A 114,544-nucleotide genomic window follows, 5' to 3' on the forward strand; every position below is an offset into this window, starting at 1 on the left:
CCTGCTGCCCCCCTTCTGGTTCTGGGGCCTCTTCGTGGTCGTCGCGATGCTGATCCACGACTGGATGCCGGGCTGGCAGATCGTCTACTGGGTGGTGCCGCTCGGCGACCCGCCGGGCAACGCCTGGGGCCGGCAGGCCTGGGAGATCCTCTGGTACCTGCGGACGTACCTCTGGTTCGTCCTGCTCTCCCCACTGATGCTGCGCGTGTTCCGCCTGGCCCCGGTACCGGTCCTGCTCCTGTCCCTCGCCCCGATCCTGGTCCTCCACTTCCTCTGGGAGCCGCCGGACAACCGCGTCGGCAGCGCGCTCACCGACCTGGCCACCTTCCTCTTCTGCTGGATCCTCGGCTTCGCGCACCGCGACGGCGTCCTGCAGCGCCTGAAGCCCTCCGCGGTCGTTGTCCTCTCGCTCGCCGCGATCGGCTACGGCGGCTGGTACGCCTTCACCCACCAGGCCGAGACCGGCTCCTACGACCTGGACGACATCGCGCTCGCCCAGGCCTTCTGGTCGGCCGGCTACGTGACGCTGCTGATGTACGCCAAGGCGCACTTCAAGGTCGACTTCGCCGGGCTCACCCGCTTCCGCCGCCTCGACCGGCTCGTCACGATCTTCAACGCCCGGGCCGTGACGATCTACCTCTGGCACGAGATCGCCCTGATCCTCGCCGTCCCGCTGATCGACCAGTTCTGGAACGTGCCCGCGTTCGAGAATTACCTGCCGCTGGAGAGCCAGTGGTTCATGTTCGGCATCGGCTGGATCCTGATCGCGGTGTTCGTGCTGCTGTGCGGATGGGTGGAGGACGTGGCCGGGAAGAAGAAGCCGACGCTCCTCCCGGGAAGCCGTGCCGCGACCCAGGACGCCCGTGCCGCGGCCCTGGACGCCCGTGCCGCGACCCAGGGAGGCCATGCTGCGGCCCCGTGAGGCCGTACTGCCACAATGGGCCCGTGACCCGCGCATCCCTGGACAAGCAGCCGCACGAAGTCGCTTCGATGTTCGACAACGTGGCGGAACGGTACGACCTGACCAACGACGTGCTGTCGCTCGGCCAGGACCGCAGATGGCGCAAGGAGGTCGCGAAGGCCGTCGACGCCCGCCCCGCGCAGAAGGTCCTCGACCTGGCCGCGGGGACGGGCACCTCCTCGCTGCCCTTCGCGCAGAGCGGGGCGTACGTCGTCCCCTGCGACTTCTCCCTCGGCATGCTCCAGGTCGGCAAGCGCAAGCACACCTGGCTGCCGTTCACGGCGGGCGACGCGACGAGGCTGCCGTTCAAGGACGACACCTTCGACGCCGTGACGATCTCCTTCGGGCTGCGCAACGTCCAGGACTACGACGCCGCCCTGCGTGAGATGTACCGGGTCACGCGGCCCGGCGGCCGGGTCGTGATCTGCGAGTTCTCGCACCCGACCTGGGCGCCCTTCCGTACCGTCTACACCGAGTACCTGATGCGCGCCCTGCCCCCGGTGGCGCGTGCGGTGTCGTCGAACCCCGACGCGTACGTCTACCTCGCCGAGTCCATCCGAGCCTGGCCCGACCAGCCGGCCCTCGCCGAGCACCTGCGCAAGGCCGGCTGGACGAAGGTGGCCTGGCGGAACCTGACGGGCGGGGTCGTGACCCTGCACCGCGGATTCAAGCAGAGCTGACCACGGGGTACGGGTCTCCGGGCTCGTCGAGTTCGCGCTGCATCCCACCCGAGGGCGGCCGCGGGATGCGTGGCTCACGTACGCCTCCGCCGCCCTCACCCTCGCCGAGGTCGAACCAGATGTAGACCATCGAGTCCTGCGGCACCTCGGCACCGGGCTGGGGATATTGGCGTACGACGTAGTCGACGACGGTGAGGTGGAAGTCCGGCCGATCCGGTGCGTTGAGGACCAGGCCGTGCGACTTCGCTGCCTCGCGCGCGTCCATGGCCATCAGTCCGACGAGCCTCGGTACGCGCACCTCGGGCGTTTTGGGTGTTATGCGCACAGATGTCACCCCCAGCGGTATTGGAAGGGTAACCGCCCGGGGGTACCGTCCGGAAGCGCCAAGTACCTTTCTGTAACAGTTGATTACTCAGTGTGGCTGAACTGGGAGTGGGGAATCCGCTTGTCGGCCGGTCACAGCTCGAGCCGGTAGCAGTGCCCCTTCTGCCGTCCGTCCGGGGTGGTGAACACCTCGGCGAGCTCCATGCCCAGCCGCCGCGTCACCGCGATCGACCGCGCGTTGCCGGCGTCGACCATCGCCACCACGCTCGGCACCCCGGCCGCCCGCACCCGCTCCAGCGTCATCCGCGCGGCCGCCGTGACGTACCCCTGGCCCCAGCACTCCCGCCCGAGCCGCCAGCCGATCTCGATCTCCCCCGTGGGACCCCAGTCCCGCTCCCAGGGCTGGGCTCCGGTGAAGCCGATGACCCGCTCGTCCTCGTCGAGCATGGTCCACAGGCAGTACCCGCGTTCGGCGTCGTGCCGGCGTTGGCGGGCGGTGAGCTCCTCGTAGACGGACAGCTCCGCGGCCCTGCCGCCGTGGAACTCCATGACATCCGGGTGGGCGAATATCCGGTGCCAGGCGAAGGCGTCCTCGTCGGTGGGGACGCGGAGCCGTACGACAGGGAGAACTCGGTTCACGGAGGCAGCCCTTCAGCCGGGTGATCAATGCTGCTGAATAGACTGCCCATGTCCAGTGCCGGTCGGCACACAGATTTCGAACTTGGGGAGATCCCGCCGTGACCGACGTGACCGAGCCGCTCTCCTCACCTCTCTCCTCGCCGCTCTCCGAGAACACCGCCGATGTGATCGTCGTGGGCGCGGGGCCGGCTGGCTCCACGACGGCGTACCACCTGGCCAAGTCCGGCCTCGACGTACTCCTGCTGGAGAAGACCGAGTTCCCGAGGGAGAAGGTCTGCGGTGACGGCCTGACCCCGCGCGCGGTGAAACAGCTCGTGGCGATGGGCATCGACATCTCCGAGGAAGCGGGCTGGCTCCGCAACAAGGGCCTCAGGATCATCGGCGGCGGCGTCCGGCTCCAGCTGGACTGGCCGGATCTCGCCTCCTTCCCCGACTACGGCCTCGTCCGCAAGCGCGACGACTTCGACGAGCAACTCGCCCGCCAGGCCCAGAAGGCCGGCGCCCGGCTCTACGAGCGCTGCAACGTCGGCGCCCCGATCATCGACGACCGCACCGGCCGCATCACCGGCGTCCACGCCAAGCTCGGCGAGGAGAAGCGCGAGGTCACCTTCCACGCGCCCCTGGTCGTCGCCGCCGACGGCAACTCCACCCGCCTCTCCCTCGCGATGGGCCTGCACCGCCGCGAGGACCGCCCGATGGGCGTGGCCGTACGGACGTACTTCGAAAGCCCCCGCCACGAGGACGACTACCTCGAGTCCTGGCTGGAGCTCTGGGACCGCCGCGGCCCCGGCGAGGACCGTCTCCTGCCCGGCTACGGCTGGATCTTCGGCATGGGCGACGGCACGTCGAACGTCGGCCTGGGCGTGCTCAACACCTCGGACTCCTTCAAGGAGCTCGACTGGCGCGAGGTGCTGAAGGCCTGGTGCGCCTCCATGCCGGAGGACTGGGGCTACACCCCGGACAACATGACCGGCCCGATCCGTGGCGCCGCCCTCCCCATGGCCTTCAACCGCCAACCGCACTACACCAAGGGCCTGCTGCTGGTCGGCGACGCCGGCGGCCTGGTGAACCCCTTCAACGGCGAGGGCATCGCCTACGCCATGGAGTCCGGCCAGATCGCCGCCGACGTCATCGTCCAGGCCCACGCCCGCTCGACTCCCGCGGGGCGTGAACTCGCCCTCCAGCGCTACCCGCGCGTCCTGAAGGACACCTACGGCGGCTACTACACGCTGGGCCGTGCCTTCGTGAAGCTCATCGGCAACCCGAAGGTCATGAAGATCGCGGCCCAGCGCGGCCTGACCCACCCGCTCCTGATGAAGTTCACCCTGAAGCTCCTGGCCAACCTCACCGACCCGACGGGCGGCGACGCCATGGACCGGATCATCAACGGGCTGAGCAAGGTGGCGCCGAAGGCCTAGGCGCCGACACCGGTCAGCCGGTCGGCCGGGCCTTGCCGAGGGCCTCGACGTTGGCGGCCCGGCGCGCGAACACCCCCTCCCGCCGGTCCGCCACCTGCCGCAGCGCGTCCTTCCGCTCCCGCTTGGAGAGCCGGTCCAGATAGACCTGCCCGTTGCAGTGATCGGTCTCGTGCGCGAGGCAACGGGCGAAGTACCCGGTGCCCTCGATCACGAGCGGCTCGCCGTCCCTGTCGAACCCGCGCACCACGGCCCGGTCCGGGCGCGGTACGTCCATCACCGCGCCCGGCACCGACAGGCACCCCTCGCTGTCGTCGAGGAGCCTGCGGTGCGCGGCGTCGAGCGGCTCCAGCACCGGATTGACGATGTGCCCGACGTGCCGCACCCCGTCGTCGTCCGAGCAGTCGTACACGAACAGCCGCAGATCGACATCGACTTGATTGGCCGCGAGTCCCGCCCCGTCCGCGATGTACATCGTCAGGAACATGTCGTCGATGAGCGCGGCGAGATCGGGCCCGAACTCGGTCACGTCCCGGCACGGCTTGTGCAGGACCTCCTCGCCCGTCTCGGTGATCCTGCGCACCGACCCGCGCCGGGCCTCGGGCGCGAGCGGCGGATACGACTCGACGGGCCTGCCCTGGACGAACACACTCGGCATGGCTGTTTCTCCCTGTGGTTGTGAGGATGCTGTAGGTGACCGGGAATCGGGCTTCCGACCTTCGGAGCCCCTCCCTACCCTCCGGGAATCATGACAACAGAACACACCCAGGAGCCCCAGGAGAAGACAGGCCACGCGCCGTCCGGCCACACCCGCAGACGCTTCCTCACGGCCACCGGGGGAGCGGCCCTCGCCGCGGGTGCCTTAGGAACGGCCGGCGCAGCGTCCGCCGCGGCCCTGTCCAACAGCTCCGGCAAACGCGTCGCCGTCCTCGGCGGCGGCGTCTCCGGCCTGAGCGCCGCCCACGAACTCGCCGAACGCGGCTACGCCGTCACCGTCTACGAGTACTACGACGCCCTCGGCGGCAAGGCCCGCTCGATGCCCGTACCGGGCTCGGCCGCCGGTGGCCGAGCCGATCTCCCCGCCGAGCACGGCTTCCGCTTCTTCCCCGGCTTCTACCGGAACCTGCCGGACACCATGCGGCGCATCCCCGTCCCCGGCAACGCGAACGGCGTCCACGACAACCTCGTCAGCGGCACCGAGGCCCTGTTCGCCCGCGCCGGCGGCCGCCCCGACCTGCACTTCCCGCTCCGCCGCGCCACCACCCCGCCCCGCCCCGGCGACCTCACCCTCGGCTGGATCCGCGACCAGATCCTCTCGGTGCTGGACCTCGGCACCCGCCTCCCCGCCCACGAGGCCGCCTATTTCGCCGACCGCCTCCTCGTCCACCTCACCAGCTGCGAGGCACGACGCGAGGAGCAGTGGGAGAAGGTCGCGTGGTGGGACTTCATCCGCGCCGAGGAGATGAGCGAGGAGTACCAGACCGTCCTCGGCATCGGCCAGACCCGCAACCTCGTCGCCACGCGCGCGGAGGTCGCCTCCACTCGAACCGTCGGCCGCGTCATCATCGAGGCCCTGCTCCTGTGGGGCCTGCTCGGCCGCGGCATGGACGGTGACGCCGACATCGACCGCATCCTCAACGCCCCCACCAGCGAGGCCTGGATCGACCCCTGGGAGACACACCTGCGCTCCCTGGGAGTGGAGTTCGTCCTCGGCACCCACGTCCGCCAGGTCCTCTACGACGGCGGCCGCGTGACCGGCGTCCGTGTCTCGGCCCGCGACGGCGGCGACGACCGTACCGTCACCGCCGACCACTACGTCTCCGCGCTGCCGGTCGAGCACGCGCGCGTGACGTGGGGCCCCGCCCTGCGCGCGGCGGACCCGCAGCTCGCGCGCTGCGACGCCCTCCAGACCGACTGGATGACCGGCGTGATGTTCTATCTGCGCACGCCCACCCCGGTGGTCCACGGCCACATCAACTGCCTCGACTCACCCTGGTCGGTGACCGGCATCGGCCAGGCCCAGTTCTGGGACGGCCGGGACTTCTCCCGCGACTACGGCGACGGCCGCGCCCACGACTGCCTCTCCGCCATCATCTCGGAGTGGGACAAGCCGGGCATCCTCTACGGCAAGACGGCCAAGGAGTGCACCAAGGAGGAGGTCGTCGCCGAACTCTGGGCCCAGCTGAAGGACGGCCTGAACGACGCCGGCAAGACCACGCTCCGGGACGAGGACCGCCTCGGCTGGTTCATGGACCCGGCGGTGACGGGCCTGGGCGGCCCCGACCCGCGCAACCGCGAGCAGCTCCTCATCCACCCCACGGGCACCCTCTACAACCGCCCCACGGCCCGCACAAAGGTTCCGAACTTCTTCCTCGCGGGCGACTACGTCCGCACCGACGTGGACCTGGCGACGATGGAGGGCGCCAACGAATCGGCCCGCCTCGCGGTCAACGCGCTCCTGGACGCGGACAATTCGGGCGCCGATCGCTGTGAGATCCGGGAGCTGTACCGGCCCCCGGAGATGGAGCCCCTCAAGCGGGTCGACGAGGTGCGCTACAAGCTGGGCCTGCCCAACACCTTCGACCTCGGGTAGGGCGGAGACCCTCCTCGGACAGAACGGAAGGGGCCGCTGCCCCCGAGCGGCTGCGGCCCCTTCCGTACGCCTGTGCTGTACGGCCGTACGTCAGAGGACGCGCACCGCACCCGACGCCGGATAGCCGGAAAGGTCCTGGATGACGACACCCTTGGACGGGTTGGCCGCGTCGAGGTACTGGCCGTTGCCGATGTAGACGCCCACGTGGTACGCGGAGCCCTTGCCGCCCCAGTAGAGGATGTCGCCGACCTGGATCTGCGACAGCGGGATGTCGGTACCGGACATCGACTGGTCCTGCGAGACCCGCGGCAGGTCGACGCCGACCTGCTTGAACGCGGCCTGGACCAGGCTGGAGCAGTCCCACGCGTTGGGGCCGGTGGCACCCATGACGTACGCGTCGCCCACCTGCGCCTGGAGGAAGGAGATGACGGTCGCGACGCTGCCGCTCGCGGGAGCGGCCACGCTCGTGCTCGTGCTCGCGGAAGCGGACAGGGTGGTCCGCTCGGCGCTGCGCGAAGCGGCGGCCTCGGCGGCGGCCCTGCGGGCCTCCTCGGCCTTCTTCTTCGCCTCGGCCTTCTTCTTGGCCTCGGCGAGGTCCTTCTTGGCCTCCTTGGCGGCCGCGGCGGCGGCCGCGTCACGCTCGGCGTCGAGCTCGTAGTTCGCCGCCGCCAGCTGAGTGGCGTCCGCGGACTGGGCGAGCTGGTCCGCCAGGTCACCCGTGAGGGTGGGCAGTTCGATGGTCTGCGTCACCGGCTCGGCGGCGTTCGCCGTGGCCGACGCACCAGCCGCTGCCATGCTGAGGACGCCACCGGCAACTCCGGCACGCATCGCGATGGACGACGACGCGCTGCGGCGGGGCTTCCGGTGGCTACGTATGTGAGCGGTGTGGGACATGAGAACAACCGGTATCAGGGGCTCCTCCATACCTTCAAGAAACGTGGGCTGCGCCACAGTTGTTCAATCGCCGCCCCATTTCCCCGGCACTCCGCCCCTTATTGACGCCGTAACGGACATTGCGGACGCTGCCCATTCGGCCCGTGATCACGTCCTTTCATCATTAAGTCCGGATTGCCCATCGCCTACCACTTGTTGAGACCGGTGGCCAAGCCCGGTTCTCGGGGTCTCTTGTTGGTGTGGCAGAGGTCACGCAACGATTACGGCGGCGTGCGCGTCCTGTGCCCGGATCGCGTCCGGCGTCGCTCGTGAATGCGTGCACGCGTCCACATCCCGCTTCGGCGCTCCCTCTGATGTGTGAACGCGCCCTCTATCAAGGCATCCCGTCCAGCACCAATTTGCATGCAAGGGAAGTCTCTTGATATTGAGACGCCCCTTCCGAGCTGCACTGACGAGTGGAAATGTCACCTCTGGTGATCACTCGAACGCTTCTCGTGTGAAGATCACCGCTCATCCGGCTTCATGATCCTTCGTCAGGTGGTGGAGATCACAAAGCTTGTGTAATACCCCGTGTCGCAGATCACAGAGCGGCGGGCATAAGATGCGAGGCAGTTGGGCTTGTGACCTGCTTCACATGTTCTCGATCTTCGCCGGGACGAGCGGGGCTCGTGGGATCGGTGGGGCGGCTGTGAGCCCAGTGCAACCGCCAGCAGTCAGTGCCGACTGAGAGGAGCGAGGAGCGGTGAACGCTTATGCGCCCATCCTCGTACTGGGAGCCCTCGGGGCAGGCTTTGCGATCTTCTCCGTGGTCATGGCCACGCTGATCGGTCCGAAGCGATACAACCGGGCCAAGCTCGAAGCCTACGAGTGCGGTATCGAGCCGACCCCCACGCCGGCCGGCGGCGGGCGCTTCCCCATCAAGTACTACCTGACGGCGATGCTCTTCATCGTCTTCGACATCGAGATCGTCTTCCTCTATCCCTGGGCCGTCACTTTCGACGCCCTGGGGATTTTCGGGCTCGTGGAGATGCTGCTCTTCGTGCTCACCGTCTTCGTTGCGTACGCGTACGTATGGCGGCGCGGCGGCCTGGAATGGGACTGAGGGGCTTTTAACGACATGGGACTCGAAGAAAAGCTGCCGAGCGGATTCCTGCTGACCACCGTCGAGCAGGCCGCGGGCTGGGTGCGCAAGGCGTCTGTCTTCCCGGCCACTTTCGGCCTCGCCTGCTGCGCCATCGAGATGATGACCACCGGCGCCGGCCGCTACGACCTGGCGCGCTTCGGCATGGAGGTCTTCCGCGGATCCCCGCGCCAGGCCGACCTGATGATCGTCGCCGGCCGGGTCAGCCAGAAGATGGCGCCGGTGCTCCGGCAGGTCTACGACCAGATGCCGAACCCCAAGTGGGTGATCTCCATGGGGGTCTGCGCCTCCTCGGGCGGCATGTTCAACAACTACGCGATCGTTCAGGGCGTCGACCACATCGTCCCGGTCGACATCTATCTCCCGGGCTGCCCGCCACGGCCCGAGATGCTGCTGGACGCCATCCTCAAGCTTCACCAGAAGATCCAGACCTCCAAGCTCGGCGTGAACGCCGAGGAGGCCGCCCGCGAGGCTGAGGAAGCGGCGCTCAAGGCCCTGCCCACGATCGAGATGAAGGGGCTGCTGCGGTGAGCGACGCGAACGGCACCAACGGGGCGAACGGGTCGAACGGGGTCAACCCCGAGAAGGACCTCTCCGCCTCCAACCTCCCCGGCCAGCGCGGCCAGGGCGGCGAGGAGATCCGCGTCCAGCGCGGCATGTTCGGCGCCAGCAACGGCGGCGACACCTCCGGCTACGGCGGCCTGGTCCGCTCGGTCCGGCTCCCGGGACCGGCGAGCCGCCCCTACGGAGGTTGGTTCGACGAGGTCGCCGACGAACTCGAGGGCGCGCTGGAGGAACAGGGACTCCTGCCCGACAACGCCATCGAGAAGACGGTCGTCGACCGCGGCGAACTCACCTTCCACATCGAGCGTGAACACCTCGTCCGGGTCGCCCGCACCCTGCGCGACGACCCGGCCCTGCGCTTCGAACTGTGCACCGGCGTCAGCGGCGTCCACTACCCGACCGACAAGGGCCGCGAGCTGCACGCCGTCTACCACCTGCGCTCGATCACCCACAACCGGCTGATCCGTCTCGAAGTCAGCGCCCCCGACAGCGACCCGCACATCCCGTCGCTCGTCGCCGTGTACCCGACGAACGACTGGCACGAGCGCGAGACGTACGACTTCTTCGGCATCGTCTTCGACGGTCACCCCGCCCTGACGCGGATCATGATGCCGGACGACTGGCAGGGCCACCCGCAGCGCAAGGACTACCCCCTCGGCGGCATCCCCGTCGAGTACAAGGGCGCCCAGATCCCGGCTCCGGACCAGCGGAGGTCGTACTCGTGAGCACGCAGTCAGCAGCCGCCCGTGAGACCACCGAGGGCACCGTATACACGGTCACCGGTGGCGACTGGGACGAGGTCGTCCAGGCCGCGGCCCGCGCCGACGACGAGCGCATCGTCCTCAACATGGGTCCGCAGCACCCTTCCACCCACGGGGTGCTCCGCCTGATCCTGGAGATCGACGGCGAGACGGTCACCGAGGCCCGCTGCGGCATCGGCTATCTCCACACCGGCATCGAGAAGAACCTCGAGTACCGGACCTGGACGCAGGGCACCACGTTCGTGACGCGCATGGATTACCTGACGTCCTTCTTCAACGAGACCGCCTACTGTCTCGCCGTCGAGAAGCTCCTCGGCATCGAGGACCAGATCACCGAGCGCGCCAAGATCATCCGGGTGCTCCTGATGGAGCTGAACCGGCTCTCCTCCCACCTGGTGTGCATCGCCACCGGCGGCATGGAGCTCGGCGCCACCACGATCATGATCTACGGATTCCGCGATCGTGAAATGATTCTCGACATCTACGAGCTGGTCACGGGCCTGCGCATGAACCACGCGTACATCCGGCCCGGCGGACTCGCCCAGGACCTGCCGCCCGGCGCGGTGGACCAGATCCGCGAGTTCGTGAAGAAGATGAAGAAGAACCTCCCGGAGTACGACAAGCTCGCCACCGGGAACCCGATCTTCAAGGCCCGCATGCAGGACATCGGCTATCTCGACCTGGCCGGCTGCATGGCCCTCGGCGCCACCGGCCCGATCCTGCGCTCCACCGGCCTGCCGCACGACCTGCGCAAGGCGCAGCCGTACTGCGACTACGAGACCTACGACTTCGAGATCCCGACCGCCGACAGCTGCGACTCCTACGGGCGCTTCCTGATCCGCCTGGAGGAGATGCGCCAGTCGCTGGGGATCGTCGAGCAGTGCCTGGACCGGCTCCAGCCCGGCCCGGTCATGGTCGCCGACAAGAAGATCGCCTGGCCCGCCCAGCTCGCCCTGGGCCCTGACGGGCTCGGCAACTCCCTCGACCACATCAAGAAGATCATGGGCACCTCCATGGAGGCCCTGATCCACCACTTCAAGCTGGTCACCGAGGGCTTCCGCGTCCCGCCGGGACAGGCGTACGCGGCCGTCGAGTCGCCCAAGGGCGAGCTCGGCGTGCACGCCGTCTCCGACGGCGGCACCCGCCCCTTCCGGGTCCACTTCCGTGACCCGTCCTTCACCAACCTGCAGGCCATGGCGGCGATGTGCGAGGGCGGCCAGGTCGCCGACGTCATCGTCGCCGTCGCGTCCATCGACCCCGTGATGGGAGGCGTCGACCGGTGACCACCAGTTCTTCAGAGCGGGGCGTCAGCCTGGGCATGCCCGAACTGCCCGCGCCCGGCTACCCGGACGACGTTCGAGAGCGGCTCGAGAGGGACGCGCGCGACGTCATCGCCCGATACCCGGACTCCCGGTCCGCCCTCCTGCCGTTGCTGCACCTCGTGCAGTCGGAGGAGGGCCATGTCACGCGCACCGGGATGCGTTTCTGCGCGGACATGCTGCACCTGACCACGGCCGAGGTCACCGCGGTCGCCACCTTCTACACCATGTACCGGCGCAAGCCGAGCGGTGACTACCAGGTGGGCGTCTGCACCAACACCCTGTGCGCGGTGATGGGCGGCGACGCGATCTTCGAGGAGCTCCAGGAGCATCTGGGCGTCGGCAACGGCGAGACCACCGACGACGGCAAGGTCACCTTGGAGCACATCGAGTGCAACGCGGCCTGCGACTTCGCGCCGGTCGTGATGGTCAACTGGGAGTTCTTCGACAACCAGACCCCGACGAGCGCCAAGCGCCTCGTCGACGACCTGCGCGAGGGCAGGCCCGTCGAGCCGACGCGCGGGGCCCGGCTGTGCACCTTCAAGGAGACCGCGCGGATTCTGGCCGGATTCCCCGACGAGCGGCCCGGGGCCGTCGAGGAGAGCGGCAGTGCGGGACCGGCGTCGCTGGTGGGCCTCCGCCTGGCCAGGGGAGAGACCGCACCCGCGCGCGTGGTCCATCCGCGGGAGGGCGGCCCGCACGAGGAGCCGCAGGACAGCGCGGTGCACGAGCCGTCGCCGACCGAACACCTCAGTTCGCATGACGCGCCGCAGGACACATCGGCATCCGACCCAGCCCACCCGGCAGGGCCTGCCGCTGAGGAGGGGGAGTGATGACCTTGGCACCCGAGCTGAAAGACACCAGCCCCGAGAAGCTGCTCGCACCCGTGCTGTCGGCCTTCTGGGACGAGGACAGGTCCTGGACGCTGGACGTCTACCGAAGGCACGAAGGATACGAGGGACTTCGCAAGGCGCTCGCCATGTCGCCGGACGACCTCATCGCGTACGTCAAGGACTCCGGTCTGCGCGGGCGCGGCGGCGCGGGATTCCCGACGGGAATGAAATGGCAGTTCATTCCCCAGGGTGATGGAAAACCGCACTATCTAGTTGTCAACGCCGACGAATCGGAGCCCGGAACCTGCAAGGACATTCCGCTCCTCTTCGCGAACCCGCACAGCCTCATCGAGGGCATCGTCATCGCGTGTTATGCCATCAGGTCTTCGCATGCCTTCATCTATCTGCGTGGTGAAGTCGTCCCGGTTCTGCGGCGGTTGCACGAGGCCGTGCGCGAGGCCTACGCGGCGGGGTACCTCGGCGAGAACATCCTCGGCAGTGGCCTCGACCTCGAACTCACCGTGCACGCCGGCGCCGGCGCGTACATCTGCGGTGAGGAGACCGCACTGCTCGACTCGCTCGAAGGCCGCCGTGGTCAACCGCGGCTTCGTCCCCCCTTCCCTGCGGTGGCAGGTCTCTACGCCTGCCCGACTGTTGTGAACAACGTCGAGTCGATCGCGTCGGTTCCCGCGATTCTGCATCGGGGCAAAGACTGGTTCCGGTCGATGGGCAGCGAGAAGTCCCCGGGCTTCACGCTCTACTCGCTCAGCGGCCATGTCGCGAGCCCCGGCCAGTACGAGGCCCCGCTCGGCATCACACTCCGCCAGCTCCTCGAGATGAGCGGCGGCATGCGCCCCGGCCATCGCCTCAAGTTCTGGACGCCGGGCGGCTCCTCGACGCCGATGTTCACCGACGAGCACCTCGACGTCCCCCTCGACTACGAAGGAGTGGGCGCCGCGGGTTCCATGCTCGGCACGAAGGCTCTCCAGTGCTTCGACGAGACGACCTGCGTCGTACGCGCCGTCACCCGCTGGACCGAGTTCTACGCCCACGAGTCCTGCGGCAAGTGCACGCCCTGCCGCGAAGGCACCTACTGGCTCGTGCAGTTGCTGCGCGACATCGAGGCCGGCAAGGGCGTGATGAGCGACCTCGACAAGCTGAACGACATCGCCGACAACATCAACGGCAAGTCCTTCTGCGCCCTCGGCGACGGCGCCGCCTCGCCGATCTTCTCCTCGCTGAAGTACTTCCGCGAGGAGTACGAGCAGCACATCACGGGCCGCGGCTGTCCGTTCGACCCGGCCAAGTCGACGGCCTGGGCCGACCACCGCACGGAGGTACACGCATGACTGTGACCACCAGCGCCCCCTCCGGAGGGGGAGAGGCGGCGGTCCCGCCGGAAGATCTCGTGACGCTGACCATCGACGGCATCGAGATCAGCGTGCCCAAGGGCACCCTGGTCATCCGGGCCGCCGAGCAGCTCGGCATCGAGATCCCGCGCTTCTGCGACCACCCCCTCCTCGACCCGGCCGGCGCCTGCCGCCAGTGCATCGTCGAGGTCGAGGGCCAGCGCAAGCCGATGGCGTCCTGCACGATCACCTGCACCGACGGCATGGTCGTGAAGACCCACCTCACCTCGCCGGTCGCCGAGAAGGCCCAGCAGGGCGTGATGGAGCTCCTGCTCATCAACCACCCGCTGGACTGCCCGGTCTGCGACAAGGGCGGCGAGTGCCCGCTGCAGAACCAGGCCATGTCGCACGGGCACGCCGAGTCCCGCTTCGAGGGCCGGAAGCGGACGTACGAGAAGCCCGTCCCGATCTCCACGCAGGTGCTGCTCGACCGCGAGCGGTGCGTGCTGTGCGCCCGCTGCACCCGGTTCTCCAACCAGGTCGCGGGCGACCCGATGATCGAGCTGGTCGAGCGGGGCGCGCTGCAGCAGGTCGGCACCGGTGAGGGCGACCCGTTCGAGTCGTACTTCTCCGGCAACACCATCCAGATCTGCCCGGTCGGCGCGCTCACCTCGGCGGCGTACCGGTTCCGCTCCCGCCCCTTCGACCTCGTCTCCTCGCCGTCGGTGTGCGAGCACTGCTCCGGCGGCTGCGCGACGCGTACGGATCACCGGCGCGGCAAGGTCATGCGCCGGCTCGCGGCCAACGACCCCGAGGTCAACGAGGAGTGGATCTGCGACAAGGGGCGGTTCGCGTTCCGGTACGCCCAGCAGCGCGACCGGCTTCAGACACCGCTCGTGCGCAACGCCGAGGGCGACCTCGAACCGGCCTCGTGGCCGGAGGCGCTGCAGATCGCGGCCCAGGGGCTGCTCGCCTCGCGCGGCCGGACCGGCGTTCTGACCGGCGGCCGGCTCACCGTCGAGGACTCCTACGCGTACAGCAAGTTCGCGCGCGTGGCACTCGACACCAACGACATCGACTTCCGCGCGCGCGTGCACAGCGGTGAGGAAGCCGACTTCCTGGCGGCCCGGATCGCCGGTCGCGGCCGTGACCTCGACGGTACGGGCGTCTCGTACGCCTCCCTGGAGAAGGCACCGGCCGTCCTGCTGGCCGGATTCGAGGCCGAGGAGGAGGCGCCCGGCATCTTCCTGCGGCTGCGCAAGGCCTGGCGCAAGCACGGCCAGAAGGTCTTCTCGCTCGCCACGCACACGACGCGCGGCCTGGAGAAGGCCGGCGGCACGCTGCTGCCCGCCGCTCCCGGCACCGAGACCGAGTGGCTGGACGCGCTGGCGAGCGGGGTCGGCCTGGAGGGTGACGGGGCGAAGGCCGCCGAGGCGCTGCGCGCCGAGGGCGCGGTGATCGTCGTCGGTGAGCGGCTTGCCGCTGTGGCGGGCGGGCTCACCGCCGCCGTAAGGGCCGCGTCCGCGACCGGCGCCGAGCTGGTGTGGATCCCGCGCCGGGCGGGGGAGCGCGGTGCCGTCGAGGCCGGTGCGCTGCCGTCGCTGCTGCCTGGCGGACGTCCCGCGACCGACCCGCGCGCGCGTGAAGAGGTCGCCGCCGTATGGGGCCTGTCCGAACTCCCGCTCCGCTACGGCCGTGACACCGGCCAGATCGTCGAGGCAGCCGCGACCGGCGAACTCCAGGCCCTGCTGGTCGCGGGCGTCGAGGTCAACGACCTGCCCGATCCGGCACGCGCGCGTGAGGCGCTCGCCGAGGTCGGCTTCGTGGTGTCGCTGGAGCTGCGGCCCGGTGAGGTGACCGAGCTCGCCGATGTCGTGCTTCCGGTCGCCGCGGTGGCGGAGAAGGCCGGCACCTTCCTCAACTGGGAGGGCCGGGTGCGGTTCTTCGAGGCAGCGCTCAAGCCCGACCACATGACCCGTCGCCTGGCCCCGACCGACGCGCGCGTGCTGCAGATGCTGGCCGACGCCATGGACGTACACCTGGGTCTGCCGGATCTGCGCACCACGCGCGCGGAGATCGACCGGCTCGGCCCCTGGGACGGACCTCGGGCCACCGAACCCCTGGAGATCGGGGCCCAGTTGCCGCGACCGGCCGCCGGCGAGGCAGTCCTCGCCGGGCACCGGCTGCTGCTCGACCAGGGCCTCCTCCAGCAGGGCGACGAGGCGCTCGCCGGGACGCGACACGCGGCCCACGCGCGCGTGTCGGCCGCCACGGCCGCCGAGGCCGGCGTCAAGAACGGCGACGTACTGGCCCTGACCGGCCCCTCCGGAGTAGTCGAACTCCCACTTCTGATCACCGAGATGCCCGACCGCGTGGTCTGGCTCCCGCTGAACTCCACCGGCGGCGGCGTCGCCTCCGACACCGGGGCGCTGCCCGGCGCACTCGTCCGCATCGGCCCGGCGACCCTCGCGACCGAGGCCCCCGAGGAGGTGGAGGCATGAGCCCGTACCTCGCCGCTGAAGACCTGTCGATGTTCGGCACCGACCCCTGGTGGCTGGTCGCCATCAAGGCGGTGTTCTGCTTCGCCTTCCTGATGGTGACCGTGCTGTTCTCCATCGTCTGGGAGCGCAAGGTCGTCGCCTGGATGCAGCTGCGCATCGGCCCCAACCGGCACGGCCCCTGGGGCATGCTCCAGTCCCTCGCCGACGGCATCAAGCTGATGCTCAAGGAAGACGTCATCGTCAAACGCGCGGACAAGGTGGTCTACGTCCTCGCACCGATCGTCGCGGCCATCCCTGCCTTCATGGCGATCGCGGTGATCCCCTTCGGCCCGGCCGGCAACGAGATCTCGATCTTCGGCCAGCGCACCACGATGCAGCTCACCGACCTGCCGATCGCGATGCTCTACATCCTCGCGGTCGCCTCGGTCGGCATCTACGGCATCGTGCTGGCGGGTTGGAGTTCCGGATCCACCTACCCGCTGCTCGGTGGCCTGCGCTCCTGCGCGCAGATGATCTCGTACGAGATCGCCATGGGCGCGGCCTTCGCCTCGGTGTTCCTCTACTCCGGGTCGATGTCGACGTCGGCGATCGTCGAGGCGCAGCAGGACCGGTGGTACATCGTCCTGCTGCCGGTCTCCTTCGTGATCTACATCATCACGATGGTCGGCGAGACCAACCGCGCCCCCTTCGACATGCCGGAGTCCGAGGGAGACCTGGTCGGCGGCTTCAACACCGAGTACTCGTCGATCAAGTTCGCGATGTTCATGCTCGCCGAGTACGTGAACATGGTGACGGTCTCGGCCGTGTCGGTGACGCTCTTCCTGGGCGGCTGGCGGGCCCCGTATCCGGTCAGCGCCTTCTGGGAGGGCGCGAACCACGGCTGGTGGCCGCTGCTCTGGTTCGTGATCAAGGTTCAGCTGCTGCTCTTCTTCTTCATCTGGCTGCGCGGCACGCTGCCTCGCGTCCGCTACGACCAGCTGATGAAGCTCGGCTGGAAGGTCCTCATCCCGGTCTCCGTCGTCTGGCTGATGCTCGTCGCGACCGTGCGGACTCTTCGCAACGAGAACTACGAATTCGCCGACATCGCCCTCTACGTCGGCGGCGGCATCCTCGCGCTGCTGCTCCTCTCCTTCGTCGTGGACATGTTCCGCGAGCGGACGAAGGCGGCCGGGGAGCCCGCCGAGGAACCCGCCGGCTTCGACGCGATGGCGGGCGGATTCCCCGTACCGCCACTGCCCGGACAGGAGCTTCCACCGGTGCCGCGACGCCGTTCGCGCCGGGAGCGCGAGCTGATTGTCAGTGGTGGGCCCGATACTCAGAGTGATGGATCTCTGGATGGAAAGGAGGCGTCCGATGGCTGAGGAGCCCAAGGAGACCAAGCCCGGTTTCCAGAACCCCGTGGCCGGCTTCGGCGTGACCTTCAAGGCCATGTTCAAGAAGCGGCTGACCGAGCAGTACCCGGAGCAGCAGAAGACCACCGCTCCGCGCTTCCACGGACGGCACCAGCTCAACCGCCATCCGGACGGCCTGGAGAAGTGCGTCGGCTGCGAGCTGTGCGCCTGGGCCTGCCCCGCCGACGCCATCTACGTGGAGGGCGCCGACAACACCGACGAGGAGCGCTACTCGCCGGGCGAGCGGTACGGCCGCGTCTACCAGATCAACTACGCCCGCTGCATCCTGTGCGGGCTGTGCATCGAGGCGTGCCCCACGCGCGCGTTGACGATGACCAACGAGTTCGAGCTCGCCGACTCCAGCCGCGCCAACCTCATCTACACCAAGGAGCAGTTGCTCGCCGGTCTTGAGGACGGCATGGTCGACACGCCCCACGCCATCTACCCGGGGACCGACGAGCAGGACTACTACCGGGGTCTGGTGACGGAGGCCGCGCCGGGGACGACCCAGCAGGTCGCGATCTCCAAGGGCGAGGTCCCGCAGGAGGCCGACTCGACGTTCGGCGAGGACGAACCGGCGTCCGAGAAGGTGATCGGCCGATGACCGGGCAGCTCGCCGCCTACTCCACCTCCACCGGAGAGGCCTTCCAGTTCTGGATCCTCGGCACCGTCGCCGTGATCGGCGCCCTGTGCACCGTCTTCATGAAGAAGGCCGTGCACAGTGCGCTCTGTCTCGCCGGGACCATGATCGTGCTGGCGGTGTTCTATCTCGCCAACGGCGCCTACTTCCTGGGCGTCGTGCAGATCATCGTCTACACCGGCGCGATCATGATGCTCTTCCTGTTCGTGGTGATGCTCGTCGGCGTCACGGCCGCGGACTCCCTGAAGGAGACCATCAAGGGCCAGCGCTGGCTGGCCCTTCTCTGCGGCCTCGGCTTCGGCATCCTGCTCATCGCGGGCATCGGGAACGCCTCCCTGAAGGAGTTCAACGGCCTCGGCCAGGCGAACGCGAACGGCAATGTGGAGGGCCTCGCGACCCTCATCTTCACCAAGTACGTCTTCGCCTTCGAGATCACCGGCGCCCTGCTCATCACGGCCACGGTCGGCGCCATGCTGCTCACCCACCGCGAGCGCACCGAGCGTGCCAAGACCCAGCGTGAGCTGTCCGAACAGCGCGTCCGCGAAGGCAAGCACGTCCCGCCGCTGCCGGCGCCCGGCGTGTACGCCCGGCACAACGCGGTCGACATCGCCGGCCTGCTGCCCGACGGCACCCCGTCCGACCTCACGGTCAGCAAGACGCTGCGCGAGCGCGGCCAGATCCGGGACGTGTCCGCCGAGGCGCTCAACGACCTCAGGGCCCTGGAACAGCGCGCGGAGGAACGGCTGGAGCGGACCGCCATCGAGCCGTCGACCTTCAAGCGGCCCGAGGAGGCGTCCAAGTGAACCCGGTCAACTACCTCTACCTCGCCGCCCTGTTGTTCACGATCGGCGCCACAGGCGTGCTGATCAGGCGCAACGCGATCGTCGTCTTCATGTGCATCGAGCTCATGCTCAACGCCTGCAACCTCGCGCTCGTCGCCTTCTCCCGGATGCACGGCAATCTCGACGGCCAGATCATCGCCTTCTTCACGATGGTCGTCGCCGCCGCCGAGGTCGTCGTCGGGCTGGCGATCATCGTGTCGCTGTTCCGTTCCCGCCACTCGGCCTCGGTCGACGACGCCAGCCTGATGAAGCTCTAAGGGGTCGGAAGAATCGTGGAGAACCTGATTGCGCTGCTGATCGCGGCGCCCCTGCTCGGAGCGGCCCTACTGCTGTGCGGCGGCCGGCGTTTCGACGCCGTGGGCCAGTGGCTCGGCACGCTTCTGTCGTTCGTCTCCTTCGTGTTCGGCGTGATCCTCTTCGCCGACCTGCTGGGCAAGGACGCCGAACACCGCACGCTCACCCAGCACCTGTACAGCTGGATCCCGGTCGAGGGCTTCCAGGCGGACGTCGCCTTCCGCCTCGACCAGCTGTCGATGACGTTCGTGCTGCTGATCACCGGCGTCGGCTCGCTGATCCACCTGTACTCGGTCGGGTACATGGAGCACGACGAGCGGCGCCGCCGCTTCTTCGGCTATCTGAACCTGTTCCTCGCGGCGATGCTGCTGCTCGTCCTCGCCGACAACTATCTGCTGCTGTACGTCGGCTGGGAAGGCGTCGGCCTCGCGTCCTACCTGCTCATCGGCTTCTGGCAGCACAAGCCCAGCGCCGCCACCGCCGCGAAGAAGGCCTTCCTGGTCAACCGCGTCGGCGACATGGGCCTGTCGATCGCGATCATGCTGATGTTCCTGTGGTTCGGCACCTTCGCCTTCGGTCCGGTGCTCGGCACCGGCGAGGAGGCCGGGCTCGTCGCCGACACGAGCGAGGGCAGGCTCACCGCCATCGGCCTGATGCTGTTGCTCGCCGCGTGCGGCAAGTCGGCCCAGGTGCCGCTGCAGTCCTGGCTCGGGGACGCGATGGAGGGCCCGACCCCGGTCTCGGCCCTCATCCACGCCGCGACGATGGTGACCGCGGGTGTCTACCTGATCGTCCGCTCCGGAGCGATCTTCAACGCGGCGCCCGACGCCCAGTTGGTCGTCACGATCGTCGGTGCCGTCACGCTCCTCTTCGGTGCGATCGTCGGTTGCGCGAAGGACGACATCAAGAAGGCGCTGGCCGGCTCGACCATGTCGCAGATCGGCTACATGATCCTCGCCGCGGGCCTCGGCCCCATCGGCTACGTCTTCGCGATCATGCACCTGGTGACGCACGGCTTCTTCAAGGCCGGGCTGTTCCTCGGCGCCGGATCGGTCATGCACGGCATGAACGACGAGGTCGACATGCGCAAGTACGGCGGCCTGCGCAAGTACATGCCGGTCACCTTCGTCACCTTCGGCCTCGGCTACCTCGCGATCATCGGCTTCCCCGGTCTGTCCGGCTTCTTCTCCAAGGACAAGATCATCGAGGCGGCGTTCGCCAAGGGCGGCACCGAGGGCTGGATCCTGGGTGGTTGCGCGCTGCTGGGCGCGGCCATCACGGCGTACTACATGACGCGCGTGATGCTGATGACGTTCTTCGGCGAGAAGCGCTGGCAGCCCGACGAGAAGGGCAACGAACCGCATCCGCACGAGTCGCCCAAGGTCATGACGATCCCGATGATCGTGCTGGCCGTCGGATCGGTGGCCGGCGGTGCGTTCTTCAGCATCGGCGACCGGTTCGTGCACTGGCTGGAGCCCATCACCGGGCACGCCCACGGCCACCCGCCGATCAGCGCGGGGGTGGTCACCGGCGCGACCGTCGCGTGCATGGTCATCGGCGTCGCCATCGCCTACGGCCAGTACGGCCGCCGCCCGGTCCCGGTCGTCGCCCCGCGCGGGTCGCTGCTCACCCGGGCCGCCCGCCGTGACCTGCTCCAGGACGACTTCAACCACGTCGTCCTCGTACGCGGCGGCGAGCACCTCACACGCTCCCTGGTGTACGTCGACCACACCCTGGTCGACGGCGTCGTCAACGGCACGGCGGCCTCGATGGGCGGCCTGTCCGGACGGATGCGCAAGCTGCAGAACGGCTTCGCGCGGTCGTACGCGGTCTCGATGTTCGGCGGTGCGGCGATCCTCATCGCCGCGACCCTGCTGATGAGGGCGGTCTGATACCGATGTCCTTTCCTCTGCTGACAGCGACGGCGGCGCTCCCGGCGATCGGGGCGATCGCCACGGCCGCCGTACCGGCCGCACAGCGCACCGCCGCCAAGTGGCTCGCGCTGCTCTTCTCACTCGCCACGCTCGCCCTCGCGATCACCGTCCTGGTCCGCTTCGACCCGGACGGCGACCGCTACCAGCTCACCGAATCCCACGCCTGGATCGCGGACTTCGGGGTCCGGTACGAACTCGGCGTGGACGGCATCGCGGTGGCGCTGATCGCGCTGACGGCGCTGCTGATCCCGTTCATCGTCCTCGCCGGCTGGAACGACGCGGACCCGCTGGAGACCGGCAGCAGCCGCTGGCGGCCCACGCAGGGCTTCTTCGCCCTGATCCTGGCCGTCGAGGCGATGGTGATCATCTCCTTCGAGGCCACCGACGTCTTCCTCTTCTACATCTTCTTCGAAGCCATGCTCATCCCGATGTACTTCCTCATCGGCGGCTTCGGGGACCGTGCCCACGAGCACGGCGAGAAGGTGGCGTCGACGCAACGGTCGTACGCGGCCGTGAAGTTCCTGCTCTACAACCTGGTCGGCGGTCTGATCATGCTGGCCGCGGTGATCGGCCTCTACGTGGTCGCCGGGAACTTCTCGCTCACGGAGATCGCCGAGGCCCGTGCCAACGGCCAGTTGGACATGGCGACCAACACCGAACGCTGGCTGTTCCTCGGCTTCTTCTTCGCCTTCGCGGTGAAGGCGCCGCTGTGGCCGCTGCACACCTGGCTGCCCAACGCGATGGGGGAGGCCACCGCTCCGGTCGCGGTCCTCATCACCGCGGTCGTCGACAAGGTGGGCACCTTCGCGATGCTCCGCTTCTGCCTCCAGCTCTTCCCGGAGGCCAGCAAGTGGGCGACGCCGGCCATTCTCGTCCTGGCGCTGATCAGCATCATCTACGGCGCACTGCTCGCCGTCGGGCAGCGGGACATCAAGCGGCTGGTGGCGTACGCGTCGATCTCGCACTTCGGCTTCATCATCATGGGTATCTTCGCGATGACCAGCCAGGGCCAGTCCGGCGCGACGCTGTACATGGTCAACCACGGGATCTCGACGGCCGCGCTGATGCTGGTGGCAGGCTTCCTGATCTCGCGGCGCGGCTCGCGGCTCATCGCCGACTACGGCGGTGTGCAGAAGGTCGCGCCCGTGCTCGCCGGCACCTTCCTGATCGGTGGTCTGGCGACCCTGTCGCTGCCGGGACTGGCACCCTTCGTGAGTGAATTCCTGGTCCTGGTCGGCACGTTCACCCGCTACCCGGCGGTCGGCATCATCGCCACCTTCGGCATCGTGCTCGCCGCGCTCTACACCCTCGTCCTCTACCAGAGGACGATGACGGGCCCGGTGAAGCCGGAGGTCTCGGCGATGCCCGACCTCAGGGTGCGTGAACTCGTGGTCGTCGCCCCGCTGGTCGTACTGCTGATCTTCCTGGGCGTCTACCCGAAGCCCCTCACGGACATCGTCAACCCGGCGGTCAAGCAGACCATGTCCGACGTACAGAAGAAGGACCCCCAGCCCGAGGTGGAGGCGGCCAAGTGAGCGCATCAGCCGTCCACAGCCTGTGGACAACCGCGGCCGACCCGATCTCGAAGATCGACGCGCCGAAGATCGAGTACGGACAGTTGTCGCCCACCCTGATCGTCGTCGGCGCGGCGATCGTCGGGGTGCTGATCGAGGCGGTCCTCCCGCGCAAGTCCCGTTACTACGCGCAGGTGTTCGTCTCCGTCGTGGCGCTCGTCGCGGCCTTCGCGGCGGTCGTCGCGCTGGCGGCCGGCGGGTACGCGACGACCAAGTCGGGCATCGCCGCGATGGGCGCGATCGCCGTCGACGGACCCGCCCTCTTCCTGCAGGGCACGATCCTGCTGGCGGGCCTGGTCGGCCTGTTCACCTTCGCCGAGCGGCGGCTCGACCCGGCGGCGCACGGCAACCGGGTCGACTCCTTCGCCGCGCAGGCCGCGGCCGTGCCGGGCAGCGACAGCGAGAAGGCCGCCGTGAAGGCCGGGTTCACCACGACCGAGGTGTTCCCGCTGCTGATGTTCGCGGTCGCCGGCATGCTGATCTTCCCGGCGGCCAACGACCTGCTGACACTGTTCATCGCCCTGGAAGTCTTCTCGCTCCCGCTGTACCTGATGTGCGCGCTGGCCCGCCGCAAGCGGCTCATGTCGCAGGAGGCCGCGGTCAAGTACTTCCTGCTGGGCGCCTTCGCCTCCGCGTTCACGCTGTTCGGCATCGCGCTGCTGTACGGGTACGCGGGCTCCGTGTCGTACGCGACGATCGCGCAGGTCGTCGACGGCACGGTCCCGGACGTCACCCCGGCGCTCGCGGACACGATGGGCAACGACGCGCTGCTGCTCGTCGGCGCCGCGATGATCGTCATGGGGCTGCTGTTCAAGGTGGGCGCCGTACCGTTCCACATGTGGACGCCGGACGTGTACCAGGGTGCGCCGACGCCGTTGACCGGGTTCATGGCGGCGGCGACGAAGGTGGCCGCGTTCGGTGCGCTGCTCCGCATTCTGTACGTCGTCCTGCCCGGCCTGCGCTGGGACTGGCGGCCGGTCCTGTGGGGCGTGGCGATCGTCACCATGCTCGGCGGTGCGATCGTCGCGATCACGCAGACGGACATCAAGCGGCTGCTGGCGTACTCGTCAATCGCGCACGCGGGCTTCATCCTCGCGGGTGTCATCGCGGCCACGCCGTCCGGTGTGTCGTCGGTCCTCTTCTACCTGGGCGCGTACTCGTTCGTGACGATCGGGGCGTTCGCGGTGGTGACGCTGGTGCGCGACGCCGGCGGTGAGGCGACGCACCTGTCCAAGTGGGCCGGCCTCGGCCGTCGTTCACCGCTGGTCGCGGCCGTGTTCGCGGTGTTCCTGCTGGCCTTCGCCGGCATCCCGCTGACCTCCGGCTTCGCCGGCAAGTTCGCCGTGTTCAAGGCGGCGGCGGAGGGCGGGGCGGGCCCGCTGGTCGTGGTCGGTGTGATCTCGTCCGCGATCGCGGCGTTCTTCTACATCCGGGTCATCGTCCTGATGTTCTTCAGCGAGCCGAACCCGGAGGGGCCGACGGTCGCGGTGCCGTCGCCGCTGACCATGACGGCGATCGGGGTCGGCGTCGCGGTCACGCTGGTGCTGGGTGTGGCTCCGCAGTACTTCCTGGACCTGGCGAGCCAGGCGGGAGTGTTCGTGCGCTGACGCGGCACAGGTGAGCACGGCAGCGGCTCGGCCTCCTTCCGAGGGGGCCGGGCCGCTCTGCTGTGGCGGGCGGGGGAGGAGCCTGTGGATAACTCCGGTGATGTCCGTGGCGGCCCCTATCGTGGAGGCAGTGGTCGAGGGACGACGTACGGGGGACATGGCGATGGGTGCGACGGGTGGGATCAGGGAGATGCCAAGGGTGACCGAGGCGGCAGGCGGGACAGAGAGCGAGGCGCTGGCCACGCTGCACCGGGTCTTCGGGTACGACGCCTTCCGGGGTGAGCAGGAAGCGGTCATCGAGCATGTGGCGGGTGGCGGGGACGCCGTCGTGCTCATGCCGACGGGCGGCGGCAAGTCGCTGTGCTACCAGATCCCGTCCCTGGTCAGACCGGGTACCGGCATCGTTGTCTCGCCGCTCATCGCGCTGATGCAGGACCAGGTGGACGCGCTGCGGGCGCTCGGCGTGCGGGCCGGGTTCGTCAACTCCACTCTGGACTTCGACGAGCGGCGGGTGGTGGAGGCGGAGTTCCTGGCGGGCGAGCTGGACCTGCTCTACCTCGCCCCGGAACGACTGCGGCTCGACTCGACACTGGACCTGCTGTCGCGCGGCAAGATCGCCGTCTTCGCGATCGACGAGGCGCACTGTGTGTCCCAGTGGGGCCACGACTTCCGCCCCGACTATCTGACCCTCTCGCTGCTGGGCGAGCGCTGGCCGGACGTCCCGCGGATCGCGCTCACGGCGACGGCCACGCGGGCGACGCACGAGGAGATCACCCAGCGGCTGAACATGCCGACGGCCCGGCATTTCGTGGCGAGCTTCGACCGGCCCAACATCCAGTACCGGATCGTGCCGAAGGCGGACCCCAAGAAGCAGCTGCTGAGCTTCCTGCGGGAGGAGCACGCGGGTGACGCGGGCATCGTCTACTGCCTGTCGCGCAAGTCGGTGGAGTCGACGGCAGAATTCCTGACCCGCAACGGCATCGAGGCGGTGCCGTACCACGCCGGCCTGGACGCGGGTACGCGCGCGGCGCACCAGTCCCGGTTCCTGCGGGAGGAGGGCCTGGTCGTGGTGGCGACCATCGCCTTCGGGATGGGCATCGACAAGCCGGACGTCCGCTTCGTCGCCCACCTCGACCTGCCCAAGTCGGTCGAGGGCTACTACCAGGAGACGGGCCGCGCCGGCCGTGACGGACTGCCCTCCACGGCGTGGATGGCCTACGGCCTCAACGACGTCATACAGCAGCGCAAGCTGATCCAGTCGGGCGAGGGCGACGAGGCGTTCCGGCGCCGTGCCGCCGCGCACCTGGACGCGATGCTGGCGCTGTGCGAGACGGCTCAGTGCCGACGTGGTCAGCTGCTCGCCTACTTCGGTCAGGACCCGGATCCGGTGGGCTGCGGCAACTGCGACACCTGCCTCACTCCGCCGGAGACCTGGGACGGCACGATCGCGGCGCAGAAGGTGCTGTCGACGGTGGTGCGGCTGCAGCGGGAGCGAGGACAGAAGTTCGGCGCCCTGCAGATCGTCGACATCCTGCTGGGCAAGCGCACGGGCAAGGTGATCCAGTTCGACCATGACCAGCTCTCCGTGTTCGGCATCGGCGAGGAGCTGGCCGAGGGCGAATGGCGGGGCGTCATCCGGCAGTTGCTGGCGCAGGGGCTGCTCGCGGTGGAGGGGGAGTACGGGACGCTCGTGCTGACCGAGGCCAGTGGGACCGTGCTCCGGCGGGAGCGGGAGGTTCCGCTGCGGAAGGAGCCGAAGAAGCCGGCGACCTCGCGGTCTGCGTCGGGGTCTGGTTCCGGGGGCTCCGGGCGGGGGGAGCGCAAGGCGAAGGCCGCCGTGGCCGAGCTGCCGCAGGAGCTGGTACCGGCCTTCGAGGCGCTGCGGGCCTGGCGCGCCGAGCAGGCCCGGGAGCAGGGGGTTCCGGCGTATGTGATCTTCCATGACGCGACGCTGCGGGAGATCGTCACGGTGTGGCCGGCGTCCGTGCGGGAGCTCGGGGGCGTCAGCGGGGTGGGGGAGAAGAAGCTGGCGACGTATGGCGAGGGGGTGCTCGAGGTGTTGCGTGGGGTGCGGGGAGAGACCGGCGTGGGGGCGGCGGCCGAGGGGGATCAGGGGATGGATCCGGAGGTGGATTCACGGTCGGACCTCGGGGCGGACGACTGGCCTGAGATGGAGCCGGAGCCGGAGGACTGGGCGTAGACGGAGCGGGGTTGCGTCCGACATACGCGCCTACGCCGGTACTCCCGCCCTCGATCCCTCGATCCGGCCTCAGCCCAGTGCCGTGAGCCCCGGCGCGAACGTGATCAGGAGGGGGAGTAGCGGCACCAGGGCCGCCAGCGTCGTTGTGAGGGCGCGGTGGCGGTGGCTCAGGCGGGGTGGGGGCTGGAGGAGGCGGTTGACGCGTTCGCCCAGGAGGCGGTTGGTGGAGGAGCAGGAGAGAACGCCCCGGTGCTGGTTGAGCTCGATCAGGGCCAGCGCAGTCGTCAGGTGACCGCAGCGACGGGACGCCGTGTCGTCGGCGGCCAGCTCGACCAAGCGGTGGGTCTGGTCGCAGAAGTGGGCGAACAACGGGATGCGGGGGAATCCGGTGGCAAGCGCGGTGGAGAGGTGCAGCAGCCAGTCGTGGCGGGCTTGGGCGTGGCCACGCTCGTGGGTGAGGACGGCGTCGAGCTGGTGGTCGGTCAGGCGGTGCAGGGCGCCCGTGGTGACGATCAGCTGGGGCGGGTTGCCGGGCATCCACCAGGCGTCGGGGTACTCGTCCTCCAGCACCAGGAGCGGACCGCGCGCCGAGCCCAGGCCGGCCGGCAGCTCAGGGGCGCGTTCCCGCAGGTGGGCCCTGGCCTGGCCGCGTCGCCGCCGCGCTTCGACGAGCTCGCGGGCCAGCATCGCGGTCGTCCAGGCGGCACCGCAGGCCAGCAGCACGCTGAGCGCGGCCGCCCAGGCGGGCGCGGCCGAGAGATCGTACGCCTCGGTCACCGACGGCGGCGCCGGAGCGAAGAGCTGGGCGCGTACCGTGCCGAAGACGGCGGCGGTGCCCAGGGCCAGGGCCGTCAGGCAGCACAGGAGGACGGTGGCGACCAGGCACTGCCACACCCAGAGGGCGACCACGGGTTCCCGTTCGGGCCACGCAGCTCGGGTCAGCGCACGCGGAACGGGCACGGCTGCTGTCAGAGCGACGGTGCTCAACAGGAGCAGGCAGAAGGTCATGCCGGAGGCTCCGGATCCTGGTCAGGGGAGGTGCGTGGGCGGACGTGCGGGGCGGTGGGCGAGGAACACACCACCGCCAGCCAGTATGACGGTGACGGTCGCCGGAGTCAGCGGTGAAGAGTCGCCGAACTCGCCTTGGGGCACGGTGCGTAGGTCGGCAGGGCTTACGCCACTACCTTCCACGCTCGCGGCGCCTCCCGAATCGCAGTCACCCCCTACCCCCGTAGCGCCTCCCGGATCGCCGCCTCCACCTCCGTGTCGTTCGCTCCCAGTGCGCGAGCCTCCGCAGCGAACCGCCGTGCCAGTGCGGCCAGTTCGGCCCGATCGGGGCGGGGGGCGCCTGCGGGGAGCGGGGCGACGCGGGTGCCCGCGCCTCGCCGGGTGCGGATCAGGGATGCTGCTTCCAGTTCGCGGTACGCCCGTGCCACGGTTCCCGTGGCCAGCCCCAGGTCTGCGGCCAACTGCCGTACCGTCGGCAGGCGTTCGCCCTCCGCGAGGCGGCCCGTGGAGATCAGGTCGGCGAGCTGGGCGCGGATCTGTTCGTACGGCGGGACCGGGCTGTTCGTGTCGACGCGCAGGGCCGCCCCGCTCACCGGTGGCCGACCCCGCCGGTGCCGGCCCGACGGCCCTTCCACGCCGTCGCCCGAGGCGAGATGATCGTGAACAGACACCACGGTGCCGTGATCAGGGCGAGCAGCCCGAGCGGCCACACCGTCCAGTTCCCCACGACTCCCGCCACGCCGTCGCACGTCGTGTTCATCAGCGCTCCCGACACCGTCGAGGCCACGCCGAACAGGGAGGACGAGACCACCAACCCCCACGCCGCGACGATCGCCAACGTCCGGTCGCGGCGGGACTGTTCGTCGCCGGGGCGGGTCGCGATGCGCCGCAGGGACCAGCCGCAGGCGGCGGTGGAGAGGGCGAGGGAAGCCACGACGGGAAGGCCGTAGTAGAGGCCGGGCCAAGGCGTGTACGAGTGCGTCACGCCCCCGCACGCCACCGTGAGGGCGCGCCCCGCACGGCCCAGGTCGTCCGGCGACGCCACCGCGGCTGCCGCCGTCAGCAGGACGACCAGCGCGGCTGCGAGGCCGAGCAGCAGCAGGGTCATGCGAGGCGGGACGTAGTCCCGGACCCGGCGTGGGGTGAGGCCGGCCGTGCGTACGGCGCCCCGGCGCGGCGCGGTCAGCGCGTCGCCGAGAAGCACTCCGGCGACGGCGCACAGGCCGAACGCGAGGATGGCGTAGAGGGTGCCCTCTCCGTTGTTCAGAGGCGGCAGCCAGAGGGCGGCCGATACCCCGACGGCCAGGCCTGTCCAGCGGGCATAGCGGTCGACAGGCGCGCGGGACGCGGGCGCCGACGTGGATGGACGCGAACCGACTTCGAGCATGTGAGACACGGACCCCCGTGGAGATGGCTCGTACGTAGAGATGGCTCGTACGCAGATGTGGCACATACGCAGACTTGTACTCACCACTTGTATCAAGTGGTGAGTACAAGATGCGGCCTCTCCGGGGTTTGTGTCAACTGCTTGCTACAACTTGCCCGGTGACCTCACCCAGCCCGACGCGCACCCCGCCCGGCCCCGCGGCCCAGGCGGACAGGGTCACCACGTCGCCGTCCTCCAGGAACGTCCGCTTGCCGTCGGGGAGTTCAAGAGGGTCGCGGCCGTTCCAGGTCAGTTCCAGCAGTGACCCGCGCTCGCGTTCCGTCGGGCCGCTCACCGTGCCGGAGCCGTACAGGTCGCCGGTGCGCAGTGAGGCGCCGTTCACGGTCATGTGGGCGAGTTGCTGGGCGGCGGTCCAGTACATGGTGGAGAAGGGCGGCTCGGAGACGACGTGGCCGTTGATGGTCACCGAGATACGCAGGTCGTAGCCGTCGGGTTCCGCCGAGGGGTCGGAGTCGTCCAGGTACGGCAGCAGGGGGTGCGTCCGCTCCGGCGGTGCCACCCGGGCCTCCTCCAGCGCGTCCAGCGGGGTGATCCAGGCCGACACCGACGTGGCGAAGGACTTGCCGAGGAACGGGCCGAGGGGGACGTACTCCCAGGCCTGGATGTCTCGTGCCGACCAGTCGTTCAACAGGCAGAGTCCGAAGACGTGCTCACGGAAGTCGCCCAGGGCCACCGGCTTGCCCATCCGGGACGGGACGCCGACCACGAAGCCGACCTCGGCCTCGATGTCCAGGCGGACCGACGGGCCGAAGACCGGCGCCGGGTCGGTGGGTGCCTTGCGCTGGCCGGAGGGTCGTACGACCTCCGTGCCGGAGACCACCACCGTGCCCGAGCGGCCGTGGTAACCGATCGGCAGGTGCTTCCAGTTGGGGGTCAGGGAGTCCGCTGCGTCGGGGCGGAAGATCTGGCCGACGTTCCGGGCGTGGTTCTCGGATGCGTAGAAGTCGACGTAGTCAGCGACCTCGAAGGGGAGGTGCAAGGTCACCGAGGACAGTGGATGGAGGAGGTCCGCGATGGCCTCCTGGTGGGCAGGGACCGTCACCCACGCCGTCAGTGCGCGCCGTACGTCCGACCAGGTGGTGCGGCCGGCGGCGAGCAGCGGGTTCAGGGAGTCCTGGGCGAGCAGCGGGGCGTACGGCGAGCCGAGCGCGTAGGCCGCCTTGCCCGCGTCGAGGACGTGGTCGCCGAGCCGGACGCCGACCCTGCGCGCGGAGTCCGAGCCGGGGAGGGAGAAGACGCCGTACGGAAGGTTGTGCGTGCCGAAGGGGTCGCCCTCGGGGAGATCGAAGGGGGGCATGGGGTGCTGCCTCACTCTCATCCGCTCCGTGTGCCAGTGCCATGTAGTCGGGCCACACGTTACGTGTGAGTTGCCTGTCTTGTGCAGTGCGGAGCTCGCGTCCCTGAGGATGGCGAATCACCAGGTCGCCGCGCTCGGCCGACGTTCCGGCGCGCCCAGGCGATGGCTCAGGAGACTGCTCGGGACTGCTCGGGACTGCTCGGAACTGCTCAGGAAACTGCTCGGAAAAAATCTTCGGCAGGTCGGTCACACCTGCCTCCCCCGCTTCGTCAGTGCAGTGAAGACGGAAACACTCACCCAGGAGGCGGGAACCATGCAGGCACGGATGACCAACCCGGCGTACGTCCTCTCCGGCGCGATGAAGGGGATCGGCACCCTGTTCCAGGCGATCGGCGAGAGTGGCCTGTCCCAGGAGCTGGCCGAGATCGTCGGGCTGCGCGCCAGCCAGATCAACGGGTGCGGCGCCTGTGTGCACGGCCACACGGCCAATCTGCGCAAGGCGGGGGCGAGCGACGAGCGGATCGACGCCGTCTCCGCCTGGCGCGACGCGCCCTGGTTCACCGACGCCGAGCGCGCCGCGCTGCAGCTGACCGAGGCGATGACGAGGCTCGCGGACCGTTCGCACGAGTCGGTGCCGGACGCGCTGTGGGACGAAGTCGCCGACCACTTCGACGAGAAGGAGCTGTCGGCGCTGATCCTCACCATCGCCGTCACCAACATGTTCAACCGCGTCAACACCACCATCAAGGAGCCCGCGGGCACCACGTGGGGGTGAAATCGCCACAAGCGGAAGGCAGTTGTCATCCGGAGGCGGAACAAGGGAAAGGACCGGAGGCAGAAGCGGAACCGCAACCGCAACCGGAACAGGTGTCAACACATGTGAACACAGCAGCCGTCCGGTTCGCGTCGAGTCGATGAGGCCTCCTGTCCGTATTCTCTGATCATGGCCGCACCTATCGCATATTCACTCATCGCCACTGACCTGGACGGGACGCTGCTCCGAGGCGACGACACGCTCTCGGACCGGTCCATCGACGCGCTCGCGCTGGTGGCGGCGGCCGGTGCGCAGCACCTCGTCGTGACGGGACGGCCGGCGCCCAGAGTGCGGCCGCTCCTCGACACCCTGGGCAGCACGGGGCTCGCGGTGTGCGGACAGGGCGCGCAGTTGTACGACGCCGGCGCGGACCGCCTGCTGTGGTCGGTCACCCTGGACCGGGAGTTGGCGGAGACCGCGCTCGGCAAGATCGAGGCGGAGGTGGGGCAGGTGTACGCGGCCGTCGACCAGGACGGCGTCGACGGCCTCACGCTCATCGAGCCCGGGTATCTGATGCCCCACCCGACCCTGCCCGCCGTACGCGTCCAGCATCGCGACGACCTGTGGTGTGAGCCGATCAGCAAGGTGCTGCTGCGCCATCCCAGCCTCTCGGACGACGAGTTGGCGGCGACGGCGCGGTCGGTGGTCGGCTCCCTCGCCACGGTCACGATGTCGGGGCCCGGGACCGTCGAACTCCAGCCATGCGGCATCACCAAGGCGACCGGTCTCGCGCTCGCGGCGGAGCATCTGGGCCTGGGAGCGCACGAGACCATCGCCTTCGGGGACATGCCCAACGACATCCCCATGTTCGACTGGGCCGCCCGCGGGGTCGCGATGGCCAACGCGCACCCCGAACTCAAGGCGGTCGCCGACGAGATCACCCTGTCGAACGAGGACGACGGCATCGCCGTCGTCCTCGAGAGACTGTTCACGGGCATCTTGGCCGAATTCATCCCGTAGGAATCGTTCCTCGGCCAATGATGCCTTTTGTCTAGTAAGGGCCGTTCACGTTGTCGATCGAGCCGTACCGCGCGGCCGCGTAGTTGCACGCGGCCACGATGTTCGCGACCGGGTCGAAGGGGTCGTACACCGTCCCCGGCACGTGGTACGTGGCGAAGGTCGGGTCGATGACCTGCAGGAGGCCCTTGGACGGGGTGCCCGCGGCGGCGTTGGAGTCCCAGTTGTTGATGGCCGACGGGTTGCCGGACGACTCGCGCAGGATGTTGCGGTGAATGCCCTCGTACGATCCGGGAATTCCGTTTTGCGCCATGATGTCCAGCGCATTGCGGATCCAGCCGTCGAGGTTGTTCGGGTAGTTCTTCACGGAGGCCTGGGTGGCCTGGGCGACGGAGGACTTCTTGGCGGGCGCGGACGCCTTGTCGGCCGTGTTGCTCGCCGTGCTCGCCTTCTTCGTCGCCCGGACCTTCAGGTCGAGGCCCGGGTGGATCAGCCGAGGGTTGTCGCCGATGGCCTTGCGGTTGTCCTTGTAGAGCTGCCGCCAGCCGCCCTGGGCGTCGTACCGGTCCGCGATGCCGTAGAGCGAGTCGCCCTTCTTCGTGGTGTACGTGACCGACCCGACCTTCGCCGGGGCGGAGGCCTGGGCCGGCTCGGCGGCGCTCGCCGTCGTCGCGCTCAGGAGCGGGAGGGCGAGGGCGACGGTGCCGGTTCCGGCGACGACGACGTTGCGGGTGAGCGGGTTGGTGCGGGGGCGGCGGTGCTTGCCTCGGGCCATGGCGCTGTTCCTCTCCGACGCCTGCGAGGTGAGCTGTCGGGTTCGGGCGGGGAGGTGCCCGGTCGCGCCGTCGTGTGGCTGCGCGACTTCACCCCGAGCCGCGCCGGTGCGCCATCAAGGCGTCCGGTGCGGCGACTTACCTGGGTCCCCCGCTCCTGCCGTGCGTGTGTGAGTGCGTGGGTGGGTGACTCGGGCGGCGGCAGGATTAGGCGTCCGCCCGACGAGCGGGAACGTATGCGAGAGCACATGCCCGGAACAAGTGCCCTGGCCCCCGTCGTGCCGGTTGACCATGGTCTGGTGTGTATGGGGCGCTTGATCCTTTGCGGTTGCCAATCCTCAACTTGCGCTTGGCGCAAGGAGGGACGCGGGGCGCCGGGTCGGGCGGGTGACACCGTCCGCGTGACTCAACTCACTGACATCCACAAGAGCGGCAAATCGGGCAATGGCTCCAACTCGCGCTTAACCGGCTGTCCGTGGAGTCCGTTTCTCCCATGTCCGGTGGAAAAGTACCTCTTGGCCCTCCATGCAGATCACCTCGTCGGAGGTGACGAAGTCCTTCCCGTCGCAGCTGATCTCCGAGCGCGTGCGCACCGTCGCCTCCCAGGCGAGCTCCGGGCGGTGCAGGCGGATCGACCAGTCCGAGCGGGTGCGGGCCGAGAGGGGATCCGACTCGTTGATCGTGTACGTCTCCAGCGCGTCCTCGGTGAACTCCAGACCGTCGGGGTACACGCGCGTGCCGCCGTATCGGGGGTCGACCTCCAGGCGCCACTCACCCTTGGCAACGTCCCGTACGACGAGCCGCTCGGGGCGCGGCTCGTCCAGCGTGATGGGGGTGTTCACGCCGAGCGGCTCCGCCTGCTCCGGTTCCTCGAAGACGATCGCTGCCTCGTCCAACGCACGCGCGCGTACCGGAAGTTCCAGGGAGCTCCCCGCCGGTTCCAGGGTGAAGCCCGCCGACGAGTCGGGCTGGGGCCAGATCCACGGCCAGTACGCGGAGGAGACGGCGAGGCGGATGCGGTGGCCGGGCGGGAAGACATGGCCGATGCCGTTCAGCTCGAAGGTCACGTCCTCGGTGGCACCGGGCTCCCACGGCACCGTACGGCTTGGGCCGTGGCGCGCCGACAGGTTCAGCACGCCCCGGGTGACCAGCGTCGAGGAGCCGTCGGGCGCCACGTCGCAGAGCCGGGCGACGACCTGCCCGCGCGGCACCTCCGACGTCAGCCGCAGCCGCACCTTCGGCCGCCCCAACACCCAGCTCTCCTCACCCACTTCGAACTCGAAGCACGCCGATCGCCCGTCCTCCTCGCGCTGGTCGGGCGGCAGGTCGGCGTCGTTGCCGAAGGGGAAGAAGCGGCCGGCGTCGAGGCCGGTGTGCATGGGGGAGCGGACCAGGACGGGGGCGCCCTGGAAGGCGTACGTCATGCCGCGCACGTGGGGAGAGGGCCAGGCCGGCTCGCCGACCCAGCGGCCGGGCAGCTCGGCGTACACCGTGGCCGGACGGTGCGAGTCGCTGACGTACGCGCGCAGCAGGGGATCGGACATGACGCCGGTGTCCTCGCCCTTCAGCCAGTGGTCCCACCAGCGCAGCGTCTCCTGGAGGAAGCCGATCGCCGGGCCCGGGGGCAGGCCGCGGTCGGGGTACTGGTGGGACCAGGGGCCGATCAGGCCGCGGACGCGGTCGGCGGGCAGGTGCTCGACGAGGCGCAGGACCGTGTCGCGGTACGGGTCGTGCCAGCCGCCCACCGCCAGGACGGCGGCGTCGATCGCGCCGTAGTCCTCGCAGACGCTGCCGTGGCGCCAGTAGTCGTCGCGGGTCTGGTGGTTCAGCCAGGTGTGGATGAACGGGGCCACGGACTCCAGCCGCTCCAGCCACATGCCGCGCCACGCCTCGCCGACGTACCGCGGGTCCGGCGGCCGGGAGACGAAGGCGAGCATCGTCGCCGCCCAGGCGTGCATGTCTACCGCGAGGACGGAACCTCCCAGGTAGTGCACGTCGTTGTCATAGCGATCGTCCGTGGAGCAGACCGTGACGATCGCTTTGAGCGGCTCGGGCGCGAGGGCCGCGATCTGGAGGGAGTTGAAGCCGCCCCAGGAGATGCCGAACATGCCGACCCTGCCGTTGCACCAGGGTTGGGCCGCCAGCCAGTTGACGACCTCGACGCCGTCGGCCAGTTCCGTCGCCGAGTACTCGTCCGTGGGCGTGCCCGCGCTGTTGCCGTGCCCGCGGATGTCCACGCGCACGGAGGCGTAGCCGTGGCCGGCGTACCAGGGGTGGCGCTGGTGGTCGCGGGGTGCGGTCCAGTCGGAAAGGCGGTACGGCAGGTATTCCAGGAGTGCCGGTACGGGCTCGTCGGTCAGCGGGCGCCACACGCGCGCGTACAGCAAGGTTCCGTCCGGGAGCGGGATCCAGAGGTCCTCGTGAGTCGTCTCGTAGGGGAAGGACGTACGGATGTGCATGAGCGGGTCCCCCGTCAGGTCAGTGCACCGGGTGCATCGTGCGGCGCAGCCAGGGCCCCGCGGCCATGACGGCCAGCCCGGCGGCCACCGCGATCGCGCCGTTGACGCCGAAGTAGGCGGGCTTGGAGACGTCGTCGTAGAGCTTCACCGTCTGGGCCTGGATGCCGTTGGCGAGGGCGAGGGAGAGGAACCAGAGGGACATCGTCTGGCTGGCGAAGGCGGCCGGGGCGAGCTTGGTCGTGGCCGACATGCCGGATGTCTCCAGAAGGACGTCGCCGAGGCCGAGCAGCAGGTACGAACCCACGATCCACCAGACGGACATGAGGTAGCCGTCGGAGGAGTGTCCCGAGGTCGGCAGCGCCATCAGCAGGAAGGACAGGCCACCGAGGACGACCCCGATGGCGATCTTGTTGGATGCGTGCGGCTGGCGGTGCCCCATACGGACCCACAGCGCGGCGACGACGGGGGCGAGGGCGACCTCGAAGGCGCCGAGGGCGGAGGCGTACCAGCCGGCCGGGAAGTCGAAGCCGAGGATCGCCGTCTCGGCGTTCGTCGAGGCCAGCAGCATCATCGTCGAGTACGCCTGGAAGAGGATGAAGTTGAAGACCGTCGAGGCGAGGAAGAGGACGATGTACGGGCGGAGGCGGCCGCGTTCCTCGGGGGTCACCCGCGGGCTGGCGAACATCACCGCGAAGTAGACGACCGGGGCGATCACCGAGACGAGGGTGAGCAGGTCGACGAAGCGGTCCATGGTGAGCCAGCCGGCGGCGGCGAGGAGGACGGCGACCGCTGCGGCGACGACGAGGCCCGCGACGATCAGCCGGATCGCCCGGCGCATGGGGTCGGGGGCCAGCGCGAATTCGGCGGTGTGCTTCCGTCCGGCCAGGTGCCGACGGCCTGCGACGTACTGGACCAGGCCGAACGTCATGCCGATCGCGGCCGCCGAGAAACCCCAGTGCCAGCCCTTGTGGTCGCCGAGCCAGCCGGTGATCAGCGGGCCCGCGAAGGCGCCGATGTTGATCGCCATGTAGTAGAGCGCGAAGCCGGCGTCCCGGCGATCGTCGTCGGTGCGGTAGAGCTTGCCGACCATGGTGGCCACGTTCGGCTTGAGCAGTCCCGTGCCCGCGCTGATCAGGCCGAGGCCCACCCAGGTCATGCCGGCCGTCGGCACCGCCATGGCGTAGTGGCCGCAGGCGATCAGGATGCCGCCCCACAGGACTGCGCGGTACGAGCCGAGGATGCGGTCGGCGAGCCAGCCGCCGGCGACGGAGACCAGGTAGACGAGGGTGCCGTAGGCGGCGGAGACGGACGCGGCGGTGCCGGCCGACATGCCCATACCGCCGGACGAGACCGCGTCGGCGAAGTACAGCACGAGGATGGCCTGCATGCCGAGGAACGAGAAGCGTTCCCACACCTCGAGGCCGGAAAGGGTGAGCAGGCCTCTGGGCTGGCCGAAGAAGGCGTGGTCGTCGCGGGGCGGTGGCCCGCTGTCGGGCTCGATCTCGACGTCGGTTCGGGACACGGGCCGCTACTTCCCTATAGGTCGATAGATATCCGGCCTTATCAGGTGATCAAAAACATACCGGTCGTGATCCGATACCGCCCGTGGTGGACGGGTGGGCGGCATCGGTGATCGAAACGTGACCGGATACGCTGACTTGAGTGATGGCAGCGACCTATCGACAAACCGTGTAACCGCCAGTAGACACCAGCAGACAGGAGACCCCTCGTGACCGTCGTCGGGCCGTTCGGGCTGAGCGTGCGGGACCAGGCTCTGGAAGCCGATGTCCAGGCCGGATTGGCGGCTGTCGAGGAGGGATTGCTCGAAGCCACCAAGAGTGAGGTCCCCTTCATCACCGAGGCCGCCCAGCATCTGGTGCGAGCGGGTGGAAAGCGGTTCCGGCCGTTGCTTGTGATGCTCGCTGCCCAGTTCGGGGACCCGTATGCGCCGGGTGTCGTGCCGTCGGCCGTGGTGGTGGAGCTGACCCATCTGGCGACGCTGTACCACGACGACGTGATGGACGAGGCGGCCGTGCGGCGGGGCGTCGAGAGCGCGAACACCCGCTGGGGGAACTCGGTCGCCGTACTGACCGGTGACTTTCTGTTCGCGCGGGCCTCGCACATCCTCGCCGACCTCGGGCCCGAGGCGGTGCGCGTGCAGGCCGAGGCGTTCGAGCGGCTGGTGACCGGGCAGATCCTGGAGACGGCGGGGCCGCAGGACGGGCGGGACCCTGTTGAGCACTACCTGGATGTGCTGAGCGGGAAGACCGGGTCGCTGGTGGCGGTGTCGTGCCGCTTCGGCGCGATGATGTCGGGCGCCGACGAGACGATGGTCGATGTGCTGACCCAGTACGGGGAGCGGCTGGGGGTCGCCTTCCAGCTGGCGGATGACGTGCTGGACATCGCGAGCGACTCCCACGAGTCCGGGAAGACGCCGGGGACGGATCTCCGGGAGGGGATCCCCACGCTGCCGGTGCTGCGGTTGCGGGAGCGGGCCGAGCGGTTGGGGCTGGCGGAGGACATCGCGCTGTGCGAGCTGCTGGACTCCGATCTGAGTGACGATGCGCGGCATGCGGAGGCGTTGGCCGCGCTGCGGGTGCATCCGGCGCTGGAGCAGGCTCGGCGGGACACGGTTCGCTATGCGGAGGATGCGCGGGCTGCGCTTGCTCCGTTGCCGGATCTTGATGCCAAGGCTGCGTTGATGGAGTTGTGCGACGCAGTGGTGCATCGGGCCGGTTAGGGTTTCGCCTCCGCCGCCCCTACTCATCCCGCCCCTACTCGTCCGTCCGTACTCGTCCCGTCCCTGGGGGCTGCAGCCCCCAGACCCCGCTTCGGCCCCGAAAGGGCCTCGTCACTCAAACGCCGGACGGGCTGAATTGCGTGATGCACGTCACAAAGCTGGACTGAGTCCAAACTAAGATCGCCTCCGTATGAATGCCCAGAAGCTGACGCAGGGGGCGTCAGCCGCATTACGGGGAGAAAAAAGAATCATGGGCATGAACGCGACGTTCTCGAAGCGCCGTAAGAGCCTGATCGTCACCGCTGTCGCGGTGGCCGCCGCCGGTGGTGTCGCCGCCGCGGTGATTCCCGCCTTCGCCGCCGGAGGTGACCGTGCTGACCACACGGGCCATGCCGGCGGCGACGCGCAGGGGATCGTGAGCCAGAGCGGGACCGCCGGTGGCGGGACCGGGGGCACCGTCCTCGCCGCCAGTCTTCGCGGCGCGAACGAGGTGCCCGTCCCGGGGGGACCCGCCGTCGGTGACAAGGACGGTGCCGCCCTGCAGTTCGTGAAGGTCAAGGGCGACAAGGTGTCCGTCGCCGTCACCTGGCGCGGCACCGGCAAGCCGACCGCCCTCCACATCCACCAGGGCGCCAAGGGCGCCAACGGTGGCATCAAGGTCGACTTCGGCGGCCTCCTCGACAAGAGCAAGGGGCACAGCGTCACGGGGACCGTCACCGTGAAGGACGCCGCCCTCCTCAACGCCCTCAAGACCGACCCGAGTTCGTTCTACGCCAACCTCCACACCGCCGAGTTCCCGGGCGGCGCCGTCCGCGGCCAGCTCCACAAGGTCACCGTCGCCAAGTTCGACTTCCGCGACGCGCTCGACAACTTCCAGGCGTCCGTCATCAAGGGCAAGCAGATCTACGAGTGCAAGCCGGCCGAGGGCGGCGGGTACGCCTTCGCCCAGCGCGACGTCAGCGCCGTACTCGGCGGTCGTATCGACCACTCCTTCGTCGCGCCCAACTCCGGTACCCCGCAGTGGATCGCGCGGGACGGCAGCGCGGTGACGGGGTCCGTCATCTCCAAGACCCCGAACGGCGACACGAACATCCCCGAGCTCGACCTGAAGGCCACTCAGTCCGGCAAGCACCACGGCCTTCTCGCCGACACCGCCGAGATCCTGCGGCTGAACACCGTCGGCGGCGTCGCCCCGGCCGGCTCCTGCACGCCCGGCGCCATCGTCGGCGTGCCGTACCAGGCCGACTACGTGTTCATCAACGGCTGATCCGCACGGCAGCACTGCGACGTACAGCGGCGTCTTCCCCGCCAACCCTTACGGGTCGGGGGAGGCGCCGCCTCCATGTGTCATACCGCAGGTGTACGCGGAGTTGGCTCCGAAGGCTGACGAATCTCCTTGGCGGATTTGGTCAGATGGAAACCACGGAAATCACCACTCCTCACCGATTCGGGTGAGAATGGCGGCACAGGGGTGGACGAGTGCGGGGTCGAGAGACCGCGGGCGAGGAAACGAGACGGACGGCCGCCGCCGACCACGGAGGTAGGGCACACATGGCACCGTACGCATCCGACGACAGTACGACCGCCGGGGACGGCGACGACCTGCGCGCGGCGCGACGGCGCAAGGCCGCGCGGTACGTCGTCCCGGTCACGGTCGTAGGAGTCGCGGCGGCGACCATCGGGCTCGTCCCGGCGATCGCCGACTCCGGCGACCCGGACCTGCCGGAGATCACCGCGCAGCAACTCATCGAGAAGATCGCCCAGTCGGACGTGCAGCAGCTGTCCGGCACCTTCAAGATCACCACCGATCTGGGCCTGCCGGACCTCGGCGGCCTGGAGTCGAGCCTCACCTCCGGCGCCATGGGGTCGGGTGACGGGTCGTCCGCCGATCCCACGGCCAAGCTCACCGAGCTCGCGTCCGGCACGCACACGCTGCGCGTCGCCGCCGACGGCCCGGACCGGCAGAAGCTCTCCCTGCTGGAGAACGCCGCCGAGTACAGCCTCATCCACAACGGCAAGGACATCTGGGGCTACGACAGCAAGTCGAACGAGGTGTTCCACGGCACCGCCGAGGAGCCCCAGGGCGAGAAGGGCAAGGGCAGGACCGAAGAGGTACCGGCCACTCCCAAGGACCTCACCGAGGAAGCGCTCAAGGCGGTCGACGACACCACGTCCGTCACCGTCGACGGCACCGCACAGGTCGCGGGCCGGGACGCGTACCGGCTGCTCATCAAGCCGAAGCAGTCCGGGACCACGGTCGGCGCGATCACCGTGGCCGTGGACGCCAAGACCGGCATGCCGCTGAAGTTCACGCTGACCCCGTCGAGCGGCGGCGCGGCCGTGATCGACGCGGGCTTCACCCAGGTCGACTTCGCCAAGCCGGCCGCCTCCACCTTCGACTTCACCCCGCCGAAGGGCGCGAAGGTCACCGAGGAGGGCGAGCTGGACGGCGCGGCTTCGGAGCACGGCGCCGCGAAGTCCGAGGACGAGCTTCGCAAGGAGTTCGAGAAGGAGTTCGGCGGCCCGAAGTCCGAGGGCGAGCGGGGCAAGGCGCCCGAGGGCGGCCCCGAGGTCATCGGCGAGGGCTGGAACTCCGTGGCGGTCTTCGACACCGGCGGCGAGGGCGTTCCCTCCGGCGCCGAGGTCGGCGGCGACATGGGCGGCTTCCTCGACTCGCTGGGCGACAAGGTCACCGGCAAGTTCGGCTCGGGCACGGTCTTCAAGACCCGCCTGATCAACGCCCTGATCACGGACGACGGCAAGGTCTACGTGGGCGCGGTCGACAAGGACGCGCTCGTGAAGGCGGCCGAGTCGGCGAAGTGACCCGTCACCGACCGCCGCACCCGCACCACTAGTCGAGGAGCCTGAGGAGCCTATGGAGGAACTGCCCGCCGCGGAGGGCGACGAGGTCGATCAGGCCGACCGGGCAGACAGGGCCGAGCAGGTGGTCCAGGCCGAGCAGGTGGCCCCGGCCGGCCAGGTCGGCGACGTCGGCACGGTGATCGTCACCCGTGCGCTCACCAAGCGCTACCGCGGCGGGCAGCTCGCCGTGGACGGTCTCGATCTGACCGTCCCGGCGGGCAGCGTCTTCGGCTTCCTCGGGCCCAACGGCTCGGGCAAGACCACCACCATCCGCATGCTGATGGGCCTCATCGAGCCCACCTCCGGTACCGCGCGCGTGCTCGGGCAACCCATGCCCCGGGCCGCGCGCGCCGTACTGCCGCACGTCGGCGCGCTCATCGAGGGACCCGCCCTGTACGGCTTCCTCTCCGGCCGCGACAACCTCATCCGCTACGACGCCGCCGACCCGACCGCCGATCCGCGCACCCGGCGCACCCGCGTCGCGGCCGCGCTGGACCGGGTGGGCCTGACGGCCGCCGCGGGCAAGAAGGCCAAGGCGTACTCGCTCGGCATGAAGCAGCGGCTGGGTCTCGCGGCCGCGCTCCTCCAGCCGCGCAGGCTTCTCGTCCTCGACGAGCCGACCAATGGCCTCGATCCGCAGGGCATGCGCGAGATCCGTGCCCTGATCAGGGAGCTGGCATCCGACGGCACGACCGTCTTCCTCTCCTCCCACCTCCTCGACGAGATCGAGCAGGTGTGCACGCACGCGGCGGTGATGGCGCAGGGCCGATTGATCACCCAGGGCGCGGTGGCGGAACTGGCGGCGGGGACGCGCGGCCGGCTGTTCGTGGCCACACCCGACACCGGGGACGCCGCCCGGGTGCTGAAGGAGCAGGGCGCCGCCGACGTCGTCATCACCGAGGACCGGGTGACCGCCGAACCTCCGGATCGGGATCTCGCCGACGTCAACGCGGCGTTGGTGACCGCGGGCGTGCGCGTCCGCGGGTTCGGGGTCGAACGGGCCTCCCTGGAGGACGCGTTCGTGGCGCTCACGGGGGAGGGATTCGATGTCGCGGGCTGAGGTCGTCCAGCAGGGCGGGGAGGGGACGCGACCGGGTGGCGAGAGGATGCGGCAGGGCAGCGAGCCCCAAGGGGCCCGAAAACCCAGTCCGTTGTGGACCTTCGGTCTCCTCCGCAGCGAGCTGATCACCACCTTCCGGCGCTGGCGCACGCTCGCGCTGCTCGGGGTCCTGGCCGCCGTGCCGATCCTGGTCGGGATCGCCGTGAAGATCGAGACCGGCGACGGTTCGTCGGCGGGAGGCGGTGGCCCGCAGGGCGGTGGCGGCCCGGCGTTCATCTCCCAGATCACCAACAACGGCCTGTTCCTGGTCTTCACCGCTCTGGCCGCGACACTCCCGTTCTTCCTGCCGATGGCGATCGGCGTGATCGCGGGTGACGCGATAGCGGGCGAGGCGAACGCGGGGACCCTCCGTTATCTCCTCGTCGCTCCCGCCGGCCGCACCCGGCTGCTGCTCACCAAGTACGCGACCACGATGGCCTTCTGCCTGGTGGCCACCCTGGTGGTCGCGGTCTCGGCGCTCACGGTCGGGGCGCTGCTCTTCCCGCTCGGTGACCTGACGACCATCTCGGGCACCCGGATCAGTTTCGCGGAGGGGCTGGGCAGAGCCCTGCTGATCGCCTTGGTCGTCGCCGTGTCACTCATGGGCGTGGCGGCACTCGGGCTGTTCGTCTCGACGCTGACCAACAGCGGCATCGCGGCGATGGCGACGACGGTCGGCCTGCTGATCACGGTCCAGATCCTCGACCAGATACCCCAGCTCCACGCGATACACCCGTACTTCTTCTCCCACTACTGGCTGTCCTTCGCCGACCTCATGCGCGAGCCCGTGTACTGGGACGACCTGCTCAAGAACCTCGGTATCCAGGCCCTGTACGCGGCGGTGTTCGGTTCGGCGGCATGGGCGCGGTTCATGGCGAAGGACGTCACGGCTTAGGAGCGACTGTGCCCGTCACCGCGTAGGAGTGACGGTGCCCGTCACCGCGTACGAGCGACTGCGTCCGCCACCGCGCGGGAGCCGCCGCGTCCGTCACCGCGCAGGAGTCATTCCTTCTCGTACGGGAAGCGGGCGAGCGGGGCCTCGCGCGCGAAGAAGGTCTTCGCCTGGGCAAGGGCCTCCGTGTCGCGGAGTACGTCGCCCGGCTTGCTGCCGTTGCCGAGCAGGACTCCGCCGAAGCGCATCCCCATGTACGCGGCGGAGTTGCTGAGCGTGCCGACCAGCGGGTCGGCGACCTCCTGCTCATCGTGCGCGAGCGCGGTGACGCCCCACAGGGTGCGCCCCGCCATGGTCGCCTTGAAGTCGAGGCCGGGGGTGCGCAGCCAGCCCGACCAGTAGTCGAGGTAGCGCTTGACGTGGGCGGACACCGAGTACCAGTACAGCGGGGAGGCGATCACGACGTCCGTCGCGGCGAGGGTCGCGTCGAGCAGCAGCGCCACGTTCCCCTCCGTCGGGCGCACGTGGTCGCTGTCGTGCCGCAGGTCCTCGAAGTCCGGCAACCGATGCGCGGCCAGGTCGATCCACTGCTGCTCGACACCCTCGGGCAACTGCTCGGCGGCCCTGCGGGCCAGCAGTTCGGTGTTGCCGTCAGAGCGGCTGCTGCCGAGGACGAACAGGAAACGGCGGGTCATGGGTCCCCCAAACGGTCGGCCACGACGATGGGCCGGATGGTCGGCGTACGACAATTAATCGCCCCTGCATTATATGCGTACGCATTTAGATGTCCAGCCCGATATGCCTCTCGGCCGCCCCCGCCACTCTGAGCAGCAGTGATTCCGCTCCACGCGCCGCCACCAGCTGGAGCCCGACCGGGCAGCCGTCGGGGTCGAATCCCGCGGGAATGCTGATCGCCGGATGCCCGCTCAGATTGAACGCCCAGGTCAGCGCCGTGGAGTAACGCTCGCCCGGGCCCTCGTGGCCGTGCGGTGAGGTGGGCGCGGTCGGGGTCAGCAGCAGCTCCGCGCCGGCGAAGAGGGCGTCCAGGCGACCGTCGTTCGCGGCCCGGATGCGGCGCGCGGGGGCGGGGTCGGCGCCCGGGGTGCGGAGCGCGAGCCAGGCGGGGGCCGGGTCGTCGAGGCGGAGGGGCGTGTCTGGGTGCGTGAGCCGTAGCGCGCCCGACTCGGCAAGCCGTACGGCTGCGGAGTGGGCGACGGTGACGATGGCAGGGTCGGGGGAGTCGAAGCCGAGGTCGGGGGACCAGACAGCGGTTGGGGGGTCGTATGTGCCGGGTGGCCTGGCGTCGTTGTCCGGCCGACCGTAGCCGTACGGCCCGATGTTGCCGTCCGAGTCGATGCCGCCGCTCGGCCCGATGCCGCCGACCGACCCGATAGTGCCGTCCGGCCCGCCCGCCCGCGCAGTTCCCCGGTACACCGCGGACATGGCACCCCAGTACGCCGCCACGTCCCCCACGCACCGCGCCAGTACCCCCGGTGTCATGAGGCCCGTGCGGTCCGTGGACGGCAACCGCCCGTTGGTCACCTTCAGCCCGACGACCCCGCACCACGCCGCCGGGATCCGTACCGACCCGGCCCCGTCGCTCCCGGTCGCGAGCGGTACCAGCCCTGCCGCCACCGCCGCCGCCGAACCGGCGGAGGAACCGCCCGGCGTACGGTCGTGCCGCCATGGGTTGACCGTACGGCCGTACCGGCCAAGTCCCCAGGTCTGCCAAGGAGTTCCCGGCCCCGGAACGGACGTCGCCCCCACCGCCACGCACCCCGCCGCGAGCAGCGGGCCCGCGGTGCGCAGCCCGTGTCGCCCCTTGACCCCGATCGGCACACCGGCCAACGGCAGCAGCGCACCCTCACCCCCGCCGACCCGCGCGTCGACCTCGCCGGCCCGCTCGAGTGCCTCCTCGCCCCACACCTCGATGAAGGCGCACAGGACGGGATCGGCACGCCGGATCCGTTCGAGGGCCGCCGCGACGACGTCGACGGCACGGAGGGTGCGCGAGCGTACGCCGGAGGCGATCTGCTCGGCCGACAGGGCGGGCGGGGCGGGCGGGCGGTCCGGATCAAGGCCAGAGTCAGGGCCGGGGCCGGGGCCAGGGCTGGAGCCGGGGACCAGGCCAGGGTCGGGGTTGGGTTTGGGGTTGCTGTCCACCTCGGGGCTGTCGTCGGGCGTGGTCGTCATGGGGTGATTCTCCGTTCAGTGACGGCACCCCGCACCCGCCGTCGGGCCCCGACCGACCCGTCTGGCCAACCTCAGCGAGACCGCCCCGTCAGCCGCGCCAGTGCCGCCGCCTCCCGAGGCGGCTTCCCGCTCGGATCGCCGAGCCGCCATGCCGGCACCCAGGGCACCCGGTACACGTCGACGACCGCCTCGATCACCTTGACGCGCTCGGCGAGTGGCCGCGGAAGCCGTCCCGGCGCATCCGCGACCAGGACCACGGCATCGAGATCGAGCCCGCGCGGAGCCTCTCCGCGCCGGAAGACCTCAAGGGTGTTCAGGGCGGCGGCCAGACCGGTCGCATGGGTGCGGGCGACGAGCAGTACCGACGGAGGATCGGCGGGTCCGGGCCAGTCGCGCCCGCAGTCGTGGCCGCCGTAGACCGTGGCGAGCGTGGAGACACCCGCCCCACCGTGTGTGCCGACCCAGGAGAAACGCCGTGGTGTGCCGGCGGCGGGGGAAGGCGGTGGTTCGTCCGGGAGGGCCACCGGCCCGCGGATCCAGATCTCCGGGCCGCGTTCCGGTTGCCCCTGTTGCACGTGCATGTCAGTCCGCATGCCCGCACTCCTCCCTCGTCACGCCACTGATCTTCGCGCCAGGCATGAGAACGCTGTGACGTGGCACAAGCTCCTGGAACGAGTCTGTGACGCCACGGTGACGCCGGCGCCGCGCGTGTCCGGAGAGACTCGACAGTACGTGTATGACGTGTACGACGTGTCCGGAGTACGGGTTCGGCCGATACGGCCGGATCGTGCCGCCGGGGCGGTGAAGCGGACTGGAGTGAGGGCGCACCATGGAAACGCGAGGGAACACCATGGAATCCCTGGCACGCCGTCCGCGAACTCCCCGGCGCATGCGAGTGAGGAAAGCGATGTCTCGACTCAGCCGCGCGAAGAAGCGGGAACAGAAGCGCGCCGCGGCCTCGGCGGCCCCCGTGGTCGCGCCGATCGACGTCCACGTCCCCGCCGCCGGTCCGGGCGCGGGCGGCGCGTCGATCGGCGGTGTACCCGTCACCGCGGCCCCCGGCGAGGAGATCCAGCACGCGGTCCTGACCCACCTCCAGCGCATCGCCCTCGCCGCCGGTCACCCCGTGCACGCCACGGTCCACGACGAGCGCATCGGCTACGTCGTCCCACTGCGGGTGGACGCGGACGGCTCCAGCCAGTTCACGGCGGAGCCGGTACGGACGGCTCCGCCGACGGAGCCGCCCGCGTCACCCGTCCAGCCCGCGTCGCCGGTTCAGCCCACTCCGGGCGCGGCGCCGTATAGGGACAAGCCCACGCATGTTCTACGACCCCTGCAGGGCCCGCCCGAGGACGCCTCACCCACGTTCCGGCTGCGCCCCCTGCCCGGGCCCGTGCAGGACGCGGTGCCCGGCACGGTCGCACCGCCGCTGGGGGAGTTCGGCCCACCGCCGCTGATGGACGCGAGGCCGCTGCCGACGGACGTACCGCAGACCGACGTACCGCAAGGGGCCCCGGCCCCGGCCGACGCACCGCAAGCCGGCATGCCGATTCCCGGCCTGCCCAGGGCCGATCAGGCGCCGGACGGCGCGGGCGAACCCGTAACCCACCTCACCCCCGCCCCGGCGTCCCCGCCCGCCCCCACTGCAACCCCCACCCCCACCCCCGACCCGATCCGGGTCTCGGACCCCGACCCCGAATTCACCCCACCCCGAGGCTTCGACGCCGTGGCCGAAGCCGTTCTCGGGGACGGGCAGCCCGCCACCACCGCCGACGCCTCCCCCTTCGCCGAGCAGGTGGCCCGGATCAACGAGGCCGTGCGGGACGGGCGGACCACGGAGGCGGCGGAGTTCGCGGAGCGGGCCGTGGCGGAGGCGTCCGCGGTGCTGGGGCTGGAGCATGCCGAGGTGCTGCGGATGCGTGAACTCGCCGCCTACATCGCCTACTTGACGGGCGACCCGGTGCAAGCCTTCCGTCTCTCCCTCGACGTGTCCCGGACCCACCACCGCACCCGGGACGCGGAGGCGGCGTACGGCAGCCTCCACGGCGCGGCCACGGCCTGGCGGGCCGTACGGGACCCCGCATTGGGGCTCGACCTGGGCCGGGAACTGCTCGGTCTGTGGACCGAGCTCACAGCCGAGGGCGGTCCGGCCGCTGAGGACATCGAGGAGTTGGAGTCGGCCCGCGCTCGCATGGACCGCCTCGCTGCTCGTGCCGCCAAGTCGGCCGAACCGCCCAGGAGTTGACTCGCCGATCAGCAGGACGTGCGGATCAGCAGGACGTGCGGACCTGCAGGTCACGCGGGCCGGCAGGTCACGCTGATCAGTACGTCACTACGTCACTCCGACAGCTCCCACACCGCGTACGCGACCGCGTCGCTGTTCCGGTCGAGGGCGGTGTCGTTGATGTTGGACGTCGTGTCGCAGGACGAGTGGTAGCAGCGGTCGAAGGACTGCCCCGACGTACCGCCCCACTTGGCCACCTGCGCCGCCGTCTTCGTACGGCTCGCCCCGGTGAACAGTCCGCCCACCGGCACGCCCGCGCTCTTGAACGGCGCGTGGTCGGAGCGGCCGTCGCCCTCGGTCTCGATCTCGGTCGCGACGCCGAGGCCGGCGTAGTAGTCCTTGAAGGTCTTCTCGATCGCGGGGTCGTCGTCGTAGACGAAGTAGCCGGGGTTGGGCGAGCCGATCATGTCGAAGTTCAGATAGCCGCTGATCTTCGCGCGGTTGGCGGAGGAGAGGTTGTTGACGTAGTAGCGGGAGCCGACGAGGCCCAGCTCCTCCGCGCCCCACCAGGCGAACCGCAGATGCTTGGTGGGCTGGTAGCCGGCCCGTGACACGGCGAGCGCGGTCTCCAGGACGGCCGCCGAGCCGGAGCCGTTGTCGTTGATGCCGGGGCCGGAGGAGACGCTGTCGAGGTGCGAGCCGGCCATGACGACCTGGTTGGTGTCGCCGCCGGGCCAGTCGGCGATCAGGTTGTAGCCGGTACGGCCGGAGGACGTGAACTGCTGGATGGTGGTGGTGTACCCGGCGGCGTCCAGCTTGGCCTTCACGTAGTCGAGCGAGGCCTTGTAGCCGGGGCGGCCGTGTGCGCGGTTGCCGCCGTTGGCGGTGGCTATGGACTGCAGCTGGGTGAGATGGGCCTTCACGTTCGCCACGGGGATGTTCGGTGCGGCGGCGGCTTCGACATCGGTCTTGGACGCCGCGCCGGCTATGGATCCGCTGGTCAGCAGCGTGGCGGTCGCGACTGCGGCGGCCGCCGACGCGCGCCAGGAGACAGGGAGCTTCATGGTGGGGGGCTCCGAATTCCTTGGGAATCACAGGGATTCCTCAGTGAATGGGGTGCCTGGATGGTCAGGGGGAGCCTGACTCTCCGTCAAGAGCGCTATTCGGACTCGGAGTTCGAAATAGGGAAAACCCTGCGTCCCCGTGCCCCTGAGCCCCCGTGTCCTTGAGTCCCCGTATCCCTGAGCCCCTGTCCCTAAGTCCTTGCGTGTCCCCTCACTGCACGCAGAACTCGTTCCCCTCCGGATCCGCCAGCACCACCCACTCCCCGCCCGGCTCCTTCACCCGCCGCAGCACACTCGCCCCCAGCCCCTCCAGCCGCCCGACCTCGCCCTCGCGCTCCCCGGCCGCGGCGTGCAGATCGAGATGGAGCCGGTTCTTCACGCTCTTCGCCTCGGGCACCCGCTGGAACAGCAGCCGCCGCCCCAGCCCGGTGCCGCTGTCCGGGTCGTACGGGTCGTCCGGATGCCGTACGGCCACCAGGTCCCGGAAGGCGAGCCGGGCGTGGAACTCTACGACGGCCTCCCGCGGCACCGCGCCGAGTTCCAGCAGCCGCTCGATGAGGGCGTTGTTGTCCTCGACCTCGTAGTGCAGCGCGGCGGCCCAGAAGTCGGCCTGGGACTGGGGGTTGGCGCAGTCGATGACGAGCTTCCAGTGGAGGGGGGCCGGAGTGGTTCGGGGTGCCTCTGTTGGCTGTGTCATGCGACCACTCATAGGGGGTGGGGGAGTGGGCGGGCAATGGGAATCGCCGGGCGGGCTCGCCGCAATTCTCGGCGCCGGTCCAGCATTTCAGCCCGTCCGGCGTTTGAGGACGAGGCCCTTTCGGGGCCGAAGCGGGGGTCTGGGGGCGGCACCCCAGGTCAGGCGTCCACCGCAGCCGACCTCGGCTGATCAACCCTCGGCACGCTGAGCTCGGCCACCCTGCTCCTCCGCGCGGAGCGCCACGCGTCCGCCGTCAGCAACGTCAACGCCAGCCACACCAGCGCGAACCCGGCCCACCTCTCGGCCGGCATCGCCTCATGGAAGTACAGGACACCGAGCAGGAACTGGAAGACCGGCGCCAGGTACTGCAACAGCCCCAGCGTCGACAGCGGCACCCGTATCGCGGCCGCGCCGAAGCAGACGAGCGGCAGGGCGGTGACGACACCCGTTGCCGCGAGCAGGGCCACATGCCCGGGCCCCTGCGACGTGAACGTCGACTCCCCTTGCGCCGTCAGCCACACCAGATACGCCACGGCGGGCAGGAACTGGATCGCGGTCTCGGCGGCCAGCGACTCGACGCCGCCGAGGTTGACCTTCTTCTTCACCAGTCCGTACGTGGCGAAGGAGAAGGCGAGGACGAGGGAGATCCACGGCGGCCGCCCGTATCCGATGGTCAGCACGATCACGGCCGCGAAGCCGACACCGACGGCCGCCCACTGCACCGGCCGCAGCCGCTCGTTCAGCAGCAGCACGCCCATCGCGATGGTGACGAGCGGATTGATGAAGTACCCGAGCGACGCCTCGACGACATGGCCCGTGTTCACGGACCAGATGTAGAGGCCCCAGTTGACGGTGATCACAGCCGCGGCCAGGGCGATGAGGGCCAGCCGCCGAGGCTGCCGTATCAGCTCACCCGCCCAGGCCCAGCGCCGTACGAAGACCAGGGCCACCGCCACGAAGACGAGGGACCAGGCCATCCGGTGGGCGAGGATCTCGATCGCGCCGGCGGGCTTCAGCAGGGGCCAGAAGAGGGGAACGAGCCCCCACATCCCGTACGCCGCGAAGCCGTTCAGCAGTCCTACGCGCCGCTCTCCCTGCGACTTCCCCGTCACGGCCCCTCCTCGCGCACTCACCCGACCGCGCGAATGCGACGGCCTGCACGAAGGTAACGCCGAACGCCCCCGCATGTCATGCCCGTATCGCCATACGGTCATGACATGCGGGGGTGCGGCGCTCAAGGCGCGCTCGGCGCGCGTGTCAGGGCGCTGATCAGCCCTTGACCGCGGCCGCGATCGCGTCGATGAAGGGCGTGGTCGGACGGCCGGCCAGGCGGGACAGGTCCCCGCTGTCGACGACCAGCTCGCCCTTCTCGATGGAGGCGTCCACGCCGGCCAGGATCGCCGCGAGCGGCTCGGGCAGCCCGGCACCGGTCAGGATGGAGCCGAGGGCCTCGACCGAAACGGCGTTGTTGGCGATCTCCTTGCCGGTCTGCCGGCTCAGCTCGGCGGCGTACTCGGCGAAGCTCCAGGAGGTGTCGCCGCCCAGCTCGTAGGTCTTGTTCTCGTGGCCCTCGCCGGTCAGTACGGCGACCGCGGCGGCCGCGTAGTCGGCGCGGGAGGCGGAGGAGACGCGGCCCTCGCCGGCGGCGTGGGTGACGGCGTCGTACTGCAGGACCGGGGCGAGGTTCTCGGTGTAGTTCTCGTGGTACCAGCCGTTGCGCAGCAGCGCGTACGGCAGTCCGGACTCCACGAGCGCCTTCTCGGTGCCCCGGTGGTCGTCGGCGAGCGCGGCCGTCAGGCTGCCGGGGGCGCTGGTGTAGGCGAGCAGGGCGACGCCGGCGGCCTTGGCGGAGTTGATGACGATCTGGTGCTGGCCGACGCGGCCCTTGTCGAACTCGTTGCCGGATATGAGCAGCACCTTGTCGCCGGCCGCGAAGAGTCCGTCGAAGGTCTCGGGGGTGTTGTAGTCGGCGACGGCGATCTTCACGCCGCGCTCGGCGAAGTCGGCGGCCTTCTCGGGGGAGCGGACGACGGCGGTGACCTGGTCGGCCGGAACCTTCTCCAGCAGCTGCTCCACGACGTGGCGGCCCAGGTGTCCGGTGGCTCCGGTGACGACGATGCTCATGATCAGAACTCCTTGTGGGATGCGTTGGCACTAACCCTAGGAGGTGCGCTAACTGAACGAAAGTACCCACTTTGAAGTAAGGTACTGGCATGGCCGTAAGTACCGTGGCAGGCGCAACGACGAACAAGTACGACCACGGCGAGGCGATGTGCCCCTACCGCCTGGTCCTGGAACACCTCACCAGCCGCTGGGGCGTCCTCGTGCTGATCGAGCTCCGTGAACGCTCCTACCGCTTCAGCGAACTGCGCCGGGCGATCGGACGGGTCAGCGAGAAGATGCTGACCCAGACCCTCCAGACCCTGGAGCGCGACGGCCTGGTCCACCGCGACGCCAAGCCGGTGATCCCGCCGAGGGTCGACTACTCCCTGACCGACCTGGGCCGCGAGGCGGCGGAACAGGTGCGCGGGCTGGCGCTGTGGACCCAGGAGCGGATGGCGGAGGTGCAGAAGGCGCGGGAGGTGTACGACGCGCGAAGGGGCGGCTCTGAGCAGGGATGACGCCGGGTTCCGGGTCCTGTCCGCAGGTATGTCGACGGCGCCTGGGGGCACACATATGTCAGGGCGTTGGTCGACATGCGAGACACGTCCTTCCATGCGCCCCCTCTCCGCCTCCCACGGCGCCATGAGCCGCCGGGCACGCTGGGTGCGGAGTGCAACGCCCACCGCGCACCCGCCCACGATCCGCCCTTCGGTGCGCGGCCACCGGATCCAGGGGGATTACTTGACATGGCCACACAGATTCCGGCCGCGCGGGCCAGCAGGATCGGCTCTGCGATAGCGGCGGGATTCGGCCTGATGCGTGCCTTCTTCGCCCGTGGCACCCGCCGCCGGCGACAGGAGGAGATCCTGCTGGACCTGCTCCGGCAGCTCACGCTGATGACCGAGGAGATTCATCGGGCGAACCTGATTCAGCAGTACCGGATCACCGTGGACCAGATGGATCGAACGATCGACGACCCTTCACTGGCCGATGCTTCGAGCACGCTGACCGGACTCTCCGAAGTGAAGCGACGCCAGCTGCTCTTCGCGAACCGTGAGTACGGCTCGCTCCTGCTCGCCCATCGCGTAGGTGGGCTCGACTGGGATGAACTCATCGGGCACCTGCGCATTCTGTGCCGCAACGCCATCTTCGCCGAGTACTGGGACCGTACGGCCGAACACCGCCGGAGCATCCCGGACGCGTCGGTCGAAGCACGGGTCGGTGCGGCCGTCGACGTCATGATGGAGGAACTGGCCGACGATCCGGACGAGTGGTGGATCGTGGGACCGCCCACCGCTGGATGACTGCCGTCCCGAGGGGCTGACGCGGCATCGGTCAGGCGTCGGGGATGTCCCGCTTGGCACGGATGAGGGTCTCGCGACTGACCACGACGATACGTTCGTAGTCGGCACACGCCGCGTCGGCAGGCAGGAGGGGCTCCAGCGCGGCCGTGGCCTCGGTGCCGATGACGGCAAAGCTGCCGTCGCTCAGCTCGAAGACGTCCGGACAGCTCTCCGAGGTATGGCTGCCCCTCAGCTTGGGTGGATCCCCGATACGACGGACCACGGTGACAGCAGGGAATTCGAGGGGCACTCGGAGCCTCTTCTACAACCGGAGACAGTGGAGACAGTAGGGAACGATCTTGACCTTGCCGGCCCGCCAACACCAGACTCCCGCGCCGACGAATTGCCTCTATTTGAAGGGCGCCGAAGATCTTCCATTGACCACGCATCCGTGCGCCCCCTTTCCGCCTCCCACGCTGACTTGCGCAGTCGGGCACGCTGGGAGACGGGGTGGCTCGGCATGGACGCAGGAGTGGTGGGTCGTCGGACCCGAGTCGGCGACGGCGCCCGAGTGACGAGGGCCCGGGCGCCGCACCGCGCACCCGGGCCCTCACACGTCGGTCAGCCTCCCGTCAGCCGACGACCGTCCAGGTGTCCCCACCCGCCAGCAGCGCGGCCAGATCCCCCTTGCCGTTCTGCTCGATCGCCAAGTCCAACTGGTCGGACATCTGGGTGTCGTAGACGGGCCGTTCCACGGACCGGAAGACGCCGATCGGCGTGTGGTGCAGGGTGTCCGGGTCGGCCAGGCGGGACAGGGCGAAGGCCGTGGTGGGGGAGTCCGAGTGGGCGTCGTGGATCAGGATCTGCGACTCGTTCTCCGGGGTCACCGTGACGACCTTCAGGTCACCCGTCTGTGCGTCCCGCAATACGCCGCGCGAGCCGTCCGTGCCGAAGCGGATCGGCTGCCCGTGTTCGAGGCGGATCACCGCCTCCTCCGCCTGCTGCTTGTCCTTGAGGACCTCGAAGGCGCCGTCGTTGAAGATGTTGCAGTTCTGGTAGATCTCGATCAGCGCCGTGCCCTTGTGGGCGGATGCCTCGCGCAGGACCTGGGTGAGGTGCTTGCGGTCGGAGTCCACCGTGCGCGCCACGAAGGACGCCTCCGCGCCGATCGCGAGGGACACCGGGTTGAAGGGCGCGTCCAGCGAGCCCATCGGCGTCGACTTGGTGATCTTGCCGACCTCTGAGGTCGGGGAGTACTGGCCCTTCGTCAGGCCGTAGATCCGGTTGTTGAACAGCAGGATCTTGAGGTTGACGTTGCGGCGCAGTGCGTGGATCAGGTGGTTGCCGCCGATCGACAGCGCGTCGCCGTCGCCCGTGACCACCCATACCGACAGGTCCCGGCGCGACGTGGCCAGGCCCGTCGCGATCGCGGGGGCGCGGCCGTGGATGGAGTGCATGCCGTACGTGTTCATGTAGTACGGGAAGCGGGACGAACAGCCGATGCCGGAGACGAAGACGATGTTCTCCTTGGCCAGGCCCAGCTCCGGCATGAAGCCCTGGACCGCGGCCAGGATCGCGTAGTCACCGCAGCCGGGGCACCAGCGCACTTCCTGATCGGACTTGAAGTCCTTCATGGACTGGCGGGCCTCGGCCTTGGGGACGAGCGAGAGCGCCTCGATCGTGCCCGTGCCTTCCGCGGACGTCTCAGGCATCGATGGCCTCCTTGAGAGCCTTGGCGAGCTGTTCCGCCTTGAACGGCATGCCGTTGACCTGGTTGTACGAGTGGGCGTCCACCAGGTACTTCGCCCGGACCAGGGTGGCGAGCTGGCCGAGGTTCATCTCGGGGATCACCACCTTCTCGTAGCGCCCGAGTACCACGCCCAGGTTGCGCGGGAACGGGTTCAGGTGGCGCAGATGCGCCTGCGCGATCGACTCGCCGGCGTTGCGCAGGCGGCGGACGGCCGCGGTGATCGGGCCGTACGTCGACCCCCAGCCCAGCACCAGCGTCTTCGCCTCGTGCGGGTCGTCGACCTCGAGGTCGGGCACCTCGATGCCGTCGATCTTGGCCTGCCGGGTGCGGACCATGAAGTCGTGGTTGGCCGGGGCGTACGAGATGTTGCCCGTGCCGTCCTCCTTCTCGATGCCGCCGATCCGGTGCTCCAGGCCCGGGGTGCCCGGGATCGCCCACGGCCGGGCGAGGGTCTGCGGGTCGCGCTTGTACGGCCAGAAGACCTCGGTGCCGTCCTCAAGGGTGTGGTTCGGCCCCTGCGCGAACTGCACGGTCAGATCCGGCAGCTGGTCCAGCTCCGGGATGCGCCAGGGCTCCGAGCCGTTGGCCAGGTAGCCGTCGGAGAGGAGCATCACCGGTGTCCGGTAGGTCAGCGCGATCCGCGCCGCCTCCAGGGCCGCGTCGAAGCAGTCGGCAGGGGTGCACGGGGCGATGATCGGCACCGGCGCCTCGCCGTTGCGGCCGAACATCGCCTGCAGCAGGTCCGCCTGCTCGGTCTTGGTCGGCAGACCGGTCGAGGGCCCGCCGCGCTGGATGTCGATCACCAGCAGGGGCAGCTCCAGCGACACCGCGAGACCGATGGTCTCGGACTTCAGGGCCACGCCCGGACCGGAAGTCGTGGTCACTGCGAGCGAGCCGCCGAAGGCCGCGCCGAGCGCCGCGCCGATGCCGGCGATCTCGTCCTCGGCCTGGAAGGTCCGTACGCCGAAGTTCTTGTGCTTGCTCAGCTCGTGCAGGATGTCCGAGGCCGGCGTGATCGGGTACGAGCCCAGGAACAGCGGCAGGTCCGCCTGCTGGGACGCGGCGACCAGCCCGTAGGACAGGGCGAGGTTCCCGGAGATGTTCCGGTAGGTGCCGACCGGGAAGGCCGTGGTGGCCGGGGCGATCTCGTAGGAGACGGCGAAGTCCTCGGTCGTCTCGCCGAAGTTCCAGCCCGCGCGGAAGGCGGCGATGTTGGCGGCCGCGATGTCGGGCTTCTTGGCGAACTTCGACTTCAGGAATCTCTCGGTGCCCTCGGTGGGGCGGTGGTACATCCAGCTCAGCAGGCCCAGCGCGAACATGTTCTTGCTGCGCTCGGCCTCCTTGCGCGTGAGATCGAACTCCTTCAGCGCCTCGACGGTCAACGTCGTCAGCGGCACCGGATGGAGGCTGTAACCGTCGAGCGAACCGTCGTCCAGAGGGCTGCTGTCGTAGCCCACCTTCTGCATCGCCCGCTTGGTGAACTCGTCCGTGTTGACGATGATCTCCGCCCCGCGCGGCAGATCGCCGATGTTCGCCTTCAGAGCCGCCGGGTTCATCGCGACCAGCACGTTCGGCGCGTCGCCCGGGGTCAGGATGTCGTGGTCGGCGAAGTGCAGCTGGAAGGAGGACACGCCCGGCAGCGTGCCGGCGGGGGCGCGAATCTCGGCCGGGAAGTTCGGCAGCGTCGACAGGTCGTTGCCGAACGACGCCGTTTCCGAGGTGAAGCGGTCGCCGGTGAGCTGCATACCGTCGCCCGAGTCCCCCGCGAAACGAATGATCACCCGGTCCAGCCGGCGGACGTCCTTCGTCCCTGCCGGTTTGCGCTGCTCTCCCACGACGGCTTCGTCGGCCTGCTCCGCTGGGCTACTGACCTGGCTGGTCACTGAACTGGACCTCCTTCGAGGCGGCTGTCTGGGCATGGCCTTCCCGCAAGCCTTCCCAGGATCAACCCTACGTCCGCAAAGGTCGCCCTCCCTGGGGCATTCGCATGACGGACATGGATTTGAGACGGTTCGCCACCCTGACTTGTCATGGTTTACACGCCCCCCGGCGCTTCTTCTGAAGACGCTCCTTGTTTTCGGTTCGGTTGCCGTGTTCCTGTCCGCTCGGCGGGTTTCGAGCCTGCTCGACGGGTGCCGTGCGACCGGTCACCCATTTGACTGACACGGCGTCGGACCGTCAGGAGTTCAGGTAGGTGAGCACCGCGAGAACACGGCGGTGATCCCCGTCGCTCTGGGACAGCCCGAGCTTGAGAAAGATGTTGCTGACGTGCTTCTCGACGGCCCCGTCGCTCACCACCAGCTGCCGGGCGATCGCGGAGTTGGTCCGCCCCTCGGCCATCAGCCCCAGGACCTCCCGCTCCCGCGGGGTGAGCCCCGCGAGCACGTCCTGCTTGCGGCTGCGCCCCAGCAGCTGGGCGACGACCTCCGGGTCCAGGGCCGTACCCCCCTGGGCCACCCGCACGACGGCGTCCACGAACTCACGAACCTCGGCGACCCGGTCCTTGAGCAGATAGCCCACGCCACGGCTGGAACCCGCCAGCAGTTCCGTGGCGTACCGCTCCTCCACGTACTGCGACAGCACGAGCACCCCGAGTCCCGGGTGCGCCTTGCGCAGCTGTACGGCCGCCCGCACCCCTTCGTCGGTATGCGTCGGCGGCATCCGCACATCCGCGACCACCACGTCCGGCAGCTCTCCCTGCCCGTCCAGCTCCGTGATGGTCTTGATCAGCGCGTCGCCGTCTCCCACCCCCGCCACGACGTCGTGCCCACGGTCGGTCAACAGCCGGGTCAGCCCCTCCCTGAGCAGCACCGAGTCCTCGGCGATGACCACCCGCACCCTGTCCTCCACGATCCTCGGCCCCCCGAGCCTTGGCATTCGGCCGAGCGTCCCCCGGCCCTGTCGTCCCTCGCGACCTCAGTATCCCGCGATCGGCTCTTCCGCACCGGGCCTGTGGATAACCCGTCCGCCCCAGTTCGGATCGGGTGTGCGCGGAGGGGGCGTCTTCGGGGGCGCGTGACCGGGGAGTGAGATGGCAGTGGGTTGTGGAGGGCGTGACGATGGCCTGGATGTGGACGAGATCCGCATCCAGGCCCTGGCATTCGTCGAACTACACGTTCCTTGCGTCGAGCCAGCCGGTCCTCGCGCCGAACCAGCCGGTCCTTGCCTCGGGCCAACCGGCCCCTACACAGTCCGCCACGGAAGCTCCGCAGTGATCCGGGTAGGCCCCCCGACCGGCGAATCCACCACCAATATCCCGTCCACCGCGTCCAACCGCTCCGCCAGTCCGGCGAGCCCCGAGCCCCCGGAGACATCGGCGCCACCGACCCCGTTGTCCACGACCTGCAGCATCAGCCTGTTCTCCACCCGCCACACATCCACGGCCGCCCAGGTTGCCCGGGAGTGCTTGCTGATGTTCTGGAGCAGTTCCGACACCGTGAAGTACGCGATCCCCTCGATCGCCGGAACCGGCCGCTCCGCCAGGTCGACCTCCACCTCCACCGGCACCGTGCACCGCGAGGCCACCGCCGACAACGCGGCGTCCAGCCCCCGGTCCGTCAGCACCGCCGGATGGATCCCGCGGGCCAGGTCACGCAGTTCCTGCAGCGCCGTCTTGACCTCGCCGTGCGCCTCGTCGACCATCCGGGCCGCGGCCTGCGGGTCCTTCGTGAGCTTCTCCTTCGCGAGGCCCAGCTCCATGGCCAGGGCCACCAGACGGGCCTGCGCGCCGTCGTGCAGGTCGCGTTCGATGCGCCGCAGGTCGGCGGCGGCCGTATCGACCACGACACCACGGTCGGACTCCAGCTCCACCACGCGCGTGGCCAGCCGCGTCGGCCCGAGCAGACCGTGCACCAGCACCCGGTCGACCGTCGTCAGCGACCGGACGATCCACGGGGTCGCCAGGGTGAACAACAGGCCCACCAGCGCGGTCACCGCGATCTCGAAGGGGTTGTCGAGGTAGATGCTGTGCGTCTCGTCGCCGTACAGCTGAAGGCCGTCCTGGCCCGCCCACACCGGGAACACCCAGAACCACAGCGGATACGTCAGCAGCGCCCAGCCGTAAGCCCAGACGTTCAGGGCGACGACGAAGGAGAACACCGCCCACGGGAAGTGCAGCACCGCGTACAGCAGGGTCCGCCACGACGTCCCGCTCTTCAGTACGGCGCCCATCCACGCCATGAAGCCGTGCCGCCGCATCCGCAGCGGCTCCGGGTCGGCCACCTCCAGGTCCAGCAGCGCACGCGCGCGTGCCCGCTCCAGCGCACCGAAGGCACGGCAGCCGGCCAGGCCCCCCGCCAGCACCGGGATCCCCAGGAACGTCACCAGCAGGCCCGCGCCCAGCGACACCATCGTGATGGCGTACACGAACAGCACGATGCTGATCGGCAGGCTCAGCAGCACGTACCCGAACTCGCGCCAGCTGCGCGCCTCGAACGGCGCCCGCAGCCCGGCCGGCAGCCGGTGCCGTCGCTCGTCACCGTGCTCGGGGAGGCCGCGCTCGGGGAGACCGAGCCCGTGCCCGTAACCCTGTCCGTACTCCGTGGCCATCGGCGTCGTCCGTTCTCCTCGTCCCGTCAGCCCCGCCGGGGCTGTGCCGTCGTATCTCCACCCTGCTGGACCGAAGGTCCGCGGAACATGGAGGCCGTCGGCGTCTTGAACGGGGGGTTTTCCCTACCCCTGGCGGCCGCCGACCCGGCCGACCCCGCCCGGGATCCCCTGGCCGCTGCCCCTGCCTGGGATCCCCACGCCGCTACCCCTCCCCGGGCACGCGGTCCCGCCAGGGCAGCTCCGCCGTCACCGTCGTAGGACCGCCCTGCGGTGACTCGATGACGAAGAGGCCGTCCACGGCGTCCAGCCGGTCGGCGAGCCCGCGCATCCCCGTACCGCCGTCGAGGCGCGCGCCTCCGCGCCCGTCGTCCCACACCTGGATGAGCAGCCGGTCGGCCGACCGCCACACATCGACCGAGGCCGACTTCGCCGCGCTGTGCTTGCTGACGTTCTGCAGCAGCTCGGAGACGGTGAAGTAGGCGATGCCCTCGATGGCCGCGGCCGGCCTGGACAGCAGGTCGGCGGTCACCTTCACCGGCACCGTGCAGCGCGAGGCGACCGCCGACAGAGCGGCGTCCAGGCCGCGGTCTGTCAGGACTGCCGGATGGATGCCGCGCGCCAGATCGCGCAGTTCCTGCAGTGCGAGCTTCACCTCGCCGTGCGCCTCCTCGACCATCGCGGCCGCGAAGTCGGGGTCCTCCAGAAGCTTCTCCTTGGCCAGGCCCAGCCCCATGGCGAGGTTGACGAGGCGGGCCTGGGCGCCGTCGTGCAGGTCGCGCTCGATACGGCGCAGATCCGCGGCCGCCGTGTCCACCACGACCCCCCGGTCAGACTCCAGTTCGGCGATACGGCGCTCCAGCTCGTCGGAGGGCGACAGCAGGCCGCGCACCATCGCCCGGTCCGCGTTCGCCAGGCCCCGCGCGATGAACGGCAGCACCGGCCACAGCACGAACAGCGAGGTCAGCGTGATGGTGAAGGTGAGGATGCCCCAGGGCAGCCGGATGAAGTCGTACAGGATCGTCCGCCAGCCCACCGGGTCCTTCAGCGCCAGCCACAGTTGCGGGAAGAAGCCGTTCCGGCCGCCGCGCAACGGCAGCGGACTCGGCTCGTCCACCCGCACCCCGAGCAGCGCACGCGCGCGTGCCCGCTCCAGCTTGCCCAACTGCCGCGCGCCCATCAGGCCGGCCGCGAGCAGCGGGAACCCGATCACCGTCAGAGTCATCAAGGCACCGGTGAACAACACCGTCGCGACGTAGACGAAGCCGAACACCGACACCGGAAGGTTCGCCAGGAGGTGCGCGATCTCCTTCCAGGTGGTGCGGTCGTAGGCGAAACGGGCGGGTGGCAGCGGTGGCTGGTCGCTGTCGGGCCGCGCGACGGCGTCCCGCGACGGGCTGAGGCGTTCGGTCATATGGGCTAGCGTGCCGCGCGGTGAGCCGCCGCGCCATGAGGCGGACCGCCGCGATCTCCGGGGGAAATCCCCACCCTCGCGACCCGACCGGACAGCCGGCCTGCGCCCGCCGCCGCATCTCGACGAGATCTCAACGCGTGACGGGCCGCTTACGGTGTCTTTAGCAGGGCCTAGACTCCCGTGCGTACAGATCGTCGAACAGCGATGTTCATCGGAAACAGCGGTGTCTTCGGGAACAGCGGTGTTCACGCGATCACATATCGCAGGACACTGGTCCCAGGGCCTGTTTCCTGGGGCATCGGTCACGAGGTCAGGGAGCGAGGGGCGGACGTGTCGGAACAGACCGTCGTCGTCGCGGCGGATGTGCACTACGTCGTCGTCTCGGCGGACTACTTCCAGTCCTACTCGGTCGTCGGACTGCTAGCCGTCGTCGGCGTGCTGTTCGTCGCCGTCGCCTTCGGGGCGGGCCGACTGCTGCGCCCCGTGGTCCCCACGCCCGAGAAGCTCCTGACGTACGAGTGCGGCGTCGACCCCGTCGGGGAGGGCTGGGCCCACACCCAGGTCCGCTACTACGTGTACGCCTTCCTGTACGTGATCTTCGCCATCGACTCGATCTTCCTCTTCCCCTGGGCCACGGTCTTCGCCGACCCCGGCTACGGCGCGACCACGCTCGTCGAGATGTTCGTCTTCCTCGGCTTCCTGGCCGTGGGCCTGCTCTACGCATACAAGAAGGGCGTCCTGGCATGGACGTGACGCCAGAAGTGAATTCGCCGGAGCGCGCGGAACTGAACTCGCCGGAGCCCGTTCTGCTCCCGGAGCCGCAGCGGCTGGGCGCGCTGGCCCGCCTCGCGCCCGAGCCGATGAAGGTGATCCTCAACTGGGGCCGCCGCTATTCGCTCTGGGTCTTCAACTTCGGCCTCGCCTGCTGCGCGATCGAGTTCATCGCCGCGTCGATGGCCCGCCACGACTTCATCCGCCTCGGCGTGATCCCCTTCGCCCCGGGCCCCCGCCAGGCCGACCTGATGGTCGTCTCCGGCACGGTGACGGACAAGATGGCCCCGGCCGTGAAGCGTCTGTACGAACAGATGCCCGAGCCGAAGTACGTCATCTCCTTCGGGGCCTGCTCGAACTGCGGCGGCCCGTACTGGGACTCCTACTCCGTCACCAAGGGCGTCGACCAGATCATCCCGGTGGACGTGTACGTCCCCGGCTGCCCGCCGCGCCCCGAGGCGCTGCTCCAGGGAATCCTGAAGCTCCAGGAGAAGATCGCGCGGGAGTCGCTGGGGGAGCGGTACGCGCGCGGGGCGGGGCGCCCGTCGACGGCGGCTCTGCAGAGCGGGCTGGTGCGGGGGCCTGGGGCGCCCGGTGACGCTGCCGGGGCCGGTGGTGGTGCTGCCGAGGCCGCTGGTAATGGCGGGGCCGATGGTGGTCTCGGTGCTGGTGACGCGACTGGTACCAGTGGCCATGGTGGCGGCACGGGGGAGGCGGCCCGATGACGACGATCGGCTGGCTGCCCACCCCCGTCGAGGACCTCTTCGGCCCGGAGGCCACGGCCGAGGAGTCGTACGAGGTCCTGACGGTCGACGTACCCCCGACATCCTGGATCGCGGCGTTGCGGACGGCCCGTGACGAGCTGGGCTGCACCTACTTCGACTGGCTGAGCGCGGTCGACGAACCGGGCACGGGCTTCCGCGTCGCGGCCCACATCGCCGCCCTCTCTCCGGTACGGCGCCTGCTGCTCCGTACGACGGTCCCGCACGAGTCGCCGACGCTGCCCTCGGCCATCGGCGTCTACGCGGGCGCGGCCTGGCACGAACGCGAGACGCACGAGATGTTCGGCGTACTGTTCGCCGACCACCCTGCCCTGGACCACCTGCTCCTCCCGGAGAACTTCGAGGGCCACCCCCTCCGCAAGGACTTCGTGCTGGCGGCCCGCGTGGCCAAGGCCTGGCCCGGCGCCAAGGAACCCGGAGAGTCCGAGCACGGCGGCCCGAAGCGCCGCCAGATGCTGCCCCCCGGCGTCCCCGACCCGAACGAATGGGGCCCCCTGAAGGGCCAACTCCCCCCTGCCCCGGCCCGCCCGGCCAGGGGCGCGGCCCGAGCCGCCGGCGAGCGCCCGGCACGGGCCGCGGGGGAGCGGCCGGTACGGCGTACCCGTACCGCGGCGGAGGGTTCGGCGAGCCAGGCGGGGGAGTCCGCGGCCGGGGCGTCGGCCGGGGCATCGGCCGGGGGTGCGGTGCGGCGTGCGCGTACGGCAGCCGAGGGATCGGCGAGCCAGACCGCCGCTGCGGGTACCGAGCCCGCGACGGAGACGGGCGCGTCTCGGGCGGGTGCCGGTGCGGAGCAGGCCACGTCCGGTGCGGAGCAGACCACGTCCGGCGCGGAGTCGAACACGTCCGCTACGGCGTCGCCCACGTCCGGTACGGAGGCCTCGCCGCGCCGGGCGCGCACTGCCGGCGAGGGCTCGGCGAGCCAGCGCGCTGAGGCGCCGGCGTCTCCGGCATCCCCGATGACCGGGGCAGCGGAGGCGGACGGAGCGGGGGATGGCCAGGGGACGGCCGTGCCCAGCACCACCTCACCGACCACGCCCAGCGCCTCGCCGACCCGCCGGTCGCGCAGCGTGAGCGAAGGCTCGGCCTCACAGCGCCCTGGAGCGGGCAGCACCCCGACCGGTCCCCGCCGATCGCGCAGCGCCTCGGAAGGATCGGCGAGCCAGCAGGCCGCGTCCGACACGGCCGCATCCGAACCAGCGGCGTCCGCTACGGCGGGATCCGAAGCGGCGTCGGCAGATGCAGCCGACGAAGCCACCTCACCCGCGACCCCCACGGTCACTCCGAAGCCCCCCACGGCTCCCCGCAGCCCGGACGCCCCGTGGCACCACGCCCGCCCGGCCTTCGACAAGCCGGAGCCCAAGCGAGGGGCCGAGCGCGAGCCTGAGCCGGACACCGAGGCTGAGCCGGAGCCGGACACCGAGGGCAAGCCTGAGCCTGACGCCGAGGGCGAGTCGGTGCATGAGACCGGCGCGAAGCCCTCCGCCGACCCCACCGCCCCCACAAACCCCACCGACCCCGCAGGAGGCCCGCAGTGAACGACGCGCTCGACGTCACCCTGCGACTCCTGATCGTCTTCGTCGTCTTCCTCACGTTCCCCTTGATCATCGGCCAGACCGAGCACAAGGTGATGGCCCATATGCAGGGCCGCCTCGGCCCGATGTACGCCGGCGGCTTCCACGGCTGGGCCCAGCTCGTCGCCGACGGCGTGAAGTTCGCGCAGAAGGAGGACGTCGTCCCGGCGGGCGCGGACCGCCGTATCTTCCAGCTCGCCCCGGCCGTGGCCCTCCTCCCGTACCTGCTCGTCCTCCTCGCCATCCCGATCGGCCCGGGCGAGGGCGCCGTCGGCGAGGTCATCGACGCGGGCATCTTCTTCGTCCTGGCGGTCATGGGCGTAGGCGTCCTCGGCTCACTCATGGCCGGCTGGGCCTCGGCCAACAAGTTCTCCCTCCTCGGCGGCCTGCGCACCGCAGCCCAGCTCCTCGCCTACGAACTTCCGATGCTGCTGACCGCCGCGTCCGTGGCGATGGCGGCCGGCACCGTCTCCCTCCCCGGCATCGTCGACGCCTTCGAGTGGTGGTGGCTGCCCTGGCAGATCGTCGGCGCGATCGTCTTCTTCGTCGCCGGACTGGCCGAACTCCAACGCCCGCCCTTCGACATGCCCGTCGCCGACTCGGAGATCATCTTCGGTGCCTACACCGAGTACACCGGCCTCCGCTTCGCGCTCTTCCTCCTCGCCGAGTACGCCGGAATCGTCGTCCTGTGCGGTCTGACCACCGTCCTCTTCCTGGGCGGCTGGCACGGACCCTGGGGTGCCGAAGGCCTCGGCTGGGTCTGGACCCTGCTGAAGACGGCCGTCCTCGCCTTCATCGTGATCTGGCTCCGCGTCACTTACCCCCGCCTGCGCGAGGACCAGCTCCAGAAGCTCTCCTGGACCCTCCTCGTCCCTCTCTCCCTCGCCCAGATCGCTCTCACCGGCGTCGTCAAGGTGGTGATCCAGTAACCATGGCTGAGCCTCTCCCGCCCACCCGGTCCCGCATTCCTGGCAGTGGCCTGGCCAAGGGCCTGGCCGTCACCCTCCGCACGATGACGAGGAAGTCCGTCACCGCGCAGTACCCGGACACCCAGCCCGGCCTCCCGCCCCGCACCCGCGGTGTGATCGGCCTGTTCGAGGAGAACTGCACGGTCTGCATGCTGTGCGCTCGCGAGTGCCCGGACTGGTGCATCTACATCGACTCCCACAAGGAGACGGTCCCGGCGGCGACTCCGGGCGGCCGCGAACGCAGCCGCAACGTCCTCGACCGCTTCGCCATCGACTTCTCCCTGTGCATGTACTGCGGTATCTGCATCGAGGTCTGTCCTTTCGACGCGCTGTTCTGGTCCCCGGAGTTCGAGTACGCCGAGACCGACATCCGCGACCTCACCCACGAACGCGACAAGCTCCGCGAGTGGATGTGGACCGTCCCGGCCCCGCCCGCCCTCGACCCCGGCGCGGAGGAGCCCAAGGAGATCGCCGCCGCCCACAAGACCGCCGAGAAGCTGGCGGCCGCGCAAGCCGCACAGGCCGCACAGGCCGAGCCGGTGGAACCGGTGGAGCCGACGAAGCCGACCGACCCCGCGGATCCGCAGGGAGGGCAGTCGTGACCCTCGCCGCAGCCGCCGCGACAGCGCACGCCACGACCACCGGCGCAGCCGAAGCACACGGCTTCCTCTCGCCGACCGGCGTCGAGATCGCCTTCCTGCTCGTCGGCCTGGTCACCTTCGGAGCCGCCCTGGTCACCGTCACCACCCGGCAACTGGTGCACGCCGCCCTGTGGCTGGTGGTCACCCTCGGCGGGCTCGCCGTCGAGTACCTCCTGCTCACCGCCGAGTTCATCGCCTGGGTGCAGGTCCTCATCTACGTCGGTTCCGTAGTCGTCCTCCTTCTCTTCGGTCTGATGCTCACCAAGGCCCCCATCGGCCGCTCCCCGGACGCCGACTCCGGCAACCGCTGGGCCGCCCTCACCGTGGCCGTCGCCGCCGCGGCCACTCTGATCTGGGTGGTCGTCGACGCCTTCCGCACGACCTGGATCGACCTCGACGGCCCCGCCGCCGGCTCCACCAGGGCCACCGGCGAGAGCCTCTTCCAGAACTGGGTCCTCCCCTTCGAAGGCCTCTCCGTCCTCCTCCTCGCCGCCCTGGTCGGCGCGATCGTCCTGTCCCGCCAGGCAAAGGCGACCGCCACCGAGCCCGGCGCCCCGAGCGAGAAGGAGCCGCGCTGATGCACCTCGCCTATCCCGCCGTACTCTCCGCCCTCCTCTTCTGCACCGGCCTGTACGGCGTCCTCGCCCGCCGCAACGCGATCCTGGTCCTGATGTCGGTCGAGCTGATGCTCAACGCCGTCAATCTCAACCTGGTCGCCTTCGACGTCTGGCTCAGCAAGGCCGCAGCCGAAACCCTGCACTCCGGCCAGGCCCTGACCCTGTTCACCATCACCATCGCCGCCGCCGAGATCGGCATCGGCCTGGCGATCGTCCTCGCCGTCTACCGCAACCGCGGCACCTCGGACATCGACAAGCTCCGCGACACCGCCGAGAGCCACGACACCGACGGCCCCGACCGCGACGCCTCCACGGCCCCGCCGGCCGAGAAGGCTGAGGCCACCGCGTGACCACGACCACACTCGCCGTACTCGTCCCCCTCCTTCCCTTCCTGGGCGCCGCGGCCGGCCTGCTCCTGGGCCGTACGGCCCCCGGCTTCGTCCGCCCACTCGCGATCCTGCCGACGCTCGCGTCCCTCCTGCTCGCCGCGGTGGTCGCCCTGCGCCAAGGCGGCGACCAGCCGATCAACGCCGCCACCGAGCTCACGCCCACCGGCTCGGTCCCGATCGAGCTCGCGCTGTACATCGACGGCTTCGCTGCCCTCGTCGCCGTCCTGGTCGGCGTCGTCGCGACCTGCGTGCAGATCTACTCGACGGGCTACCTCCGCGAGGACCCGCGCTACCCCTCGTACGCCGCGCTCGTCTCCCTCTTCACCTCCGCGATGCTGCTCGTCGTCTACTCCGGCGACCTGATGGTGCTGCTGGTCGGCTGGGAGATCATGGGCATCTGCTCGTACTTCCTGGTCGGCCACTACTGGGAGACCCCGGAGGCCCGCGCCGCCTCCATCAAGGCCTTCCTGGTGACCAAGCTCGGTGACGTCCCCTTCCTCATCGGCCTGTTCGCGCTGGCCACGGACGCCGGGTCCTTCCGCATCACGAAGGTCCTCGGCACCGTCGCGAGCGGCGGACTCGACCACCCGACCCTGATCGCCCTGCTGCTTCTCGCGGGCGTGGCGGGCAAGTCGGCGCAGTTCCCGCTGCACACCTGGCTCCCCGACGCGATGGCGGGCCCGACGCCCGTCTCAGCGCTGATCCACGCCGCGACGATGGTCGCCGCCGGTGTCTACTTCGTCGCCCGTCTCCTCCCGGTCTTCGAGGCCTCGCAGGCCGCGATGATCGTCCTGGCCGTCATGGCCGCGGTGACGATGATCGGCTCGGGTCTCGCCGCGCTCGCCCAGGACGACATCAAGCGCGTGCTCGCCTACTCGACGATCGGGCAGCTCGGCTACATGACCGGCGCCCTCGCCGTCGCCGACCGCGGTGCCGCCGTCTTCCACCTCCTCTCCCACGGCGCCTTCAAGGCGCTGCTGTTCCTCGCGGCCGGCGTGATCATCCACGCCGCCGGCACCAACTCGCTGGCCGCGATGTCCCGCATGAAGGACCTGCGCGCCCGCGTCCCCGACGCCTACTGGACGATGACCGTGGCGCTCCTGGCGCTCGCCGCGATCCCGCCGTTCAGCGGCTTCTTCTCCAAGGAGTCCGTCCTCGGCGCCGCCGAGCACGTCGCCACAGGTCACGCCGAGCGCGTCCCGGGCGCCGCGGGCTGGGTCGTCCTCGTCGCCGGTCTGCTCACGGCCCTGCTCACCGCCGCCTACGCGATGCGCCTGTGGCTGCTCGCCTTCCGCGGCCGGGGCGCCGAGGCCCCCGACCACGGCAGGCAGCCGCTGACGATGACCGTGGTGCTGTGGGTACTCGCCGCCCCGTCCCTCGCCGTCGGCGCGCTCGCCTACCGCGTGCTCCCCGACTGGTTCGACGGGCGCGACCTCGCCCCGACCCTCACCACCTCCGTCCTCGGCACGGGCGTGGCCCTGGTCGGCGGCATCGTCACCTACGCGGCCTGGCGCCACACCACGGCCGTGGCGGCGCGCGTCCCGCTGGGTGCGGTCGCGGCCCACCCCGAGGGCGACGCCGCCCAGGTGGAGGCCGAGGCCATCGCCAGCCACGCGCCCGTGTACGGGGGAGTGGCTTACGCACCCGACCCGGCGGACCCGGGCCGGCTGCTGCTCGGCCCGCTGCACCGCCATGCCGCTGTCGGCTTCCACCTCGACGCCGTGTACCGGGCGTTGTTCGTCCGCCCGGTCCAGGGCGGCGCGAGTCTCGTCCGGTTCCTCGACCGCGAGGTCGTCGACACCTACGTACGCGGCGCGGGCGCCCTACCCCGCTGGCTCGGCATCGCCGTCCGGCGGGCCCAGACCGGCAATGTGCAGACCTATGTGAGCGCGCTGCTCGCCGGCACCGTCGTCCTCGCGGTCGCCGCCGTCCTCGTCGCCACGGGAGCGTGAGCAGGCGTGATCGATATCAACGAGTCCGTGATGCAGTTCCTTCTGGCGTTCGTCGTCGTCGGCCCGCTCCTCGGCGCGGCCGCCGCTCTCCTGCCCGCCCCGCCCGGGCTGAAGGGGAAGTCCCCCGAGCAGGCCGTGCTCCGGCACGGCGTCACCGTCACCGGCGTGGTCCTCATCGCCGCGATCGTCCTCGCGCTCGGCTTCGACCACGACCAGCCGTCGAAGATGCAGGCCAGCACGGACATCAGCTGGATCCCGGCACTCGACGTGCGCATCCACCTCGGCATCGACGGCATCTCCCTCCCCCTTCTGGTCCTGACCGCGCTCCTGACCTTCCTCTGCGCGCTCTACTCGTACTTCAAGATGCCCGCGGGCCCGACCCCGAAGGCCTTCGTCGCACTGCTGCTCGTCCTGGAGTCCGGCACCCTCGCCACCTTCGCCGTCCTCGACCTGCTGCTCTTCTTCCTCGCCTTCGAGATGGTCCTGATCCCGATGTACTTCCTCATCGCCCGCTGGGGCGGCGAGGGCCGGGCCGCGGCAGCCTGGAAGTTCATCCTCTTCACACTGCTCGGCTCCGTGGTCATGCTGCTCGGCCTGCTCCTGATCGGAATCAAGGCGGGCACATTCGACATGGTGGCACTCGCCACTGACAACGGCCGGTCGCTGACCGCATCCGTGCAGGTCATCGCCGTTTTGTCGATCGGGATCGGGCTCGCGGTCAAGACGCCGATGTGGCCGCTGCACAGCTGGCTGCCCGACGCCCACACCGCCGCGCCGACCGTCGGCTCGGTCCTGCTGGCCGGCGTGCTGCTGAAGATGGGAACGTACGGGTTCGTCCGGATCCTCCTGCCGATCACCCCCGACGGCTTCGCCGACTTCGCGCCGTACCTCGCAGCGTTCGCCGTCGTCGGGATCATCTACGGATCCCTGGCCTGCCTCGCCCTTGCCAAGCGCGGCGCAAAGGGTGACCTCAAGCGCCTCATCGCCTACTCCTCCGTCGGCCACATGGGCTTCGTCCTGCTCGGCATCGCCACGATGACCCCGACCGGCGTCAACGGCGCCCTGTTCGCCAACATCGCCCACGGCCTCATCACCGGCCTGCTCTTCTTCCTGGTCGGCGCGCTGAAGGACCGTACGGGCACGACCGACCTCGACGCGCTCGCGGAGCAGACCGGCGCCGCGCTGTACGGCAAGGCGCCGCGCTTCGGCGGCCTGCTCGCCTTCGCGGCGGTCGCCTCCCTCGGGCTGCCGGGCCTCGCCGGGTTCTGGGGCGAGATGCTCGCGCTGTTCGGCGCGTTCGAGCCCGCCGCCGAGCTCAGCCGCCCCGCCTTCCTCACCTTCATGGCGATCGGCGCCTTCGGCACCCTGCTCACGGCCGCGTACCTGCTCGTCGTGGTCCGTCGCGTCTGCATGGGCGCCGTGCCGCAGGACGCCCCGAAGCTCGCCGACGTCCAGACGTACGAGTACGCGGCCTGGACGCCGCTCGTCGCCCTCACCGTCGTCGCCGGACTCTGGCCGAAGACCCTCCTCGGCCTGACCGACCCGGCCGTGCAGCAGCTCCTCGCAGGAGGCACCCGATGAGCTCCCTGGCCCAGCCCCTGGCCGAGTCGCTGGTCCAGTCCGTCGACTGGCTCGCCATCGCACCGCCCACCATCGCGGCGGTCGTCGCACTCGTGGTCCTCGTCGCCGACCTGTTCGTCGCGGAGAACAAAAAGACCTTGCTCGGCTGGACGTCCGTGGCCGGCCTGGCCGCCTCGGCGCTCCTGCTGCTGCCCCTCCTGGACGGCGACCGCTCCACCTTCTGCCTCACCGGCGACCCCGGCGTATGCAGCTACACGGCCGACCGCTTCACGCTCGTCATCCAGTTCCTGGTCCTCGGCGGCGCCCTCCTCGCGGCCCTCCTGTCGGTCACCGCCCTCAAGGACGCGAACAAGGGACTCCCCGAAGGGGAGTTCTGGTTCCTGCTGCTCTCCTCCGCCGCCGGAGCCGCCCTCCTGCCCGCCTCCCGGGACCTGGCGACCCTCATCGTCGCCCTGGAAGTCGCCTCTCTCCCCGCCTTCGCGCTGGTCGGCCTCCGCCACGGCGACCGCAAGTCCTCCGAGGCGGCCCTGAAGTTCTTCCTGTCCTCGGTCACCGCGACCGCGGTCAGCCTCATGGGCATCAGCTTCGTGTACGCCTCCACGGGCACCCTCTACCTCACCCAGATCGCCGAGCGGATCCAGAACGTCGACGGGCAGCTCCAGGTCCTCACCCAGACCGGCGTCGTCCTCACCCTGGTCGGCTTCGCCTTCAAGACGGCCGCCGTGCCCTTCCACTTCTGGGTGCCGGACACCTACGTAGGGGCGCCCCTGCCGGTCGCCGCCTACCTGTCGGTCGTCGGCAAGGCGGTCGGCTTCACCGGCCTGATCCTCGTCACGGTCGTCGCCCTCCCGTCCTACGCCGACGTCTGGGGCCCCGCCCTCGCGGCACTCGCCGCCCTCACCATGACCGTCGGCAATGTCGGCGCCCTGCGCCAGCAGGCCACGCGCGCGTACAGCGCGGTACGCCTGCTCGCCTGGTCCTCCGTCGGCCAGGCCGGCTACCTCCTGGTGCCGATCGCCGCGGCCGCGTACTCCGACGATGCCGAGCGGTCCATCGGCTCCACAGTCGCCTACGCCCTGATGTACGCCGCCGTGAACCTGGGCGCCTTCGCGGTGGCCGCACTCGTCGGCCGTACGAAGCCCCTCAACCGCGTCAGCGACTACCGCGGCCTGTACGCGCGCAACCCGTTGTCCGCCCTGATCCTGGCCTTCTTCCTGCTCTGCCTCGCAGGCCTCCCGCCGGGCATCGTCGGCCTGTTCGCCAAGGTCACCGTCTTCTCCGCCGCCGTCGACGCGGGCCTCGGCTGGCTCGCCGTGGTCATGGCCGTCAACGTCGTGATCGCGCTGTACTACTACCTCCAGTGGACGGCCCTGCTGTTCCGCGCCCCCGAGGGCGAGCCGGTCAAGCACCTCGTCCCCGCTCCCGTGACGGCCACGATGGCCCTCACCGGCGTCGTCGCCGTCGCCCTGTCCGGAGCGCCTCAGCTGATCCTGCGCTTCGCCGACACCGGGCTCTTCTGAGCCCCGGCGCATCCCGCACGCGCGCGTGGCACACCCACGCCCCCGCGCGCGTGCCGGCGCCCTCACCCGGACGGCCCACGCCCGCCGCCGTCCGCACCAGGGAACCCGTGGCCCTCGCCTGGCGTTGACCAGTACGGAAGGGTCCACTGGACGTGACACCACGGCACCAGTGGCATCGCAGAACGACCAGCAAAGGGTTCCCCTGCCGCACCACTTGGAGGGCGTACCGTGCACCGCCGGCACAACGGGCTCAGGACCGCAGTACTCCTCGGGGGACTGTCCGCAATCATCATCCTCATCGGCAGCTTCTTCGGCCGTATGGGGCTCGTCATCGCGGTCCTGATCGCGCTGGGCACGAACGCGTACGCGTACTGGAACAGCGACAAGCTGGCGCTACGCGCGATGCGTGCCCGCCCGGTCAGCGAGTTCGAGGCTCCGGGGCTCTACCGCATGGTCCGTGAGCTCTCCACCCAGGCCCGCCAGCCCATGCCCCGCCTCTACATCTCCCCGACGGAGGCGCCCAACGCGTTCGCGACGGGCCGCAACCCGCGCAACGCCGCCGTGTGCTGCACCGAAGGCATCCTGCGCATACTCGACGAGCGCGAACTGCGCGGCGTCATCGGCCACGAACTCAGCCATGTCTACAACCGCGACATCCTGATCTCATCGGTCGCCGGTGCCCTCGCCTCGGTGATCATGTTCCTGGTCAACTTCGCCTGGCTGATCCCGATCGGCCGCTCCGACGACGACGACGGCCCCGGCCTTCTCGGCATGTTGCTGATCATGATCCTGGGTCCGCTCGCCGCCACGCTCATCCAGCTGGCCATCAGCCGCTCCAGGGAGTACGAGGCCGACGCGTCCGGTGTCCAGCTCACCGGCGACCCACTCGCCCTCGCCAGCGCCCTGCGCAAGCTCGAACTCGGCACCAAGCAGCTCCCGCTGCCCCCCGAGCCCCGCATCGAGACCGCCAGCCACATGATGATCGCGAACCCCTTCCGTCCGGGTCAGGGGTTCTCCAAGATGTTCTCAACCCACCCGCCGATGGCGGACCGTATCGCCCGGCTCGAAAAGATGGCAGGCCCCCCACAGTGAAGACCATCCTCAACGTCATCTGGCTCGTCCTGAGCGGCTTCTGGCTGTTCCTCGGCTACATGCTCGCGGGCCTCCTGCTCTGCATCACCATCATCGGCATCCCGTTCGGCATCGCGGCCTTCCGTATCGGCATCTACGCCCTGTGGCCCTTCGGGTACACCACGGTCGAGCGCCGCGACGCCGGAGCGCCGTCCTGCATAGGGAACGTCCTGTGGCTGGTCCTCGCGGGCTGGTGGCTGGCCATCGGCCACATCGTCACGGGCCTCGCGCTGTGCATCACGATCATCGGCATCCCGTTCGGCATCGCCAACTTCAAGCTGATCCCGGTGTCGCTCTTCCCGCTGGGCCGCGAAATCGTGTCGACGGACCAGCCGTTCTCGTCGCGCTGGTAGATCTGCAGGACCGGAGCGTTGACCACCGGGTTTTCCACAACCCGGTGGTTGTCCACAGGCCCGGCCGATTGTCAGTGGCGGCTTGCATCATGAACGCATGACCGAGAACGAGCAGTTGCTGACGAGGGTGGCGGACAAGGCCCACAACACCCGCCCGTGGGGCTGGCCTTCACTTCCCGAGCCCGTGGACGCGGCCACCCTGGCCCGTGCCGAGGCCGCCCTCGGCTTCCGCCTCCCCCCACTGCTCGCCGACCTCTACCTGCGCATAGGAGACGGTGGATTCGGCCCGGAGTACGGCCTCTTGCCCCTGCTCGACAGCCCTCCGGCCGGCGAGCCAGCCGCCGTCACGCAGTACCTCGCCAACCGCGAGAGTGCCCGCAAGGATCCCGACTGGCCCTGGCCCGAAGGCATCCTGCCGATATCCCACTGGGGCTGCGCGATGTACGCGTGCGTGGACTGCCGAAGCCCTGAGGCCACCGTCCTGCTGTTCGAACCGAACGCCGCCGACGCCCACGAGGCCTGGTACGTGGACGCCCCGAGCCTCACGGACTGGCTGCGCGCCTGGGTCGACGGCACCGGCTGGTACGAGGAGATGAACGAGGAACTGGAGATGGTCCCTTGGGCCGACTTCCACATACGGACGGCGGCGCCTGGGACGTCCTGAGGATTCATGAACCGTCGGTTGCCGACCGGACCTGCCTGCGCTGAGCGGACGCCTCCTTGCCGAGGGCTGATCGCACCAGCGTTCTGCGGGCGGTGTCCGGCGCGCCTGCCGCCCTGCCGCTCTGCAGCCACCCCGCCGTACCGCCTTGCCACGTCTCGGCCCTGACACACGGCCATACGCGGAGCCCCCACAACCAGCGGCCATCAGCTGTTACCGGCGACCCACGCCGACGACCCATGCTCGCTACCCGCATTGGCGGCCCCTACGCCGGCCTACTGCCCCAGCCCACCCGACCGCTCCACCACCCACCGCCGCACCCCGTACGCGACCACGCCCACCGCCAGTACCCCCGCACCGGCAACGACCGACAGCCCCGGAAGGGAGAACGCCAGCACCACGCACCCGAGCAGCCCCAGCGCCGGCACGACCCGCGCGGTCGGCTTCGAGTCGAGAGTCCAGGCCGACGCGTTGGCCACCGCGTAGTAGGCCAGCACACCGAAGGAGGAGAACCCGATCGCGCCCCGTACGTCCACCGTGGCGGCCAGGACCGCGACCACCGCACCGACGGCCAGCTCCGCCCGGTGCGGCACCTGGAAGCGCGGATGCACGGCCGCCAGGGCGCCGGGCAGATGCCGGTCGCGGGCCATGGCCAGCGTCGTCCGCGAAACGCCCAGGATCAGGGCGAGCAGCGAGCCCAACGCGGCGACGGCCGCGCCCACCCGCACCACGGGCGCCAGCCCCGGCACCCCGGCCGCCCGGACCGCGTCGGCCAGCGGCGCGCTCGCGTCCCCGAGAGCCCCCGACCCCAGCACGGAAAGGACAGCCACTGCCACACACGCGTACACCACCAGCGCGATGCCCAGGGCCAGTGGAATCGCCCGGGGGATGGTGCGTGCAGGGTCCCGCACCTCTTCACCGAGGGTCGCGATCCGCGCGTACCCGGCGAACGCGAAGAACAGCAGTCCCGCCGCCTGCAGCACCCCGCCCACGCCGCCCGACGCCCCGACGTCCAGGCGCCCGGCATCGGACTCCGCGGACCCCAGACACACGACCACCACACAAGCCAGGACGGCCAGGACCACCGCGACGATCGCCCGCGTCAGCCAGGCGGATTTCTGGACACCGCCGTAGTTCACCGCGGTCAGCGCCACCACGGCCGCGACCGCGACCGCGTGCGCCTGCCCGGGCCAGACGTACGCGCCCACGGTGAGCGCCATCGCCGCACAGGAGGCCGTTTTGCCGACGACGAAGGACCAGCCTGCGAGATATCCCCAGAACTCCCCGAGCCGCTCGCGGCCGTACACATAGGTGCCGCCCGAGGCCGGATACAGGGCGGCCAGCCGAGCCGAGGACGTGGCGTTGCAGTAGGCGACCACGGCCGCGACCGCGAGCCCGAGCAGCAGCCCGGATCCGGCCGCGCGCGCGGCGGGCGCCAGAGCGGCGAAGATTCCGGCCCCGACCATCGAGCCGAGCCCGATGACCACGGCGTCCCCGACCCCCAGGGTGCGCCGCAGCTCGGAAGCTGAACTGGAGCCTGTCATGGCCAGCACCCTACTGATCAGTGCAACCGAGGAATGCCGCAGTGACGTCCTCTTCCTCAACAGAGCACGAACGGGCGCGCCACGAGCCGGACTCAGCGCCGAGCGGCACACGGCGCGCAGCGCACACGCAGATCGCGCCACGCACAACCTGTCCGCACGGAAATCACACAGGTCGGACAGTGAAAGCACAGCGCGGAAGGGCAGGTTCAGGTCATGACCATCATCAGCTGGATCATCCTGGGGCTGTTGGCCGGGGCCATCGCGAAGTTCCTGCTGCCGGGCCGAGACCCGGGCGGCTTCATCGGCACGACGATCATCGGCATCGCGGGCGCCTTCATCGGTGGCTGGATCTCTGCCCGCTGGCTGGACCACCCGATCACCAAGGACTTCTACGACGGCACCACCTGGGCTGCCGCGATCGGCGGCTCACTCGTGCTCCTGATCGCCTACCGCCTCCTGTTCGGCCACTCGCGCAACTGAGCGAGCAGCACACCCCCGGACCGCGGCCAGCAGGCGAGAAGGGTGGGCACCGACAGGTGCTCACCCTTCCTCGTACTTCCGCGACCGTGAGTCAGTGGCTCACCGGTAGTTCACGAACTGCAGCGCGAAGTCGAAGTCCTTGCCCTTCAGCAGGGCGATCACGGCCTGCAGGTCGTCACGGCTCTTCGAGCTGACTCGCAGCTCGTCGCCCTGGACCTGGGCCTTGATGCCCTTCGGACCCTCGTCGCGAATGATCTTCGCCACCTTCTTTGCGTTCTCCTGGGAGATGCCCTCCTCGATCGACGCGAAGATCTTGTACTCCTTGCCCGAGAGCTGGGGCTCGCCCGCGTCCAAGGCCTTCAGCGAGATCCCGCGCTTGATCAGCTTGGACTGGAAGACGTCGAGGACAGCGTTCACCCGGTCCTCGGAGTTCGCCTCCATGAGGATCTTGTCACCGGACCACGAGATCGAGGCACCCACGCCCTTGAAGTCGTAGCGCTGCGAGATCTCCTTGGCGGCCTGGTTGAGGGCGTTGTCGACCTCCTGCCGCTCGACCTTCGAGACGATGTCGAAACTGGAGTCGGCCATGTCCTGTGGCTCCTTGTATCGGGGTGCGTGTGGGGTGCGTATCGGCGGGTGTGGGGGTGGCCGCCGAGCCCGGGGGAGGCCCGGGCCGCATCCGGACCAGCCTAGCCACCCCACGTCCTCCGGGAGGCGATCAATCGGGTGGCGAAGCACCCCTCCGTATCGGGTATTGTTTACGTCGTTGCCAGGGAGCACCGCCGAAAAGCGGTTCGACAGGCAGCAAACCCGGCGGTGTGCCCGAGCGGCCAAAGGGAGCAGACTGTAAATCTGCCGGCTCAGCCTTCCCAGGTTCGAATCCTGGCGCCGCCACGCTGAGAGAAACCCCCTCCGATCTGCGGAAACGTAGATCGGAGGGGGTTTCCGCGTTCGAGGGTGGCGTTCCAGGGCCGGCCACAGCCGGGGCACACTGGCCCCATGAGCACGCGTCGCAGAAGCTGCCCCGAGTGCCGGCGGGAGATCGCCGTCGTCGCCGGTCGGTTCGCACGGCACGATCCGCCCGGCGCGCGGGAGAACGGGGAGCTCGTGTCGTGCCCCGGATCACGGCGGCAGGCACAACTCGGGGCCGCCCAGCCCGCCCTGGACGGGTACGTCATGCCCGAGTTCCCCGGGCAGCTTCCGCTGTTCTGAGTCGTCGAAAGCCCACCGAGCCCACACCTCGGCCCGGCGCCCTCGGCCCGACGCTCTCAGCCCGGCACCCACAGTCCCCGCGCCTCAGCTCCGCGCCTCAGTCCCCTCCGAGAGCCCGCAGCCCTCCACCACAGCCCCTCCGAGAGCCCGCAGCCCTCCCCGAGAGCCCGCAGCCCTCTCCGAGAGGCCAGCAGTCCCTCCCCGGGCCCCCGCACCCTAGGTGCCCGCCCGCACATCCATCCGCGTCACCAGCCCGCTCCCGTCGAACCGGTACACATGCTCGACCGTCCCCTCCGCCCACCGCTCGCCCGAAGCGTCGCGCATGCCGGGCCGTACGGTCGCCACGACCGCCTCGCCGTCCGTATCCCGGCGCAGACCCTCCAGCCGTACGAGAGGGTGTCCGGCGGCGAACTGCCGCGCCCAGTACGCGCGTACCGCCTCGCGGCCGTGCAGTCGGACTCCGTCCAGGACGTTCGGCCAGTCCACGTCGGGCGCGAGGCACCGTTGCATGAAGGCCTCCCGCTCGTCCGTCGAGAAGACCTCGTACATGCGCCGCAACAGCGCCTCCTGCGCGGCGGGCACCCCCTCGGCGCTCAACTTCAGTTTCCCGCCACCGACTTCACCGCCACCGACACCGGAGCCGAGCCGCTGATCAGTTCGAGCGTCAGGCCGGCCGTCGCCGGGGTGTCGAGCAACTCCGCGAGTACGGCGGCCACGTCGTCGCGCGGGACGGGGCCGCGACCGGTGTGAACCTCCAGGCGTACCTGGCCGGTTCCGGCGTCGTTCGTCAGCATGCCGGGGCGCAGGATCGTCCAGTCCAGGGCGTCCAGGCCGCGGACGTACTCGTCGGCGGCGCCCTTCGCACGCTGGTAGACGTCGAAGATCTCGGTGCCCTCGTGTTCAGGGTCCGCGCCCATCGACGACACGACCACGAAGCGCCGTACGCCCGCCCGGACCGCCGCGTCCGCGAAGAGGACCGCGGCCCCCTTGTCCACCGTGTCCTTGCGGGCCGAGCCGCTGCCGGGGCCCGCGCCGGCCGCGAAGACCGCCGCGTCGGCGCCGCGCAATCGCTCCGCGACCTCCTCGACCGAGGCCGACTCCAGGTCCAGCAGGACGGGTTCGGCGCCGGCCGCCCGCAGATCGTCGCTCTGTTCGGCCTTGCGGATGATCCCCGCGACCTCGTCCCCGCGCGCGGCGAGCAGCTTCTCCAGCCGCAGCGCGATCTGACCATGACCACCAGCGATGACAATGCGCATGCTTCCGACCGTACGCCCGGACGGCCGCATCCGCCGCACGACTTCAGCCACGCCTCATGCGTCCAGGTGCATGGTCCCCGTCGAAGGGGCGCACAGCTGCGTCCGTGGGGCGCACGCCTGTATGCGGGCGCTGGGCGCACAGACCCCGACGCCACCCCGCCCGAGACACCCTCACACCCCTCAGGACAGCTCTCCCCGCCCCTGCCGAGGCAACCCCAACTCCGCGGCCACAGCCGAGTTGCAGTACTCCCGCACCGCGCTCGTCCGCGCCACCACACGCCCCCGATGCACCACGATGCGGCTGTACGCGAGCGACAGTGCCCCCGCCAGCCGGTCCCCGCGCACCGCCAGCAATTCGGCCGGGAATCCTGCCTCCACCCGCACCTCCGGCAGCCCCAACACCGCACGCGCCGACGCGCTCACGGCGTCGTAGGAGTCCTCGGGGCGCAGTCCGTGACGGGAGGAGAGCAGGTAGGCGGCCTCCAGCGGGTCACCGCGCCCCACCGGGTTCGATACGTCCCTCAGGGCGCCGCTTCCGGCCGCGACGCGTACGCCGGCGGAGCGCAGCAGTCGTACGGGCGCCGTGGCCCGGCGTTCCACGCCCCCGCAGCCGCCCTGCGGCAGGCACACCACCGTCACTCCGGCCGCCGCGAGCTGGTCGGCGGCGCGGGAAGACACCTGGGCGGGCAGGCGCCCCAGTGCGCCGCACGGCCCGAGTGTCACGCCGGGGCGCAGCCCGCCGGCCATCGCGGCGAGGCGGGCCAGGCGGGCCGGGTCGGTGGCATCGGTGTGCAGGTCGACGGGGCAGCCCTGCTCCGAGGCGACCTCCAGGACCGCCTCCACGTAACCCGTGGGATCCGGGTCCAGGTCGGGACAGCCGCCGACCACCGAGGCACCCATCTTCACCGCGTCCCGCAGTATCGCGAGCCCGTCGGCGCCGGCCACGCCGGTCAGCAGCCGCGGCATCGCCACCGTCGTCAACTCGGTGAGCCCGCGCAGCGATCGTCGCGCCTGCAGAACGGCGGCCAGCGCGCCCAGACCCTGGACGTCGCCCACGCGCACGTGTGCCCGCAGCGCGGTCGCCCCGTGCCCGAGCTGGAGCAGGGCGGCCTCGGTGGCGCGGCGCTGCACGTCATGGGGGTCGTACGAGACCGGCCCGCCCGCGTCGGCGGAGAGGGCGGTGTCGCCGTGGGCGTGCGGTTCGGCCGGGGCCGGCAGGAGCAGATAGCCGCTGAGGTCCACACGCGCGCCGCACGCGCGCGTGCCGTCCCCCGCCAGGCTCCCGGCCGTACCGACCGCCTCGATGCGTCCGCCGACCAGCCGTACGTCCACGGTCCGGCCGTCGGTGAGCCGCGCCCCGCACAGCAGGAGTGCGGCCGGGTCGGCCGGTCCGGACGAGCCCGACGAGGACGACGAGTGGGGTGGCTGGGGCTGGCTGTCGGGCATCGCGTTCCAGAGGCTCGGGGCTGCGTGCCGGGCTGCGGGGGACGGTGCCGGGGAACTGCGCCGGACCACGCAAGATCACGCAGAGTGAGACGAGCCTAGGGTGGCGATCCGGCCCTGGCGCGCAGGAGCGCAATAGTCGTACCGGTGTGGCCCGCCGCGGAGGAGCCCTCCTCGCGGTGACGCAGTGGCCTGCGAGGCGTCTGTGCGGTCAGCCGATCGGCCGCAGACGGGGGCCGCGAAACGGATTTGGGTGAACGGCAGCCGAGCGTGTAATGTCTTCATCGCTCGCCCCAATAGCTCAGTCGGCAGAGCGTCTCCATGGTAAGGAGAAGGTCTACGGTTCGATTCCGTATTGGGGCTCTGGTGTGTGAGGTTCCCGCCGCGAGGCGGGGCCCGATCGCATCACAGCGGTGTAGCTCAGTCGGTAGAGCAAGCGGCTCATAATCGCTGTGTCACCGGTTCAAGTCCGGTCACCGCTACTGACAGTAGCCGATTGCGGGGTCGGTCCTTCGATCGGCTACTCTTTCTTGCGTTAAACCAATCCCATCCGTTCGTCAAGGAGCACTCACGTGGCTGCCACCGACGTCCGCCCGAAGATCACGCTGGCCTGCGTGGAGTGCAAGGAGCGGAACTACATCACCAAGAAGAACCGGCGTAACAACCCGGACCGTCTTGAGATGAAGAAGCACTGCCCGCGTTGCAACGCGCACACCGCGCACCGCGAGACGCGATAAATCAGGCTCGTACACGAGGCCGCCCCCCGATGACGGGGGCGGCCTCGCGTCGTTTCAGGCCCGGTTACCGGTCGGTTCCGGCCGACCGCAGGCCACTCAGAGCAGACACCAGGCAGACAGCAGGAGGTGCCGAGCCATGGCGCTCGACCAGTCCTTCGTGGGGCGGAGCTACCCGCCCACCGACCCCTATGAGGTGGGCCGGGAGAAGATCCGGGAGTTCGCGCAGGCGGTGGGGGACACCAACCCGGCGTACACGGACCCGGAGGCCGCAAAGGCGCTCGGCCACTCCGATGTGATCGCCCCGCCGACCTTCGTGTTCGCGATCACCTTCAAGGCCGCGGGACAGGTCACCACCGACCCTCAGCTGGGCCTGGACTACAGCCGAGTGGTGCACGGCGACCAGAAGTTCGCCTACACCCGCCCGGTGCGCGCCGGCGACCGGCTGACGGTCACGTCGACCATCGAGGCCATCAAGTCCATGGCGGGCAACGAGATCCTGGACATCCGCGGCGAGGTCCACGACGAGGCGGGGGAGCACGTCGTGACCGCCTGGACGAAGCTCGTCGCCCGTGGGGCGGACGCCGCCGAAGGGGAGGCCTGAGACCGATGACGGCGAAGATCGCGTACGGCGACATCGAGGTCGGCACCGAACTGCCCGCCCAGACCTTCCCCGTGACCCGCGCCACGCTCGTCCAGTACGCGGGCGCCTCCGGTGACTTCAATCCGATCCACTGGAACGAGAAGTTCGCCAAGGAGGTCGGGCTGCCGGACGTCATCGCGCACGGCATGTTCACCATGGCCGAGGCGATCCGTGTGGTCACGGACTGGACCGGCGACCCGGGTGCGGTCCTCGAGTACGGCGTCCGCTTCACCAAGCCCGTCGTCGTGCCGAACGACGACGAGGGCGCCATGATCGAGGTCAGCGGCAAGGTCGCGGCCAAGCTCGACGACAACCGGGTCCGCGTGGACCTGACCGTGAAGAGCGCCGGGCAGAAGGTGCTCGGGATGTCGCGGGCGGTCGTACAGCTGGCGTGAGCGGCACGCGCGCGTGCCGCGAGGTAAGGGGCGTCCTCCATGGTGGGGCGCCCCTTACGCGTTCCCGCTGCGCACATTCCCCTTGCCGCCGCTTGCCTAGTTAGTGATTGAGTACTAACTTGGTTCTCATGGTCAGGATGAGCGCAGAAGAGAGGCGCGAGAGCGTCATCCGCGCGGCGACGACCGAGTTCGCCCGCGGTGGCTACCACGGCACGTCGACCGAGGCGATCGCCAGGCGGGTCGGTGTCTCGCAGCCGTATCTGTTCCGGCTCTTCCCGGGCAAGAAGGCGATCTTTCTCGCGGCCGCCGAGCGCTGTGTGGAGGACACCATCCGGATGTTCGCGGACGCCGCCGAGGGGCTGGAGGGTGAAGAGGCCCTGCATGCCATGGGGGACGTGTACCGGAAGGTCGTCTCGGAGCAGCCCGAGCGGCTGATGATGCAGATGCAGATGTACGTCGCCGTGGCGGCCGCCGAGCAGGAGGGCGACCACGAATTCGGTGAGGCGGTGCGTGCCGGCTGGATGCGGCTGTGGGACACCGTCCACCTGCCGCTGGGGGCGGACGTCAACGAGACGACGACCTTCATGGCGTACGGCATGCTCATCAACTGCCTGGTGGCCATGGGTTTCCCGCCCGAGCACCGGGTCTGGGCGGGCATGGGTCCGTCGGGGCGGAGTGAAGAGCGGTCGTAGGGGTGGGGGTGACGGGTTCGCCCTGCCCTTTCATGACCACAGAAGTTAGTGATCAATAACTATCCGAAGTATCCGGAACGCATCACCCCTGGGGGAGCGATGTCACACCAGACCGAACAGAACGCGCGGACCGTCCGCCGCGGCGGGGCCGGCTGGGCCCTCGTCATCACCAGCGTCGCCGGGTTCATGGCGGCACTCGACAACCTCGTCGTCACCACCGCACTCCCCTCCATCCGCGAGGACCTGGGCGGAGGGCTGCACGACCTGGAGTGGACGGTGAGTGCGTACACACTCACCTTCGCCGTCCTGCTGATGTTCGGCGCGGCGCTCGGTGACCGCTTCGGCCGCCGCCGGCTCTTCCTCGTCGGCATCACGATCTTCACCGCCGCGTCCGCCGCCGCGGCCCTCGCACCCGGCATCGACTCCCTCATCGCCGCCCGCGCGGTCCAGGGCGCCGGCGCCGCGATCATGATGCCGCTGACGCTGACCCTGCTGACGGCGGCAGTGCCGACGGCCAAGCGCGGGATGGCGTACGGCATCTGGGGCGCCGTCAACGGGCTCGCGATCGCGTCCGGGCCGCTCATCGGCGGCAGCCTCACCGAGCACATCTCCTGGCAGTGGATCTTCTGGCTGAACGTTCCGCTCGGCCTCGCCCTGCTGCCGCTCGCCCGTCTGCGCCTCGCCGAGTCGTACGGCACCGGCGCCCCGCTCGACTTCCCCGGCACCCTGCTCGCCAGCGGCGGCCTGTTCGGGATCGTGTACGGCCTGGTGCGCGGGCCCGCCGACGGCTGGACCGGCCGTCTGGTCCTGACCGGCCTGTTCGCCGGAGGCGCGCTGCTCGTCGGGTTCGTCCTCTACAGCACTCGCGCCAAGAACCCGATGCTGCCGATGCGGCTGTTCCGCTCCCGGGCGTTCTCGGGGATCAACGCCGCGAGCACGCTGATGTTCCTCGGCATGTTCGGGTCGATCTTCCTGCTCAGCCAGTACATGCAGGGCGTGCTCGGCTACTCGCCCACCGAGGCAGGGCTGCGGATGCTGCCGTGGACCGGCATGCCGATGCTCGTCGCGCCGATCGCCGGGATCCTCGCCGACCGCATCGGCGGCCGGCCCGTCGTGGCCACCGGACTGTTCCTCCAGGCCGCCGGCCTCGCCTACATGGCGTCCGTGGTCACCGTCGACGTCTCCTACGCCGCCCAGCTGCCGGGTCTGATCATCAGCGGCGTCGGCATGGCCCTGTTCTTCGCCCCGGCCGCCCACCTGGTCATGTCCAGCGTCCGCGCCTCGGAGCAGGGCATCGCCTCCGGCGCCAACAACGCCCTGCGTGAGGTCGGCGGCGCGCTCGGTATCGCCGTCATGGCGTCGATCTTCTCCGCGCAGGGCGGCTACGAGACCGGCCAGACCTTCGTCGACGGTCTGCGGCCCGCCCTGGTCACCGGCGCCGCGGTGGTGGCTCTCGCCGGGGTCGCCGCCCTGCTGATCCCGGGCCGGCGGCACGACGGCAAGGCCGTGCGGGCGACCGAGCAGCTGCCTGAGCCCGTGCTGGAAACGGCCTCCCACTGACCATCCCGACCCATGAGGAGCAGTCATGCCCACTCTTCCCTGGACCGTGCCGAATCCCGCGCCGCAGGGCGCCGAGGTGCACGTCTTCGCCTCCCGCTTCGAGACCCGCACCATCTGGGGCGCGCTCCGCTTCCTCATCCGCACGCCGGGTGTGTGGCGGCAGGTGAGCCGGGCGCCCGGAGCGTACGGGGCCTCTCTGAAGGCCGAGCCGTTCAAACGGACCTTCTGGACGCTGTCCGCCTGGGAGTCGCCCGCGGCCCTCAAGGACTTCGCCCGCTCGGGCACCCACGCCCCGACCTCGCAGGGTCTGTCCGCGCAGATGCGGGACGCGAAGTTCGCCACCTGGCAGGTGTCGAGCGACGACCTCCCGCTGGACTGGACGGAGGCGTTCCGTCGTCTGACCTGAGCGGCACGCGCGCGTGGTGCGCGCCTCAGCCCCGGCACTCCGCATGGGTGCCGGGGCTGTCGGTGCCGTCTCGTAGTCTTGAGCGCGTGCAGGAACTCCACGACGCGCCCCTCGCCCCGTTCACCACCTTCCGGCTGGGCGGCCCCGCCACCCGCCTGGTCACCGCCACCACCGACGCCGAGGTGATCGACGTCGTGCGCGAGGCGGACGCCAGTGGGACCCCCCTGCTGCTCATCGGCGGCGGATCGAACCTGGTCATCGGCGACAAGGGCTTCGAGGGCACCGCCCTGGTCATCGCCACGAAGGGCTTCGAGCTGGACGGCACCACGCTCGAACTGGCCGCCGGCGAGGTGTGGACCGACGCCGTCGCCCGCACCGTCGAGGCCGGGCTCGCCGGGATCGAGTGCCTCGCCGGAATCCCCGGCTCCGCAGGCGCAACGCCCATCCAGAACGTCGGCGCCTACGGCCAGGAGGTCTCCTCCACGATCACCGAGGTGATCGCGTACGACCGCGAGTCGGGCCAGACCGTCGTCATCCCGAACGCCGACTGCGCCTTCTCCTACCGCCACAGCCGCTTCAAGGCCGACCCCGAGCGCTACGTCGTCCTGCGCGTCCGCTTTCGGCTGGAGGACGCCGACGGGCTGTCCGCCCCCATCAAGTACGCCGAGACGGCCCGCGCCCTCGGTGTCGAAGCCGGCGACCGCGTGCCCCTGGCCGCCGCTCGCGAGACCGTGCTGAAGCTGCGTACCGGGAAAGGCATGGTCCTCGACCCCGAGGACCACGACACCTGGTCGGCCGGATCCTTCTTCACCAACCCGATCCTCACCGACGACCAGTTCACCGCGTTCCACGCGCGCGTACGCGAACATCTCGGCGACGGGGTGGAGCCGCCCGCCTACCCCGCGGGGAGGGGCCACACCAAGACCTCCGCGGCCTGGCTCATCGACAAGGCGGGCTTCACCAAGGGGTACGGCACCGGCCCCGCCCGCATCTCCACCAAGCACACCCTCGCCCTCACCAACCGCGGCGAAGCGTCCACCGAGGACCTCCTCGCGCTCGCCCGCGAGGTCGTCGCAGGCGTCCGCGAGACCTTCGGCATCACGCTGGTGAACGAGCCGGTGACGGTCGGCGTCAGCCTGTAACGCGCGACCTGCGCAGGCGCTCGGCAAGGCGCTCAGTAGGCCACGCCCACGCCCTGCTTCACCGTGGCCCGGTCGCCGAGCGTGGCCAGCATGGCGTGCGCCACGTCGGCGCGCCCCAGGAAGCGTCCCGCGCGCGGAAAGCCGCCCAGCACCTTCCGGTACGTTCCGGTGAGCGGCCTGTCCTGAAGGCGCGGCGGCCGTACGACCGTCCAGTCCGTTGCGCTGCGCGCCAGCTCGGCCTCCATCTCCCGCAAGTCGGTGTAGATGTCCTTCAGCACGGCCGAAACGATGCCGCGCACGGTGCGGTCGAGGAACCCGTCGCCCTCCGGCGCGGGACCGACCGGCGCCGCGCTCACCACGACCAGCCGCCGCACGTCCTCGGACTCCACGGCGCCGAGCACCGCACGCGTCAGCCGCGCCGCGATCCCGGCGTCCTTGCGGCTGCGCGCACCGAGCCCCGACAGCACCGCGTCCCGCCCGGCTACGGCAGGACGCAGGGCCTGGGCGTCCGTCAGGTCCGCGCGGAACACCTCCAGCCGCTCGCCGGTCACGGTGAACCGCGCCGGATCCCGCACCACTGCCGTGACCTGGTGCCCCGCGTCCAGCGCCTGGCGGACGATCTCCTGGCCGGTGCCTCCGCTGGCACCGAAGACGGTGAGTTTCATGGGGTCTCCCGTGAGAGGTGTAGGAAGGTGGGTGAGTGTTCACTCACCCCTTGTCTCCTCTAGAGTGAGTAAGTACTCACCCACCCGTCAAGAGCGATTGGACGTTTCCATGGAAAACCGGCCCACCCGCGTTCGACTCCTCGACGCCGCACACGAGCTGATGCGCACGGTCGGGCTGGCGCGGACCACCACCAAGGAGATCGCACGGGCGGCCGGGTGCTCCGAGGCGGCGCTGTACAAGCACTTCGACAGCAAGGAAGAGCTCTTCATCGAGGTACTCACCGAGCGACTGCCCCCGCTCCGCCCGCTGCTCGGCAGCCTCGCCGCCGAGCCTGGCCGGCACTCCCTGGAGGAGAACCTCACCGAGATCGCCCGCCAGGCGGCGCTGTTCTACGAGCAGAGCTTCCCGATCGCCGCGTCGCTGTACGCGCAGACCGAGCTCAAGCGGCGGCACGACGACGCCGTACGGCAGATGGGCGCGGGCCCGCACGTGCCGATCCAGGAGCTCGACACGTATCTCCGGGCCGAGCAGGAACTGGGCCGGGTCGGCACGGACGTGGACACGTTCGCGGCAGCGTCGCTGCTGATGGGTGCCTGCGCGCAGCGGGCGTTCGCCTACGACGCGACGAAGGAGGCCGTACGGCCGCCGGTGGACGAGTTCGCCGCCCGGCTGGCCCGCACGCTGCTGGCCGGTGTCGCCGACTGATGCCGGCCGCCGACTAGGCGAGCCAGTCGTCCACCCCCGCCAGCAGCTTCGCCTTCATCTCCTCCGGCGCCGCCGACCCCCGCACCGACTGCCGGGCCAGCTCCGCCAGCTCCTCGTCCGTGAAGGCGTGGTGCCGGCGCGCGATGTCGTACTGGGCGGCGAGGCGCGAGCCGAAGAGCAGGGGGTCGTCGGCGCCGAGGGCCATCGGGACGCCCGCCTCGAAGAGCGTCCGCAGCGGGACGTCCTCGGGCTTCTCGTAGACGCCGAGGGCGACGTTCGACGCGGGACACACCTCGCAGGTCACGCCCCTGTCCGCGAGGCGCTTCAGCAGCCGCGGGTCCTCCGCCGCCCGCACCCCGTGGCCGATCCGGTTCGCGGCCAGGTCGTCAAGGCAGTCCCGGACCGAGGACGGGCCGGTCAGCTCGCCGCCGTGCGGTGCCGACAGCAGGCCGCCCTCGCCGGCGATGTGGAAGGCGCGGTCGAAGTCCCGCGCCATGCCCCGGCGTTCGTCGTTCGACAGCCCGAAACCGACCACGCCCCGGTCGGCGTACCGCACCGCGAGCCGCGCCAGCGTGCGGGCGTCCAGAGGGTGCTTCATCCGGTTCGCGGCGACCAGGACGCGCATCCCCAGCCCCGTGTCCCGCGACGCCGTCTCCACCGCGTCCAGGATGATCTCCAGCGCCGGAATCAGACCGCCCAGCCGGGGCGCGTACGACGTCGGGTCGACCTGGATCTCCAGCCAGCCCGAGCCGTCCTTGATGTCCTCCTCCGCGGCCTCCCTGACCAGCCGCTGGATGTCCTCCGGCTGCCGCAGGCACGAGCGCGCCGAGTCGTACAGGCGTTGGAAGCGGAACCAGCCCCGCTCGTCCGTCGCCCGCAGCTTCGGCGGCTCCCCGCTGGTCAGTGCGTCGGTCAGCGCCTCGGGCAGGCGCACGCCGTACTTGTCGGCCAGTTCCAGCAGGGTCGCCGGCCGCATCGAGCCGGTGAAGTGCAGGTGCAGATGGGCTTTCGGCAGCTCAGAGACATCACGTACACGCTCCATTCCAGGATCCTGCCGTACGTCTGAGCCGTCCCGGTAGCGGTTTCCCCTTTAGTGGTCTTGCTCGCACAAACAAATGGGGCCGCCTCCGAGAATCCGGAGGCGGCCCCATGGCAGAAGACGGACGTCAGTCCCTGGCCTCCGCCAGCAGCTTCTGGATCCGGCTCACGCCCTCGACGAGGTCCTCGTCACCGAGCGCGTAGGAGAGCCGCAGGTAGCCCGGCGTACCGAACGCCTCGCCCGGCACGACCGCGACCTCGGCCTCCTCCAGGATCAGCGCGGCCAGCTCGACGCTGTCCTGCGGGCGCTTGCCGCGGATCTCCTTGCCGATCAGCGCCTTCACCGACGGGTACGCGTAGAAGGCGCCCTCGGGCTCCGGGCAGACCACGCCGTCGATCTCGTTGAGCATCCGCACGATCGTCTTGCGACGGCGGTCGAAGGCCTCACGCATCGTCGCGACGGCGTCCAGGTCGCCGGAGACGGCGGCGAGGGCGGCCACCTGGGCCACGTTGGACACGTTCGAGGTGGCGTGCGACTGGAGGTTGGTCGCGGCCTTGACGACGTCCTTCGGGCCGATGATCCAGCCGACCCGCCAGCCCGTCATGGCGTACGTCTTGGCGACACCGTTGACCACGATGCACTTGTCGCGCAGCTCGGGAAGGATCGCGGGCAGCGAGGTGAACGTCGCGTCGCCGTAGACGAGGTGCTCGTAGATCTCGTCCGTCATGACCCACAGGCCGTGCTCGACGGCCCAGCGGCCGATCGCCTCGGCGTCCTCGGCGCTGTAGACCGCGCCGGTCGGGTTCGACGGGGAGACGAACAGGACGACCTTCGTCTTCTCGGTGCGGGCGGCTTCCAGCTGCTCGACCGAGACGCGGTAGCCGGTCGTCTCGTCGGCGACGACCTCGACCGGGACACCGCCGGCGAGACGGATCGACTCGGGGTACGTCGTCCAGTACGGGGCCGGGACGATGACCTCGTCGCCCGGGTCCAGGATCGCGGCGAAGGCCTCGTAGATGGCCTGCTTGCCGCCGTTGGTTACCAGGATCTGCGAGACCTCGGGCTCGTAGCCGGAGTCGCGCAGCGTCTTCGCGGCGATCGCGGCCTTCAGCTCGGGCAGGCCGCCGGCCGGGGTGTAGCGGTGGTACTTCGGGTTCTTGCACGCCTCGATGGCGGCCTCGACGATGTAGTCCGGGGTCGGGAAGTCGGGCTCACCGGCGCCGAAGCCGATCACCGGACGCCCGGCGGCCTTGAGGGCCTTGGCCTTCGCGTCCACGGCGAGGGTGGCGGACTCGGAGATCGCGCCGACTCGGGCGGAGACCCGGCGCTCGGTGGGTGGGGTTGCAGCGCTCATGGGGCCCATCGTTTCAGACCGGAAACGCGGGCGGCACGCGGGTTTCACAGACTGAACATCGGCTGAACATCTGTCCGGATCGGGCCCTCGGCCAGGGCGATCTTGCGGCGGCGTACGGCCGAACTCCGGGCGATCTTCCGTCGTTCAAGTCCTCATCGGCCACTTTCTGTTCGACGAGGCGCCCGGGACCACGTACACTCTCACCTCGTTGGCCTTCAGCAGCCGCGGTCGCACGGTGCACAACGAGCACCCGGTCGGATGCGGTACGTTGGGGGACACCACAAAGGGTCGTAGCTCAATTGGTAGAGCACCGGTCTCCAAAACCGGCGGTTGGGGGTTCAAGTCCCTCCGGCCCTGCTACACACACCTTCGCCAGGATGTGTGCGCATGTACGTACAGCAATGCACCGCCGTGCGGCTCAGACCGGGCGCGGCACGGCCACGACCCGGAATCAGGTGAGGACGAGTGACGGACGCCGTGGGCTCCATCGACATGCCTGATGCCCAGGACGAGGCGCCGGAGTCCAAGAAGACCCGCAAGGGCGGCAAGCGCGGCAAGAAGGGCCCGCTGAAGCGACTGGCGCTCTTCTACCGCCAGATCGTCGCGGAACTCCGCAAGGTCGTCTGGCCTACGCGTAACCAGTTGACGACGTACACCACTGTGGTGATCATCTTCGTCGTCATCATGATCGGCCTGGTGACCGTGATTGACTATGGGCTCGACAACGCCGCCAAGTACGTCTTTGGCTGAGCCAAGAGCGAAGGGCGCCGTGGTTACCGGCGCCCCTTTCGCATGTTCCACCCCTATGTATCCAGGAAGAAGCAGCCACCGTGTCTGACCAGAACCTGAACGACGCCGTCGAGCCGCTCGGGCAGGATGCCGAGTCCGTGGAAGACGAGCTCGACATCGTCGAGGGCGCGGACGAGGACCTGGACGAGGTCGAGGCTGCCGACGCCGAGGCGGGCGAGCCGGCCGAGGAGGCCGCGCTGCACGTGGAGGACGAGGAAGAGGCCCCGGCCGAGGAAGAGGCCGAGCCCGTCGACCCCATCGCCGCCCTGCGTGAGGAGCTCCGCACGCTGCCCGGCGAGTGGTACGTCATCCACACCTACGCCGGTTACGAGAACCGCGTGAAGACCAACCTGGAGCAGCGCGCTGTCTCGCTGAACGTCGAGGACTACATCTTCCAGGCCGAGGTGCCGCAGGAAGAGGTCGTCCAGATCAAGAACGGCGACCGCAAGACGATCAAGCAGAACAAGCTCCCGGGTTACGTCCTGGTCCGCATGGACCTGACGAACGAGTCCTGGGGTGTCGTCCGCAACACCCCCGGCGTCACCGGCTTCGTGGGCAACGCCTACGACCCGTACCCGCTGACCCTGGACGAGATCGTCAAGATGCTCGCCCCGGAGGCCGAGGAGAAGGCCGCTCGCGAGGCCGCCGAGGCCGAGGGCAAGCCCGCTCCGCAGCGCAAGGTCGAGGTCCAGGTGCTGGACTTCGAGGTCGGCGACTCGGTCACCGTCACCGACGGCCCGTTCGCCACGCTGCAGGCCACCATCAACGAGATCAACGCCGACTCGAAGAAGGTCAAGGGTCTCGTGGAGATCTTCGGCCGCGAGACGCCGGTCGAGCTGTCCTTCGACCAGATCCAGAAGAACTGAGCAGCTTGGCCGACATACGCAACGAGGGCGCCCCGCCGGTGGATTCCGGTCCGGGGCGTCTTCGCCGTTTCCGCCTTCCCATGGTGTTTCTGCTGCTGGCAGCGGTGTTCGCGACCGGCCCGGCCTACCTCGGCACGACCCAGTGGCAGCGGGTGGCGCAGGTTCAGGACGGTGTCCGTGCGGTCGGCACCTTCCATGCCGAGGGTTCCAACTGCTGGGGTCAGCGCTGCTGGGTCGAATTCGAGGTCGACGGCAAGCAGGTCGAGGCCGATCTGCCCGCCCTCACCCGTGTCAGCAAGCGCAAGCTCTCGCGGGACGGCAAGCCGATCAGCGTCAGATACCTGGCCTCGGATCCCACGGTGGCGGCGGAGGAGGACGGCTTCGGCTACGTGGGCGCCGTCACCGCTGCGTCCGCCCTGCCCGCCGTGATCCTGCTGATCTTCGGTATCGGCACCCTCGGAGCCGTACTGCGTGGGCGGCCACCCTTCTCTCCGTGGTCCTCCTGAGCTGCCGATTTCATGTCCCGCTGCCACAGCAGCTATCGTGGTGCGGTATGCCATCTGCCCGGTGAATCATCCGAATGACGCAGGTGGTACTCAACCTCTCAGTAAGGACCCGGAGAGAGCATGCCTCCCAAGAAGAAGAAGGTCACGGGGCTCATCAAGCTCCAGATCCAGGCCGGTGCGGCCAACCCGGCTCCGCCGGTCGGCCCGGCGCTGGGTCAGCACGGCGTCAACATCATGGAGTTCTGCAAGGCCTACAACGCCGCGACCGAGTCGCAGCGCGGTTGGGTCATCCCGGTGGAGATCACGGTCTACGAGGACCGTTCCTTCACCTTCATCACCAAGACGCCGCCGGCCGCCAAGATGATCCTCAAGGCCGCGGGCGTGGAGAAGGGCTCCGGCGAGCCGCACAAGACCAAGGTCGCCAAGATCACTGAGGCGCAGGTCCGCGAGATCGCCACCACCAAGATGCCCGACCTCAACGCCAACGACCTGGACGCCGCCGCGAAGATCATCGCCGGCACCGCCCGTTCCATGGGCATCACGGTCGAGGGCTGACCTCAACCCCGCAAGCAGAAGTCAGTGGCAGGGCCTGCTCGGCCCGGACCACAACTCCTAAGAAACCCAGGAGCAGTAGTGAGCAAGCGCAGCAAGACTCTCCGCGCTGCGGACGCAAAGATCGACCGGGAGAAGCTCTACGCCCCGCTCGAGGCCGTCCGTCTCGCCAAGGAGACGTCCACGACCAAGTTCGACGGCACCGTCGAGGTCGCCTTCCGTCTGGGTGTCGACCCGCGTAAGGCCGACCAGATGGTCCGTGGCACCGTGAACCTTCCGCACGGCACCGGTAAGACCGCCCGGGTCCTGGTCTTCGCGACCGGTGACCGTGCTGCGGCCGCGGAGGCCGCGGGCGCCGACATCGTCGGCTCCGACGAACTGATCGACGAGGTCTCGAAGGGCCGTCTGGACTTCGACGCCGTCGTCGCCACCCCGGACCTCATGGGCAAGGTCGGCCGCCTCGGCCGCGTGCTCGGTCCGCGTGGTCTGATGCCGAACCCGAAGACCGGCACCGTCACCCCCGACGTGGCCAAGGCCGTCACCGACATCAAGGGCGGCAAGATCGAGTTCCGCGTCGACAAGCACTCGAACCTGCACTTCATCATCGGCAAGGTGTCCTTCGACGACACCAAGCTGGTGGAGAACTACGGCGCCGCGCTGGAGGAGATCCTCCGTCTGAAGCCGTCCGCCGCCAAGGGTCGCTACATCAAGAAGGCCGCGATCAGCACCACGATCGGCCCCGGCGTTCCGGTCGACCCGAACCGCACCCGCAACCTCCTCGTCGAGGAGGACCCGGCCGCGGTCTGAGCCAACGGCTCACCAGGCTCGAAGCGGGCCCCGCACCCTTCCCGGGTGCGGGGCCCGTCCCCTTCTCCGGCCCCGTTCTGTCAGTGCCCTGGGTTAACTTGCATTCACGGGGTTCGCACAGGGGGGACGAATGACGAGCACGAGGGCGCGCCGGTCGGCGTTCTGGGTCGCGCTGCTGACCGCGCTGACGGCCCTGGCCGCCGCCTGCACCTCCTCCGACCGCCCCGACGAGGAGAACCGCGCCACACCCTCCCAGGCCGTCATGGCCGCCCTGCGCACGGTAGAACGGTCCACCGGCGAGGCCGAGTCCGCCCGCGTGAGGTCCACGACCACCATGGGCTCCGAGCTGTCCATGAAGTCCGACGGCACCCTCGCCTGGCGCGACGGCCTCACCGGCACCCTGACGATCACGTACACCGGCGGCACGACGGCCGCGACGATGCGCCGGCTGGGCACCACGTCGATGGAGGCCCGCTATCTCCCCGACGCCTACTACGCCCGCATGGGCGAGAGGTTCGCCGAGAAGGCCGACGGCAAGCACTGGATCAAGTACGCCTACGACGACCTGGAGAGCCTCGCAGGCAGCTCCGGAGCGGCCCTCGCGGACCAGATGCGCGGCACCGCGCCGCACACGTCGGTGAAGCTGCTGCTGTCCTCCACGGACGTACGGAAGGTCGGCGAGGAGACGGTGAGAGGCGAGCGCACCGCGCACTACTCCGGCACCGTGTCCGGAGCGGGCGTCGGCACGCAGAGCGTCGACATATGGGTCGACGGCCACAACCTCCTGGTCAAGAAGGCCGAGAAGGGCCACACGGCCACGGGAGGGCAGCTCACCCAGACCGCGTACTACAGCGACTACGGCGTGAAGACCACGGCCGAGAAGCCTCCGGCGGGGGACACGGTGGACCTCAAGGACCTGCTGAAGAAGAAGGGTGGCTGAGCACCGTAAGGGCCGATTTGCTTGACGGCGATTGCGTCCCGTACTCTCCTACAGAAGCCCAAGACCGCTGGTCGTTGCCGTGCACTCGCGAGAGAGCGCGGTGGCCGAAGGATCCGCTGAAATGCGGGCGACCCGCGCAGGTGACAGTGGAAGAACTCCCGGAGTACGCGCATCCCGCGTGTGCGGCCGGTCGAGTCCGCCCCGTGCGCCTGCGCCGGGGCGTTTCGTTTTCCCCAGTCCTCCTTCGGGTCCGCGCGGTCCGAATCACCCGGAAGGAGGCCGAGGCTCATGGCGAGGCCCGACAAGGCTGCCGCGGTTGCCGAGTTGACGGAGCAGTTCCGCAACTCCAACGCCGCTGTGCTGACCGAGTACCGCGGTCTCACCGTGGCGCAGCTCAAGACGCTGCGCCGGTCGCTCGGTGAGAACGCCCAGTACGCCGTGGTGAAGAACACGCTGACCAAGATTGCGGCCAACGAGGCCGGGATCTCGACGCTCGACGACCTGTTCAACGGTCCGACGGCTGTCGCCTTCGTCACCGGTGACCCGGTGGAGTCGGCGAAGGGTCTCCGTGACTTCGCCAAGGACAACCCGAATCTCGTCATCAAGGGCGGTGTCCTTGACGGCAAGGCGCTCAGCGCCGACGAGATCAAGAAGCTTGCGGACCTCGAGTCCCGCGAGGTTCTGCTCGCCAAGCTGGCGGGCGCTCTGAAGGGCAAGCAGACGCAGGCTGCTCAGGTCTTCCAGGCGCTCCCGTCGAAGCTCGTCCGCACCGTGGACGCGCTTCGTGCCAAGCAGGACGAGCAGGGCGGTGCCGAGTAATTCGGCTCGCACGATGACCGCCGCCGCCTGAGGCGGGGGTCGCAGCGGGCCAACGTACGCCCGCCAAACATGTACATCCGGCACCAGCCGAATTAGTGGAAGGAAAGCCATCGTGGCTCTCACCCAGGACGAACTGCTCGCCGAGTTCGAGGGCATGACCCTCATCCAGCTCTCCGAGTTCGTGAAGGCGTTCGAGGAGAAGTTCGACGTCACCGCCGCCGCCGCGGTCGCCGTTGCCGGCCCGGCCGGCCCGGCCGCCCCGGCCGAGGCCGCCGAGGAGAAGGACGAGTTCGACGTCATCCTCACCGGCGCCGGCGACAAGAAGATCCAGGTCATCAAGGTCGTGCGTGAGCTCACCTCCCTGGGCCTGAAGGAGGCCAAGGACCTGGTCGACGGTGCGCCGAAGCCGGTTCTGGAGAAGGTCAACAAGGAGGCCGCGGACAAGGCCAAGGAGTCCCTCGAGGGCGCCGGCGCCTCCGTCGAGGTCAAGTAAGACCTTCCCGGTCTTGCGGGTCGAGTTCGACCTCCGCGCATGCTGAAAGCAGTCCGTCAGGGGCTGTAACGCAGTCGCACCGAAGAGCGATCATCCATTCGGGTGGTCGCTCTTCGGCGTTCCTGGGGGCGCGGCCACGGTTGCCTTGCGCCCGCTTCGGCGGGGGGTATGGTGATCTTCGTCGTGTCCCTGGGCGCCCCCGCGTTCGGGCATGGGGGCCTTGACGAACCGCACGCAGCGCGCAATTCTCAGGACGCGTCGCCACAAGGATCCGAATCCGAGGCATGGATCGGCGACGAAGAGGGCAGTATCAACGTGCATTGAGGGCAAGCATGCCGAGGGCGTTGAGAACAACGAGGGTCGCGAAAAACCCGCACTGGACATCAGTGTGCCAAGTGGCTACACTGACCCTTTGCGCTGCCTGTTAGCTGTCCCCTGCCCGTCACCAGGGGCATGCCCTCGCTTGAGCACCGATGACCGGACCGTCCTTGACCTGGCCATTCTTTGGTCGGAGATGGAAACGCCTGTCTCTGTGCCCCTGTGAGGGGCCGGTACGCGCGTAGTGAGTCCGAGCCCTCGGAAGGACCCCCTCTTGGCCGCCTCGCGCACTGCCTCGACCGCGAATACGAACAACGGCGCCAGCACCGCCCCGCTGCGCATCTCCTTTGCAAAGATCAAGGAGCCCCTCGAGGTTCCCAACCTGCTCGCGCTGCAGACCGAGAGCTTTGACTGGCTGCTCGGGAACACCGCCTGGCAGAGTCGGGTCGAGGCGGCTCTGGAGTCCGGTCAGGACGTCCCCACCAAGTCCGGTCTGGAGGAGATCTTCGAGGAGATCTCCCCGATCGAGGACTTCTCCGGGTCGATGTCGCTGACGTTCCGCGACCACCGCTTCGAGCCGCCGAAGAACAGCATCGACGAGTGCAAGGAGCGCGACTTCACGTACGCCGCTCCGCTCTTCGTGACGGCTGAGTTCACCAACAACGAGACCGGTGAGATCAAGTCCCAGACGGTCTTCATGGGCGACTTCCCGCTCATGACGAACAAGGGCACGTTCGTCATCAACGGCACCGAGCGTGTCGTGGTGTCGCAGCTGGTCCGTTCGCCCGGTGTCTACTTCGACAGCTCCATCGACAAGACGTCCGACAAGGACATCTTCTCGGCCAAGATCATCCCGTCCCGGGGTGCCTGGCTGGAGATGGAGATCGACAAGCGCGACATGGTCGGTGTGCGCATCGACCGCAAGCGCAAGCAGTCCGTGACCGTTCTGCTCAAGGCTCTCGGTTGGACGACCGAGCAGATCCTGGAGGAGTTCGGCGAGTACGAGTCCATGCGCGCCACCCTGGAGAAGGACCACACCCAGGGCCAGGACGACGCGCTGCTCGACATCTACCGCAAGCTGCGTCCGGGCGAGCCCCCCACGCGTGAGGCCGCGCAGACGCTTCTGGAGAACCTGTACTTCAACCCGAAGCGCTACGACCTCGCCAAGGTCGGCCGCTACAAGGTCAACAAGAAGCTGGGTGCGGACGCTCCGCTCGACGCGGGCATCCTGACCGTCGAGGACGTCATCTCGACGATCAAGTACCTGGTGAAGCTGCACGCCGGCGAGACCGAGACGGCCGCGGACAACGGCCAGACGATCGTCGTCGAGACCGACGACATCGACCACTTCGGCAACCGTCGTCTGCGCAGCGTCGGCGAGCTCATCCAGAACCAGGTCCGTACGGGTCTGGCTCGTATGGAGCGCGTCGTCCGTGAGCGCATGACGACTCAGGACGTCGAGGCGATCACGCCGCAGACCCTGATCAACATCCGGCCGGTCGTCGCCTCCATCAAGGAGTTCTTCGGCACCAGCCAGCTGTCGCAGTTCATGGACCAGAACAACCCGCTGTCGGGTCTCACCCACAAGCGCCGTCTGTCGGCTCTTGGCCCGGGTGGTCTGTCCCGTGAGCGGGCCGGCTTCGAGGTCCGTGACGTGCACCCGTCGCACTACGGCCGTATGTGTCCGATCGAGACGCCCGAAGGCCCGAACATCGGTCTGATCGGCTCGCTGGCCTCCTACGGCCGGGTCAACGCGTTCGGCTTCGTCGAGACGCCGTACCGCAAGGTCGTCGACGGCCAGGTCACCGACGAGGTGGACTACCTGACCGCCGACGAGGAGGACCGCTTCGTCATCGCGCAGGCCAACGCCACGCTCAACGACGACATGCGGTTCGCCGAGGCCCGCGTCCTGGTCCGCCGCCGTGGCGGCGAGGTCGACTACGTCGGCGGCGAGGACGTCGACTACATGGACGTCTCGCCGCGCCAGATGGTGTCGGTCGCGACCGCCATGATCCCGTTCCTCGAGCACGACGACGCCAACCGTGCCCTCATGGGCGCGAACATGATGCGCCAGGCCGTTCCGCTCATCAAGGCGGAGGCCCCGCTCGTCGGCACCGGCATGGAGTACCGCTCCGCCGTCGACGCCGGCGACGTCGTCAAGGCCGAGAAGGCCGGTGTGGTCCAGGAGGTCTCCGCGGACTACATCACCACCGCCAACGACGACGGCACCTACATCACGTACCGCCTGGCCAAGTTCGCCCGCTCCAACCAGGGCACCTCGGTCAACCAGAAGGTCATCGTCCTCGAGGGCGACCGCATCATCGAGGGCCAGGTCCTCGCCGACGGTCCGGCCACCGAGAACGGTGAGATGGCGCTGGGCAAGAACCTGCTCGTGGCGTTCATGCCGTGGGAGGGTCACAACTACGAGGACGCGATCATCCTGTCGCAGCGCCTCGTGCAGGACGACGTCCTCTCCTCGATCCACATCGAGGAGCACGAGGTCGACGCCCGTGACACCAAGCTCGGCCCCGAGGAGATCACCCGGGACATCCCGAACGTCTCCGAGGAGGTCCTCGCCGACCTCGACGAGCGCGGCATCATCCGCATCGGTGCCGAGGTCATCGCCGGCGACATCCTCGTCGGCAAGGTGACCCCCAAGGGTGAGACCGAGCTGACCCCCGAGGAGCGCCTGCTGCGCGCGATCTTCGGTGAGAAGGCCCGTGAGGTCCGTGACACCTCGCTGAAGGTGCCGCACGGCGAGACCGGCAAGGTCATCGGCGTCCGCGTCTTCGACCGCGAGGAGGGCGACGAGCTTCCCCCCGGTGTGAACCAGCTGGTGCGCGTGTACGTCGCGCAGAAGCGCAAGATCACCGACGGTGACAAGCTCGCCGGCCGCCACGGCAACAAGGGTGTCATCTCGAAGATCCTGCCCATCGAGGACATGCCGTTCCTCGAGGACGGAACTCCGGTCGACATCATCCTGAACCCGCTGGGTGTGCCGTCCCGAATGAACCCGGGACAGGTGCTGGAGATCCACCTCGGCTGGCTCGCCAGCCGCGGCTGGGACGTCTCCGGCCTCGCGGAGGAGTGGGCGCAGCGCCTCCAGGCGATCGGCGCCGACCAGGTCGACCCGGGCACGAACGTCGCGACCCCCGTCTTCGACGGTGCGCGCGAGGACGAGCTCGCGGGTCTGCTGCAGCACACCATCCCGAACCGCGACGGCGAGCGCATGGTGCTCCCGACCGGTAAGGCGCGGCTGTTCGACGGCCGTAGCGGTGAGCCGTTCCCGGACCCGATCTCGGTCGGCTACATGTACATCCTGAAGCTGCACCACCTGGTCGACGACAAGCTGCACGCTCGCTCGACCGGTCCGTACAGCATGATCACCCAGCAGCCGCTGGGTGGTAAGGCCCAGTTCGGTGGCCAGCGCTTCGGTGAGATGGAGGTGTGGGCGCTGGAGGCATACGGCGCCGCGTACGCCCTCCAGGAGCTGCTGACCATCAAGTCCGACGACGTCACCGGCCGCGTGAAGGTCTACGAGGCCATCGTCAAGGGCGAGAACATCCCCGAGCCCGGCATCCCCGAGTCCTTCAAGGTGCTCATCAAGGAGATGCAGTCGCTCTGCCTGAACGTGGAGGTGCTGTCCAGCGACGGTATGTCCATCGAGATGCGTGACACCGACGAGGACGTCTTCCGCGCTGCGGAGGAGCTCGGCATCGACCTGTCCCGGCGCGAGCCGAGCAGCGTCGAAGAGGTCTGACGGGAGTCCGGCGGGGCCCTCACCCACAGGGCCCCGCCGACCCCCAGGCCCCCGTTTCAGACCCCAAGACTTACAACCCTGAGAGGGATTGACGCATAGTGCTCGACGTCAACTTCTTCGATGAGCTCCGGATCGGTCTGGCCACCGCTGACGACATCCGTCAGTGGAGCCACGGCGAGGTCAAGAAGCCCGAGACCATCAACTACCGCACCCTCAAGCCCGAAAAGGACGGACTCTTCTGCGAGAAGATCTTCGGTCCGACCCGGGACTGGGAGTGCTACTGCGGCAAGTACAAGCGTGTCCGCTTCAAGGGCATCATCTGTGAGCGCTGCGGCGTCGAGGTGACTCGCGCCAAGGTGCGCCGTGAGCGGATGGGCCACATCGAGCTGGCCGCGCCTGTCACGCACATCTGGTACTTCAAGGGTGTCCCCTCGCGCCTCGGCTACCTGCTGGACCTGGCGCCGAAGGACCTCGAGAAGGTCATCTACTTCGCGGCGTACATGATCACGTTCGTCGACGAGGAGCGCCGTACCCGCGACCTGCCCTCCCTGGAGGCGCACGTCTCGGTCGAGCGGCAGCAGATCGAGAACCGCCGGGACGCCGACCTGGAGGCCCGCGCCAAGAAGCTCGAGACCGACCTGGCCGAGCTGGAGGCCGAGGGCGCCAAGGCCGACGTGCGCCGCAAGGTGCGCGAGGGTGCCGAGCGCGAGATGAAGCAGCTGCGTGACCGTGCGCAGCGCGAGATCGACCGTCTCGACGAGGTGTGGACCCGGTTCAAGAACCTCAAGGTCCAGGACCTCGAGGGCGACGAGCTCCTCTACCGCGAGCTGCGGGACCGCTTCGGCACGTACTTCGACGGTTCGATGGGTGCCGCGGCGCTGCAGAAGCGCCTGGAGTCCTTCGACCTCGACGAGGAGGCCGAGAAGCTCCGCGAGATCATCCGTACCGGCAAGGGCCAGAAGAAGACCCGTGCGCTGAAGCGGCTGAAGGTCGTGTCTGCCTTCCTGCAGACCTCCAACAGCCCCAAGGGCATGGTCCTCGACTGCGTCCCGGTCATCCCGCCGGACCTTCGCCCGATGGTGCAGCTGGACGGTGGCCGCTTCGCGACCTCCGACCTGAACGACCTGTACCGCCGTGTGATCAACCGCAACAACCGTCTGAAGAGGCTCCTCGACCTCGGCGCCCCCGAGATCATCGTCAACAACGAGAAGCGCATGCTTCAGGAGGCTGTTGACGCCCTCTTCGACAACGGTCGTCGTGGTCGCCCGGTCACCGGTCCGGGTAACCGCCCGCTGAAGTCCCTCAGCGACATGCTGAAGGGTAAGCAGGGTCGATTCCGTCAGAACCTGCTCGGTAAGCGTGTGGACTACTCCGCGCGTTCCGTGATCGTCGTCGGTCCGCAGCTGAAGCTGCACCAGTGCGGTCTGCCCAAGGCGATGGCGCTGGAGCTCTTCAAGCCGTTCGTGATGAAGCGGCTCGTGGACCTCAACCACGCGCAGAACATCAAGAGCGCCAAGCGCATGGTGGAGCGCGGCCGTACGGTCGTGTACGACGTCCTCGAAGAGGTCATCGCCGAGCACCCGGTTCTGCTGAACCGTGCTCCCACCCTGCACCGCCTCGGCATCCAGGCCTTCGAGCCGCAGCTGGTCGAGGGCAAGGCCATCCAGATCCACCCGCTCGTCTGCACCGCGTTCAACGCGGACTTCGACGGTGACCAGATGGCCGTGCACCTGCCGCTGTCCGCGGAGGCGCAGGCCGAGGCCCGCATCCTGATGCTGTCCTCGAACAACATCCTCAAGCCCGCCGACGGCCGTCCGGTGACGATGCCGACCCAGGACATGGTCCTCGGTCTGTTCTTCCTCACCACGGACAGCGAGATGCGGGACGTGAAGGGCGTGGACCGCTCCTTCTCCTCCGTGGCCGAGGCGATCATGGCCTTCGACGCGGGCGAGCTCTCGCTCCAGTCGAAGATCGACATCCGCTTCCCGGTCGGCACCATCCCGCCGCGTGGCTGGACCCCGCCGGCGCAGGAGGAGGGCGAGCCGGAGTGGCAGCAGGGTGACAGCTTCCGTCTGAAGACCACGCTGGGTCGTGCGCTCTTCAACGAGCTGCTGCCCGAGGACTACCCGTTCGTCGACTACGAGGTCGGCAAGAAGCAGCTCTCCGAGATCGTCAACGACCTCGCCGAGCGCTACCCGAAGGTCATCGTGGCGGCGACGCTCGACAACCTGAAGGCGTCCGGCTTCTACTGGGCCACCCGTTCCGGCGTCACCGTCGCCATCTCCGACGTCGTCGTTCCCGAGGCGAAGAAGGAGATCGTCCGCGGTTACGAGGCGCAGGACGAGAAGGTCCAGAAGCAGTACGAGCGCGGTCTGATCACCAAGGACGAGCGTACGCAGGAGCTCATCGCGATCTGGACCAAGGCGACCAACGAGGTCGCCGAGGCCATGAACGAGAACTTCCCGAAGACCAACCCGATCTTCATGATGGTGAACTCGGGTGCACGAGGCAACATGATGCAGATGCGTCAGATTGCCGGTATGCGTGGTCTGGTGTCGAACGCGAAGAACGAGACCATCCCGCGTCCGATCAAGGCCTCGTTCCGTGAGGGCCTCTCCGTGCTGGAGTACTTCATCTCCACGCACGGTGCCCGTAAGGGTCTGGCGGACACCGCCCTGCGTACCGCCGACTCGGGTTACCTGACCCGTCGTCTGGTGGACGTGTCGCAGGACGTGATCATCCGCGAGGAGGACTGCGGCACCGAGCGCGGTCTGAAGCTGAAGATCGCCTACCGCGGTGCCGACGGCGTGCTGCGCAAGGCCGAAGACGTCGAGACCAGCGTCTACGCCCGCATGCTCGCCGAGGACGTCGTCATCGACGGCAAGGTGATCGCGCCGGCCAACGTGGACCTGGGCGACGTGCTCATCGACCAGCTGGTGCACCACGGTGTCGAGGAGGTCAAGACCCGCTCGATCCTGACCTGCGAGTCCCACGTCGGCACCTGCGCCATGTGCTACGGCCGCTCGCTGGCCACCGGCAAGCTGGTCGACATCGGTGAGGCGGTCGGCATCATCGCCGCCCAGTCCATCGGTGAGCCCGGTACCCAGCTGACGATGCGTACCTTCCACACCGGTGGTGTGGCCGGTGACGACATCACCCAGGGTCTGCCGCGTGTCGTCGAGCTCTTCGAGGCCCGTACCCCGAAGGGTGTCGCCCCGATCTCCGAGGCCACCGGCCGCGTGCGGATCGAGGAGACCGAGAAGACCAAGAAGATCGTCGTCACCCCGGACGACGGCAGCGACGAGACGGCGTACCCGATCTCGAAGCGTGCCCGACTCCTGGTCAGCGAGGGCGAGCACGTCGAGGTGGGCCAGAAGCTCACCGTGGGTGCCACCAACCCGCACGACGTGCTGCGCATCCTGGGCCAGCGTGCCGTCCAGGTCCACCTGGTCGGCGAGGTCCAGAAGGTCTACAACTCGCAGGGTGTGTCGATCCACGACAAGCACATCGAGATCATCATCCGGCAGATGCTCCGCCGCGTGACGATCATCGAGTCCGGCGACGCCGAGCTGCTGCCCGGCGAGCTGGTCGAGCGCTCGAAGTTCGAGACCGAGAACCGTCGTGTGGTCCAGGAGGGCGGCCACCCGGCCTCCGGTCGTCCGCAGCTCATGGGTATCACCAAGGCCTCGCTGGCCACGGAGTCCTGGCTGTCGGCGGCGTCCTTCCAGGAGACGACCAGGGTCCTCACGGACGCGGCGATCAACGCCAAGTCCGACTCCCTGATCGGCCTCAAGGAGAACGTCATCATCGGTAAGCTCATCCCGGCCGGTACGGGTCTGTCCCGCTACCGCAACATCCGGGTCGAGCCGACCGAGGAGGCCAAGGCCGCGATGTACTCGGCCGTCGGTTACGACGACATCGACTACTCGCCGTTCGGTACGGGGTCGGGTCAGGCTGTGCCGCTGGAGGACTACGACTACGGGCCGTACAACCAGTAGTCAGGTAACTCCGCTACGGAGCACATCTGTTGACGGGCGGCCACCCTTCGGGGGTGGTCGCCCGTCGGCGTGTTCGCTCACTTTGCTCAGCCCCTGGAGCGGGCGAACGGACAAGCGGGACAGAAGAGTTGGGGGAGTCGCAGGGGGAGACGGCTCGGCTGCGAGTACGCCGGTTCTGGGCTTCTCCATCGCCCTGCCCTTGCCTGCGGGAACTCCGGCAGGCACGAAGCGCCTTGGGACAGCCGCCTTCGGGGCGGCGGTGCCGCTGTCGGTGTGGGCGGCCGGTGCGTCCACAGCTGCCATGGGGGCTGACCTGCTGTCGAATGACCGTACGGCTGTGTTCATGTCGGCCTTGCTCAGGTCAGCGTTCGGTGGGGGAGTGCTGGCACGGGCTGCCACGGTGGGCATCAGGACGGCCAGCCGCTCGGCGACATTCGGCCGCCGTGGCCGATGTGCTCCGATGCGCTCGCATCGGGCACCCGATCTTCCGGGTGGGGGCTCTTGAGCGTCCCGAGGGGCGACTCCGGCCCCCGCTCGGGCCGTACTCGGGGCTCATACGGGGTCCATTCGGGGCCGACTCGGGGTTATTTCCGGGTGAGACCCCGATGCCACAAATGCCGGTTCGGCGGATGATGGAGGACATGGAGGGACTCCGACCAGTACGGGGGAGGTGCTCCATGACGCATTCGTCGTGGCAGCCCGGGCAGCCGTGGCAGGGAAAGGGCACCCCGCAACCGTGGCAGGGGAGCGCCGCCCCGCAGCCATGGCCGGGCGGTGGTGGTCCGGCCCCGGTGCCCTGGGGCGGTCAGGGCAGTTCGCACATGCTTGCCTCGCATGCCGATCGTGAGCGGGCCGTGGATGTGCTGCGGGCGGGGTTCGGGGAGGGGCGGCTGGAGCAGCCCGAGTTCGAGAGGCGGGTCGCTCGGGCGTACGCGGCCCGTACGGTGGGCGAGCTGGCCCTGCTCGTCGCCGACCTGCCGCTCGGTCCCGTGCCGCAGCCGGCGCCTCTCACGCCCGTGCCGCGGACCTTCCTGCCGGTGTCGCGGCCGCAGACCAACGCGAAAGCGGTCGGCTCCGCCGTCTGCGGCGTGCTGTGTCTCGTGAGCTTCGGGCTGACCGGCATCCCGGCCGTGGTCCTGGGGCACGCGGCGCGTTCCGAGATACGCAGCACCGGGGAGGGCGGTGACGCGCTCGCGCTCACCGGGCTCGTGCTCGGCTGGCTGTCCACCGCGGGCTGGGCGGTGTTGCTGACGCTGATGATCGTGGCCACCGCGGTGTCCGCGTAGCCTCGTGGGGCGGGCGGTTCGAGGGGTGACTGGAAGGGTGCGCGGATCGGGGTCTGACGTGGCCGGATCGGTGATTCGAAGATCAAACACGTTGTGTGGTCTTGACATCGGCCGTATGCCGATGCGGGCGGGGTCCATTTGTTTTGACCGCAGCGAATGAGGTAGGTACGCTCAGACCTTGTGCCTGGGGTGTGCCCTGGCTCTCGTGCGTGCCTTCGACCGCACAGCGAGCTGTGAGCGGCCACCGTAATCTGTGCTCTTTTCGCCTCGCGGCGGGAGTCCGCCGGATTCGACACACCCGACCGCGTGGGTCGGCGACGTTCCAGGTTAGCTTCACCATTCGGCACACAGAAACCGGAGAAGTAGTGCCTACGATCCAGCAGCTGGTCCGTAAGGGCCGGCAGGACAAGGTCGAGAAGAACAAGACGCCCGCACTCGAGGGTTCCCCTCAGCGTCGTGGCGTCTGCACGCGTGTGTTCACGACCACCCCGAAGAAGCCGAACTCGGCCCTGCGTAAGGTCGCGCGTGTGCGTCTGACCAGCGGGATCGAGGTCACCGCTTACATTCCGGGTGAGGGACACAACCTGCAGGAGCACTCCATCGTGCTCGTGCGCGGCGGCCGTGTGAAGGACCTGCCGGGTGTTCGCTACAAGATCATCCGTGGTTCGCTTGACACCCAGGGTGTCAAGAACCGCAAGCAGGCCCGCAGCCGCTACGGCGCCAAGAAGGAGAAGTAAGAATGCCTCGTAAGGGCCCCGCCCCGAAGCGCCCGGTCATCATCGACCCGGTCTACGGTTCTCCTCTTGTCACGTCGCTCATCAACAAGGTGCTGCTGAACGGCAAGCGCTCCACCGCCGAGCGCATCGTCTACGGCGCCATGGAGGGCCTGCGCGAGAAGACCGGCAACGACCCGGTCATCACGCTGAAGCGCGCTCTCGAGAACATCAAGCCGACCCTCGAGGTCAAGTCCCGCCGTGTCGGTGGCGCCACCTACCAGGTCCCGGTCGAGGTCAAGCCCGGCCGTGCCAACACCCTGGCGCTGCGCTGGCTCGTGGGTTACTCCCGCGCTCGTCGCGAGAAGACCATGACCGAGCGTCTGCTCAACGAGCTCCTCGACGCCAGCAACGGCCTCGGTGCCGCTGTGAAGAAGCGCGAGGACACGCACAAGATGGCCGAGTCCAACAAGGCCTTCGCGCACTACCGCTGGTAGTCGCAGACCCCATCGAGACCGAGAGAAGACTGAAGCCTTATGGCTACCACTTCGCTTGACCTGGCCAGGGTCCGCAACATCGGGATCATGGCCCACATCGACGCGGGCAAGACGACCACCACCGAGCGGATCCTGTTCTACACCGGCGTTTCGTACAAGATCGGTGAAGTCCACGACGGCGCTGCCACCATGGACTGGATGGAGCAGGAGCAGGAGCGTGGCATCACGATCACCTCTGCTGCCACCACCTGTCACTGGCCGCTCGAGGACAACGACTACACCATCAACATCATCGACACCCCCGGGCACGTCGACTTCACCGTCGAGGTGGAGCGCTCCCTGCGCGTGCTCGACGGTGCCGTGACGGTGTTCGACGGTGTCGCCGGTGTCGAGCCGCAGTCCGAGACGGTGTGGCGTCAGGCCGACCGTTACGGCGTGCCGCGCATCTGCTTCGTCAACAAGCTGGACCGTACCGGCGCCGAGTTCCACCGCTGCGTGGACATGATCTCGGACCGTCTGGGCGCCCAGCCGCTCGTCATGCAGCTTCCGATCGGCGCCGAGGCCGACTTCAAGGGCGTCGTGGACCTGGTCCGCATGAAGGCGCTCGTGTGGTCCGCCGAGGCCGCCAAGGGCGAGATGTACGACGTCGTCGACATCCCGGCCACGCACACCGAGGCTGCCGAGGAGTGGCGCGGCAAGCTGCTCGAGGCCGTCGCGGAGAACGACGAAGAGATCATGGAGCTGTACCTGGAGGGCGAGGAGCCCTCCGAGGAGCAGCTGTACGCCGCGATCCGTCGCATCACCATCGCGTCCGGCAAGTCCAGCGACACCACGGTCACCCCGGTGTTCTGTGGCACCGCGTTCAAGAACAAGGGCGTCCAGCCCCTGCTCGACGCGGTCGTGCGCTACCTCCCCACCCCGCTTGACGTCGAGGCCATCGAGGGCCACGCCGTCAACGACCCGGAGGAGGTCGTCAAGCGCAAGCCGTCCGACGACGAGCCGCTGTCCGCGCTGGCGTTCAAGATCATGAGCGACCCGCACCTCGGCAAGCTCACCTTCGTCCGGGTCTACTCGGGCCGCCTGGAGTCCGGCACCGCCGTGCTGAACTCCGTCAAGGGCAAGAAGGAGCGCATCGGCAAGATCTACCGCATGCACGCGAACAAGCGTGAGGAGATCGACTCGGTGGGCGCCGGCGACATCGTCGCCGTCATGGGCCTGAAGCAGACCACCACGGGTGAGACGCTCGCCGACGACAAGCAGCCGGTGATCCTGGAGTCCATGGACTTCCCGGCGCCGGTCATCCAGGTCGCCATCGAGCCCAAGTCCAAGGGTGACCAGGAGAAGCTGGGTGTCGCCATCCAGCGTCTCGCGGAGGAGGACCCCTCCTTCCAGGTCCACTCGGACGAGGAGACCGGCCAGACCATCATCGGTGGTATGGGCGAGCTGCACCTCGAGGTGCTGGTCGACCGTATGCGCCGTGAGTTCAAGGTCGAGGCCAACGTCGGCAAGCCGCAGGTCGCCTACCGCGAGACGATCCGCAAGGCCGTCGAGCGCGTCGACTACACGCACAAGAAGCAGACTGGTGGTACCGGCCAGTTCGCCAAGGTGCAGATCGCGATCGAGCCGATCGAGGGCGGCGACGCCTCGTACGAGTTCGTGAACAAGGTGACCGGTGGGCGTATCCCGAAGGAGTACATCCCTTCGGTCGACGCCGGTGCGCAGGAGGCCATGCAGTTCGGCATCCTCGCCGGGTACGAGATGACGGGCGTCCGCGTCACGCTTCTCGACGGTGCCTACCACGAGGTCGACTCCTCCGAGCTCGCGTTCAAGATCGCCGGCTCGCAGGCCTTCAAGGAGGCCGCGCGCAAGGCCAGCCCCGTGCTGCTCGAGCCGATGATGGCCGTCGAGGTCACCACGCCCGAGGACTACATGGGTGAGGTCATCGGCGACATCAACTCCCGCCGTGGCCAGATCCAGGCCATGGAGGAGCGGGCCGGTGCCCGCGTCGTGAAGGGCCTCGTGCCCCTCTCGGAGATGTTCGGTTACGTCGGCGACCTGCGCAGCAAGACGTCCGGCCGGGCCAGCTACTCCATGCAGTTCGACTCCTACGCCGAGGTTCCGCGGAACGTCGCCGAGGAGATCATCGCGAAGGCCAAGGGCGAGTAACACACCGCGTTCAACGCGCTGCGTTCACACGCTTTAGGCTTGACTCCGGAGCCTGCAGGGGCATTCACCCGCATTCGTGGGGGAATGCCCTCGGGCCCGGGCTTTCCAGCAAAGATCACCTGGCGCCGATGAAGCAAGGCGTTCAGAACCACTCCACAGGAGGACCCCGTGGCGAAGGCGAAGTTCGAGCGGACTAAGCCCCACGTCAACATCGGCACCATCGGTCACATCGACCACGGTAAGACGACCCTCACGGCCGCCATTACCAAGGTGCTGCACGACGCGTACCCGGACCTGAACGAGGCCTCGGCCTTCGACCAGATCGACAAGGCTCCTGAGGAGCGCCAGCGCGGTATCACCATCTCCATCGCGCACGTCGAGTACCAGACCGAGACGCGTCACTACGCCCACGTCGACTGCCCCGGTCACGCGGACTACATCAAGAACATGATCACGGGTGCGGCGCAGATGGACGGCGCCATCCTCGTTGTCGCCGCCACCGACGGCCCGATGCCGCAGACCAAGGAGCACGTGCTCCTGGCCCGCCAGGTCGGCGTTCCGTACATCGTCGTCGCCCTGAACAAGGCCGACATGGTGGACGACGAGGAGATCCTGGAGCTCGTCGAGCTCGAGGTCCGTGAGCTGCTCTCCGAGTACGAGTTCCCGGGCGACGACCTGCCGGTCGTCAAGGTCTCGGCGCTCAAGGCCCTTGAGGGCGACAAGGAGTGGGGCAACACCGTCCTCGAGCTCATGAAGGCCGTGGACGAGAACATCCCGCAGCCCGAGCGTGACGTCGACAAGCCGTTCCTGATGCCGATCGAGGACGTCTTCACGATCACCGGTCGCGGTACGGTCGTCACCGGCCGTATCGAGCGTGGTGTCCTCAAGGTCAACGAGACCGTCGACATCGTGGGCATCAAGCAGGAGAAGACCACCACCACGGTCACCGGCATCGAGATGTTCCGCAAGCTACTCGACGAGGGCCAGGCCGGTGAGAACGTCGGTCTGCTCCTCCGTGGCATCAAGCGCGAGGACGTCGAGCGCGGCCAGGTCATCATCAAGCCGGGCTCGGTCACCCCGCACACCGAGTTCGAGGCGCAGGCCTACATCCTGTCCAAGGACGAGGGTGGCCGCCACACGCCGTTCTTCAACAACTACCGTCCGCAGTTCTACTTCCGTACGACGGACGTGACCGGCGTCGTGACCCTCCCCGAGGGCACCGAGATGGTCATGCCGGGTGACAACACCGAGATGAAGGTGGAGCTCATCCAGCCCGTCGCCATGGAAGAGGGCCTGAAGTTCGCCATCCGTGAGGGTGGCCGGACGGTCGGCGCCGGCCAGGTCACCAAGATCAACAAGTAAGCTTGTTGATTTGACCTGGTAGCTCCAGCGCGAGCTCCTGAAGGGGCCCGTACGACTTCGGTCGTACGGGCCCTTTCGCACGTGGGGCCCGGGAAACCCCGGGCCCCACGTGCTGCTGGTCAGGTCGGTCCTGCACTACCGGCCTGAGTCGGTGTCAGCTGTTGGCGGTGGCGCCGTTGTCGCCGTTGTAGGGGGAGTCGATGACGCAGAAGTCGACGTGGCTGAGGCCGTAGTAGTCGCCGCTCATCGGGTTGATCGGAGCGTGGAGGGCCTCGTCCGAGCCGATGCCATCGGGCCGGTAGTCGTAGAAGTTGGCGTTCGGCCCGCCCTTGACGATGACGCCGATGGTGGCGAACTCGCCGTTGATTCTGAAGTTGAAGGTCGGCCCGTCTGCTGTGTTCACGAGCTCGATGGTGACCGACCCATTGATCGGGGACGGGAAGTTGTGTGTCCCCGCAGTCACCGGCTCGACCTTGAACGGCTCGAAGGCGCAGTTGAAGTCGCCGAAGCCCAGTTCCTCCAGATCCGCGAAGGTCGGGTTGCCGCCGGGCACCTGCTCGGCGGTGATTTCGATCGGCTGCACACCCGACGCGCTGGGAGCGCCTGCCTGGGCCGACGCGGGGCTGCCGGCGACGCCGACGGCCAGTGCTGCGGCCAGTCCGGCACCGCCGAACCGCATGCCCCATCTCGACGTTCTCGACTGCGTAGCTACTCGCATAACGAGCAGTCCTCCTTGCTTTCTGGGTACCAGGCCTCCGGTACCGGATCTCGCCCGCGCGGACTCTCGCGCCTTTTCGTTCGGCGATTCGAGTCCTGGCTTCCATCCGCCGTCGGGCAGTCTGATCTTTTGCATAATCAGACTGCAGTCAGTCGCCAGGGAGCCTTCTGCCTAGGCCATCCGAGTCCCAGAGCACCGGAAAGGCGGAGTGTTGACGCGGCGTCACGGAATCCGGCTGGATCGTCGCGCCTCGTGCCCGGTCTCCGGTCCGTGAGTACTCCGCTCAGCTGGTCAGCCGCATCTGGGTACAAAGCGTGTAAGTAGGACATACCTAAAAAGAGTTGATATAGGCTCACCTGTGGCGCGTGAGCTGCTCCCATCTCTCCGATGCGGCCGCGCCTACGTTGTTGTCGGGTGCCGGGGCCACAGGGAGAACCATGCGGCAGTTCACCAGCGCGGTGTCGGGACGGGCGGTCCCTCTCGCACCGCACCGGACGACTTCGCGCAGAGGGCAGAGGGACGGGTGGTACGTACCGGTCGCGGTCTTCGCCGACTCGGCCGCAGTGGCAGTGCCGACGCTGGCGGTGTTGTCCGCGATCGGGGAGGCCCATGCCGCGCACCGGGCCGCGGTGATCACTGTTGTCTGGGTCCTCGTGCGCCTCGCCGCCAGGCGCTACGCCCCCTGGACCTGGGACGAAGGCGCCCCCGTCGGGTCGGTCCTGCGGGACTGGCTGGTGCTGCTCGGCGCCCTGACCGCGCTGCGTACCGTGTCGGGGTTCGGGAGCCCGCCCGCGGCGGAGTTTGTCGCGCTGTGCCCGTCGTTGCTCGTGACCGTGGTCTGCCGCAAGGCTGTCCACCGGCATCTGATGGCCGTACGACGACGTGCCCGGGCGCTCCGGCGGGTCCTGGTCGTCGGTGAGGCCGCGACGGTGGATGCCGTGGTCGGACAACTCGCCGAGCGCACCGAGCACGGGTACGTGGTGGTCGGGGTCTGTGTCGTGGGCGAGGGCGACGTCCCGTCCGGTGTGCCGGTGTTCACGCGGCTTCGGGCCGATGAGCCGACCGCTTTCGACGAGGATGCCGTGCCCGTGGCAGAAGCCGCCGAGGCGCTCGGGGCCGACCTGGTCTTCGCCGCCGCGGGCAGGTACATGTCCGGTCACCGGCTCCGGCGGCTGTCCTGGGCCCTGCACGACCGTGGCTGCCCGCTCATGGTTCTGCCGGGCATCGTCGAGGTGGTCCGGCGCAGGGTCCGGCTCACCTCGGCGGCCGGGCTCACTCTGCTGGACATCTCGCCGCCGACGCGGCGCGGCCTGCCGATGATCCTTAAGGGTGTGACGGACCAGGTGGGCGCGCTGGTCCTGCTCGTCGCGCTGGCCCCGGTGTTCGGACTCCTGGCGCTCGCGGTCCGCATGGGTTCGGCCGGGCCCGTGATCTTCCGTCAGACACGTGTCGGCCGGAATGGCGAGCAGTTTCCCATGTGGAAGTTCCGGACCATGGTCGTGGGTGCCGACCGGATGAAAGGGGATCTCGCGACCGCGAACGAACACGACGGCCATATGTTCAAGCTGCGTCGGGATCCACGCATTACGCCGATCGGCCGCTTTCTGCGTCGCTATTCCCTGGACGAGCTTCCCCAGTTGGTCAATGTTCTGCTCGGCCATATGTCGCTGGTGGGCCCCCGCCCGCCACTGCCCGAGGAAGTCGCCCGCTACGACCGGGTGGAGATGCGCCGGCTGAGCGTCAAACCCGGCCTCACGGGACTGTGGCAGGTGAGCGGACGGTCCGATCTCTCCTGGCACGAGACGGTCTCGCTGGATCTGCAGTACGTGGACAACTGGTCGTGGGGCTGGGACATGTCGGTCATGGCCCGCACGGTCCGTGCCGTACTGGACGGACGCGGAGCCTATTGACCCGTCGGCGACTCCATGCGGCCTAGTTTGCCGACAACACGCTTATATAAGCCTGTAAATATAAGCATTTCATGGAAACTCTCCTATGGATCAATATTGTTCTCGCTGGGAGAGGTCGCCCCATGGCAGACACCGCAGCACCGCCCGCAGTGGAACGCTCCCTGCGGGGTTTCGTGGGAGCCGGCTACGACAAGGGACGCCCCCTGCTCGTTCAGGCGGCCTGGTTCGCCGTCCTCAATCTGGTCTTCGTCCAATGGTGGTTCCCGGCCAGATGGCGGCCGGCCCTGCTGCGCGCGTTCGGAGCGCGGATCGGCCACCGCGTACTGATCCGGCATCGTGTGCGCGTTCATTGGCCGTGGCGGCTCGAGATCGGCGACGACGTCTGGATCGGCGAGGGCGCCTGGCTGCTGAACCTGGAGCAGATCACGATCGGCAGCAACGTCTGCGTGTCCCAGGGCGCACTGCTGTGCACCGGGAGCCACCAACACCGCCACCGCACCTTCGAGTTCGACAACGGGCCCATCCGCCTGGAGCCCGGCGCCTGGGTCGCGGCGCGGGCCGTCGTACTGCGCGGTGTCACCGTCGGCCGTGGCGCGGTCGTGGGTGCCTCGGCGGTCGCCCACCGCGACGTCGGTCCCGGTGCGGTCGTCACGACCGGAGTCGCGGCATGAGAGTCGTCCACGTGGTGACCCTCGTCAGCGACGACGGAGCCTACGGCGGCCCGACGAGCGTGGCGACAGGGCAGTTGGAGGAGTGCGCGGCGCGCGGCCACGAGGTCACGCTGCTGTCCCTGTGGCGGGGCAGATCCCCGGCACCGGAACGCGTCGGCTCGGTTCCGCTGCGTACGCGCCCGGCGCGCTCCCTGCTCCCGGGGCGGTTCACCGGTCTCATGCACCCCCTGCTCGTCAGGGACTTGTGGCGCTCCATGGGCAGCGCCGACGTGGTGCACATCCACGCGGGGCGCGACCTCGTCTCCATCACCGCGCTCGCGGTGGCCGCGCTGCGGCGGAAGAACTTCCTGGCACAGACGCACGGCATGGTGGAGCCGCGGCGCAGGGCCGTTGTCAGGCTCTTCGACCGCCTGTACGTCCCTCTCCTGCGCCGGGCACGCGGCTGCCTGGTGCTCACCGAGCGGGAACGGCGGGCCGTGGCGGAGGTCATCGGCCCGGACGGTCCGCCCCTGCTGAAGCTGCCCAACGGGGTCCGCCCGGAGCGCGCCGACGGCAAGACGTCCTCCCGGCGCGCCCCCGAGGTGCTCTTCCTCGCCCGGCTGCACCCGCGCAAGCGCCCCGACGCCTTCGTCGAGATGGCCGCGCTCGTCCACCGGAAGATGCCCGACGCCCAGTTCAGTCTGTACGGGGCGGACGAGGGCGCGCTGCCGAGGGTCCGGCACCTCATCGCCGCACACGGACTCCAGGGGGTCGTCACCTACGGCGGCGCGCTGCAGCACGCCGATGCCGTACGGGCCTACGCGCGGGCGGCCGTGTACGTGCTGCCGAGCACCGACGAGCCGTTCGGGATGACCCTGATCGAAGCCATGTCCGCGGGCACCCCCGTGCTGTGCACCCGGAGCTGCGGCATCGCGGAGGAACTGGCGAGCCGTGGGGCGGCGGTCGTCACCGACGGCAGTCCGCGCGCCATGGCCGACGCGGTGTGCGACCTGCTGGCGGACGAGCACAAACGCGCCGCACTCGTGCAAGCGGGTCACCGTGCCGTCGAAGAGGTCTTCTCGATCCATACGGTGGCGGACAGGCTCGAGGGGATCTACCGAAATGCCTGCTCTCCAAACAGCTCTCCAATCAACTCTCCGATCGGCTCTTCAATCACCTGAACGGCTTCCCGTGTACTCGAAGGGGTTCACCACCACCTCGGATACGTTGACGGCCATGGGAAGCGGGCAGACTGCATTGAGTCTTCGGCAGCAGATGAAGCAGATCATCAAGCACCAGGCGGTCGTTGCGAACAGAATTCTCTCTCGTGCGGGGATTCTTGTGACTCCGCGCCACTACTATTCTTCCGCTCCGGATCTGCGCGGTCTCGCAGCCAGCCGTGAATTGTGGCGGGCTCCTTCCCGGCTCCCCGGTCTGCGTATCGATCTCGACGAACAGATCGCGTGGCTCGAGGAAACCTGCAAGCCGTTTCTCGACGAGTACCGGGGAGGCGCGGTCTTCGAGGGGGCGGGCCGGCTCGGACCCGGCTACGGCTATATCGAGGCGCAGGCCCTGCACGGCATTCTGCGCTCACTGGGCCCGAGCCGGTATCTCGAAGTCGGCAGCGGTGTCTCCACGCACATCGCGGTGGAGGCGCTCGCCCGCAACGGCCGGGACGGCCGGCCGGGAACGGTGACCTGCGTCGAACCGTATCCGCGCGACTGGCTGACCTCCGACCCGCGCGTACACCTTCGGCGCACGCCGGTCCAGGCAGTGGATCTGGAGCTGTTCACCTCCCTCACGGCGGGCGATGTCCTGTTCGTCGACTCGTCCCACGTGGTCAAGGCCGGTTCGGATGTGAACTTCCTTGTTCTCGAGGTGTTCCCGCGCCTCGCGCCGGGCGTCGTCGTCCATGTGCACGACATCTACCTGCCGTACGACTACCAGTGCGACCTGCTGGACAGCGTGTTGCACTGGGCGGAGACCTCGCTCGTACGGGCATTCCTGACGCACAACGACCACGCGAGGATCCTCGCGTGCATGTCCCATCTCCACTACGAGCGGCCGGACGGGCTGCGTGTGGTGTACCCGGACTATCGGCCGGCGCCCCATCGCGACGGTCTCCTCGCCGGGGACGGGCACTTCCCGTCCTCGCTGTGGTTCGAAGTCTGCTGACGAGCCGCCTCCGCTTCCGCTGACAAGCCTCCAGACGGGCGTATCGGGCGACTTGGCATCCAGGTATGCGTGGCATATCGGACGGATGTGAGCAAATCTGCCTAATCTACCGGTTGTGTCCCGCCGGCGCCGAGTTCGGCGGGGACGTGAGCGGTCGATCACGCACCGGATCCCGGTTTCTGGAGGAGCTGCCATGAACATGCAGGTGGACGTCGTTGTTGCCGGAGGCGGCGGATTCATCGGCGGTCACCTCGCGGCAGACCTGCTGTCCAAGGGGCTGAAGGTGCGGTGCGTCGACATCAAGCCGCACGACGAGTGGCAGCAACTGCACCACGCCGCAGAGAACATCGTCGCCGACCTGTCGCTCCTGGCGAACGCCCGCGCGGCCGTACGCAACGCCGGCCAGGTGTACATGCTGGCCGCCGACATGGGCGGCATGGGCTTCATCGAGAACAACAAGGCCGCCTGCATGATGTCGGTGCTGACCAGCACCCACATGCTCCAGGCCGCGCACGAGGCCGGCGTGGAGCGCTACTTCTACTCCTCCTCCGCCTGTGTCTACGCCGCGGGCAAGCAGACGGACCCGAGTGTCACCGCGCTGAAGGAGTCGGACGCCTACCCGGCGCAGCCCGAGGACGGCTACGGCTGGGAGAAGCTCTTCTCCGAGCGCATGTGCCGCCACTTCGAGGAGGACTTCGGGTCCACCTGCCGCGTCGCCCGCTACCACAACGTGTACGGCCCCGAGGGCACCTGGACCGGAGGGCGCGAGAAGGCCCCCGCGGCCGTGTGCCGCAAGGTCGCCGAGGCCGTCATCTCCGGTGACCACAGGATCGAGATCTGGGGCGACGGTCAGCAGACGCGTTCCTTCATGTACATCGACGACTGTCTGCACGGCACCCAGATGATCATGAATGGACCCAGCAGCGTCCCGGTC

At 69.3% G+C, this 114,544-nt stretch carries 105 protein-coding genes, 4 tRNA genes and 1 riboswitch (2 of these 110 only partly in view); of the genes, 76 read left to right on the forward strand and 33 right to left on the reverse strand.

Annotated elements, in window-relative coordinates:
* Both ABD932_RS23525 and ABD932_RS23530 read left to right on the forward strand, forming a co-directional pair.
* On the forward strand, positions 1-922 hold the 3' portion of the coding sequence (locus ABD932_RS23525; protein WP_425587505.1) for an acyltransferase family protein. 260 nt of this gene lie to the left of the window's left edge; the window shows 922 of its 1,182 coding nt (coding positions 261-1,182); its start codon lies beyond the left edge, outside the window; the stop codon is at positions 920-922.
* A 23-nt stretch (positions 923-945) separates the two neighbouring features.
* Positions 946-1,641: a demethylmenaquinone methyltransferase gene (locus ABD932_RS23530; RefSeq protein WP_093905366.1), complete on the forward strand. Its 696-nt coding sequence runs from the start codon at positions 946-948 to the stop codon at positions 1,639-1,641.
* On the opposite strand, the gene ABD932_RS23535 is transcribed toward ABD932_RS23530, so the two are convergent.
* Both ABD932_RS23535 and ABD932_RS23540 read right to left on the reverse strand, forming a co-directional pair.
* Entirely contained in the window at positions 1,628-1,939 is a 312-nt protein-coding gene (locus ABD932_RS23535) for a PASTA domain-containing protein (RefSeq protein ID WP_345015524.1), read from the reverse strand. The two genes, ABD932_RS23530 and ABD932_RS23535, sit on opposite strands and share 14 nt — an antisense overlap.
* Before the next feature lie 158 nt (positions 1,940-2,097).
* Positions 2,098-2,604: a GNAT family N-acetyltransferase gene (locus ABD932_RS23540; RefSeq protein ID WP_345015525.1), complete on the reverse strand. Its 507-nt coding sequence runs from the start codon at positions 2,602-2,604 to the stop codon at positions 2,098-2,100.
* A 98-nt stretch (positions 2,605-2,702) separates the two neighbouring features.
* On the opposite strand from ABD932_RS23540, the gene ABD932_RS23545 reads away from it, so the two are divergent.
* Positions 2,703-4,022: a geranylgeranyl reductase family protein gene (locus ABD932_RS23545; RefSeq protein WP_126394173.1), complete on the forward strand. Its 1,320-nt coding sequence runs from the start codon at positions 2,703-2,705 to the stop codon at positions 4,020-4,022.
* A 13-nt stretch (positions 4,023-4,035) separates the two neighbouring features.
* Here the strand turns inward: ABD932_RS23545 and def are convergent, their stop codons facing one another.
* The gene (def, locus tag ABD932_RS23550; RefSeq protein WP_345015526.1) at positions 4,036-4,677 is read right to left on the reverse strand and encodes a peptide deformylase; all 642 of its coding nucleotides are present in this window, start codon (positions 4,675-4,677) and stop codon (positions 4,036-4,038) included.
* 90 nt (positions 4,678-4,767) lie between these two features.
* Between def and ABD932_RS23555 the strand changes: the two genes are divergently transcribed.
* Complete coding sequence (locus tag ABD932_RS23555) at positions 4,768-6,612, forward strand: hydroxysqualene dehydroxylase (RefSeq protein WP_345015527.1); 1,845 nt, start codon at positions 4,768-4,770, stop codon at positions 6,610-6,612.
* A gap of 90 nt (positions 6,613-6,702) precedes the next feature.
* On the opposite strand, the gene ABD932_RS23560 is transcribed toward ABD932_RS23555, so the two are convergent.
* The gene (locus ABD932_RS23560) at positions 6,703-7,536 is read right to left on the reverse strand and encodes a C40 family peptidase (protein WP_345015528.1); all 834 of its coding nucleotides are present in this window, start codon (positions 7,534-7,536) and stop codon (positions 6,703-6,705) included.
* A gap of 712 nt (positions 7,537-8,248) precedes the next feature.
* Between ABD932_RS23560 and ABD932_RS23565 the strand changes: the two genes are divergently transcribed.
* From ABD932_RS23565 to recQ, 15 genes are all read left to right on the forward strand, one after another.
* Positions 8,249-8,608, forward strand: a complete 360-nt coding sequence (locus ABD932_RS23565) for an NADH-quinone oxidoreductase subunit A (protein ID WP_003992243.1) — start codon at positions 8,249-8,251, stop codon at positions 8,606-8,608.
* A gap of 15 nt (positions 8,609-8,623) precedes the next feature.
* Positions 8,624-9,178, forward strand: coding sequence for a NuoB/complex I 20 kDa subunit family protein (locus tag ABD932_RS23570; protein ID WP_056552623.1), 555 nt, complete (start codon positions 8,624-8,626; stop codon positions 9,176-9,178).
* Complete coding sequence (locus ABD932_RS23575) at positions 9,175-9,936, forward strand: NADH-quinone oxidoreductase subunit C (protein ID WP_345015529.1); 762 nt, start codon at positions 9,175-9,177, stop codon at positions 9,934-9,936. The genes ABD932_RS23570 and ABD932_RS23575 overlap by 4 nt, the downstream gene beginning before the upstream one ends.
* On the forward strand, positions 9,933-11,255 hold the full coding sequence (locus tag ABD932_RS23580; RefSeq protein ID WP_345015530.1) for an NADH-quinone oxidoreductase subunit D: 1,323 nt from the start codon (positions 9,933-9,935) through the stop codon (positions 11,253-11,255). The genes ABD932_RS23575 and ABD932_RS23580 overlap by 4 nt, the downstream gene beginning before the upstream one ends.
* A complete protein-coding gene (gene nuoE, locus ABD932_RS23585; protein ID WP_345015531.1) occupies positions 11,252-12,124 on the forward strand; it encodes an NADH-quinone oxidoreductase subunit NuoE in 873 nt (290 codons plus the stop codon). The genes ABD932_RS23580 and nuoE overlap by 4 nt, the downstream gene beginning before the upstream one ends.
* Entirely contained in the window at positions 12,124-13,473 is a 1,350-nt protein-coding gene (nuoF, locus tag ABD932_RS23590; RefSeq protein ID WP_425587506.1) for an NADH-quinone oxidoreductase subunit NuoF, read from the forward strand. Before nuoE ends, nuoF begins: the two co-directional genes overlap by 1 nt.
* Positions 13,470-15,974, forward strand: a complete 2,505-nt coding sequence (locus ABD932_RS23595) for an NADH-quinone oxidoreductase subunit G (RefSeq protein WP_345015533.1) — start codon at positions 13,470-13,472, stop codon at positions 15,972-15,974. The genes nuoF and ABD932_RS23595 overlap by 4 nt, the downstream gene beginning before the upstream one ends.
* Positions 15,971-17,335, forward strand: a complete 1,365-nt coding sequence (nuoH, locus tag ABD932_RS23600; RefSeq protein ID WP_345015534.1) for an NADH-quinone oxidoreductase subunit NuoH — start codon at positions 15,971-15,973, stop codon at positions 17,333-17,335. Before ABD932_RS23595 ends, nuoH begins: the two co-directional genes overlap by 4 nt.
* Entirely contained in the window at positions 17,328-17,969 is a 642-nt protein-coding gene (nuoI, locus tag ABD932_RS23605) for an NADH-quinone oxidoreductase subunit NuoI (RefSeq protein ID WP_345015535.1), read from the forward strand. The genes nuoH and nuoI overlap by 8 nt, the downstream gene beginning before the upstream one ends.
* Positions 17,966-18,808: an NADH-quinone oxidoreductase subunit J gene (locus ABD932_RS23610; RefSeq protein WP_345015536.1), complete on the forward strand. Its 843-nt coding sequence runs from the start codon at positions 17,966-17,968 to the stop codon at positions 18,806-18,808. The genes nuoI and ABD932_RS23610 overlap by 4 nt, the downstream gene beginning before the upstream one ends.
* Positions 18,805-19,104: an NADH-quinone oxidoreductase subunit NuoK gene (nuoK, locus tag ABD932_RS23615; RefSeq protein WP_019756142.1), complete on the forward strand. Its 300-nt coding sequence runs from the start codon at positions 18,805-18,807 to the stop codon at positions 19,102-19,104. Before ABD932_RS23610 ends, nuoK (ABD932_RS23615) begins: the two co-directional genes overlap by 4 nt.
* A 15-nt stretch (positions 19,105-19,119) precedes the next feature.
* On the forward strand, positions 19,120-21,033 hold the full coding sequence (gene nuoL, locus ABD932_RS23620) for an NADH-quinone oxidoreductase subunit L (RefSeq protein ID WP_345015537.1): 1,914 nt from the start codon (positions 19,120-19,122) through the stop codon (positions 21,031-21,033).
* Between the two features lie 5 nt (positions 21,034-21,038).
* Positions 21,039-22,610, forward strand: coding sequence for an NADH-quinone oxidoreductase subunit M (locus ABD932_RS23625; RefSeq protein WP_345015538.1), 1,572 nt, complete (start codon positions 21,039-21,041; stop codon positions 22,608-22,610).
* Positions 22,607-24,256 (forward strand): NADH-quinone oxidoreductase subunit NuoN, encoded by a 1,650-nt coding sequence (nuoN, locus tag ABD932_RS23630; RefSeq protein ID WP_345015539.1) that lies wholly within the window; start codon positions 22,607-22,609, stop codon positions 24,254-24,256. Before ABD932_RS23625 ends, nuoN begins: the two co-directional genes overlap by 4 nt.
* 163 nt (positions 24,257-24,419) lie before the next feature.
* Positions 24,420-26,456: a DNA helicase RecQ gene (gene recQ / locus ABD932_RS23635; protein WP_345016363.1), complete on the forward strand. Its 2,037-nt coding sequence runs from the start codon at positions 24,420-24,422 to the stop codon at positions 26,454-26,456.
* Positions 26,457-26,525: 69 nt separating this feature from the next.
* Here the strand turns inward: recQ and ABD932_RS23640 are convergent, their stop codons facing one another.
* The 4 genes from ABD932_RS23640 to fahA all read right to left on the reverse strand — a co-directional run bounded on the left by ABD932_RS23640 (position 26,526) and on the right by fahA (position 30,208).
* Positions 26,526-27,464, reverse strand: a complete 939-nt coding sequence (locus tag ABD932_RS23640) for a M56 family metallopeptidase (RefSeq protein ID WP_345015540.1) — start codon at positions 27,462-27,464, stop codon at positions 26,526-26,528.
* Positions 27,465-27,679: 215 nt separating this feature from the next.
* Positions 27,680-28,057 (reverse strand): GntR family transcriptional regulator, encoded by a 378-nt coding sequence (locus ABD932_RS23645; RefSeq protein WP_345015541.1) that lies wholly within the window; start codon positions 28,055-28,057, stop codon positions 27,680-27,682.
* Positions 28,054-28,851 carry a hypothetical protein gene (locus ABD932_RS23650; RefSeq protein ID WP_345015542.1) on the reverse strand — a complete coding sequence of 266 codons (798 nt, stop codon included), beginning with the start codon at positions 28,849-28,851 and terminating at the stop codon, positions 28,054-28,056. The genes ABD932_RS23645 and ABD932_RS23650 overlap by 4 nt, the downstream gene beginning before the upstream one ends.
* 133 nt (positions 28,852-28,984) lie before the next feature.
* On the reverse strand, positions 28,985-30,208 hold the full coding sequence (gene fahA / locus ABD932_RS23655; RefSeq protein ID WP_345015543.1) for a fumarylacetoacetase: 1,224 nt from the start codon (positions 30,206-30,208) through the stop codon (positions 28,985-28,987).
* A 313-nt stretch (positions 30,209-30,521) separates the two neighbouring features.
* Here fahA and ABD932_RS23660 point away from each other — a divergent pair, with 313 nt between their 5' ends.
* On the forward strand, positions 30,522-30,983 hold the full coding sequence (locus ABD932_RS23660; RefSeq protein ID WP_345015544.1) for a carboxymuconolactone decarboxylase family protein: 462 nt from the start codon (positions 30,522-30,524) through the stop codon (positions 30,981-30,983).
* Positions 30,984-31,151: 168 nt separating this feature from the next.
* Positions 31,152-31,982: an HAD family hydrolase gene (locus ABD932_RS23665; RefSeq protein ID WP_345015545.1), complete on the forward strand. Its 831-nt coding sequence runs from the start codon at positions 31,152-31,154 to the stop codon at positions 31,980-31,982.
* 31 nt (positions 31,983-32,013) lie between these two features.
* Here ABD932_RS23665 and ABD932_RS23670 read toward each other — a convergent pair whose 3' ends face one another.
* From ABD932_RS23670 to ABD932_RS23680, 3 genes are all read right to left on the reverse strand, one after another.
* Entirely contained in the window at positions 32,014-32,754 is a 741-nt protein-coding gene (locus ABD932_RS23670) for a transglycosylase SLT domain-containing protein (protein ID WP_345015546.1), read from the reverse strand.
* A gap of 5 nt (positions 32,755-32,759) precedes the next feature.
* Positions 32,760-32,898, reverse strand: a riboswitch (cyclic di-AMP (ydaO/yuaA leader).
* 315 nt (positions 32,899-33,213) lie between these two features.
* Positions 33,214-35,211 carry a CocE/NonD family hydrolase gene (locus tag ABD932_RS23675; protein WP_345015547.1) on the reverse strand — a complete coding sequence of 666 codons (1,998 nt, stop codon included), beginning with the start codon at positions 35,209-35,211 and terminating at the stop codon, positions 33,214-33,216.
* A gap of 19 nt (positions 35,212-35,230) precedes the next feature.
* Positions 35,231-36,733 carry a peptide MFS transporter gene (locus ABD932_RS23680; protein ID WP_345015548.1) on the reverse strand — a complete coding sequence of 501 codons (1,503 nt, stop codon included), beginning with the start codon at positions 36,731-36,733 and terminating at the stop codon, positions 35,231-35,233.
* 207 nt (positions 36,734-36,940) lie between these two features.
* Between ABD932_RS23680 and ABD932_RS23685 the strand changes: the two genes are divergently transcribed.
* From ABD932_RS23685 to ABD932_RS23705, 5 genes are all read left to right on the forward strand, one after another.
* A complete protein-coding gene (locus tag ABD932_RS23685; protein ID WP_345015549.1) occupies positions 36,941-37,951 on the forward strand; it encodes a polyprenyl synthetase family protein in 1,011 nt (336 codons plus the stop codon).
* 256 nt (positions 37,952-38,207) lie between these two features.
* Positions 38,208-39,218 carry a CHRD domain-containing protein gene (locus ABD932_RS23690; RefSeq protein ID WP_345015550.1) on the forward strand — a complete coding sequence of 337 codons (1,011 nt, stop codon included), beginning with the start codon at positions 38,208-38,210 and terminating at the stop codon, positions 39,216-39,218.
* Positions 39,219-39,502: 284 nt separating this feature from the next.
* Positions 39,503-40,774 (forward strand): LolA family protein, encoded by a 1,272-nt coding sequence (locus ABD932_RS23695; RefSeq protein ID WP_345015551.1) that lies wholly within the window; start codon positions 39,503-39,505, stop codon positions 40,772-40,774.
* 52 nt (positions 40,775-40,826) lie between these two features.
* Positions 40,827-41,873 carry an ABC transporter ATP-binding protein gene (locus ABD932_RS23700; protein WP_345015552.1) on the forward strand — a complete coding sequence of 349 codons (1,047 nt, stop codon included), beginning with the start codon at positions 40,827-40,829 and terminating at the stop codon, positions 41,871-41,873.
* 46 nt (positions 41,874-41,919) lie between these two features.
* Entirely contained in the window at positions 41,920-42,807 is an 888-nt protein-coding gene (locus ABD932_RS23705; protein ID WP_345016365.1) for an ABC transporter permease, read from the forward strand.
* 107 nt (positions 42,808-42,914) lie between these two features.
* On the opposite strand, the gene ABD932_RS23710 is transcribed toward ABD932_RS23705, so the two are convergent.
* The 3 genes from ABD932_RS23710 to ABD932_RS23720 all read right to left on the reverse strand — a co-directional run bounded on the left by ABD932_RS23710 (position 42,915) and on the right by ABD932_RS23720 (position 45,590).
* On the reverse strand, positions 42,915-43,499 hold the full coding sequence (locus ABD932_RS23710) for a flavodoxin family protein (RefSeq protein WP_345015553.1): 585 nt from the start codon (positions 43,497-43,499) through the stop codon (positions 42,915-42,917).
* Positions 43,500-43,584: 85 nt separating this feature from the next.
* Positions 43,585-44,997: an amidase gene (locus tag ABD932_RS23715; protein WP_345015554.1), complete on the reverse strand. Its 1,413-nt coding sequence runs from the start codon at positions 44,995-44,997 to the stop codon at positions 43,585-43,587.
* Between the two features lie 71 nt (positions 44,998-45,068).
* Entirely contained in the window at positions 45,069-45,590 is a 522-nt protein-coding gene (locus tag ABD932_RS23720) for a DUF6668 family protein (protein WP_345015555.1), read from the reverse strand.
* A 314-nt stretch (positions 45,591-45,904) separates the two neighbouring features.
* Between ABD932_RS23720 and ABD932_RS23725 the strand changes: the two genes are divergently transcribed.
* Positions 45,905-47,242: a tetratricopeptide repeat protein gene (locus ABD932_RS23725; RefSeq protein WP_345015556.1), complete on the forward strand. Its 1,338-nt coding sequence runs from the start codon at positions 45,905-45,907 to the stop codon at positions 47,240-47,242.
* Positions 47,243-47,334: 92 nt separating this feature from the next.
* On the opposite strand, the gene ABD932_RS23730 is transcribed toward ABD932_RS23725, so the two are convergent.
* The 4 genes from ABD932_RS23730 to ABD932_RS23745 form a co-directional block, all read right to left on the reverse strand.
* Complete coding sequence (locus ABD932_RS23730) at positions 47,335-48,285, reverse strand: M28 family metallopeptidase (RefSeq protein ID WP_345015557.1); 951 nt, start codon at positions 48,283-48,285, stop codon at positions 47,335-47,337.
* 211 nt (positions 48,286-48,496) lie between these two features.
* Entirely contained in the window at positions 48,497-48,982 is a 486-nt protein-coding gene (locus ABD932_RS23735) for a VOC family protein (RefSeq protein ID WP_345015558.1), read from the reverse strand.
* Between the two features lie 158 nt (positions 48,983-49,140).
* Positions 49,141-50,094: an EamA family transporter RarD gene (gene rarD / locus ABD932_RS23740; protein WP_345015559.1), complete on the reverse strand. Its 954-nt coding sequence runs from the start codon at positions 50,092-50,094 to the stop codon at positions 49,141-49,143.
* Between the two features lie 157 nt (positions 50,095-50,251).
* The gene (locus ABD932_RS23745) at positions 50,252-51,106 is read right to left on the reverse strand and encodes an SDR family oxidoreductase (protein ID WP_345015560.1); all 855 of its coding nucleotides are present in this window, start codon (positions 51,104-51,106) and stop codon (positions 50,252-50,254) included.
* A gap of 89 nt (positions 51,107-51,195) precedes the next feature.
* Here ABD932_RS23745 and ABD932_RS23750 point away from each other — a divergent pair, with 89 nt between their 5' ends.
* Positions 51,196-51,603 (forward strand): winged helix-turn-helix transcriptional regulator, encoded by a 408-nt coding sequence (locus ABD932_RS23750; protein WP_345015561.1) that lies wholly within the window; start codon positions 51,196-51,198, stop codon positions 51,601-51,603.
* Positions 51,604-51,831: 228 nt separating this feature from the next.
* Entirely contained in the window at positions 51,832-52,389 is a 558-nt protein-coding gene (locus ABD932_RS23755; protein ID WP_345015562.1) for a DUF6082 family protein, read from the forward strand.
* Positions 52,390-52,420: 31 nt separating this feature from the next.
* Here ABD932_RS23755 and ABD932_RS23760 read toward each other — a convergent pair whose 3' ends face one another.
* The 6 genes from ABD932_RS23760 to ABD932_RS23785 form a co-directional block, all read right to left on the reverse strand.
* Complete coding sequence (locus ABD932_RS23760) at positions 52,421-52,678, reverse strand: hypothetical protein (protein ID WP_345015563.1); 258 nt, start codon at positions 52,676-52,678, stop codon at positions 52,421-52,423.
* A 322-nt stretch (positions 52,679-53,000) separates the two neighbouring features.
* Entirely contained in the window at positions 53,001-54,080 is a 1,080-nt protein-coding gene (locus ABD932_RS23765) for a 2-oxoacid:ferredoxin oxidoreductase subunit beta (protein ID WP_345015564.1), read from the reverse strand.
* A complete protein-coding gene (locus tag ABD932_RS23770; protein WP_345015565.1) occupies positions 54,073-56,001 on the reverse strand; it encodes a 2-oxoacid:acceptor oxidoreductase subunit alpha in 1,929 nt (642 codons plus the stop codon). The genes ABD932_RS23765 and ABD932_RS23770 overlap by 8 nt, the downstream gene beginning before the upstream one ends.
* 295 nt (positions 56,002-56,296) lie before the next feature.
* The gene (locus tag ABD932_RS23775; RefSeq protein WP_345015566.1) at positions 56,297-56,995 is read right to left on the reverse strand and encodes a LuxR C-terminal-related transcriptional regulator; all 699 of its coding nucleotides are present in this window, start codon (positions 56,993-56,995) and stop codon (positions 56,297-56,299) included.
* A gap of 306 nt (positions 56,996-57,301) precedes the next feature.
* Complete coding sequence (locus tag ABD932_RS23780; RefSeq protein ID WP_345015567.1) at positions 57,302-58,666, reverse strand: sensor histidine kinase; 1,365 nt, start codon at positions 58,664-58,666, stop codon at positions 57,302-57,304.
* Positions 58,667-58,868: 202 nt separating this feature from the next.
* On the reverse strand, positions 58,869-60,077 hold the full coding sequence (locus ABD932_RS23785) for a sensor histidine kinase (protein WP_345015568.1): 1,209 nt from the start codon (positions 60,075-60,077) through the stop codon (positions 58,869-58,871).
* Positions 60,078-60,407: 330 nt separating this feature from the next.
* Here ABD932_RS23785 and ABD932_RS23790 point away from each other — a divergent pair, with 330 nt between their 5' ends.
* From ABD932_RS23790 to ABD932_RS23850, 13 genes are all read left to right on the forward strand, one after another.
* Complete coding sequence (locus ABD932_RS23790; RefSeq protein ID WP_345015569.1) at positions 60,408-60,830, forward strand: NADH-quinone oxidoreductase subunit A; 423 nt, start codon at positions 60,408-60,410, stop codon at positions 60,828-60,830.
* Complete coding sequence (locus ABD932_RS23795; RefSeq protein ID WP_345015570.1) at positions 60,821-61,573, forward strand: NADH-quinone oxidoreductase subunit B; 753 nt, start codon at positions 60,821-60,823, stop codon at positions 61,571-61,573. The genes ABD932_RS23790 and ABD932_RS23795 overlap by 10 nt, the downstream gene beginning before the upstream one ends.
* Positions 61,570-63,165: an NADH-quinone oxidoreductase subunit C gene (locus tag ABD932_RS23800; RefSeq protein WP_345015571.1), complete on the forward strand. Its 1,596-nt coding sequence runs from the start codon at positions 61,570-61,572 to the stop codon at positions 63,163-63,165. The genes ABD932_RS23795 and ABD932_RS23800 overlap by 4 nt, the downstream gene beginning before the upstream one ends.
* Positions 63,162-64,130: a complex I subunit 1/NuoH family protein gene (locus tag ABD932_RS23805; protein ID WP_126394221.1), complete on the forward strand. Its 969-nt coding sequence runs from the start codon at positions 63,162-63,164 to the stop codon at positions 64,128-64,130. The genes ABD932_RS23800 and ABD932_RS23805 overlap by 4 nt, the downstream gene beginning before the upstream one ends.
* 2 nt (positions 64,131-64,132) lie before the next feature.
* On the forward strand, positions 64,133-64,771 hold the full coding sequence (locus ABD932_RS23810) for a NuoI/complex I 23 kDa subunit family protein (protein WP_345015572.1): 639 nt from the start codon (positions 64,133-64,135) through the stop codon (positions 64,769-64,771).
* Positions 64,768-65,388 carry an NADH-quinone oxidoreductase subunit J family protein gene (locus ABD932_RS23815; RefSeq protein ID WP_345015573.1) on the forward strand — a complete coding sequence of 207 codons (621 nt, stop codon included), beginning with the start codon at positions 64,768-64,770 and terminating at the stop codon, positions 65,386-65,388. The genes ABD932_RS23810 and ABD932_RS23815 overlap by 4 nt, the downstream gene beginning before the upstream one ends.
* The gene (nuoK, locus tag ABD932_RS23820; protein ID WP_345015574.1) at positions 65,388-65,777 is read left to right on the forward strand and encodes an NADH-quinone oxidoreductase subunit NuoK; all 390 of its coding nucleotides are present in this window, start codon (positions 65,388-65,390) and stop codon (positions 65,775-65,777) included. Before ABD932_RS23815 ends, nuoK (ABD932_RS23820) begins: the two co-directional genes overlap by 1 nt.
* Positions 65,774-67,768 carry an NADH-quinone oxidoreductase subunit 5 family protein gene (locus ABD932_RS23825; RefSeq protein ID WP_345015575.1) on the forward strand — a complete coding sequence of 665 codons (1,995 nt, stop codon included), beginning with the start codon at positions 65,774-65,776 and terminating at the stop codon, positions 67,766-67,768. The genes nuoK (ABD932_RS23820) and ABD932_RS23825 overlap by 4 nt, the downstream gene beginning before the upstream one ends.
* 6 nt (positions 67,769-67,774) lie before the next feature.
* Positions 67,775-69,349: a complex I subunit 4 family protein gene (locus ABD932_RS23830; protein ID WP_345015576.1), complete on the forward strand. Its 1,575-nt coding sequence runs from the start codon at positions 67,775-67,777 to the stop codon at positions 69,347-69,349.
* Positions 69,346-70,869, forward strand: a complete 1,524-nt coding sequence (locus ABD932_RS23835) for an NADH-quinone oxidoreductase subunit N (protein ID WP_345015577.1) — start codon at positions 69,346-69,348, stop codon at positions 70,867-70,869. Before ABD932_RS23830 ends, ABD932_RS23835 begins: the two co-directional genes overlap by 4 nt.
* A gap of 228 nt (positions 70,870-71,097) precedes the next feature.
* A complete protein-coding gene (gene htpX / locus ABD932_RS23840; RefSeq protein ID WP_345015578.1) occupies positions 71,098-71,961 on the forward strand; it encodes a zinc metalloprotease HtpX in 864 nt (287 codons plus the stop codon).
* Positions 71,958-72,353 carry a YccF domain-containing protein gene (locus ABD932_RS23845; protein ID WP_345015579.1) on the forward strand — a complete coding sequence of 132 codons (396 nt, stop codon included), beginning with the start codon at positions 71,958-71,960 and terminating at the stop codon, positions 72,351-72,353. The genes htpX and ABD932_RS23845 overlap by 4 nt, the downstream gene beginning before the upstream one ends.
* Positions 72,354-72,450: 97 nt before the next feature.
* Positions 72,451-73,017: an SMI1/KNR4 family protein gene (locus ABD932_RS23850; RefSeq protein ID WP_345015580.1), complete on the forward strand. Its 567-nt coding sequence runs from the start codon at positions 72,451-72,453 to the stop codon at positions 73,015-73,017.
* Positions 73,018-73,289: 272 nt separating this feature from the next.
* On the opposite strand, the gene ABD932_RS23855 is transcribed toward ABD932_RS23850, so the two are convergent.
* Positions 73,290-74,558 (reverse strand): APC family permease, encoded by a 1,269-nt coding sequence (locus ABD932_RS23855; RefSeq protein WP_345015581.1) that lies wholly within the window; start codon positions 74,556-74,558, stop codon positions 73,290-73,292.
* 213 nt (positions 74,559-74,771) lie between these two features.
* On the opposite strand from ABD932_RS23855, the gene ABD932_RS23860 reads away from it, so the two are divergent.
* Positions 74,772-75,038, forward strand: coding sequence for a GlsB/YeaQ/YmgE family stress response membrane protein (locus tag ABD932_RS23860; protein WP_345015582.1), 267 nt, complete (start codon positions 74,772-74,774; stop codon positions 75,036-75,038).
* 99 nt (positions 75,039-75,137) lie between these two features.
* Here ABD932_RS23860 and ABD932_RS23865 read toward each other — a convergent pair whose 3' ends face one another.
* Positions 75,138-75,626, reverse strand: coding sequence for a YajQ family cyclic di-GMP-binding protein (locus tag ABD932_RS23865; RefSeq protein ID WP_115906502.1), 489 nt, complete (start codon positions 75,624-75,626; stop codon positions 75,138-75,140).
* A gap of 224 nt (positions 75,627-75,850) precedes the next feature.
* Here ABD932_RS23865 and ABD932_RS23870 point away from each other — a divergent pair.
* Positions 75,851-75,932, forward strand: a tRNA-Tyr gene (locus ABD932_RS23870).
* A 105-nt stretch (positions 75,933-76,037) separates the two neighbouring features.
* Positions 76,038-76,250, forward strand: coding sequence for a hypothetical protein (locus ABD932_RS23875; protein ID WP_345015583.1), 213 nt, complete (start codon positions 76,038-76,040; stop codon positions 76,248-76,250).
* 216 nt (positions 76,251-76,466) lie between these two features.
* On the opposite strand, the gene ABD932_RS23880 is transcribed toward ABD932_RS23875, so the two are convergent.
* The 3 genes from ABD932_RS23880 to ABD932_RS23890 all read right to left on the reverse strand — a co-directional run bounded on the left by ABD932_RS23880 (position 76,467) and on the right by ABD932_RS23890 (position 78,952).
* The gene (locus tag ABD932_RS23880) at positions 76,467-76,847 is read right to left on the reverse strand and encodes a nuclear transport factor 2 family protein (RefSeq protein WP_345015584.1); all 381 of its coding nucleotides are present in this window, start codon (positions 76,845-76,847) and stop codon (positions 76,467-76,469) included.
* Between the two features lie 2 nt (positions 76,848-76,849).
* On the reverse strand, positions 76,850-77,506 hold the full coding sequence (locus tag ABD932_RS23885) for an SDR family oxidoreductase (protein ID WP_250091267.1): 657 nt from the start codon (positions 77,504-77,506) through the stop codon (positions 76,850-76,852).
* A 180-nt stretch (positions 77,507-77,686) separates the two neighbouring features.
* A complete protein-coding gene (locus tag ABD932_RS23890; protein ID WP_345015585.1) occupies positions 77,687-78,952 on the reverse strand; it encodes an amidohydrolase family protein in 1,266 nt (421 codons plus the stop codon).
* 287 nt (positions 78,953-79,239) lie between these two features.
* Between ABD932_RS23890 and ABD932_RS23895 the strand changes: the two genes are divergently transcribed.
* The 9 genes from ABD932_RS23895 (at position 79,240) to ABD932_RS23935 (ending at position 84,521) form a co-directional block, all read left to right on the forward strand.
* Positions 79,240-79,312: transfer RNA gene (locus ABD932_RS23895), tRNA-Thr, on the forward strand.
* Between the two features lie 46 nt (positions 79,313-79,358).
* Positions 79,359-79,431, forward strand: a tRNA-Met gene (locus ABD932_RS23900).
* Between the two features lie 90 nt (positions 79,432-79,521).
* Positions 79,522-79,686: a 50S ribosomal protein L33 gene (rpmG, locus tag ABD932_RS23905; protein WP_003948671.1), complete on the forward strand. Its 165-nt coding sequence runs from the start codon at positions 79,522-79,524 to the stop codon at positions 79,684-79,686.
* Between the two features lie 136 nt (positions 79,687-79,822).
* Positions 79,823-80,287 (forward strand): MaoC family dehydratase N-terminal domain-containing protein, encoded by a 465-nt coding sequence (locus ABD932_RS23910; protein ID WP_126394236.1) that lies wholly within the window; start codon positions 79,823-79,825, stop codon positions 80,285-80,287.
* 5 nt (positions 80,288-80,292) lie between these two features.
* Positions 80,293-80,721: a MaoC family dehydratase gene (locus ABD932_RS23915; RefSeq protein ID WP_345015586.1), complete on the forward strand. Its 429-nt coding sequence runs from the start codon at positions 80,293-80,295 to the stop codon at positions 80,719-80,721.
* Positions 80,722-80,849: 128 nt separating this feature from the next.
* A complete protein-coding gene (locus ABD932_RS23920; RefSeq protein ID WP_345015587.1) occupies positions 80,850-81,413 on the forward strand; it encodes a TetR/AcrR family transcriptional regulator in 564 nt (187 codons plus the stop codon).
* A gap of 99 nt (positions 81,414-81,512) precedes the next feature.
* Complete coding sequence (locus ABD932_RS23925; protein ID WP_345015588.1) at positions 81,513-82,973, forward strand: MFS transporter; 1,461 nt, start codon at positions 81,513-81,515, stop codon at positions 82,971-82,973.
* Positions 82,974-82,998: 25 nt separating this feature from the next.
* Positions 82,999-83,379 carry a DUF3291 domain-containing protein gene (locus ABD932_RS23930; protein WP_345015589.1) on the forward strand — a complete coding sequence of 127 codons (381 nt, stop codon included), beginning with the start codon at positions 82,999-83,001 and terminating at the stop codon, positions 83,377-83,379.
* 86 nt (positions 83,380-83,465) lie between these two features.
* A complete protein-coding gene (locus ABD932_RS23935) occupies positions 83,466-84,521 on the forward strand; it encodes a UDP-N-acetylmuramate dehydrogenase (RefSeq protein WP_345015590.1) in 1,056 nt (351 codons plus the stop codon).
* A gap of 32 nt (positions 84,522-84,553) precedes the next feature.
* Here the strand turns inward: ABD932_RS23935 and ABD932_RS23940 are convergent, their stop codons facing one another.
* Positions 84,554-85,186, reverse strand: a complete 633-nt coding sequence (locus ABD932_RS23940) for an NAD(P)-dependent oxidoreductase (RefSeq protein ID WP_345015591.1) — start codon at positions 85,184-85,186, stop codon at positions 84,554-84,556.
* Positions 85,187-85,295: 109 nt separating this feature from the next.
* Between ABD932_RS23940 and ABD932_RS23945 the strand changes: the two genes are divergently transcribed.
* Positions 85,296-85,892, forward strand: coding sequence for a TetR/AcrR family transcriptional regulator (locus ABD932_RS23945; RefSeq protein WP_345015592.1), 597 nt, complete (start codon positions 85,296-85,298; stop codon positions 85,890-85,892).
* Positions 85,893-85,905: 13 nt separating this feature from the next.
* Here the strand turns inward: ABD932_RS23945 and ABD932_RS23950 are convergent, their stop codons facing one another.
* Together ABD932_RS23950 and ABD932_RS23955 are read right to left on the reverse strand one after the other, a co-directional pair.
* Entirely contained in the window at positions 85,906-86,934 is a 1,029-nt protein-coding gene (locus ABD932_RS23950; RefSeq protein ID WP_345015593.1) for an adenosine deaminase, read from the reverse strand.
* 124 nt (positions 86,935-87,058) lie between these two features.
* On the reverse strand, positions 87,059-88,285 hold the full coding sequence (locus tag ABD932_RS23955) for a pyridoxal phosphate-dependent aminotransferase (RefSeq protein WP_250091288.1): 1,227 nt from the start codon (positions 88,283-88,285) through the stop codon (positions 87,059-87,061).
* 284 nt (positions 88,286-88,569) lie between these two features.
* Between ABD932_RS23955 and ABD932_RS23960 the strand changes: the two genes are divergently transcribed.
* The 16 genes from ABD932_RS23960 to tuf all read left to right on the forward strand — a co-directional run bounded on the left by ABD932_RS23960 (position 88,570) and on the right by tuf (position 108,157).
* Positions 88,570-88,642, forward strand: a tRNA-Trp gene (locus ABD932_RS23960).
* A 108-nt stretch (positions 88,643-88,750) separates the two neighbouring features.
* Complete coding sequence (gene secE / locus ABD932_RS23965) at positions 88,751-89,035, forward strand: preprotein translocase subunit SecE (RefSeq protein WP_126394245.1); 285 nt, start codon at positions 88,751-88,753, stop codon at positions 89,033-89,035.
* An 80-nt stretch (positions 89,036-89,115) separates the two neighbouring features.
* Positions 89,116-89,940: a transcription termination/antitermination protein NusG gene (nusG, locus tag ABD932_RS23970; RefSeq protein WP_345015594.1), complete on the forward strand. Its 825-nt coding sequence runs from the start codon at positions 89,116-89,118 to the stop codon at positions 89,938-89,940.
* Positions 89,941-89,945: 5 nt separating this feature from the next.
* Positions 89,946-90,446, forward strand: coding sequence for a hypothetical protein (locus ABD932_RS23975; protein ID WP_345015595.1), 501 nt, complete (start codon positions 89,946-89,948; stop codon positions 90,444-90,446).
* Between the two features lie 120 nt (positions 90,447-90,566).
* On the forward strand, positions 90,567-91,001 hold the full coding sequence (rplK, locus tag ABD932_RS23980) for a 50S ribosomal protein L11 (protein ID WP_028805116.1): 435 nt from the start codon (positions 90,567-90,569) through the stop codon (positions 90,999-91,001).
* Positions 91,002-91,079: 78 nt separating this feature from the next.
* Entirely contained in the window at positions 91,080-91,805 is a 726-nt protein-coding gene (gene rplA / locus ABD932_RS23985) for a 50S ribosomal protein L1 (RefSeq protein WP_126394248.1), read from the forward strand.
* A 130-nt stretch (positions 91,806-91,935) separates the two neighbouring features.
* On the forward strand, positions 91,936-92,745 hold the full coding sequence (locus ABD932_RS23990; RefSeq protein WP_345015596.1) for an SCO4651 family lipoprotein: 810 nt from the start codon (positions 91,936-91,938) through the stop codon (positions 92,743-92,745).
* A gap of 288 nt (positions 92,746-93,033) precedes the next feature.
* Entirely contained in the window at positions 93,034-93,564 is a 531-nt protein-coding gene (gene rplJ, locus ABD932_RS23995; RefSeq protein WP_345015597.1) for a 50S ribosomal protein L10, read from the forward strand.
* Between the two features lie 109 nt (positions 93,565-93,673).
* The gene (gene rplL / locus ABD932_RS24000; protein WP_126394250.1) at positions 93,674-94,057 is read left to right on the forward strand and encodes a 50S ribosomal protein L7/L12; all 384 of its coding nucleotides are present in this window, start codon (positions 93,674-93,676) and stop codon (positions 94,055-94,057) included.
* 592 nt (positions 94,058-94,649) lie between these two features.
* Positions 94,650-98,135: a DNA-directed RNA polymerase subunit beta gene (gene rpoB, locus ABD932_RS24005; RefSeq protein ID WP_250091298.1), complete on the forward strand. Its 3,486-nt coding sequence runs from the start codon at positions 94,650-94,652 to the stop codon at positions 98,133-98,135.
* Between the two features lie 98 nt (positions 98,136-98,233).
* Positions 98,234-102,133 (forward strand): DNA-directed RNA polymerase subunit beta', encoded by a 3,900-nt coding sequence (locus tag ABD932_RS24010; RefSeq protein WP_345015598.1) that lies wholly within the window; start codon positions 98,234-98,236, stop codon positions 102,131-102,133.
* Positions 102,134-102,810: 677 nt separating this feature from the next.
* Positions 102,811-103,419, forward strand: coding sequence for a DUF1707 and DUF4190 domain-containing protein (locus ABD932_RS24015; protein ID WP_345015599.1), 609 nt, complete (start codon positions 102,811-102,813; stop codon positions 103,417-103,419).
* Between the two features lie 365 nt (positions 103,420-103,784).
* Complete coding sequence (gene rpsL / locus ABD932_RS24020) at positions 103,785-104,156, forward strand: 30S ribosomal protein S12 (RefSeq protein ID WP_003948652.1); 372 nt, start codon at positions 103,785-103,787, stop codon at positions 104,154-104,156.
* A 2-nt stretch (positions 104,157-104,158) separates the two neighbouring features.
* Positions 104,159-104,629, forward strand: coding sequence for a 30S ribosomal protein S7 (gene rpsG, locus ABD932_RS24025; protein ID WP_003998848.1), 471 nt, complete (start codon positions 104,159-104,161; stop codon positions 104,627-104,629).
* 39 nt (positions 104,630-104,668) lie between these two features.
* The gene (gene fusA, locus ABD932_RS24030; protein WP_126394255.1) at positions 104,669-106,795 is read left to right on the forward strand and encodes an elongation factor G; all 2,127 of its coding nucleotides are present in this window, start codon (positions 104,669-104,671) and stop codon (positions 106,793-106,795) included.
* Between the two features lie 168 nt (positions 106,796-106,963).
* On the forward strand, positions 106,964-108,157 hold the full coding sequence (tuf, locus tag ABD932_RS24035; RefSeq protein ID WP_030046358.1) for an elongation factor Tu: 1,194 nt from the start codon (positions 106,964-106,966) through the stop codon (positions 108,155-108,157).
* 154 nt (positions 108,158-108,311) lie between these two features.
* On the opposite strand, the gene ABD932_RS24040 is transcribed toward tuf, so the two are convergent.
* The gene (locus ABD932_RS24040) at positions 108,312-108,875 is read right to left on the reverse strand and encodes a hypothetical protein (RefSeq protein WP_345015600.1); all 564 of its coding nucleotides are present in this window, start codon (positions 108,873-108,875) and stop codon (positions 108,312-108,314) included.
* Positions 108,876-109,312: 437 nt separating this feature from the next.
* Here ABD932_RS24040 and ABD932_RS24045 point away from each other — a divergent pair, with 437 nt between their 5' ends.
* The 5 genes from ABD932_RS24045 to ABD932_RS24065 all read left to right on the forward strand — a co-directional run.
* A complete protein-coding gene (locus ABD932_RS24045; RefSeq protein ID WP_345015601.1) occupies positions 109,313-110,785 on the forward strand; it encodes a sugar transferase in 1,473 nt (490 codons plus the stop codon).
* 122 nt (positions 110,786-110,907) lie between these two features.
* The gene (locus ABD932_RS24050) at positions 110,908-111,456 is read left to right on the forward strand and encodes an LbetaH domain-containing protein (RefSeq protein ID WP_345015602.1); all 549 of its coding nucleotides are present in this window, start codon (positions 110,908-110,910) and stop codon (positions 111,454-111,456) included.
* The gene (locus ABD932_RS24055; protein ID WP_345015603.1) at positions 111,453-112,616 is read left to right on the forward strand and encodes a glycosyltransferase; all 1,164 of its coding nucleotides are present in this window, start codon (positions 111,453-111,455) and stop codon (positions 112,614-112,616) included. Before ABD932_RS24050 ends, ABD932_RS24055 begins: the two co-directional genes overlap by 4 nt.
* A 55-nt stretch (positions 112,617-112,671) precedes the next feature.
* Positions 112,672-113,610 (forward strand): class I SAM-dependent methyltransferase, encoded by a 939-nt coding sequence (locus tag ABD932_RS24060; RefSeq protein WP_345015604.1) that lies wholly within the window; start codon positions 112,672-112,674, stop codon positions 113,608-113,610.
* Positions 113,611-113,803: 193 nt separating this feature from the next.
* Positions 113,804-114,544: the 5' portion of an NAD-dependent epimerase/dehydratase family protein gene (locus ABD932_RS24065; protein ID WP_345015605.1), read on the forward strand. The gene runs 240 nt beyond the window's last position; 741 of the gene's 981 nt are visible here — the first part of the coding sequence; its start codon is at positions 113,804-113,806; its stop codon lies off the right edge, out of view.

Origin of the sequence: Streptomyces shaanxiensis, assembly GCF_039537145.1 — a bacterium.
In the GTDB taxonomy this organism is placed as follows: Bacteria; Actinomycetota; Actinomycetes; order Streptomycetales; family Streptomycetaceae; genus Streptomyces; species Streptomyces shaanxiensis.

Excerpts from the sequence above, each read along its gene's own strand:
- def (WP_345015526.1), bottom strand. The coding sequence starts at position 4,677 with ATGCCGAGTGTGTTCGTCCAGGGCAGGCCCGTCGAGTCGTATCCGCCG.
- ABD932_RS23555 (WP_345015527.1), top strand. The coding sequence starts at position 4,768 with ATGACAACAGAACACACCCAGGAGCCCCAGGAGAAGACAGGCCACGCG.
- ABD932_RS23560 (WP_345015528.1), bottom strand. The coding sequence starts at position 7,536 with ATGGAGGAGCCCCTGATACCGGTTGTTCTCATGTCCCACACCGCTCAC.
- ABD932_RS23570 (WP_056552623.1), top strand. The coding sequence starts at position 8,624 with ATGGGACTCGAAGAAAAGCTGCCGAGCGGATTCCTGCTGACCACCGTC.
- nuoF (WP_425587506.1), top strand. The coding sequence starts at position 12,124 with ATGACCTTGGCACCCGAGCTGAAAGACACCAGCCCCGAGAAGCTGCTC.
- ABD932_RS23595 (WP_345015533.1), top strand. The coding sequence starts at position 13,470 with ATGACTGTGACCACCAGCGCCCCCTCCGGAGGGGGAGAGGCGGCGGTC.
- nuoH (WP_345015534.1), top strand. The coding sequence starts at position 15,971 with ATGAGCCCGTACCTCGCCGCTGAAGACCTGTCGATGTTCGGCACCGAC.
- nuoI (WP_345015535.1), top strand. The coding sequence starts at position 17,328 with ATGGCTGAGGAGCCCAAGGAGACCAAGCCCGGTTTCCAGAACCCCGTG.
- ABD932_RS23610 (WP_345015536.1), top strand. The coding sequence starts at position 17,966 with ATGACCGGGCAGCTCGCCGCCTACTCCACCTCCACCGGAGAGGCCTTC.
- ABD932_RS23625 (WP_345015538.1), top strand. The coding sequence starts at position 21,039 with ATGTCCTTTCCTCTGCTGACAGCGACGGCGGCGCTCCCGGCGATCGGG.
- recQ (WP_345016363.1), top strand. The coding sequence starts at position 24,420 with ATGGGTGCGACGGGTGGGATCAGGGAGATGCCAAGGGTGACCGAGGCG.
- ABD932_RS23640 (WP_345015540.1), bottom strand. The coding sequence starts at position 27,464 with ATGACCTTCTGCCTGCTCCTGTTGAGCACCGTCGCTCTGACAGCAGCC.
- ABD932_RS23650 (WP_345015542.1), bottom strand. The coding sequence starts at position 28,851 with ATGCTCGAAGTCGGTTCGCGTCCATCCACGTCGGCGCCCGCGTCCCGC.
- fahA (WP_345015543.1), bottom strand. The coding sequence starts at position 30,208 with ATGCCCCCCTTCGATCTCCCCGAGGGCGACCCCTTCGGCACGCACAAC.
- ABD932_RS23660 (WP_345015544.1), top strand. The coding sequence starts at position 30,522 with ATGCAGGCACGGATGACCAACCCGGCGTACGTCCTCTCCGGCGCGATG.
- ABD932_RS23665 (WP_345015545.1), top strand. The coding sequence starts at position 31,152 with ATGGCCGCACCTATCGCATATTCACTCATCGCCACTGACCTGGACGGG.
- ABD932_RS23670 (WP_345015546.1), bottom strand. The coding sequence starts at position 32,754 with ATGGCCCGAGGCAAGCACCGCCGCCCCCGCACCAACCCGCTCACCCGC.
- ABD932_RS23675 (WP_345015547.1), bottom strand. The coding sequence starts at position 35,211 with ATGCACATCCGTACGTCCTTCCCCTACGAGACGACTCACGAGGACCTC.
- ABD932_RS23690 (WP_345015550.1), top strand. The coding sequence starts at position 38,208 with ATGAACGCGACGTTCTCGAAGCGCCGTAAGAGCCTGATCGTCACCGCT.
- ABD932_RS23695 (WP_345015551.1), top strand. The coding sequence starts at position 39,503 with ATGGCACCGTACGCATCCGACGACAGTACGACCGCCGGGGACGGCGAC.
- ABD932_RS23700 (WP_345015552.1), top strand. The coding sequence starts at position 40,827 with ATGGAGGAACTGCCCGCCGCGGAGGGCGACGAGGTCGATCAGGCCGAC.
- ABD932_RS23705 (WP_345016365.1), top strand. The coding sequence starts at position 41,920 with ATGCGGCAGGGCAGCGAGCCCCAAGGGGCCCGAAAACCCAGTCCGTTG.
- ABD932_RS23710 (WP_345015553.1), bottom strand. The coding sequence starts at position 43,499 with ATGACCCGCCGTTTCCTGTTCGTCCTCGGCAGCAGCCGCTCTGACGGC.
- ABD932_RS23715 (WP_345015554.1), bottom strand. The coding sequence starts at position 44,997 with ATGACGACCACGCCCGACGACAGCCCCGAGGTGGACAGCAACCCCAAA.
- ABD932_RS23720 (WP_345015555.1), bottom strand. The coding sequence starts at position 45,590 with ATGCGGACTGACATGCACGTGCAACAGGGGCAACCGGAACGCGGCCCG.
- ABD932_RS23725 (WP_345015556.1), top strand. The coding sequence starts at position 45,905 with ATGTCTCGACTCAGCCGCGCGAAGAAGCGGGAACAGAAGCGCGCCGCG.
- ABD932_RS23730 (WP_345015557.1), bottom strand. The coding sequence starts at position 48,285 with ATGAAGCTCCCTGTCTCCTGGCGCGCGTCGGCGGCCGCCGCAGTCGCG.
- ABD932_RS23735 (WP_345015558.1), bottom strand. The coding sequence starts at position 48,982 with ATGACACAGCCAACAGAGGCACCCCGAACCACTCCGGCCCCCCTCCAC.
- ABD932_RS23745 (WP_345015560.1), bottom strand. The coding sequence starts at position 51,106 with ATGAGCATCGTCGTCACCGGAGCCACCGGACACCTGGGCCGCCACGTC.
- ABD932_RS23750 (WP_345015561.1), top strand. The coding sequence starts at position 51,196 with ATGGCCGTAAGTACCGTGGCAGGCGCAACGACGAACAAGTACGACCAC.
- ABD932_RS23755 (WP_345015562.1), top strand. The coding sequence starts at position 51,832 with ATGGCCACACAGATTCCGGCCGCGCGGGCCAGCAGGATCGGCTCTGCG.
- ABD932_RS23765 (WP_345015564.1), bottom strand. The coding sequence starts at position 54,080 with ATGCCTGAGACGTCCGCGGAAGGCACGGGCACGATCGAGGCGCTCTCG.
- ABD932_RS23775 (WP_345015566.1), bottom strand. The coding sequence starts at position 56,995 with ATGCCAAGGCTCGGGGGGCCGAGGATCGTGGAGGACAGGGTGCGGGTG.
- ABD932_RS23780 (WP_345015567.1), bottom strand. The coding sequence starts at position 58,666 with ATGGCCACGGAGTACGGACAGGGTTACGGGCACGGGCTCGGTCTCCCC.
- ABD932_RS23785 (WP_345015568.1), bottom strand. The coding sequence starts at position 60,077 with ATGACCGAACGCCTCAGCCCGTCGCGGGACGCCGTCGCGCGGCCCGAC.
- ABD932_RS23795 (WP_345015570.1), top strand. The coding sequence starts at position 60,821 with ATGGACGTGACGCCAGAAGTGAATTCGCCGGAGCGCGCGGAACTGAAC.
- ABD932_RS23800 (WP_345015571.1), top strand. The coding sequence starts at position 61,570 with ATGACGACGATCGGCTGGCTGCCCACCCCCGTCGAGGACCTCTTCGGC.
- ABD932_RS23810 (WP_345015572.1), top strand. The coding sequence starts at position 64,133 with ATGGCTGAGCCTCTCCCGCCCACCCGGTCCCGCATTCCTGGCAGTGGC.
- nuoK (WP_345015574.1), top strand. The coding sequence starts at position 65,388 with ATGCACCTCGCCTATCCCGCCGTACTCTCCGCCCTCCTCTTCTGCACC.
- ABD932_RS23835 (WP_345015577.1), top strand. The coding sequence starts at position 69,346 with ATGAGCTCCCTGGCCCAGCCCCTGGCCGAGTCGCTGGTCCAGTCCGTC.
- ABD932_RS23850 (WP_345015580.1), top strand. The coding sequence starts at position 72,451 with ATGACCGAGAACGAGCAGTTGCTGACGAGGGTGGCGGACAAGGCCCAC.
- ABD932_RS23855 (WP_345015581.1), bottom strand. The coding sequence starts at position 74,558 with ATGACAGGCTCCAGTTCAGCTTCCGAGCTGCGGCGCACCCTGGGGGTC.
- ABD932_RS23860 (WP_345015582.1), top strand. The coding sequence starts at position 74,772 with ATGACCATCATCAGCTGGATCATCCTGGGGCTGTTGGCCGGGGCCATC.
- ABD932_RS23865 (WP_115906502.1), bottom strand. The coding sequence starts at position 75,626 with ATGGCCGACTCCAGTTTCGACATCGTCTCGAAGGTCGAGCGGCAGGAG.
- ABD932_RS23875 (WP_345015583.1), top strand. The coding sequence starts at position 76,038 with ATGAGCACGCGTCGCAGAAGCTGCCCCGAGTGCCGGCGGGAGATCGCC.
- ABD932_RS23885 (WP_250091267.1), bottom strand. The coding sequence starts at position 77,506 with ATGCGCATTGTCATCGCTGGTGGTCATGGTCAGATCGCGCTGCGGCTG.
- ABD932_RS23890 (WP_345015585.1), bottom strand. The coding sequence starts at position 78,952 with ATGCCCGACAGCCAGCCCCAGCCACCCCACTCGTCGTCCTCGTCGGGC.
- ABD932_RS23910 (WP_126394236.1), top strand. The coding sequence starts at position 79,823 with ATGGCGCTCGACCAGTCCTTCGTGGGGCGGAGCTACCCGCCCACCGAC.
- ABD932_RS23915 (WP_345015586.1), top strand. The coding sequence starts at position 80,293 with ATGACGGCGAAGATCGCGTACGGCGACATCGAGGTCGGCACCGAACTG.
- ABD932_RS23920 (WP_345015587.1), top strand. The coding sequence starts at position 80,850 with ATGGTCAGGATGAGCGCAGAAGAGAGGCGCGAGAGCGTCATCCGCGCG.
- ABD932_RS23925 (WP_345015588.1), top strand. The coding sequence starts at position 81,513 with ATGTCACACCAGACCGAACAGAACGCGCGGACCGTCCGCCGCGGCGGG.
- ABD932_RS23930 (WP_345015589.1), top strand. The coding sequence starts at position 82,999 with ATGCCCACTCTTCCCTGGACCGTGCCGAATCCCGCGCCGCAGGGCGCC.
- ABD932_RS23940 (WP_345015591.1), bottom strand. The coding sequence starts at position 85,186 with ATGAAACTCACCGTCTTCGGTGCCAGCGGAGGCACCGGCCAGGAGATC.
- ABD932_RS23945 (WP_345015592.1), top strand. The coding sequence starts at position 85,296 with ATGGAAAACCGGCCCACCCGCGTTCGACTCCTCGACGCCGCACACGAG.
- ABD932_RS23950 (WP_345015593.1), bottom strand. The coding sequence starts at position 86,934 with ATGGAGCGTGTACGTGATGTCTCTGAGCTGCCGAAAGCCCATCTGCAC.
- ABD932_RS23955 (WP_250091288.1), bottom strand. The coding sequence starts at position 88,285 with ATGAGCGCTGCAACCCCACCCACCGAGCGCCGGGTCTCCGCCCGAGTC.
- rplK (WP_028805116.1), top strand. The coding sequence starts at position 90,567 with ATGCCTCCCAAGAAGAAGAAGGTCACGGGGCTCATCAAGCTCCAGATC.
- ABD932_RS23990 (WP_345015596.1), top strand. The coding sequence starts at position 91,936 with ATGACGAGCACGAGGGCGCGCCGGTCGGCGTTCTGGGTCGCGCTGCTG.
- rplJ (WP_345015597.1), top strand. The coding sequence starts at position 93,034 with ATGGCGAGGCCCGACAAGGCTGCCGCGGTTGCCGAGTTGACGGAGCAG.
- ABD932_RS24015 (WP_345015599.1), top strand. The coding sequence starts at position 102,811 with ATGACGCATTCGTCGTGGCAGCCCGGGCAGCCGTGGCAGGGAAAGGGC.
- rpsG (WP_003998848.1), top strand. The coding sequence starts at position 104,159 with ATGCCTCGTAAGGGCCCCGCCCCGAAGCGCCCGGTCATCATCGACCCG.
- fusA (WP_126394255.1), top strand. The coding sequence starts at position 104,669 with ATGGCTACCACTTCGCTTGACCTGGCCAGGGTCCGCAACATCGGGATC.
- ABD932_RS24040 (WP_345015600.1), bottom strand. The coding sequence starts at position 108,875 with ATGCGAGTAGCTACGCAGTCGAGAACGTCGAGATGGGGCATGCGGTTC.
- ABD932_RS24045 (WP_345015601.1), top strand. The coding sequence starts at position 109,313 with ATGCGGCAGTTCACCAGCGCGGTGTCGGGACGGGCGGTCCCTCTCGCA.
- ABD932_RS24050 (WP_345015602.1), top strand. The coding sequence starts at position 110,908 with ATGGCAGACACCGCAGCACCGCCCGCAGTGGAACGCTCCCTGCGGGGT.
- ABD932_RS24055 (WP_345015603.1), top strand. The coding sequence starts at position 111,453 with ATGAGAGTCGTCCACGTGGTGACCCTCGTCAGCGACGACGGAGCCTAC.
- ABD932_RS24060 (WP_345015604.1), top strand. The coding sequence starts at position 112,672 with ATGGGAAGCGGGCAGACTGCATTGAGTCTTCGGCAGCAGATGAAGCAG.